The organism is Cupriavidus sp. L7L (assembly GCF_004353535.1).
GTDB classification, from domain to species: domain Bacteria; phylum Pseudomonadota; class Gammaproteobacteria; order Burkholderiales; family Burkholderiaceae; genus Cupriavidus; species Cupriavidus oxalaticus_A.
In genome coordinates, this window is the sequence record NZ_SMNY01000002.1 from 55,391 (window position 1) to 153,026 (window position 97,636).

The window sequence follows — 97,636 nt, forward strand, 5'->3', positions numbered from 1 at the left end:
TCAGGATCACGCCGCGCGGCGGCGCGGTGATCTACGGGCGTTCGGACGCCACCATCAACCGACACGGCATCCGCATGGGCACCAGCGAGCTGTACCGCGTGGTGGAAGACCTGCCGGAAGTGCTCGACAGCATGGTGGTCGACCTGGAATACCTGGGACGAGAGTCCTACATGCCGCTGTTCGTGGTACTACGCGAAGGGCTGATGCTCGACGACGCACTGCGCGACACCCTGCGCGCGCGCATCCGCGAGGCGCTTTCGTCGCGCCACGTGCCCAACGAGATCGTGCAGGTGCCGGGCGTGCCGCGCACGCTGTCGGGCAAGAAGATGGAAGTGCCGATCAAGAAGCTGCTGCTCGGCCACGCGCCGGCCAGCATCGCCAACCGCGATGCCATGGCCAACCCGGATACGCTCGACTGGTACTTCGGCTACGCCGCGCGTTTCCTGCAGGCGCGGCAAGCCGAGTCCGCCACGGCGTAGGCAGCGGCGGCGGCTAGAACTCGACGTCCAGCTCGCTGATCTCGTCGGGTTCCGCGCGCGCCGCCGCAATCCACTCCTGCAGCTCCGGCATCGCCAGGATCTGCTTGCAGTAGGAAACCGGCTCCGGGTCGAGCATCACGCCGTAGGTGACAAAGCGCGTCACCACCGGCGCGTACATGGCGTCGGCCATGGTGCGCGAGCCAAACAGGTAAGGCCCGCCGTAGCGCGTCAGACACTCGGTCCAGATGGCCGTGATGCGGTCGATGTCCGCCTGCGCGCGCGACCACACCTTCATCCCCGGGAAATTCCCCTTCAGGTTCATCGGCAGCGCCGAGCGCATCGCCGCAAACCCGGAGTGCATCTCGCCGCAGATGGCGCGGCAGTGCGCGCGCGCGGCGCGGTCTTCGGGCAACAGGCCGGCCTTGGGACGGATCTCGTTCAGGTATTCGGCGATGGCGAGCGTGTCCCAGACCGTCACGCCCTGGTGGCGCAGGCAGGGCACCAGGATTGACGGCGACAGCAGCAGGATTTCGGCGCGGGCGGCGGCATCGTCCGGCGGGACCAGCACTTCTTCGAACTCCAGGCCGGCAAAGCGGGCCAGCAGCCAGCCGCGCAGCGACCACGACGAATAGGTCTTGCTGCTGATAGTGAGTGTGGTCTTGCTCATCACGCCTCCTTAGCGGCGCACTTGGACGGTGCACTGGTGCGGCACCGTTCGTACCGTTCGTACCATTGGGCACCAGTCTGATGCCTGCGCCCCCGGCAACCATCATGAAACGATGCTTGGCCGCTGCGGCGGGGGCAGCTTGCATAACTTTGCGCAGGCATCGCTGCCTTGCGCGTGGCACCGCGCAAAGCGCATGCCAAGCGCGCGCAAATGGCATATATATTGCGGGTTGGGGACACCAGAACCACGGGGGCCCAGTCATGCTGTATTACGCGTACCAGACCTACGCGGACATCATACTGCCGGCATGCACGCTGGCGGAACTGGCCGCGGCAACGCTGGCCGCCCAACCCAGGGCGAGCGGCTTCGATACCGTACGCACGCTGCGCGCCGCCTGCGAGATCATCGCGCTCGGGCGCCTGACCCACCATCGCCCGGCCTTCGGCATCGACAGCGCGATGGTCGCCGGCCGGCCGGTGCCGGTCACCGAGGAAGTGGTGCTGCGCACGCCATTCTGCTCCCTGCTGCACTTCCGCCGCCAGGGCATCGGCGGCCAGCCGCGCGTGCTGCTGGTGGCGCCGATGTCCGGCCACTTTGCCACCTTGTTGCGCGGCACCGCGCAGACCATGCTGGCCGACCACGACGTCTATATCACCGACTGGCACAATCCGCGCGATATCCCGCTGGTGGCCGGGCGCTTCGGCTTCGATGAATTCGTGCAGCACCTGATCCACTTCCTGCAGGCGCTCGGCGGCGGCACGCACGTCGTGGCGGTGTGCCAGCCTACCGTGGCTGCACTGGCGGCGGCGGCCATCATGGCCGAGGACGGCGATCCCGCCCAGCCGCCCAGCCTGACGCTGATGGCCGGCCCGATCGACGCGCGCGTCAATCCGACCAAAGTCAACGAACTGGCCATCAGCCAGCCGCTCGACTGGTTCGAGCGCACGCTGATCGGCATGGTGCCGCTGCGCTTCGCCGGCGGCATGCGGCGCGTCTACCCTGGCCATGTGCAGCTGCTGGCGTTCATGAGCATGAACCTGGAGCGTCATGAGCAGGCGTTGCGCGACCTCTACGCCTATCGCGAGCGCGGCGAGCACGACAAGGCCGACGCCATCCGCGACTTCTATGTCGAATACTTCGCCACCATGGACCTGACGGCGGAGTTCTACCTGGAGACCGTCAGCCTGGTATTCCAGCGCTTCCTGCTGGCGCAGGGGCTGCTCGACGTCGCCGGACGCCGCGTGCGCACGCGCGCCATCCGCCGCACCGCGCTGCTCACGGTCGAGGGCGAGCGCGACGACATCTGCGCCATCGGCCAGACCATGGCGGCGCAGGACCTCTGCCCGAGCCTGCGGCCTTACATGCGGATGCATCACGTGCAAACCGGGGTCGGCCACTATGGCGTGTTCAACGGCAAGCGCTGGGAAACGCAGGTGTACCCGCTGGTGCGCAATACCATCTACACCAGTAGCTGAGTCTTCGGGTGGTCACGGCCTGGCATCGCGCTGGCTTATCATGGCGGCTGCTCGCGCCGCCACGGCGCCCAGGAACACCATGCCATTGCTCCAGACACAAGACTTCCAGGGCCAGACGCTGGTCCGGGTCGGCGATGCCGACAACTTCCTGCTGCTCGCCCCGCAATACGGCGGGCGCCTGGCGCGCTGGGTGCACCGCGGCGAGGACATTCTCTACTGGCCCGACAACGCCGACTGGAGCCGCCCGGCCAAGGTGCGCGGGGGCAATCCGCTGCTGTTCCCGTTTATCGGCCGGCACTTCGTCGATTGCGTCGCCGGGCATTGGCGCGACCGGCAAGGCACCGTGCACGCGCTGGCGCAGCATGGCTTTGCGCGCGACCTGCCATTCGAAGCCGGCGCCACCGATGCAGCCGGGTCGATCACCATGACGCTGCGCGACAGCGCGCAGACGCGGCAAGGCTACCCCTATGCCTTCGTGTTCGACGCGGTGTACGCGCTGCTGCCCGACGGCCTGGAAGTTACGCTGCGCACCACCAACACCGGGGACCAGCCGCTGCCCTGCTATCCCGGCCACCACTTCTACTTTGCGCTGCCGCATGCGCAGCGTGCCGCGTCGAAGCTGGCCTTGCCGCCCGCCGGTCGCGTGCGCCAGTTGCCCGACGGCGGGCCGGGTCCGGCCGACGCGGGCGAGCCCGCCTACCGGCTCGACGACCCGCGCCTGCAGGACACCTACCACGTCTTCCGCGGCGCTGCCGGCGCCATGCTGTCGATGCCGGCGCGCACCATCGCCTTCGAACTCGAGGTTGCCGGCAGCGTGCGCTGGCACGCCGTTACGACGTGGTCCGAAAGCGAACAGTCTGACTTTTATTGCGTGGAACCGTGGGTGGGATTGCCCGATGCGATCCACCACGGCCAGGGGCTGCGCTGGCTGGCACCGGGCCAGTCAGAAAGCGCCGTGTGCCGCCTGCGCGTGACTGGCTGAGCCGTAACGCCGTAACGCCGTAACGCCCGGGCGGCAGCTCAGCGCTCGAAATCCAGCCCGCCGATCAGGATGGCCGGATCCGTCTGCGACAGCGAGCCAAAATCGATGCCGCGCGGCTCCTGCCACGCGCGCAGCTTGCCCGGCAGCGCCGCCAGGTAGCCGGCAAAGCGCGCCTCGCCTCCGGCGCCAAACAGCCGCTGCACCTCCAGCCCATCCCACGCCAGCGTGACGTCGAGCGGATGCGCATGGCGCCGCAATTCAGCCGGCCCGTCGCCCGTCATGCGCAGACGCGGCGGGCGGTTCGGGGCCTCGGCGGGCAAGGCATGCAGCTGCACGCGCCGGTGCTGCTTGCCGATGGCATCGACGATGCGGGGCAGGCATTCCGCTTCAAAGCGGCCGTAAAAGTCCGTGGTCAAGGTGGGGGCGTCCTGACGTTGCGAGTGGTAGTCACCGAAGGCCGTATGGCGGCAGGCCAGCGTGCCAGCCACTATACGCCGCAGCGGGCGCCACGCACCGCCCAAAGCGGGAGTGGCACAAAAGACACCTTGATTCCAGCCCGGCATGCCGCCGACTTGCGCTCCCTTGCCGATCCCGCATAGAATCACGGCTCCGCGGGCGTCGTATAATGGCCATTACCTTAGCTTCCCAAGCTAAAGACGTGGGTTCGATTCCCATCGCCCGCTCCACCTCAAGTCGAGACAAGCCGCCTTTGCCACCGTTGACACTGTTACGGTGATCTGCCCGGCGGCTTTTTTGTTGCCATGCTTCCCCAAGATCCCAGCACCGGACCGACGCCGGCCGATGACGCCACGCCGGTGGACAACGCCCAGCAGCCGTCCGCCCCTTCCCCTGCCGACCCCGAAGGCGTTGCGCATCCGCGCCGCATCCGCTCGTTCGTGCGCCGTGCCGGGCGGACGTCGACCGGTCAGCAGCGCGCCATCGACGAGGTCGGCCCGCGCATGCTGGTGCCGTACGCGCCGCAGCCGCTGGACTGGGAAGCCACGTTCGGCCGCAAGGCGCCGTCGATCCTGGAGATCGGCTTCGGCATGGGCGAGACCACCGCGCATATCGCCGGGTTGCGCCCGCAGGACAATTTCCTGGGCTGCGAGGTGCATGAGCCCGGCGTGGGCGCCCTGCTCAAGCTGATCGACGAGCGCGGGCTGGAGAACATCCGCATCCTGCAGCACGACGCGGTCGAGGTCATCGCCCATATGCTGACCGACGACAGCCTGGACGGCGTGCATATCTATTTCCCGGACCCGTGGCACAAGAAGCGCCATAACAAGCGCCGGCTGGTGCAGCCGCCGCTGGTGAAGCTGCTGGCGGCGCGGCTGAAGCCCGGTGGCTATATCCACTGCGCGACCGACTGGGAAGAGTACGCGCACCAGATGGTCGAGGTGCTGGCGGGTGAACCGCTGCTGGAGAACACCTCCGGCGCGGCGGATGGCTTTTCCGAGCGGCCGGACTACCGTCCGGTGACCAAGTTCGAGCGCCGCGGCGTGCGGCTCGGGCACGGGGTGTGGGACGTGGTGTTCCGCAAGCGGGCCTAAGCGGGCCTGAGCGGGCCTGAGCGCAGCCGCAAGGCACAAACAAAAAGCGTGGCAAGTGCCACGCTTTTTTGTTGTCCGGATGTTCGCCCCGCTTACGCGTGCCAGGACACCAGGCCGGAGTAGGCGGTGAACAGGACCACGATGCCGAACGCAATGCGATACCACGCAAACGGCTTGAAATCGTGCGTGGCGACAAAACGCAGCAGCCAGCGCACGCACAGGAACGCAGACAGGAAGGCGAAGACAAAGCCGACCGCGAAGACGCCGAGGTCGTCCGCGTCCAGCAGCGCACGCGCCTTGTACAGCTCATAGACCGTCGCGCCAAAGATCACCGGGATCGCGAGGAAGAACGAAAACTCCGTCGCCACCTGCCGCGACAGCCCGAACAGCATGCCGCCGATGATGGTGGCACCCGAGCGCGAGGTGCCCGGCACCAGCGCGAAGCACTGCGCCAGGCCCACCTTGAGGGCATCGCCCCAGTTCAGGTCGTCGACCGATTCGATGCGCGGCGCGCCCGCCTTGGCCGCCTCCAGCAGCGCATTGCCCTGCGGATGCGAGACCGTGCCGCGGCGCGCGTCGCGCCATTCGGCCAGCAGGATCACCACGCCGCCGACGATAAAGGCCAGCGCCACCGAGATCGGGTTGAACAGGTGGGCCTTGATCCATTTGCCGAAGATAAAGGCCAGGATGATCGCCGGCGCGCTCGCGATCACCACGTTGATGGCAAAGCGCTGCGCCTTCGGCTCTGAGCCCAGCCCGCGCACCACGCTGCCGATGCGGGCACGGAATTCCCAGCAGACTGCCAGGATGGCGCCGAACTGGATCACGATCTCGAAGATCTTGCCCTTTTCGTCGTTGAAGTCGAGCAATTGGCCCGCCAGGATCAGGTGGCCGGTACTCGAGATGGGAAGGAACTCGGTCAGTCCTTCGACAATGCCGAGGATCACGGCTTTCAGGGCAAGTGCGATTTCCATGCGGAACGGAGAAACGTTGTCATCGGCGTTGCCCGGCATGCGCCGGACCGCCTGGTTTGTTGTTCGAGCGCCCGGCTACCCGAGGGCGATCAGGGGCGGTTGACCTTGACGTTGATGCCGTCAGGCAAAACGGTGATTGTACCGGGCTCGACCTGCGTGCCGGCAACGCGCAGCTGGTCTTCCCGGAACGTATAGAGCGGATAGTCCTGCAGCAGCTGCTCGGCCAGGATGCCACCCAGCGCATTGAGCTGGCGCGAGAACTGCGCCGGCATGCCCTGCACGTCGAAACGCCGCACTTCAGGGTCCTGCAGTACCACCGAGCGCGTCGGCGCGTCATAGCGCAGCCCGCTGTCCAGCGCGAAGCGCCCCGTCAGCGCCTGGCGGAAGAACAGCTTGTTGTCGATGACGGCGTCGAATTGCACGTTGACGCGGTTGCGCACCGGGTCCAGCGTCAGTTGCGGATTGGTGAGCTGGATGTCGAACAGCTCCATATAGCGCTTGTTAAACGGGAACTTGCGCTCCAGCGCGGCCTGCAGCTGGCTTTGCGAGAACGTGTACTCGTTGCGGAACGCGCCGCAGGCGGCGAGGCCGGCGGCCAGCGCGGTGGCGCCAGCGACGGCCAGCCAGCGCCGTCGGGAAGTCCGGATCATGTTGCCTCCGAGTTCAGGAGTTGGGCGGGCGTGCCGGCACTATGGCAGGCGTCACCCGCGCGAGCCGGGCCTTGCAGGCGTGGCCTGTGGCGCGGTCAGGATTTCGAGTCGGGTCAGCCAGCGCAGCGCGGCTTCGCGCGAGTCGCCGCACATTTCCGCCGAGGGCTTCAGGCCGGCGCAGAACGCCGGCCGGTCAGGGCGGCCGAACACCGCGCAGCGCATGTCGGGCAGCAACTGCGCGCACGGCACGCCCGCTGGCTTGCCCTGGGGCATGCCCGGCAGGGCCGAGGCAATCGACGGGGCAATGCAACAGGCGCCGCAGCCAGCGCGGCAGGAAAGGTGTGACCGGCAACTCATCGCAATGGTTCAGGGAGGCCGTGGCAGGGCATGGCAAGCCAGGCGGCTGACATCAAGGCGCCATTGTGCCCGAAGCGCCGCCATCCTCCTGTAAGAAAAGGAAAACGCCGCGTGCGCGATCGAACCGGCTGGCTCCGTAAGGGCCGCCATGCGCGCCCCCGGCATCACATGTCTCGGATTAGCCTCGGTGCGTACCCTAGCCCGCCCCGGCCGCGCTTGACCCTCACATGGCGCTACTCTACATTACTGACCCACAAGTTATTAACATCCCGCCCCACCCCACCGTGCCCCGCAGTCCTCGCAAGACACCCGTGAAAACACCCGTCGAACCGCACAAGGATGCCGATGCGCCGCGCTGGAGCCGGCGCAAGGCCGCGCGCCCGCAGGAGCTGGTCGCGGCGGCGCTCGACCTGTTCGTGGAGCGTGGCTACGCGGCCACGCGCCTGGAAGACGTGGCGGCGGCCGCGGGTGTGTCCAAGGGCACGGTCTACCTGTACTTCGCCAACAAGGAAGAACTGTTCAAATCCGTGGTGCGTGAGAACCTGGTCCCGGCCCTGTCGCGCGGCACCGAGCTGGTCGACCGCTACGAGGGCAGCACCCCGGAACTGCTGCGCGAACTGCTGCGCGGCTGGTGGGGGCTGATCGGCGCCACGCCGGTGGCAGGGATCACCAAGCTGATCATGGCCGAGTCGGCCAACTTTCCCGACATCGCCCGCTTCTACAACGAAGAGGTGATGAGGCCGGGCGACGAACTGTTCGCCAAAGTGCTGGCGCGCGGCGTGGCGCGCGGCGAGTTCCGCCCGGTGCCGGCCAACCCCACCACCACGGTGATCTGCGCCCCGCTGGTGTTCCTGATGCTGTGGCAGCGCGCCATGCGCGCCACCTCCGAAAAGGACATCGACCCCGAGGTCTTCCTCGACCATCTGCTCGAGACGCTGCTGTTCGGCCTGACTACCGGCGAGGCGCGCGAGCGCCCGCTGCCGCCGCAGCAAGGCCCCTACGTGTGGGAGCGCATCCGCGACGAGATGCTGGCGCAAGGCGGCGGGGATGCGGACGGCGGTGCTGACGGTGCTGACGGCAGTGCGGACGGCGATGCCGCCAACGACCCGGGCACGCGCCCGCGAAAGCCGACATGAAACGAAAGACCCTGCTCATCGCCGTAGCCTGCGTCATCGTGGTGCTGAGCGCCGTGGCCGCCGTGCGCAAGGCCGGCAGCGCGCGCCAGCCGCAAGCGCCAGTACAGGCCGCCGCGAACGTGGTGGAGTTCCTGCAGGCCGACCTCTTCAACGTGGGCCGCCAGGACCTGCAGGTGTCGCTGCCGCTGTCGGGCAGCCTGCGCGCGCTGAACCAGGCATCGGTCAAGGCCAAGGTCTCGGGCGAGGTGCAGCAGGTGCTGGTGCGCGAAGGCGAGCCGGTACGCGCCGGACAGGTGATCGCGCGCATCGACCCGACCGAGTACGAGGCCAGGGTGGCGCAGGCGCGCGGGCAGATGCTGGCCATGCAGGGCCAGTTCCAGAACTCGCGCCAGACCTGGGAGCGCAACCGCGAGCTGGTCGGCAAGGGCTTTATCTCGAAGACCGCGTTCGACAAGTTCCAGTCCGACCTCGACGTGGCCCGCGCCAATCTCGATGCCGCCCAGGGCGGCCTGGCGGTGGCGCAGAAGGCGCTGGCCGACACCGTGGTCAAGGCCCCGCTCGACGGCATGGTCGCCGCGCGCGCGGTGCAGCCGGGCGAGAAGGTGTCGCCGGATACGCGCCTGGTCGACGTGGTCGACCTGCGCGTGCTGGAACTGGAGGCGCCGGTGCCGATGGCCGACGTGGCGCGCGCCAGCGCCGGCCAGGCGGTCGAGCTCGACGTGGAAGGCGCCGGGCGCTTTACCGGCAAGCTGGTGCGGATCAACCCGGCCGTCATGCAGGGCACCCGCAGCATCATGGTCTATGTGCGTGTGGAAAATGCCGACGCGAAGCTGCGCGCCGGCATGTTCGCGCGCGGCGCGCTGGTGCTGGGGCAGCGGTCCGGCGTGGTGGCGGTGCCGGCCTCGGCCGTGCGCATGGAAGGCGAGCGTGCCTTCGTCTATGCCATCGACAAGGACGTGCTGGCCGAGCGCCCGGTGCAGCTGGGCGTGCGCGACGAAGGCAGCGGGATGGTGGAGATCGTCTCCGGTCTCGAGGCCGGCACCGAGATCGTGCGCACCAACCTCGGCACGCTGCGCAGCGGCAGCCAGGTGCGGCGCGTGAAAGACGTGAAAGACGTGAAAGCGTGAAGGCCTGACGCTTAGCCACGAACCGGAACGCGCCCCATGTGGTTCACTCGCCTGTCCATCCGCAACCCGGTGCTGGCCACCATGATGATGATGGCCTTCATCGTGGTCGGGCTGTTCTCCTACCAGCGCCTGCCGGTCGACCAGTTCCCCGATATCACCTTCCCGGTGGTGGTGGTACAGACCGAATACCCGGGCGCCGCGCCGGAATCGGTGGAATCCGACGTCACGCGCAAGGTCGAGGAGATCGTCAACACCATCTCCGGCATCGACGAGATCTTCTCGCACTCGTACCAGGGCACCTCGGTCGTCGTCATCAAGTTCGACCTCAGCGTCGATGTCGGCCAGGCCGCGCAGGATGTGCGCGACAAGATCGCGCTGATCCGGCCGCAGTTCCGCGACGAGGTCAAGGATCCGCGCGTGCTGCGCTACGACCCGTCCGACGCGCCGATCTTCTACCTGTCGGTGTCCAATGCCCCGGGCGCCAACCGCAGCCAGCGCGAGCTGACCACCATCGCAGACCAGATCGTACGCAAGCGGCTGGAAACGGTGCGCGGCGTGGGTGCGATCAATCTCGTCGGCGGCACCAAGCGCGAGGTCGAGATCCGCATCCGTCCCGCGCAGCTGGAAGCGCTGGGTATCGGCGTCGACCAGGTAATGAACGCGATCCGCAACGAGAACCAGGAGCTGCCCGCGGGCGAGTTGCGGTCCTCGTCCACCGAGACCGTGGTGCAGATCAAGGGCCGCGTGCCCACGCCCGACGCCTTCCGCAAGATCATCGTGGCGCGCCGCGCCGGCCAGCCGGTCACGCTGGGCGAGATCGCCGACGTGCGCGACGGGCAGGAAGAACAGGAAAGCCTGGCGCTGCTCGATGGCAAGCGCGCCCTCTTCCTGTCGGTGGTGAAGGCGCAGGGCCAGAACACCGTCGATACCGTCGACGGCCTGGTGCGCATGACCGATGAGGTGCGCAAGCTGGTGCCTGCCGGCGTGCAGCTCAACGTGGTCAACGACACCGCGCGCGGCATCCGCAGCAGCGTGAAGGAGGTGCGCTCCACGCTGCTGGAAGGCGCGTTCCTGACGGTGGCGATCGTGTTCCTGTTCCTCGGCTCGTGGCGCAGCACGGTCATCACCGGCCTGACGCTGCCGATCGCGCTGATCGGCACTTTCGGCGTGATGTACATGTGCGGCTTCACGCTCAACGTGATCACGCTGATGGCGCTGTCGCTGTGCGTGGGCCTGCTGATCGACGATGCCATCGTGGTGCGCGAGAACATCGTGCGCCACAACCTGATGGGCAAGGACCACCGCAGCGCGGCGCTGGACGGCACCAACGAGATCGGGCTGGCGGTGCTGGCCACCACCTTCTCGATCGTGGCGGTGTTCCTGCCGGTGGGCTTCATGGGCGGGATCATCGGGCGCTTCTTCCACCAGTTCGGCATTACGGTGGTGGCTGCCGTGCTGATCTCGATGTTCGTCTCGTTCACGCTGGACCCGATGCTGTCGTCGGTCTGGCACGATCCCGACCTGCACGGCACCGGCAACAAGAAGAGCTGGTACGGACGCACCATCGGCCGGATGCTGGACTGGTTCTCGGCGCGCATGGACCGGCTTGGCGACGGCTATGCCGCGATGCTGGGCTGGGCGCTGAAGCACCGGATGGCGACCGCGATCATCGCGGCGGTGACGTTCTTCGGCAGCTTTGCGCTGGTGCCGCTGATCGGCACGGAATTCGTGCCCAACGCGGACCTGGGCGAGACGCAGGTCGGGTTCACCACGCCGGTGGGCACGTCAATCGAAATCACCGAGGCCAAGGTGCGGCAGGTGGAAACCGCGCTGAAATCCTTCCCGGAAGTCGCCTACACCTACGCCACCATCAACTCGGGCAACGCCTCGGGCCGCAACAACGCGCTGGTCTCGGTGCGCCTGACCGAGCGGCGCGCACGCAAGCTCTCGACCGCGCAGCTCAACCCGCTGATCCGCGAGCGGCTGGCCGGCATTGCGGGCATCACGCTGACCATGGTCGGCATGCCCGACGGCGCCGGTGGCCAGAAGGCGATCCAGGTTTCGATCCAGGGCGACGACCTCAACGAGCTGCGCCGGCTGTCGCAGGAGGCCAGCAAGCGCATGCGGGCGATCCCCGGCCTGGCCGACCTGGATTCGAGCATGAAGGACGACCGTCCCACCATCGAGATCCGCATCCGCCGCGAGCTGGCCTCGGACCTGGGCGTGGGCGTGGCGCAGATCGGCAACGCCCTGCGCCCGCTGCTGGCGGGCGATGCCATCAGCTCGTGGCGCGCCCCCGATGACGAGAACTACGACGTGCGCGTGCGCCTGCCCCGGGACGCCCGCACCGGCATGGCCGACCTGAGCGCGCTCATGATCGCCAGCAGCCAGGCCAACGCCGACGGCTCGCCGAAGATGGTGCCGCTGCGCCAGATCGCCGAGCTGGTGCCGACCACCGGCGCCAACCAGATCAGCCGGCGCGACCTGAACCGCGAGGTCGAGCTGACCGCCAACGTCGCCGGCCGCTCGGCCGGCGAGGTGGCGCGCGACGTCAAGGCCACGCTGGACGGCATGAACTGGCCGGCGGGCTACAAGTACCGTTTCGGCGGCTCGACCAAGTCGATGAACGAGTCCTTCGGCTACGCCGTGTCGGCGCTGGCGCTGGCGGTGATCTTCATCTACATGATCCTGGCGTCGCAGTTCGCCAGCTTCTTCCAGCCGATCGCGATCATGACCTCGCTGCCGCTGACGCTGGTGGGCGTGTTCGCGGCACTGCTGCTGTTCCGCTCGACGCTGAATATGTTCTCGATCATCGGCTTCATCATGCTGATGGGGCTGGTGACCAAGAATGCGATCCTGCTGGTGGACTTTGCAAACCAGGCGCGGCAGGGCCACGTCGATGGCGCCGACGGCCGCCAGCCGTTGTCGCGCGAGGCCGCGCTGGTGGAAGCGGCGCGCGTGCGCCTGCGCCCGATCCTGATGACCACGCTGGCGATGATCTTCGGCATGGTGCCGCTGGCCTTCAGCCTGGGCGAAGGCGCCGAGCAGCGCGCGCCGATGGGCCAGACGGTGATCGGCGGGATCATTACCTCGTCGATCCTGACGCTGGTGGTGGTGCCTGTGATCTATACGTATCTTGACGATTTCGGGGCGTGGTTGCGCCGGCTGTGGCAAGGCAAGGCGGCCGCGCCGTCACCAAGCCCCGCCGCGGCCGCACCCGCCCGTCCGGCCACGCAGGAATTGCCGGGGCCCACGGAGGCCAGCGCGGAATGAACCCGACGGCGCCCGCAAGGTTAAAATAGCGGGTTAGACAAGACTGTCCGGCCGTGGGCACCGCGCGGCCGGCGCACAGAACGACAGCGGTTGGCCTTGGTAAGGAATGGCAAGATGGATCTCGAAAAAGCCCGATTCAACATGATCGAACAGCAAATCCGCCCGTGGGACGTGCTGGACCAGGAAATCCTGGACCTGCTGGCGGTGGTCAAGCGGGAGCAGTTCGTCCCGGCCGCGTACGCCTCGCTGGCGTTCGTCGACATGGAGATTCCGCTGCCCGCCGGGCAGAACATGCTGCCGCCGCGGGTCGAAGCCCGCATCCTGCAGGACCTGGCCGTGCGCAAGCATGAAAACGTGCTGGAAATCGGCGCGGGCTCCGGCTACATGGCCGCCCTGCTGGCCAACCGCGCGCGCCACGTGCTGACCGTGGACATCGTGCCCGAGCTGGTCGAGCTGGCCCGCACCAACCTGGCCAACGCCGGCGTCACCAATGTCGACGTCGCCGAAGGCAATGCCGCCGACGGCTGGGCCGCCGCGGCGCCGTACGATGTGATCTGCATCTCCGGCTCGCTGCCGGCTCTGCCGCAGTCGATCCTGTCGCAGGTCAAGGTGGGCGGCCGCATCGCCGCCATCGTGGGCGAACTGCCGGTGATGGAAGCGCGCCTGATCACGCGCGTGTCCGAAACCGAGTACCAGGTCGTCAACCTGTTCGAGACCGCGGTCAAGCCCCTGCAGGGCGCGGCCCGTCCGTCGCAGTTCCAGTTCTGAGGACAGTCCAATCATGCAGGTGATCAAGCCGACCGAACTGGCCCAGTGGCTGGCCGATGCCAGCCGCGCCAGGCCGGTCCTGCTGGACGTGCGTGAAGGCTGGGAGGTGCAGACCTGCGCCATGCCCGGCATCACCCATATCCCGATGCGCGACATCCCGGCGCGCGCCGCCGAACTGGACGAGGACGCAGACATCGTCTGCATCTGCCACCACGGCATGCGCAGCATGCAGGTGGCGGCGTTCCTGGAGCGCCAGGGCTACGCCAGGGTCTACAACCTGACCGGCGGCGTCGACGCCTGGGCCAGCGAAGTGGATCCGGCGATGCCGAAGTACTGAAGCGAGGCACGGCCTGGCCGCGCGGGCCGGCCGCTTTCGTTCGCGCCGCAAGCAGCATTCCGAAGAAGAAACAACCACAGGCCGCGGCCCCGCGCCCGGCAAACTGGAGCTGTCATGAAGTTTGCGCCCAACGCCCTGCCCGGAGCGATCCGGACACGCCTGGCGATCGCGGCTACCCTGCTCGCCCCGCTGCTTGCCATGCTGCCCGCGGCACCGGCAGGCGCGGCCGACCTGCTGCAGGTCTATCGCGATGCGCAATCCAATGACGCCCAGTTCGCCAGCGCCCGCTCGCAACTGCTCGCCACGCGCGAGCGGCTGCCGCAAGGCCGCGCCGGACTGCTGCCGCAGGTCGTCGGCACCGCCGGCGCCAACCGCACCAAGCTCGACCAGACTGCCTCGCTGCCGATCGGCGGCTCGCCCAGCGCCTCGGGCACGCGTTTCTTCAACAACAACAACTGGCAGTTGCAGCTGAGCCAGCCGCTGTTCCGCTGGGACCGCTGGGAAACCTACAAGCAGGGCGAACTGGCCGCGCTGGCCGGTGAAGTGACCTTCCACCAGGCCGAGCTCGACCTGATCACGCGCAGCGCGCAGGCCTACTTCGACGTGCTCGCCGCGCAGGACAACCTGTACCTGGCGCGCGCGCAGAAGAAGGCCATCGGCGAGCAGCTGGAACAGGCCAAGCGCAACTTCGAGGTCGGCACCGCCACCATCGTCGACGCCAACGACGCGCAGGCGCGCTTCGACCTGGCCACCTCGACCGAGATCGCCTCGCAAAACGACCTGGAAATCCGGCGCGCCACCTTGCAGCAGATCACCGGCAAGCCGGTCGACGAACTGATGGGCCTGCGCTCCGAGGCGTTGATTCCCGGACCGCAACCGCCGGACGTGAACGCCTGGGCAGCGCAGGCCGAAACCAGCAACCCGCAGGTCAACCTGGCCGGCTACAACCTGGAAACCGCGCAGCGCGAGACCAACAAGGCCAAGGCCGGGCACCTGCCCTCGGTCGACCTGGTGGCGTCGTACGGCTTCAACAACCAGACCGGCAGCGCCACGCAGGTCATCTCGACCCACTACAACGCGTCGCAGATCGGCGTGCAGCTGACCATGCCGATCTTCTCCGGCGGCCAGATCCAGTCGCGCGTGCGCGAGACCATCGCGCTGGCGGACAAGGCCGCGAGCGACCTCGAATTCGCGCGCCGCACGGCGGCGCAGACGGCGCGGCAGACCTACTCCGGCGTCTCCAACGGGCTGGCGCAGGTCAAGGCGCTGGAGGCTGCGGAGCGTTCGGCGCAGAGCGCGGTGGAATCGAACCAGCTCGGCTATGAGGTCGGCGTGCGCATCAATATCGATGTGCTGAACGCCGAGGCGCAGCTGTTCTCCACGCGGCGCGACCTGGCCAAGGCGCGCTATGACACCATCATGAACGGCTTGCGGCTGAAGGCGTCGACCGGCGTGCTGCAGGAAGAGGATGTGGTGCAGATCAATACGCTGCTGACTTCGGTGCCGGGGTCGATGTACAAGCTGCCGGTGCCGGGGCAGGCTGGCGGCAAGGCGGCGGCAAAGGCTGCCACCGCGGATCGCCGCGGTGTGCGGCGCGATGGCGGGACGCCGCGCTCCTGATCCCACTGACACGATGCAAACGGGCCGCAACTGCGGCCCTTTTTTCCTTGGTGATGCCGGAGATGCGCTGGTTTGCTCCCCTCTCCCGCACGCGGGAGAGGGGAGCAAACCAGCAGCTATTGCGCCCGCGTCCGCGACTCCACCTTCAGCAACTGCCACCGTATCGACGACGCATCGGCCGGCGGGTTGGGCACCTGGTATTCGCGCACGCGCAGCTTGTACGCCACCCCCTGCTCGAAATCCAGCCCCTCGATCGGCCCGTACCAGAGCTGCCACGGTGCGTCCGGCGACTCGCGCCAGCGATAGCACATCATCTTGCCGACGCCCGAACATTCCACGCGCTGCGAATCGATATAAACGATCTTCTCCACGCCGCCCGCCGCGGCGCTCGCGCCACGCTTGCCCACGCCTTCGCGCTCGGCAAACTGCAGCAGGTCGCCGCTGGCGGTTTTCCAGACAATCTGCCGCCCGGTGCTGGCCGCCGACGGCTGCGTGCCGACGGTGGTGAACGATGCCTGCATCGCCTTGAGCAACGCCGACTCCAGTTCCATGCGCGGTGGCGGGCAAGCCATGCGCGTGCCAGCCACGCGGTCAAAGCGCACCCCGGTGTCGGTCTTGCCATAGCTGCCAGTAAAGCGGTTGCAGCCGCTGGTGCCGCTGACCGTGCCCTGCGCGGCATCGATGCCATCGCTGAACTCGAAGATGATGGGCTCGCCGTTGTCGCCATGCGGGATGTCGCGCAATGTGCCGTCGGCCTGCTGCCAGCGCACCAGTTCCCAGCGGCTGGGACCGGACGGCTGCGCCTGGTTGAGATTGGCACCGGCGCTGGGCAGCCCTGGTGCCGGCGCGGTGGTGCAGGCAGCGAGTGTGGCGGCTGCGGTGGCAAGCGCAATGGCCGCGCTGCGCAGGCCGATGCTCCGGCAGGTGCCGCGAAGGGGTGTCTGCATCTCAGTAAGCTCCTGTAACTTGGGCGGGAACGCCGCTGTGCAAGCGATTGACGATCGCATGGCAGCGTCCGCGCTTCATGCTGGCTTAGAGCGTGGCGGATTCATGCAAGTTTCAGCATTGCCGGCTGCACAATGCTGCCGTCTAGTGTAACGTGCGCCCCATGTCTCGCCGCGGCCGGATGCCGGTCGCGGCCTTTCGTGTCTCCGGGTGCCTAAGAACACCTCGGATCGCCCAGAACGCCTTGCCCACCACCACGCATCCCTCGCCTTCCGGCCGCAACATCTGCTTCCTGACCGGCACGCTGAACGCCATGGCCGGCGCCGAGCGCATGACGGCGACAGTCGCCAATGCGCTGGCCGCGCTCGGCCATAACGTGACCATTCTGAGCCTGTGGGACCAGGCCAGCCAGTTCGCGCTGGATCCGCGTATCCGGCATGAAGCGCTGTTTGCGCAGCGGCCTTCGTTCAAGCGGGCTTACCTTGCCACCGTGGCCGGCATCCGCCGCCATTGCCGCGCGCACCGGACCGACGTGCTGGTGCAGGTCGACACCATGCTCGCGCTGTTCGTGCTGCCCGCCACCGCTGGCCTGGGCCTGCACCATATCGCCTGGGAGCATTGCCACTTCGACGAGGACCTCGGCAAGCCAGCCCGCAAGCTGGCGCGGCGGCTGGCCGCGCGGTTCTGCCGGCAGGTCGTGGTATTGACGGAGCGCGACCGCCAGCGCTGGCGCGAAGCGCTGCAGCCGCGCAGCGATATCGTCTGCCTGCCAAACCCCCTTCCTTTCCCGATGCCGCCCGAACCTGCGCCGCGCACGCAGAAAACGGTGCTCGCCATGGGCAGGCTGGTTGCGGCCAAGGGGTTCGATGTGCTGCTGCATGCCTGGCAGCAAGTCGCCGCGCAGGCGCCGGGATGGCATTTGCTGATTCACGGCGAGGGCGAGGAGCGCCCTGCCCTCTCCGCGCTGATCGATGAATCAGGTTTGCAGGACAGCGTCAGCCTGCCGGGCATCTGCCACGATCCAGAGCAAGCGTACGGGCGCGCGTCGGTGTTCTGCCTGAGTTCGCGATACGAAGGCTTCGGGCTGGTGCTGATCGAAGCCATGGCGTTTGGCCTGCCCATCGTCTCGACCGATTGCGAGACCGGCCCACGCGAACTGCTGACGCCCGGGCAAGACGCACTGGTGGTCGCGACGGGCAATGCGGATGCGCTGGCGCAAGCGCTGCTGACCGTGATCGGCGAACCGGCGACCGCCACCCGGCTCGCAGACGCCGGGCGTCGCAAGGCAGCCGGCTTTGCGCTCGAACGGATCGCGCTGCAGTGGGATGCACTGGTCAAGGCTCCTGCGGAGCCCTGACCTGCCGCTTAGTGTTCCAGGGCTGGTGCCAGCGCCGCCAGCGTGCGCACGGTAGCACCGCGATGCATCCCGGCAAAGGTCTGCGCATGCGCCCGCATATCCGCCAGCCGCGCGCGGTCCGCCAGCACGCTGCCCGCGGTGCGCACCAGCTCATCCGCATTGTCCACGCGCAGGCATGCACCCGCGGCAATGGCGTCTTCGGTCGCCTGCGCAAAGTTGAAGGTGTGCGGGCCGATCAGCACCGGCGTGCCGACCGCGCACGCCTCGATCAGGTTCTGCCCGCCCAGCGGCAACAGGCTGCCGCCGATAAAGGCGAGGTCCGATGCGGCGAAGTACATCGCCATCTCGCCCATCGAATCGCCCAGCAGGATATCCGCGTCCACGGGCGCCGTCTCGGCATCGAGATCCAGCGCACTGCGGCGCGCCACCGAGAATCCCGTGCGCGCCGCCATCGCCGCCACTTCATCGAAGCGCTGCGGATGCCGCGGGATCAGCAGCAGCAACGGGCGCGGCACGTCGCCGGCCAGCGCCTGCCAGCGCGAGAAAGCATCGAGCAACAGCGGCTCCTCGCCTTCGCGGGTGCTGGCGGCGGCCAGCACCTTGCGGCCATTGAAGACCTTGCGCAGCCGCTCGCCCAGCGCGACCCCCGCCGGCGCCGGCTGCATGTCGAACTTGAGGTTGCCCGTGATCTGCACCGCCGGCACGCCCAGCGCGCGAAAGCGCTCGGCATCGCCGGCGGTCTGCGCCAGCACGCCGGCAAAGTCCCGGTACATGGCCGACGCCGCGCGCCCGAAACGCGCCGTGCGCCGGAAGCTGCGCGGCGACAGGCGCGCGTTGACCAGGTACAACGGCACGCCCGCCTTGCGCGCGCCGTGCACCACATTCGGCCACACCTCGGTTTCCATCAGCATCCCCGCCTCGGGCCGGAAATACCGCAAGAACCGCCGCACCAGCCATGGCAGGTCGTACGGCAGGTAGCACTGCAGGATGCGCGGCTCGTTGCCGAACAGCTGCGCGCCGGTCTGGCGGCCGGTCGGCGTCATGTGCGTCAGCAGCAGGCGATGGTGCGGATAGGCGCCGAGCAAGGACTCGATCAGCGGCTGCGCGGCACGGGTCTCGCCCACGGACACGGCATGGACCCACAGCCATGGCCCCTGGTTCGGCAGGCTGCCATAGACGCCCAGCCGCTCGCCGACATGGTGCAGGTAGCCGGGCTCCTTGCGCGCGCGCCATGCCAGCCGCAACAGCGCCAGCGGCAGCACCGCCACCCACAACAAGCTATAGATCAGGCGCAGCATCAGGCAGCGACCCCGCGCACGCGGCAGGCAGCCTCGTAGACTTCATCGACCGACGGCACCACACCGTCGTCGCCGACGTTGGCGATGCGGTCGGACCAATACCCTTCCGTCTTCCAGCGCCACGTCGCGGTATAGATTTCCACCGTCGGCCGGCACAGCGCCGCCGCGATGTGTACCAGGCCCGTATCGACCCCGATCACCACTTCGGCCCGGTTGATCAGGCCAAAGCCCTGCATCACCGAGAACTTCGGCAGCACGCGGGCCTGCGGCACGCCCGCGGCAATCTCTTCGGCGGCCTGGCGCTCCTTGTCGTTGCCCCACGGCAGCAGCATGGTCAGCCCTTCGGCGGCCAGGCGGTTGCCCAGCGCGTGCCAGTTCTGCACCGCCCATTTCTTGCGCGCTCCCGCCGTCGCGTGGAAGCAGACGGCATAGCGCGCCGGCAAGTCCGCCCATAGCGGGTCGTCAACATGCAATGACTGCGCCGCCGGCCCGAAAAACCGTGGCGGCTCAGCTGGCGCGATCCCCGTCAGCGCCGCGCCCAGCAGGCGCGAGCGCTGCACCGAATGGGTCTGGCGCGGCACGCGTACCGCGTCCGTGTACAACAGGCGCGCCGCCGGCTCATAGCCCGAGCCCTGCGTCGCATTACCCAGCCCGATGATCGGCGCACCCTGCGCACGCGTCGCCACGCGCGCCACCACTGCGGTCTTGAGCAGGCCCTGGCTTTCGATCACGGCGTCGTAGCGCTCCCGGCGCAAGGCATCGCGCACGGCACCGATCTCCTGCCAGGTCGCGCCCTGCAGGATACGCTTGCGCCAGCGCCGCAGCGCAAACGGGATCACCCGCCGCACCTCCGGCAACAGGCGCACCAGCTCGACGTAGCCCTCTTCCACCACCCAGTCGATCTCGGCGCCAGGCCAGCGCGCGCGCAGGTCGTGCACCAGCGGCATGTTGTGGACCACGTCGCCCAGCGACGACACCTTGACCAGCAGGATGCGCGGCCGCTCTGGCAGCGTGAACGGCACCGCGGCCGGCATGGGCTGCGCCGCGCCGGCTGCGGTGGGGGCATCCGGCGATGCCCGCGGCACCGCCGTGCGCTCAGAACGGGAGTTGAGCATCCGGTTTCTCGGCCAGGATCACACGCTTGAACTCGGCCTGGATGCGCGCCAGCGCGGCGTCGTTGTCCGCTTCGAAACGCATCACCACCACCGGCGTGGTGTTCGACGGACGCGCCAGGCCGAAGCCATCGGCGTATTCCACGCGCACGCCATCGATCTTGTTCACCTCGCGCGCTCCCTCAAAGGTGGCGTTCGCCTTGATCTTGTCGAGCAGCGTGAACGGCTCGCCCTCGGCGCACTTGAGCTGCAGCTCCGGCGTGTTGTTGGCGTTCGGCAGCGCGTTCAGCACCGCGCTCGGATCGGCGTGGCCCGACAGGATCTCCAGCAGCCGGGCGCCGGTGTACAGGCCATCGTCAAAGCCATACCAGCGGTCCTTGAAGAACACGTGGCCGCTCATCTCGCCGGCGATCGGGGCGCCGGTCTCCTTCAGCTTGGCCTTGACCAGCGAATGGCCGGTCTTCCACATCAGCGGCTCGCCACCGTGCTCGCGGATCCACGGGGCCAGCTTGCCGGTGCACTTCACGTCGTAGATCACCTGCGCACCCGGATTGCGCGACAGGATTTCCTCGGCAAACAGCATCAGCTGGCGGTCCGGGAAGATCACCTGCCCGTCCTTGGTCACCACGCCCAGGCGGTCGCCGTCGCCGTCGAAGGCCAGGCCGAGCTCGCAATCGGTCTCGCGCAGGGTCTTCATCAGGTCCTGCAGGTTCTCGATATGCGCCGGATCGGGGTGGTGGTTCGGGAAGTTGCCGTCGACGTCGCAGAACAGCTCGGTCACTTCGCAGCCCAGCCCGCGGAACAGGTCGCCAACGAAGGCGCCGGCCACGCCGTTGCCGGCATCGAGGGCGATTTTCATCGGGCGGGCGAGCTTGACGTCGCTGATGATGCGGTCGAGGTACTTTTGGCGCACGTCGACTTTCTGGTAGGTACCTGCGCCGCTGGTGAAGTCGCCCGCCTCGATGCGCTGGCGCAGGCCCTGGATCTGCTCGCCGTAGATAGCCTGTCCGGCGAGGACCATCTTGAAGCCGTTGTAGTCAGGGGGGTTGTGGCTGCCGGTGACCATGATGCCGGAGGTGGAACGGACGCCATTGAGCTCGATGTTGGTACCGAAGTAGACCATCGGAGTGGCGACCATGCCGAGGTCGAGGACGTCCAGGCCGGCGGCGCGCAGGCCTTCTACGAGGCCGGAGATGAGGTCGGGGCCGGAGAGGCGGCCGTCGCGGCCGACTACGACGGTTTTCTCGCCCTGGGCGGCGGCGGCCGTACCAAAGGATTGGCCAATATCCCGAGCCACTTCACGAGTCAGGGTCTTGCCTACGATTCCGCGGATGTCATAGGCCTTAAAGATGGAGGGGTCGATTGCCATATTTTTTCCGTATACGCGACAGCGCGACGGTCTGTCGCGGTCGCAAGTAGTCAACACAGCCGCTATTGTGCCGGATTTGGAATCGAGGGCCGGCTTCTCGGGGGGTTTATAATGCGCTCCGCTGCTTTGCTCGTTGCAGTACGCCCATTGCCGATACTACCCCGACAGACCCACCCGGCCTTTGCAAGCCAACGATTTCCGGTGCCGAAGGCGCCTTTGTTCCTGGCCAGCCTGTTCCCGTCCGTATGTCGTACTCCCCAGAGCCAGTTGGTCAAACCTTGGCGCCAGCCGAGCGTCACAAGATGAAGCTGCCAACGCGTATATCGTCAGAAACCACCCGCCGTCGCAGCCGCATGCTTGCATGGGGTGCCTTGGGCCTCCTGCTCTACGGATTGGCCGCCCTTGGGGGCCATGAAGCCACACGCCATGGCTGGGTCACGCAAATCTTCCTGAACACCATCGGCATGTCCGTGGTGCCATATGCCATCGCCTGCATGCTGCTGGACCGCACCATCTACGTTCCGGCAGTCGAAGGCAACAGCATTGTGGCGCTTGCGACACTGGTCCCCTTCGCCGTCCTCCTCGCCACCTGTGCGGTTTTCCGCATTGAATATTCGCGGGCCGCAATGCTGGTCTGCATGACGATCACTATGTTCTGGCTGTGGAGTGGCTACCTGCGCTTCGTACGCCACTACGTGCCGACGTTCGGCTACACCGACCCCCAGTCGCTCGAACACCTGAACGAACTGCTGGCAATGCCAGGGGCGGCGCGCAGCGCGCACGCCGAGTTCCACCGCATCACCACGCTGGCGGAAGCCGCCGACTGCGACGGCCTGATGATGGAGCGCAGCGCTGCCGTCGACCCGCAACGCACCCGTACGCTGGCGCGCTACAAGCTCAGCCATGTGCACGTCTATTCCGTCGAACGGATCGCGGAGCTGCTCACCGGCCGCCTGGCCCTGACGCACATCGACGAGAACTTCCTGGACGACCACGCACAGAACTTCCTCTATGCGCCATTCAAGCGCCTGGGCGATATCGCCGCGGTGCTGCTGCTGGCGCCGCTGGCCATCCCCATCGGGCTGGCCGTTGCCGTGGCCATCCGCATGGAGTCGAGCGGTCCGGCCATTTTCCGCCAGGAACGCGTGGGCCTTTACGGCAAAGTGTTCACGATGCTGAAGTTCCGCAGCATGGCCGATGAACCGGATACCGAGGCCCAGTTCGCCGCACATTCCGACCCCCGCGTCACGCGTGTGGGCCGCGTCATCCGGAAGTACCGGCTCGACGAAATTCCTCAGCTGTGGAATGTACTGGTGGGCGACATGAGCCTGATCGGACCGCGTCCCGAACAGTCCTCGATGGTCGAGTCCTTCTCCGAGACGATCCCGTTCTATCCCTACCGCCATCTCGTGCGCCCGGGCCTGTCGGGCTGGGCGCAGGTCCAGCAAGGCTATGCCGCGAGTCACGAGGAAACCATCACCAAGCTTTGCTATGACCTCTACTACGTCAAGCACTGCTCGATGGCAATGGACCTGTTGATCGCCGGAAAGACCATGCGCACGCTGCTGACCGGCTACGGCGCGCGCTGATGCTCGGCGTGGCCCGCATGATCTTTCTCCCCGCCCGATGCGCATCCTGCTGCTGACGACAGGACTTCGGCTTGGCGGCGCCGAGCGCCAGGTCGCGGACCTCGCACGCCAGTTCGTCGCCTTTGGGCATGATGTGGCGGTCGTCAGCCTGACACTTGCTCAAGAGGTAGCGCTGCCGCCGGAGGTGACGCTGCATCGCGTGGACCTGCATAAGGATCCGCTCCGTTTCCTGCTCACCTTGCAGGCCGTGCGCAAGTGGGTCGCGCGCTGGCGGCCGGACATCATCCACGCGCACATGTTCCACGCCAATATCTTCGCGCGGCTGCTGCGGTCGCGGCGGGCCGGCGGCGCGCGTATCCCCGTCCTCTGCACCGCGCACAGCTCGCGCGAGGGGGGCAGGCTACGCATGCTGGCATATCGGCTGACCGATGGCTTGTGCACAGCGAACACCCATGTCAGCGCGGAAGGCATGCAGTACATGCTGGACGTACGCGCCACGAAGGCCGGGCGGATCAGCGTGATGCCCAACGGCATCGATACAGACCGGTTCTGCCGCGACTCGCAGGCGCGTGCGCAGACACGCCAGGCACTGGGAGTCGGCCCCGATGCCAAGATCGTGCTCAATGTCGGCCGGCTGGTTCACGAGAAAGATCAGCAGCGCCTGATCGAGGCATTCCGCCAATTGGCGGACGATCCGGAGACCGGCGCAGGCATTTGTTTGCTGATTGCCGGCGATGGCCCCCTGAAGGCAACGCTGATACAGCACGCAGCTGCGCTCGGGCTCTCCCACGCCGTGCGGCTGCTCGGCCCCTGCGACAACGTTCCGGCGCTGATAAACGCCGCCGACCTGTTCGTACTGTCCTCTGTGCGCGAAGGCCTGCCCCTCGTAGTAGCCGAGGCGCTCGCCTGCGAGACGCCGGTGGTGGTCACCGACGTATCAGGCGTCCGCGCGCTGCTGGCGGCGTCGGGCAGCATCGTGCCGGCAGGCGACACCGATGCGCTTGCGCGCGGCATGCGTGCAGCCCTGCTGGGCCGGCAGGATGTTGGGGCAGGCCGCGCCCACGCCGTTGCCGCATACAGCTTGGTCAGTGTCGCCCAGCGCTGGATCGACCTGTACCGGGAGCTCGTGCAGCGTCGGGGAGCCGCCATGCCCAACGCCTCCGGCAAGGCCGACCATGCGTAGGCAGATCGCGCGCAACGTCGTCTGGCTGCTCGGCGAGCGGGCTCTTCAGATCACTGTCAGCATCGCCATCGTGGCATTGATTGCACGCGGCGTCGGACCGGAAGGCTTTGCGCATTTTCAGTATGCGCAGTCGCTGGTGCTGATTGCGGCGTCAATCGGTTTGATCTGCGGCGGCGAAGTCGTGGTGCCTCGGCTGGTGGCAATTCCCTCGGCCGAAGCGCAGTACCACTTGATGGCGCATGTCTTCGGCCTGCGCCTGGTCGCCGCCATTGCCGGCTACTTCATCCTGGTCGCAGCCACGGTGCTGACCGAGCAGGACGCCACAACGCTGCACGTCGCGGCGATCCTGGGACTTTCCATCTTGCTGCGGGAGCCATTTGGCGTGGTGACCGCCTGGATGCAGGCGCAGACCGACAATCGGGCAGGCGTCGCCTTCAGCTTGTCGGCGCTTGCGCTCAAGGCCGCCCTGATTGCCATGCTTTATTTTTCCGCGGTACATGTCGTCCATGAGTACGCGTGGGCGTTTGCACTCGAATCGGCGCTGCTTTCAACTCTGCTCGCCTGGCACTATGCGCGCCGCCGACCGCGCATCCGCCCGACGCCCGACCGTGAACTGCTAGCGAGCCTGGTACGGGACGGATCGGTGTTTTGGGTCAGCATGATGCTGCTGTTCAGCGCGCGGCGCATTGACCAGTTGCTGCTCAAGCCTCGCGTTCCGCTCACCGACTTGGGGGCCTATGCGGCGTGCATGCAAGTCCTGGACAACTATGTATTACTGGCCACGATCATTGCCAGCTCTGTTGCCCCGCTCGCAATCTATGCGCAACCAACTTTCGCCCAGGCACGTCGCAACGTGTTACGGTTCGCCGGCGGGATGGCAGCAATCGGAATGACCGGCGGCATCTTCATTGCCCTAAGCGCGCCGTGGATCGTGCATCTGCTCTATGGAGGCCGTTTTGAAGCGACCGTCAGCCTGCTGCGCCATGGCGCATTGGGCTCCGGTCTGGTCTTCGCAGACGTAGCCCTCTCCCTCCTTGCCATCCACCTGAGGAAGCCTGGCTGGCTGGCCGCCAAATCCTTACTTGTGCTCGTCACCACTGCGACGATCGACCTTATCACGATCCCGAAGTTTGGCGCAGAAGGTGCCGTTATCGGCTATATCGCTGGCAATGCAATCGCCGTCGCTTCAGGGATTGGTCTCGTGATGCTCTCCCGGGATCCTGAAACTGCGGAACGAGAGGAATAAACTCGAGCCTGGGGTGCTGCTTCGAGTTCGGCTCGATGCGAGCATTCGGGCGCCCCCTGCGCCTCACCGCTCACGGCGTTGCAAAACTAGGGTTCTGCTAAAATCCGCCCGTCCAGCGTGATCCTTTCTGGGCTGAAGAGCTGCGATGCAGAGCTACACGATTGAGTGTTCATGCATTGAATGAACCTCGAAATAGACTGCGACAAGGATGGAAAATAGTACTGACGAACGTCCAGCCCGAGCCATGCCGGGTGCCCCGGACGCCCCCGCCCGGCAGCCTGACAAGCAACAACTGAATGGTACTCATGTTGCATTCGTGGCGAACTCGAGCTGGTCTATCCAACAGTACCGTAGCGGTGTCGTTCGAGCCTTGCTCGCACGCGGCGCCAGAGTCAGCATTATTGCCCCGCCGGATCGCGCCTCCGAATCCCTGCAAGCGCTTGGTTGCGAATTTCATCCCCTGACGCTATCTGCCAGGAGTGCCAACCCCCTGGCCGACTGGAAATGCTTTAGCCAGTTGGCCAAGCTTTACCGGCAACTCGAGCCCGATTGCGTATTCCAGTACACAATCAAGCCCAATATCTATGGGTCATTTGCTGCACGGCTATCCCGGATTCCGTGCTTCGCCGTAACGACTGGGCTTGGCTTTGTGTTCATCAATGACAATCTCGTGGCGCGCATTGGGCGGGCTCTCTACCGGGTTGCACTGCGCTCCGCCAAACAAGTCTGGTTCCTTAACCGAGACGACTTGCAGGAGTTCCTGGCACGCAACCTGGTTAGGGAGCAGCAGACCTTCGTGCTTCCCAGCGAAGGGATCGATCTCGACCACTACGCCCCGGGCGAATCTCAGGACAGAGAAGACGGCGTCTTCCGTTTTCTCCTGGTCGCGCGAATGCTATGGGACAAGGGGATCGGAGAATATGTCGAGGCGGCGCGTCGTATCCGTGAGGAGCATCCGCATGTCCGGTTCCAGTTGCTGGGACCCGCTGACGTCGAGAATCCCAGTGCAATTTCGCGCACACAACTCCTGGCATGGCAGGACCGGGGGCTAATCGAGTACCTTGGCTCGGCAGCGGATGTAAGAAGCGCTATGGCCAACGCCGACTGTGTCGTCCTGCCGTCATACCGCGAAGGGGTGCCGCGCACGCTACTCGAAGCAGCATCTATGGCCAAGCCAATTGTGGCGACCGATGTGCCGGGATGTCGGGATGTGGTCAGGGATGGGCTGACCGGCCGGCTTTGTCGGGCACGGAATGCAGATGAATTGACAGCAGCTTTGCTGGCGATGTGTCGTTGTAGCCGTGACACGCTACAGAAAATGGGCCAGGCAGGACGGCTGGATGTCGGAAGTCGGTTTGGCGAAGCGCAGATTGTTGATATCTACCTTGAGACAATTAGCAGGCTACACAACGCTATAGGGCGTTAGCTATACCTAGAGTGGCCATAGTCAGCACTTGACCACCATTCCCCCGTTGCTAAGATAAACAACACAGCGCCGATCAGATGTGCTGCTGGGCGCCACTACAACCAGCCCGACGCCCCCCGACTGCCAGTCTTAGCATGCCTGAACCGCTTGATGAAGCAGGGCTGGTCGCAGGGAAGACGTAGCCGGGTCCGGTTAGGCCCGCCCGACCGCGGCGGCACTATTCAATGCTTCGCATAGTCTTCTGTCAGGCTCCAGGATTTGGTATTCAGATTCAACTTGCATACTGACTCGACACCGTGTTTGCGTGCGTAGGCACGCATGCGGTCGTCATAGTTCGCGCCATTTGGATGACCGAAATCCCAGTCTTTGGGGTTGAAGGACGCAATACCGTTCAATGTTGAAATTCCCACTAGCTGCGCGATCAGCATTGCCGATACGTTGTGAGCGTACAAGTTGTTAATCGCGGCGGGGAAACCCGGGATATCGTCCTGGCCGTTCCACCCCGACACATAGAAGGCCTTGCAAGCTGGCGGAGGCTGCTCTGCCAACCGGATTCGTTCGATCTCCGCATTCCTATCCAACGCTTGATGGGACTTGTTCAGTTCTCCGGCAAGTAAGAGTCCGACAATCAGCACGAGTATCGGTCGAGAAGCCTCCGTCTTCGACAGGAACTGGACTGCGATAACCATGACAGGAAGCGCCAGAAGAATCTGCAACGCGGAAACAACATTCAATGCCTGCGCACCTGGGAACCATTGGTATACGAAGTACCAGGCGCTGTGACCTCCAACGTTAAGCGCCAATCCCCATGCAATCAGCGCTGCAATAACCACTGCGGGCGCAAGGAGATCACGAGATGACCAGTCGCGGCGCAGCAGCAATGCGCCTACGCCACACGCGAACAGGAAGAATACAATCGGCGTCACACCCGTGTTGTAGTACTCACCGTTGGGACGATAATTCGGAAAAATATAGGAAATGATAGCGTTGTAAATGGGGCCGAACAGCAGGTTCTCATGCCCAACCTGAAGCACGTTCTGCAGAGGGATCGTATTCGGGGCAACCGTTTCATAGGAGCGGACCCCAACTTCCATGGATTTCGGCAAGAACGCGTAGATGAAGGGCGCCATTGCCACGGCTGTAACAATCAGCACCAAAGCTAGCGAAAGGTAATGCTTGCGAAATGCTTGGCCCAGCAACTTCAGACCATCGTGACCGCCAAAGGCCACAACGACTATCAGAAGTATGGTAAGGAAAAAGCTGAAGAACCATGCCATGTAGAAGCAGGTAAGGCACCACATGCCAAGCAGAACCCCAGCGCCGGCCCCAAACCAGCGAAGCCTTTGGCCGTCACTCGTCAGGAACGCTTTAACGGCGATCCAGACCATGGTCCCGACCACAGGCGTGAGTGCCACAGTCGCAAGCTGCAGTCTTTGGCCATGAACTGTCATGGCGTTGCTCAACGTAAACATTGCCGCTACAAGCAACGCCCATGAGAATGGCAGCGCAAACACCCTTCTAGCCATCCACCACGCACCGAAGAATCCAACTGCCTTCAGGATGACCCCGCTCAGTTCGGTTGCCAGGAACGGATCAAGCCCTAGAGCGCGAAACGGAAAATACGCCACCCCGACCAGGAAATAGGCATCCGTCTGGGCAATGGTGCGGCCGTATGGAAAAAAATAAGCGACCTGAGTCCACTGCGCCTCGCCACGGAAAACGTGATACCAATGCTCGAGGATGGTGACAACGATGACCATGTCATAGCGATCACCATGGAGAGTCGTGAATTTGTTGGCAAGCTGGTAGCGCAGCAGCACACAAATGCATGCTGCGAACGTGAGGAACAGCAATGCGACTTGCTTCGGAACGCGCCAGCGCGCCGCAATACGGAGGGGAACTGAAACCATCACTCAGGATTTAACCGCAATCACAATACCGGCCAGGATCAGTGCGACGCCGACAAAGTACTGCGGCTGAAATCGCTCTCCCAGAATGAAGTAGCTGCCAATCGGAACCATAACGAATGCCAGCGCCATGAGCGGATAGGCGCGGCCAAGCTCGATACGCTGCAACACCCATACCCATGCGATCGTCGTAATCCCATAGAGCGCAAAGGCGATAAATAGTATGGTCGCAGTCCGGAAGTCGAAGAAGGTGCCCGCCTGACGCAGCGAGGCAGCACTGAGTTTGAAAAGGATCTGGCCTGCGGCAATACCGATAACGCACAGGATTGCTGTGAAATACACCATAAATTGTCCTTAGTCCCGAGCGGTACAACGACTCAGGTTTCTCGCCTGCAGATGAAGCGGGCGCTTCGGCACCGAAGCGATATCGTAGCCAATGAACGCCAGGATGAACTGCATCCCGAGGAGAACAGGCAGGGCCGAAACCATCACGGTGCCTGCCGGCGTTGGCAGCCCGGTTCGCAATGACGCAAACCAATGGGCGGCGCCGAAACCCAGGCCGACGATGGTCATCAGAATGCCGACAGGCAACTCAATCGATGCGAGCGACATATCGCGAAGATAATAATTATAAAAGATGCGCTTCAGAAAGTTGCGCATATGCTTCGCAAGAAATTCCCCAATAATCTTCGATATTTTCAGATTACTGACCTCGCTCCCATAGCGCGCGTCCATAGGAATGTCCACAACCACGGCACGAAGTGTGTTGAGACGAAACAGCATATCGGTCTCGAAGAAGTAACGTGTACTGATCTTCCCCATCGGCAGATATCGTGCGACGTCACGATGGATAGCTGTATATCCGTTGGTCGGATCGAAAAGGTCCCAATAGCCCGATGACAGCTTGGTGAGAAAAGAAAGAACTGCATTGCCGAATAGCCGGATTGCCGGCATTTCGCGAATCCTTTCTAGATTGAAAAACCGGTTACCTTTTGTATAGTCAGCTTCGCCGGCGGCAATGGGCTCGACGAAATCCATAATTAACGCCGGATCCATCTGGCCATCACCATCGAGCTTTACAATGACCTCCATGCCATCGTCGATGGCGGCACGATAGCCGGTCATGACGGCGCCACCCACACCCATGTTGACGGGATTGCGCAGCACTACCACGCGCGGATCAGAACAGTTTTGCTCGACATACGATCCCGACCCGTGAGGGCAACAATCGTCGACTACATAGATGCGCGTCACCTCAGGAATGATCTCCTCGATCACCTGAAGTATATGATCCGTAACCTTATAGCTCGGAATGACAACACCAATCCGAATTGTGCTTTTCATTAACCCTCCAAGTACTTCTTCACCAGTCGCGGCGATAGTTGTTCTTGTATTGCCGCCTGCAAGTACGCCCATCACTCACGCGGCACAGACATGCCTTTCGTGGCACGGGCTCCAGCTGAATCCAAGAGTCGCGCATTGCCACATACTGTTTGATAGAGGTCGGCATATGACAACGTCATGCGATCCGCAGTAAAAATCGTCTCAAAGCGCCTGCGCGCCTCCCGGCCCATCCGCTCGACCTCTTCCGGATGCGTGGCAAGCCGGTCCATGGCCAGACGCAAAGCCTGTGGATCTCGCGGCGGCACGACAAGGCCAGTCTTCTCGTGAATGTTGACGAAGCTACTGCCAGTACCTATCTCCGCAGAAATCAGCGGCTTGCCCGACATGGCGCCCTCGACCAGCGTGATACCGTAAGCTTCCGAGCGGAGATGAGATGGAAAAACCACTGCAAGGCACAGTTGCAATAGCGCAATTTTGTCTTCTTCGGGCAACGCGCCAAGAAATTGCACATTATCCAGCTTCAATTCCGCAGCCTGCCGACGCAGATCGCTCTCAATCGGCCCGGAGCCAACGATAACCACCCGCACATTGCGGTTGGTGGACCTTGTTGCTGGTCCAAGGGCATCCAGCAAGATGTGCAGGCCCTTGTAGTACCGGATCACGCCGACGAACAGAAAAAAACCTTCACCTACGCGGCCGCGCCAAGCGTCAACGCGCCTGGAATCCGGGCGGGGATAGGCCGATTCGTTAAGACCGATCGGAATTACCGAGACCTTGTCCTTGTACCGCTGCAACGTCGGGCTCGTTTCGACATAGTTGGGTGACGTCGCAACGATTGCCTGCATGCTGTCGAGAAACCGACGCTGGAGCGGCTTGTACAACTGAAGCAACACCTTTTGTCGGACAATATCGGAATGATAGGTTGCCAGAGCCGGCTTGGCGGGCCGTCCCAAAGCATGCAAGATATCGGCGAACGGCCACGGGAAATGGTAGTGCACCACATCGGCCCAGCGCAGCGCCTCGCGAAATGGACCCAGCGCACTCACCGAAAATGGGGTGGACGCGACATCGACCGTGCAAGGTACCTGGATGACTTCGACCCCATCCTCGTGTATCACCCGTACGTCGCGGGCAAAATGGCTTGGCGCAAACACTTTTGACGTGACGCCGTAGGCCGGTCCCGATGTCGCTATCTGGCGGATCACCTGCTCGACGCCCCCAAAAGAATCGGGATAGTACGTCTTAAAGACCTGAAGTACCCGCATGTTGTCCTGTCTGTTATCTCGCCACCTGCCGATATACATCAGCGGTCAGGCGGGCCGTATTATGCCAGGACAGTGCCTTTGCGCGAGCCCACCCAAGCTCGGCGAAGCGAGCACATAGGGAGTCGCTTTCCGCGAAGCGTTGCATGGCATCGGCAATAGCCACCGGATCGTTGGGGTCAACCGTCAGCGCCGCGCCACCGGCCACTTCGGGCAAGGAAGACACGTTCGACGTTACCACGGGCAAGCCACTAGCAAAGGCTTCCAGAATCGGAATGCCGTACCCTTCATACAGCGACGGGAAGACAAACACGCCTGCACCAGCATAAATCCGGCGTAACGAAGTAAAGTCCTTCACATTGTCGAACCAGACCAGCCCGGCACCGCTGCCCTGCGCGGCATCCAGCCGACTAACCTCCTCCTCGCAGTGCCAGCCGGCACGACCGACAATAACCAATTGCCGTTCACGACGAATCGCCTGGGGCAACGCTTCGTAGGCATTCAGGATACCCACCACGTTCTTGCGCGGCTGCAAGGTCCCGACGTAAAGGAAATACCCTCTGCGCAGGCCGCGCGACGCAAGCTCTTGCTCGACATCGTCGGGCGCGGGCGAGTGGAACCAATGACGATCGACACCGCAGGGCACGACCGAAATACGCCGCTCGTCGATGCCAAAATGCTCGACAAGGTCTGGAATGGCTGCATGCGAAAGTGCGATCACATGGTCGGCATAGCTGGCTGATCGCCGCAGCACAAAACTCTTGAGGGCGCGGAACCGCCCTGCTGTCCATTCCGGGTGCTTCAGCGGGACAGCGTCGTGCAGGGTTGCGACGAGCGGGCAAGGCATGCGCACGGCCTTGTAGTCCGTGCTGTGAAAAACATCCAAACGCTCCGCGATCGGTGCATGCTGACCGAGACTCGCAGCCAGCATCTGCACGGGAAACGACCGCGTCAGGGACTTGCCCTTGACCATAGGCGCGCTGCTGGCGAACGGCGGGAACGAATAGTCATGCACCGTCACGCCGAGCTGGCTCAGTCCCTGCCGCAATGCCGCTGTATAGACACCAATACCGTCGAGACGACCGCCATTATGGGCCGGCTCCAGCACGGACGTGCTGATACCAACCTGTAACGGGCTCATGCTTCGTACATCCAGCGCAGCGTATCTTCAAAAGCTGGACGGATAAGATCCGGCACGAGCCGGTTCAGTTTCTCCGGCGATCCGATCAGTACCTTCACTTCGTTCGCACGCACAAAGGCAGGGTTCACGGCGACCTCAATCTCATAGCCTGCGAGCTGCTCCAGCGTCTTGATCACATCCCGCAATGCATACGGAACCCCGCTGCAGATATGAACGATTTCGCCAGCGGAGGGGCCCTCCAGCAGCACACGATACGCCTGTGCCACCATTCTCACGTCGGAGAAGTCGCGCATCACATCGAGATTGCCCAATTCGATGCGCGCCTGACGCTGCCGGAAATGCTCGACGATCTTTGGCACCAGGAACTGCGATCCCTGGCCCCGGCCGGTGTAGTTGAACGGGCGAGTAATGACCACGGGCAGCTTGTCGAACCACGTCGCAACAATGTACTCCATGGCGGCCTTGCTGGCGCCATAGTGGTTCACTGGTTGCAGCCGCTGATCCTCGCGCAGTTCGCCACCCGCCGTATTGCCGTAGACATTGGCGCTACTGGCCACCAGTATCTTTTCCGGCGTGTGATCGGCGTCGTGACAGGCTTGCAGCAGGTTGCTGGTCCCAACGACATTGACGCGATAGAAGGCATCGGTGTTGGCATGGGCAACAAAGCTGATTGCCGCGAGATGCACGACATAGTCGGGCCGCTGCGACTCGATCACGTATCGGCAAGCCTCTGGCGAAGCGATATCGAGAGCCACGCTACCCGGTACCGGCGACATTGCAGTCCCGATGACGTCGTATCCGGCAGCGGCGAGCTCATCGCATACATATCGACCGGTAAAGCCGTGGCCACCGGTCACGAGTACGCGCTTCGCGGGTTCAGAACGAGAAACCAATCTCGTTTCTCCGAAGGTCTGCTGCCACCATCATCTCGCACAGCTGCTCGAGGCTCGTAGTGGGCTCCCAGCCCAGCTTCTGCTTGGCCTTCGCCGGGTCGCCGATGAGCAGGTCCACTTCCGCCGGGCGATAAAACTTCGGATTAACACGCACTACCGTCTTGCCGGTCGTGGCATTGACGCCCGTTTCGCCTTCTCCCTCGCCCGTCCAGTCTAGTGCGATATCGACGGCCTTAAATGCCATAGTGACGAAGTCGCGGACGGTTTCCGTACGATTCGTGGCGAGCACGAAGGTGTCCGGCTCGTCGGCTTGCAGCATCCGCCACATGCCGTCCACATATTCCTTGGCAAAGCCCCAATCGCGCTTCGCGTCCATATTGCCAAGCTCGAGGACGTCTAGCTTGCTCAGCTTGATCTTGGCAACAGAATCCGTGATCTTGCGCGTGACGAATTCACGGCCGCGCAGCGGCGATTCGTGATTGAACAGGATCCCGCTCGATCCGAAGATGCCATAGGATTCACGGTAGTTGACCGTGATCCAGTGCGCATAGAGCTTGGCAACGCCATACGGACTGCGCGGGTAGAACGGCGTCGACTCAGACTGGGGAATGGCCTGGACCTTGCCAAACATTTCCGAAGTCGAGGCCTGATAAAAGCGAATCTTAGGATTGACGATCCGAATCGCTTCGAGCAGGTTCACCGCGCCAATGCCGGTAATCTCCGCCGTCGTCACGGGCTGCTCGAACGAGACCCCGACGAAGCTCTGGGCCGCGAGGTTGTAGACCTCGGTTGCCCCGCTCGTCTGGAGCAACCGGATGCAGGTGCTCAGGTCAGTCAGGTCGAACTCCACCAGGCGAAGATTAGGATGGCTGGTCACACCCAGCTCGTCCATACGCCAGAAGTTCACCGAACTGGTACGGCGATAAGTGCCATAGACCGTATAGCCCTTTTCGAGCAAAAGTTCGGTGAGATAGGCTCCATCCTGACCGGTCACCCCGGTGATTACTGCTACGCGCTGATTCATCCTTCGGTTCCTGATGAAGAGTTAATACTATGTCGCTGGCTGGCCGGCGCGCCGCTGCCGCCGATGCCTGCCGGATAGAGCTTGCAAGCCAACTGACGGGCGCTCTCGCGCCAAGTGATTGGGCGAATCTTACCTGCTAATGCCTGACGCTCTTCCCTGCTCATGGCAGCGATGCGAGCGGCAGCCTCCGCCAGCGATGATGGATCGCCCAACTGGAAGAATAGCGCCCCTTCGCCGCCGACCTCCCTGAACACCGGGATGTCGCTTGCCAGCACTGGCACATGGTGCATGGCGGCCTCGACGATCGGCAGGCCATAGCCCTCGATGGTGGAGGCGGCGATCAGCGCCGTGGCGCCCGCATAGCAGCGGTTGATCTCCGCATCGGTAAAATTGTCGATCAGGAACAGCCGTTTGCCGTTCATAGGATGCTTGTGAATCCTGTCCATCAGCGCTTCGACATGCCAGCCCTCCTTGCCCGCGAGGCACAGGCGGGCGTCTCCGCCGGCAGCCCAGATCTGTTCGAAGGCATCGAGCACGAAGGCGTGGCCCTTGCGCGGTTCGATGGTGCCCACCATCAGATAAAGGGGCGAGTCTTGGTCCTCCACAAGCGCCTGCACCGCCGGCCGGATACCCGCGTCGCGCTCATCATTGATCAGGTCGGCGCCCAGGTTCCAGTGCTCCAGCATGATCGGCCTCGGAGGCTGCAGGCCCTGTGCGTCAATGTATTCGCCCAGGCTTTGCTTTACCGCCTCAGAAATGCAGATCAGCATGTCGCTTTGCATGATCGCCAACCGCAGCCACCTATTGAAGACAGAAACGAGACCGGGACTGCAATATTCCGGATGCAGGGCCGGAATCAGGTCATAAACGACCGAGACAATGCGGCCTCCGAACTGCCTGACTTCCTGGAATACTGGCAGAAACTGCTCATACTGCTCCCACGACGAATCGATCATCAGAAGCACATCGCCCGGATGAATCTCGACGCGTGCATCGCCGTAGGCGTCTGACGGAAGATTGAAAATCGATGGGACTACATCCTTGGCACGCACTAGGCCGCCATCCTTGATCTGCACGATCTCCACTGGCGCCGTCCCGTCACCAAGGCAGAGTTCCCGGGCCATATTGCGAACAACGCGCTGGATACCGCTGCGCGCATCGGTTTTGGCAAGTTGCGAAACGTCGATCAGCAGGCGCGGCTGACGATTGAGACGCATGTTGCGGCCGGCACAGGCGGACAGGCGGTCTATCAGCAGTTCGTCAACCACCGGCATCTTCCCCAGGGTTTCCGCCAGTTCGTCGACCAGGCGATGACTCGACAGATGGAACGCGGCGTCGATCACCTTGCCGAGATTCTCCTGCGCGCCGTGCCCGGCTTCCAGTGTCGCGATCGGCGGGCACCACGTGTCCGCATTCCGGCTGCGCAACCGCTGCGCCGCATCGTCGTTCTCAACAATCACGTAGAGACTGCTTGCCGTCACATCCAGCAGCGGCGGCACGCCATTCAGCGCGGAGCCGTCGGTACCCGCCGGCGAAGCCAGCAAGGAGCGGACCCCTATTTCCGGAGGCGTTCCGTCGATACCCGCGCTGCCCAGCACCAGCACGCCCGGATTGGTCCGGATCTGCTGCAGCAGATGCACGGGGGGGCTCGCCTGCGCGGAAAAAAACAAGCTCAGTCCATTGCTCAGCGTGACACCGGATAGCGCCGCATCGCATGTCTCCAAGGCGTCGCCGCCGCCTGACTGCTCAATCCTAACATCCGCTGGCAGCAGCTCCGCGATCTGGCCTACGCTTGGGAACCTGCCATCCGTTCCATTGGAGCGCGCAGCGCGTGCATCAGCCATCTGGAATACCTGATGCTCATGCGCGCTCGACAGCGGCATGGTCTCCTCAAACGCCTGCCAAGCCTTCCTGCCAGTGGCGTCCCAGTTGAATCTGGCTGCCCGCTCAGGGCCGAACGCCTTAAGTTCCTGCCGCAGGCGTACGTCGGTCAGTACCTGCTCCAGCTTTGCCTTGATGGCATCAGGATCCTTGGCATCAAACATGACATCTGCCCGACCCAGCACTTCCGGGATCGATGAGTTGTCCGCCGCGATGACAGGTGCGCCGCAAGCCATGGCTTCAAGGACCGGCAGGCCGAAGCCTTCATAGAGCGAAGGGAAAACGAACGCCGTACACTGCTGATAGAGCGCCACCAGTTCAGCGTCTGCGACGTGGCCAGTGACGACGATGTCGTCGGTCTTCAGACCCAGTCTTTGCGCATGGCGCCAGAATGCGTGCGTGTCCCCAACCTGATTGACGACAAGCTGATGCACGTTGCGCAATGCTTCAGGCAGGCGTGCATAAGCCTGCAACATGCCAAATAGGTTCTTGCGGTAGTCGCCGTTACCCGTGTAAAGCACAAAGGGTCTTTGGATACCCAAGCGGGAAAGGTCCCCGGGCTTTTCACCTATAGGGCGCACGTGGAAGCGTTCGTCCGCCGCACCGCCAATCACGGCCACGCGGGCTGGATCCAGACCGAGCTGCTCGATGGCATCGCTACGTGTCGCCTCCGAGATCGCTAACAGCAGATCGTAGCTCTTCAGGACTTGCAGCCGTTCCGTGTACCAGGCCTTGTAGGACGGAGACGTCTTCAGATACTGTTCGGGAAAAAGCCAGGGTATGACGTCATATAGTACCGCGGCACGTAGGCTTGAGCCGACGCGCGTCTTCGGATTGGGCACGATGCCATCATGTGTCCAGTCTTCAAACGGGCTCATGCAAAGCACGACGTCCGGGGCCAACGTGCGGTACGCCGCACTGACTAGGTCATCGGCAAGCTGTCGCTGTGCTGGCGTACTTGCGGCGAATGGCGCGCCGGAGTGGGCGTAGGTCGCAAAATGACCGGGACCCAGCAACGGCGAAAGCTCGGTACGAAGTGCATCGCAGGCCTCGCTATATTGGGCGTCCGCCAAGGCGTAGAGCTGATGGCCGCCCTTGACGCGTGCCAGGGCCTGCGTGAGCGCCAGCGTGTACCGTCCAATCCCGCGCAGCCGCGAAACTGTCTGACAGGGGAACAGATCGACCAGCAGGCGCATCAGGCTCGGCCTCCATTAGCATTTGTTTTGCCGGTCATCCGCTTGGTAAGAGCCGCCTTGAACAACAGTGCGTCCTCTGAAAGATATTGTTTAACAGAAGTCACGGGGGCCTCTTCGGAAATCACTGCACGGACACGACGCATGAGCCAGTCCCAGGGCCCCGGGAATCGTCTGGCAATCCCGTTAAGAATCGGCCGAAGCCAGCGCTGCGCAAGAACAATTGGCACAAGCCGCCTGATACCACGCTTCAGCAGTGATGACCCGCTCGACCTTGGACGCACGAGCCCTCGTATGATACGTGCAGTCACCCGCATGGGCATGGTGATGCGCCATGAAGTGCTGGCATGGACTGCAGCGAGGCGCGCGCCCAAATTATGAATTTCCAGCCTCAGCGCGTGCCCGGTTTGCACTTCGGCCTGCAATTCGGCCAGCTGCTCCTGAGATTCGGCGCGCAAGTCCTTGAGCTCCGCCACCAACGAACGGGACTCAGCGCGCTCAATGTCCAACTGCGCCCGCGTCTGCAGCAAATTGCGCTCTGCGACATGTGCTTGCCGTTCCGCGTTCAGTGCTATCTCAATCAATTGCACAGCGTCGCCTCGCGAGCCATTGGCCGCGTTCTGCGCAGGGCTACCTATCGCGGCCTCGATTTCCTGCAAGCATGCGTCCGCAACCTCTGATGGCGCCTTGAAGGCAATCACGGCGTAGTCGGGCGCTTCGTAGAAATCCTGGTCGGCGCCCCGGCCACCATTGACGCGCACAACCGCAACTTTATCAAAACCGACATACTCCGCGGCAAAAGCGAGCAAAGCCGACGGCAGCGGCCTGACGTGTGTCGGATCCAGATAAAAATTATTGATTCCCACTCGAACATTCATGGGATTGGGCGTTTCCAGTAAACAGCTCCCACCATGCTTCAATGTGCGGAAAATTTCCTCAAGGAAACTGATCAGTATTTCGAACTCGAGATGCTCCACAACATGGAAGGCACTGATCAGGGAGAACGTACCGGTCGGTTGGCCACGCAAGTACGAAAGCCCATCGCCAGCAACAACTTCCAGCCCGGCTTTCGCACCCTCTTCGACAAACTTCGCATTGAGATCGACGCCTATGATAGGAACACAGTTGTCGCGCATAAGCTCCAGCCACTCCCCACGACCACAGCCTATATCCAGAGCTGGCGAATCCTTGCCAGGCGAGGTATACGTGACCAACGGCATATAGATACTTTGCCGCGTCTTGATGTCCTCTCGCGAGCCCCTGAACCTAGCCTCAAATGCCTGGTAAAAGGCATCCATATCCATCTTCATGACCTACCTTGCTTAAGTCGACTACCGCCCGGAATAGTCCGGTCTTGCGTATTTTCCCGTGGAATGAAAAACAAAGAGACTAGTATAGTCAATGCACACTCTGAAGGCACAAATTCGCTTTGCAATCCGGGCCATCCAGTCGTCCGCCTCTCCTGATGGAGACATGTGGATCAATCCAGGCGCAACCCACAAACTCCGGGTGACCAATATTTACAACGGTAAACACCAATGCCAGGTCACGCCATTCATAGTTGTCTACCAGGTGGGTATCCGTACTTGAAAGCGAGGTAGCAATGGAGTAAGTACCCACACCAAGATTTGCCGGAAAAGAAAAGCTATATACCAAGCGCTCCCCAGCCGAGACATTCTCAATCAAATTTTTCTTGTGATGCGTATTGGTACCATAAATGGGCTGACCCAATCGATCCTTGATCATGTAGCCAACCACGAGGCAGTCTATGGCCGTTTTCGCCTCCACTTCCACGTCCAGTGTAAGGGCACTGCCAACCTCAACCGTCTCAACTTTCGCGCCATTGGCATCCAGCAATGCGATATCAACCACCACCGCCTCACCGGTGCCCGAGATCGTCTGCACCTTCCCGTCCTCAAGCACGCGCTGTTCTACCGTTTGGTTTTCGCGCTGAGCCAACATGGCGTTATAAAAGTCCATGACTTCTTCCGGCGCCCCCTCTTTGGCGAGACGCCCGCCATCCAGCAGGACGGCACGATCGCATATTGACTGGATCGCATGCTTGTCGTGCGAAACGATAAGCAAGGTGGTACCTTCCGCGCGAAAGCCGCGAATGCGATCAAAGCTCTTGTGCTGGAAGTAGGCATCGCCCACTGAAAGTGCCTCATCCACAATCAGTATGTCAGGACGCTTTGCAGTAGCGATGCTAAATGCAAGACGCATCTGCATACCGCTCGAGTACATCCGTACTGGTTGATCGATGTAATCGCCGATTTCTGCAAAGCTCTCGATCTCCGGCATCAAGCGGTTGATCTCGTCGACGCCCATGCCAAGCAACTGACCAGCCATGACGACGTTCTGCCTACCGGTAAAATCCGGGTGGAAGCCCATACCAAGCTCAAGCATGGCTGCTACGCGCCCCTGGATCGCAATACTGCCCGTGGTTGGAACTGTGGTACCCGTGATCATCTTCAGCAAGGTACTCTTGCCTGCGCCATTGATGCCTATGATGCCGACTGCCTCACCGGGGGCAACAGCAAACGAGATATCCCTCAATACCCATCTCGAGGAATGCCGGGGCCGACTGAAGGGCAAGAACCACTCCACCAGGCGTGACCAGCGTGTGGGATATTGCTTGTAGGCCTTGCCTACCTTGTCCACGACAATAGCCATTACAGTTCATCTACCATTTCGCCAGCGCGCTTACGGAAAAGCCCCATTCCCATTAGACAGAGAACAGTGGCCAGAACCAGTACCGGTACCAGATTGGCCCAGTGTGGCGCCTCGCCGCGGACCAAAACCGACTGGTACGCACCTACAACGGATGTCATCGGGTTCAGCTCGACAAACGGCCGAACCGGCTCTGGCAGCGCGGTTAGTGGATATACGATGGGCGTGAGCCAGAACCAAAATTGCAGCACCACGCCCATCAGTTGGCCGACGTCACGGAAGAAGACGTTGAGCACACCGAGAATTATGCCCAGTCCAATCGAGAACATGACCTGCAAGACGAGGACTGGGATAATTGCAAAGAAAATCCAACCCGGGAAATTTCCCGAAAGCAGGAGGAAAACGATAAAAATAGAAAAAATTATCGCAAAATTCAACCCCGCGTTCAGCACGATGACAATCGGAAGACAAATGCGAGGAAAGCTGAGTTTCTTGATCAAATTAGCCTGATCAAGAAACACATTCTGCGCCCGACTCAGGACATCAGCAAAGAACGCCCAGGTTAGGGTTCCCGCACACAAATAAATACTATAGCCCAGGTGACTATCCACGCCGGCTAAACGAGCTCGCATCATCTGCGAAAAAATTACCGTATATACGGTAATCATGGCCAGCGGGTTAATTATCATCCAGGCGGCACCCAGCATCGAGTTCCGATAACGCGATTGGAACTCGCGCTTAACGCTGCCAAGGATGAAGCCGCGATAATTCCACGCGGATCGAATCAAACCAATCGCCATCACCCAGCCCGGCCGTAAGAATCCGCGAAGCGTACGATGTCATCCTCACCTAGGTATTCGCCACACTGCACTTCGATCAGCACGAGGTCCATGACGCCGGGGTTGATCAACCGGTGCTTATGGCCTGCCGGAATGTAAGTCGATTGATTGGGCTGAAGAGAAATTATCTGCTCGCCATTGACCACGTCCGCCGTGCCGCTAACCACGATCCAATGTTCACTACGATGATGATGCATCTGAAGCGACAGTTGAGCACCGGGTTTGACAACGATACGCTTGATCTTGAATCGGTCACTCTCCTCCAGCACTGTGTATGTGCCCCAAGGACGGTGCGCCGTCTTATGGATCTTATAACTGTCGTGGCCGTTCTTTTTCAACTGCCCGACAATGTGTTTGACATCTTGAGTGCAGTCGCGATTCGCCACCAGCAACGCATCAGGAGTGTCAACGATGATTAGGTTATCCACACCCACAGCGCCAACCACGCGCGCATCGCTCTTGATATAGCAGTTGCTTACGTCATGCAGCAGGGCATCCCCATAAATCCGATTCCCCTGTGAATCGGGCGGCGTCAATTCGCTAATGGAATGCCAGGAACCGATATCGCTCCATCCCATATCGCTCGGCACTACGGACACGCGATCGGATTTCTCCATGATTGCGTAGTCGATTGAAATATCGGTGACGCGCTTGAATTGAGTCGCGTCTAGTTCAAGCGAGCGGCATCCGTCTGCAGTTGAGCTAGCGCCCGCACCGAAGCTGCTCTCGCATGCCTGGAGCAAATCCGGCGTAAAGCGGCTGAAATCCTTGAGAATGGTTCGGACAGAGAAGCAGAACATCCCGGAATTCCAAAGATGTGCCCCGCCAGCTACCAGTGCCTCAGCCACCTCAAGCTTCGGCTTTTCCACAAAACGCACGACTGGATGAACACCATCCAAACCTTGTTCGCAGTCGAATTCAATGTATCCGTAGCCGGTTTCAGGCGCAGTGGGTCGAATGCCGAAAGTGACAATCCGACCCTCCAAGGCCGCAGCAGCGGCTGCTTCGACAGCAGCCCGGAACTTGTCCAAGTCTTCGATGAGATGATCAGCCGGCAACACCAGCATGACCGCATCTTCGCCATGATGCTCGCGTACCCAGCAAGCCGCCGAGGCCACTGCCCCCGCGGTATTGCGGCCAAACGGCTCCAGCACGAAGCCCAGCGGGATCCGTTCCTCATTGACCTCCTGGCACTCGTCCCGGGTCAGGAAAAACGTTTCCCGGTTGGTCACAACCACCACCTCCGGCACCTCATCAAACAAAGTGGCCCGCTTAAAAGTCTTCTGCAGCAGACTTTCACCATCAGCAAGCTTCAACAGCGGCTTAGGGAATGCCTCTCTGGAAACCGGCCAGAGACGGGTTCCTGCACCACCGGAGATAATGACTGGAATGATTTGCATGATTGACCACTTTTTTGACTCAGGGGCGAATTGTAACGGAGCACCCTACCGACCCTGTAAGACCCATGTAATTTTGTCTTGCCATCTGTAACGTTCACGGCAAATAGCCTCTCGCCTCTTGCCAAGAGCGCTCTATGTTGCTAGCGGCCGGATAAGGAACGAAATCGACGGCCTGGCGGCGGTGCCGCCACGGCAGGAGATGCTAAATGCGCATCTCAATGCCAATATTGCGCACAATAGATCACAATTGGATGAGGCCGCCCGATACACGCACTTACAGAATCGCCGCACATGCTGAAAAACAGAGCAATAGCCATTCCTGTTGCTCGTGCACCCGCGATCGCCGGAACAGACCAGCTACCGGGGTCGCATGGGTGCGAGACCTTCCACTTCCGCCAGCAGCTTACCTGCCGCATCCTTCCCAGCAAGAATCGGAGTGCCTTGTAAGGGCCAGCGCACACCGACAGACGGATCACTCCACAACAGCGTGCGCTCGTGCTCGGGGTACCAGTAGTCAGTCGCTTTATATAGGACTTCCGCCTGCTCAGACAAGACCAGAAATCCGTGCGCGAAGCCTTCCGGTATCCAAAGTTGCTTCTTGTTCGCCGCCGAAATCGTCACACCCACCCATTGACCGAAGGTAGGTGACTCGATGCGGACATCCACCGCGACGTCAAACACTTCCCCCGCTATTACCCGCAGCAGTTTACCTTGCGGATGCCGGACCTGATAATGCAGGCCGCGGAGGACATTGCGCATTGAGCTGGAATGGTTGTCCTGGACGAAGGTAGGTCGCATGCCAATCGCCTGCTCGAACGCCCGCGCGTTGAAGGTTTCCATGAAGAAGCCGCGCGAATCGCCGAACACCTGCGGCTCGATGACCAGCACTTCCGGCAGCGCAGTGGGCGTGACGGTGAGTTTCATTTGACCGGATCCGCAGTGATTTGCCTCAGGTACTGCCCGTAGCTGGTGTTGTCCAACGATCCGGCAAGCTCGGCAACCTTGTCGGCAGTGATCCACTGACTGCGGTAGGCGATTTCTTCCGGGCAAGCCACCATCAGGCCTTGACGGTTCTGTAGCGTGGCGATGAAGCTGGCCGCTTCCAGCAATGATTCATGCGTGCCGGTATCGAGCCAGGCATAGCCGCGGCCCATGATCTCGACATCGAGCTGGCCGGCCTGCAGATAGTGATTGTTCACGTCGGTGATCTCCAGCTCGCCCCTCGCCGATGGCCGGATCCCAGCGGCGATGTCGCAGACCTGGTTGTCATAGAAATAGAGTCCGGTCACCGCATAGTTGGAGCGCGGCTTGCGCGGCTTTTCTTCCAGCGACACGGCTCGAAAGTCCGCGTCGAATTCCACCACGCCATAGCGCTCGGGATCCTGTACGTGGTAGGCGAATATCGTGGCGCCATCGGTCTGCGTGGCGGAGCGCCTGAGCTGGGCCACCAGATCGTGGCCGTAGAAGATGTTATCGCCGAGGATCAGCGTCGACGGATGATTGCCGATGAAATCCTTGCCGATGATGAAGGCCTGCGCCAACCCGTCGGGCGATGGCTGCACGGCATATTGAAGGTTGATGCCCCAAGCGCTGCCGTCACCCAGCATCTCGGCGAAGCGCGACGTGTCCTGCGGCGTGGAGATGACCAGGATGTCGCGGATGCCGGCCAGCATCAGGGTGGACAGCGGGTAATAGACCATTGGTTTGTCGTACACCGGCAGCAGCTGTTTCGACACCGACCGCGTAATCGGGTAGAGCCGGGTGCCGGCCCCCCCGGCGAGGATGATGCCTTTACGCATGGAAGTCTCGCTCGGCAAGGATCTGGTCCAGCAGATGGCGTACCCCTTCCTCCCATGGAGGAAGGTGAATGCCAAAAGTCTGGCGCACCTTTGCCGTATTTAGCCGGGAGTTTGCCGGACGTGGCGCTGCGGCAGCGTACTCGGCCGCGGCAATGCCTTCGATATCGTCGGGCCCGGCCTTCAGGGCGGCACCACGTGCCGCCGCATGGCGCAGGATTTCCTTCGCATAGGCATGCCACGTGGTCTCGCCGGCAGCAGCCAGGTGGTAGATGCCACCCGCAAAGTCGGCCCGCTTGGCGAACAGCCAGTGGCGCGCAACGATCAGGGCCGTTGCATCGGCGATCAGCGCCGCCGAGGTCGGCGCGCCATGCTGGTCGGCCACCACTTGCAGGCGGTCGCGCTCGCGGGCAAGACGCAGCATGGTCTTGGCGAAATTGCCGCCGTGCGCCCCCGCCACCCAGGAAGTGCGCAGAATCAGGGCAGGAATGCCTGCCGCCGCGATCGCCGCTTCGCCGGCTAGCTTGCTCTTGCCATACACCGAGCGCGGATTGACGGTGTCGCTTTCCACATAGGGACTGTCCTTGCCGCCGTCAAACACATAGTCGGTGGAATAGTGGACCAGCAGTGCACCCAAGGCGCGCGCTTCATCGGCCAACACCTCGACTGCCCCGGCATTGATGGCAAAGGCAAGCGCGGGCTCGGCTTCCGCCTTGTCGACCGCGGTATAGGCGGCAGCATTGACGATCACGTCGGGACGGTATGTGCGCAGCGCGCGGCGGACCTGGTCGGGGTCGGCAAAGTCGCACGTGGATCGGTCGAGCGCCACGACATGGCCAAGCGGCGCCAGGCTGCGTAGCAGTTCGAAGCCGACCTGCCCGTTGCTGCCAGTGACGAGAAGCGTGGGGGTTTCCATGCTATGCGGCATATTGCTTCGCCACCCAGTGGCGGTATTCGCCGGACAGCACGTCCTGCACCCAGTCCTGGTTGTGCAGGTACCACTGCACGGTCTTGTGCAGGCCAGATTCGAAGGTCTCGGCCGGCTTCCATCCCAATTCCCGCGCCAGCTTGCTGGCGTCGATGGCGTAGCGCCGGTCGTGGCCGGGGCGGTCCTTGACGAACGCGATCTGGTCTCGGTACGAACCGGAGGCCTTTGGCTTCCGTGCGTCCAGCATGTCGCAAAGCGTATGCACGACCTCCAGGTTGGTCTTCTCGTTCCAGCCGCCGACGTTGTAGGTTTCGCCGGGGCGGCCGTATGCCAGCACCTCGCGGATGGCCGCGCAGTGGTCGCCGACATAGAGCCAGTCGCGCACGTTGAGGCCATCGCCATAGACAGGCAGCGGCTTGCCGGCCAGCGCACTGGTGATCATTAGCGGGATCAGCTTCTCGGGAAATTGGAATGGCCCGTAGTTATTGGAGCAGTTGGTCGTGATCACCGGTAACCCGTAGGTATGATGGTAGGCGCGCACCATATGATCCGATGCCGCCTTCGAGGCGGAATACGGACTGTTCGGCTGATAGGGCGAGGTTTCCGAGAACGGCGGGTCGGCAGGGCCGAGCGAGCCGAAGACTTCGTCGGTGGAGACATGCAGGAAGCGAAATGCGGCCCGGTTGGGGTCATCCAGTGCTCGCCAGTAGGTGAGAACGGCTTCTAGCAGCGTGAGCGTGCCCACCACGTTGGTCTGCACAAAGTCGGCCGGTGCGTCGATAGAGCGATCGACGTGGCTTTCCGCTGCAAAATGCAGGACCGCGTGAGGCCGGTAGGACTGCAGCAAGCGGGTGATCGCTGCGCTGTCGCAGATATCGGTTTGCGAAAAGATGTGCCGGGGATCGCTTTCAATGGCGGCCAGGCTCTTGCGGTTGCCTGCGTAGGTCACCTTGTCGACATTGACGATCCCGTCGGCGCCGTCCTGACGCAGCCAGTCGAGAACAAAGTTGGCGCCGATGAAACCTGCGCCGCCTGTAACCAAAATGTGCGACAAGGCTTGCTCCTGCCAATGTATGTCGACAAACCCGTCATGCGGGCACTCAATTTCGAGAAGAAAACTAGGGCTGCGTTCACCCCCTCTGAAAGGGACGGTATTCTATCTGCCGATAACCCATCCTACGATCGCCGCAGTTCGTTGGGTAGCCTCAGGTAACAGGTACCGGAACGGATGCGGATGCGGCTCACCTTGATGACAACTCGCAAAGCATCCCAAGCATCACCCTACGCCGTCGGCGACCTCCAGGGCTGTGCCCCTTCCCTCGATACGCTCCTCGCACAAGTCCATCCCGAAACACCGCTGCGCTTCGTTGGTGACCTGATCAACCGCGGACCCGCCGCACTGCGAACGCTGCGCACTGTCCGCGCCATGGGCATCCGGGCCGAAGCTGTCCTCGGCAACCACGACATCCACCTCCTTGCCGTAGCCGCCGGCGTCCGAAAGAGAGGCAAATCGGACACTCTGGACGACATCCTAGCCGCATCTGACTGCGAGGAACTCCTGACCTGGCTCCGCCACCGCCCACTCGCCCTGCTCGAAAACAATTTCCTCCTAGTCCACGCCGGCGTCCTCCCCCAATGGACCGCCCCCCAGGTCATCGACCTCGCCCACGAAGTCGAAGCCCAACTCCAGGGCCCCAACTGGCAAGCCTTCCTCGCCGACATCTTCGGCAACACCCCCGACCGCTGGCACGACGGCCTGCGCGGCATCGAACGGCATCGCGTGGTGGTCAATGCCCTTACCCGACTGCGCTATTGCACCGTCGATGGCGTGATGGACTTCAAGACCAAGGAGGGGCTCGGCAAGGCGCCGGACGGCTTCATGCCGTGGTTCGATGTGCCGGGGCGGCGCACCGGGGATGTGACCTTGGTGTGCGGGCATTGGTCGACGCTGGGCCTGGTGATGCGGCCGGACCTGATGGCGCTGGATACCGGCTGCGTCTGGGGCGGCAAGCTGACGGCGGCGCGCATGGCGGCGGATCCGGCCGAGCGGACCGTGGTCCAGGTCGATTGCCCGCAATATTGTAATCCGCTGGCCTGAAGCGCAATCCCGCGTTGGCGGGGGAGGACAATCGCGCTAGCTGATGGCAGCGGAGGCTGCCACAGGTTCGGAGGCAGGGTTGGCCGGCTGGTTCAGCCGCTCGGCCGTTGCCACTGCCTCATCACCGGCACCCTGCGCCAGATGCTGCACGACCTCGCGGGCAGCACCTGCCAGTTCGCGGCGGTCGGCGGACACCGCCGCCAGCGGCGGGCCAATGACCACCCGCGCCTTGATGCGCGGGGCGCGCAGGACGGCGTTCAGCGACTGCAGCAGCGTGGTGTCGTCGATGTAGGCGGCCGCCAGCGTCGGCTGGCCGGTGGCCGCGTCCAGGTAGTTCAGTCCGACCGGCTGCACCGGCAGGCCCCCGGAGATCGGGGCTTGCATTAGGTTGGCGTGAAACGGCAGCACCCCGGTACCGTCGGTGGTGGTCCCTTCGGGGAACACGCCGACGAGGTCGCCCTGCAGCATGACGTCGGTGATGTCGTGCAGGACCCGGTGGGCGTCGCGCTTGCGCGCGCGTTCGATGAAGATGGTGCCGGTCTTGTCACACAGCCAGCCGATCAGCGGCCAGCTCCGGATCTCGGACTTGGCAACGAACCGTACCGGTTGCCAGGTATGGATCACATAGATGTCCAGCCACGAGATATGGTTGGACACCACCAGCGCACCCTGGCGCGCGGCGCCATGCGGGGCCGCGCCGCGGACATCGACGACTTCGACCTCTACCCCGCAGATGCGCAGCAAGCGCCGCGACCAGCGCCGGATGTGCCAGGCGCGCGAACGCGCGCCGAGCCACGGGAACAGCACCGCGCAGGTTAGCAGCCCGCGCAGCAGGTGCAGCACCAGCGCGGTCTTGCGCAGCCAGATCATGCGTTGGCGTGGTTGCCGTTACCGTTGCCGCCGCCGTTGCCGTAGACGATCTGGCCGCCGACCAGCGTCATCCGCACCTTGCCTTCCATCTCGTAGCCGAGCCACGGCGTGTTCTTGCCCTGGCTCTTGAGCGAGCGGCGATCTACCTTCCACACCTGCTTCGGATCGAACACGCAGACATCGGCGGGGGCGCCGGCGGCCAGCGTGCCGGCCTTCAGGCCACTCACGCGGGCGGGCTCGGAGGTGATGCGGGCCAGCGCCTGCGCCAGCGGCACCTTGTGCTCGGCGGCCCAGCGCAGCGTCAGCGGCAGCAGCAGTTCCAGGCCGGTGGCGCCGGGCGTGGCCTCGGCGAATGGCAGCAGCTTCTCGTCGTCGTCCACCGGGGTGTGATCAGAGCACAGCGCGTCGATGGTGCCGTCGGCCAGCGCCGCGACGATGGCGTCGCGGTCGCGGGTGCTGCGCAGCGGGGGCGAGAAGCGCATTTGCGAATTGAAGTAGCCGATATCCATGTCGGTCAGCGAGACGTGGTGGATATTGACGTCGCAGCTGACCGGCAGGCCTTCGCGCTTGGCCTGGCGCACCAGCTCCAGCCCGGCGGCGGAGGACAGGCGGCACAGGTGCACGCGGGCGCCGGTGGAGCGCATCAGTTCGAAGATGGTATGCAGGCGCACGGTCTCGGCGATCACGGAGACGCCGGACAGCCCCAGGCGCGATGCGACCGCGCCGCTGGCGGCCACGCCACCGCCCAGGAAGGGATCTTCCGGGCGCAGCCAGACCGTGAAGCCGAAAGTCTGCGCGTACTGCAGCGCGCGCAGCAGCACCTGGGTGTTGCGCACCGGCTCTTCGGCCTGGCTGAAGCCGACGCAGCCGGCTTCGGTCAGCTGGTTCATCTCGGTCAGCACTTCGCCCTTCAGCCCCAGCGTCAGCGCGCCCAGCGGGTAGACGTGGGTCTGGTTGAGCGTGCGGGCGCGGAACTTGAGCATTTCGACCAGGCCGGGCTCGTCCAGCACCGGGTCGGTGTCGGGCGGGCAGACCAGGCTGGTGACGCCGCCGGCGGCGGCCGCGGCGACTTCGGATTCGAGGGTGGCCTTGTATTCGTAGCCGGGCTCGCGCAGGCGCGCGGACAGGTCGACCAGGCCGGGGCAGACGATCAGCCCCTTGGCGTCGACGACTTTGTTGGCGGTGAAGTCCGCCGGGGCGCTGCCGACGCCGACGATCTTGCCGGCGGCGAGATAGAGGTCCTGCACGGCATCGGTGTTGCTGGCGGGGTCGATCAGGCGGCCGCCCTGGATGTGAATCTTCATAGCTTGGGTCGTATCGGTCGTGTCGCTTGGCGTGTTCGGTAGGTCTTGGCTATGCCGCATCGTTTCAGTCGTTGTTCCCTGCCACGATGCCCATCACGGCCATGCGCACGGCGATGCCGAAGGTCACCTGGTTCAGGATCACCGATTGCGGGCCGTCGGCCACGGCGGAGTCGATCTCCACGCCGCGGTTCATCGGGCCTGGGTGCATCACGATGGCGTCGGGCCTGGCCAGCGCCAGGCGCTCCGGCGTCAGGCCGTAGGCCTTGAAATATTCCTGCGCCGAGGGCAGCAGCGCGCCGCTCATGCGTTCGTTCTGCAGCCGCAGCATGATGACCACGTCGACGCCCTTGAGGCCTTCTTCCATGTTGTGGAAGACGCGCACGCCCATCTGCTCCAGGCCGGACGGCAGCAGCGTGCGCGGGCCGATGGCGCGCACTTCGGGCACGCCCAGCGTGGTCAGCGCATGGATGTCGGAGCGAGCCACGCGCGAGTGCAGGATGTCGCCGACGATGGCTACCGTCAGGTTGGTGAAGTCTTTCTTGAAGTGCCGGATCGTGTACATGTCCAGCAGGCCCTGCGTCGGGTGCGCATGGCGGCCGTCGCCGGCGTTGATCACGTGCACGTGCGGCGCGACGTGCTCGGCGATCAGGTAGGGCGCGCCGGAGCTGGCATGGCGCACCACGAACATGTCGGCGGACATGGCCGACAGGTTGTTGATGGTGTCGAGCAGCGACTCGCCCTTGCTGGTCGACGACGCATTGATGTTCAGGTTGAGCACGTCCGCCGACAGCCGCTTGGCCGCGATCTCGAAGGTGGTGCGGGTGCGGGTGGAGTTCTCGAAGAACAGGTTGAACACGCTCTTGCCGCGCAGCAGCGGCACCTTCTTGACATCGCGGTCTGAGTCGGACAGCGATACGAACTGGCTGGCGGTATCGAGGATGTGCGTGATCATGTCACGCGACAACCCCTCGATCGACAGCAAATGCTTCAGTTCGCCGTTCTTGGTGAGCTGCGGGTTGCGGAACGTCTTGGTCATGGCAGGTCGGGCGCGGGCAAAAAACGGGGTGGTCTGGTCTTGTGGCAGGCGCCAGGCGCGCGCTACAGCGCAGTGCGACGCCTGGCAGGCAACGCCGGCTCAGCCGGCGGCGGTATCGGCAGGTTCGGTGGCGAAGGCGAAGCGGGCGTCGGCGCCCTCGCCCTGGCGCGACAGCACCAGCGTCGTGCCGCGCGGCAGTTCGATCTGGGCGGCCACCAGGTCGGCGGCGATCGGCAGCTGGCGCCCGCCGCGGTCGGCCAGCACGCCCAGCGCAACGCGCGCCGGACGGCCGTAGTCGAACAGTTCGTTGACGGCGGCGCGGATGGTGCGGCCGGTGGCCAGCACGTCGTCGATCAGCAGGATGTTGCGGTCTTCCACGGCAAACGGCAGCGTGGTCGGCTGGGCCTGGCTGTGCAGGCCCTTCTTGGCGTAGTCGTCGCGATGGAAGGCGACGTTGATCACGCCATGCTCGGGCAGGTTCAGGTCCGCGGCCAGGCGCGCGGCGATCCATGCGCCGCCGGAATGGATGCCTGCCACAGACCAGCGTTCACGCTCGGCGTCGGGGATCAGGGCGCGGGCCTGGTCCAGCAGCTTGCGGTACAGCGCCTCGGCGTCGGGTGCGGAAATCTGCGTCATAGCGGGAATTGGTCGAAATACTGTTGCAGGATGATGCGCGCGGCTTCGGCGTCGAGTTCGCCGCGGCGCGCGCCGGCCATCGAGGCGGCGCGCGAGGAATAGCGCTCGTCCACCCATTCCACCGGCAGGTTGAAGCGCCCGTTGAGCTGGTTGCCGAAGCGCCGCGCCAACCGCATCATCGGCTGCTCTTCGCCGTCCGGGTTGACCGGCATGCCGACGATCAGCTGCACCGGGCTCCATTCCTGGATCAGCGCACCCACGGCCTCGAAGCGGCCTTCAACGGTGATATTGGGAAGGATGGTCAGCGCACGCGCCTCGCGCGTGATGAAATTGCCCAGCGCGACGCCGATCTTTTTCTCGCCGTAGTCGAATGCCAGGACCGTGCCGTCGCGGGGCAGTTCGCGCCCCACGGCATCAGGCATGCCCGGCCTCGCCCGACAGCATGTTGACGTCGACGCCAAGCAGGCCAATGGCCGCGGCAAAGCGCCCTTCGGGCGGCACGCTGAAGATGATCTCGGGATCGGCCTGGACGGTCAGCCAGCCGTTGCGGCTGAGTTCTTCTTCCAGCTGGCCGGCACCCCAGCCAGAATAGCCCAGCGTCAGCAGGAAGCGGTGCGGGCCGCTGCCGTTGGCCACGGCTTCCAGCACGTCCTTGGAGGTGGTCATTTCCAGCCCGCCCGGCACCGCCAGCGACGAGACATAGACGCCGACCGGGTCGTGCAGCACGAAGCCGCGCTCGGTCTGCACCGGGCCGCCGAAGTAAACCGGCTGGTGCGCCACTGGCTGGATTTCAAGCTTGAGGTCGATCTTGTCGAACAGCGTGGCCATGTCGATGTCGATGGGCCGGTTGATCACCAGCCCGAGCGCGCCACGCTCGTTGTGTTCGCAGATATAGACGACGGAACCCGAAAAGGTCGGATCGGCCATGCCAGGCATGGCAATCAGGAACTGATTGGTCAGATTGATGGGTGCTTCGGGCTTCGCCATGCCTTGCATTTTATCAAATCGCCGGGGGTCTTCCGGAAAAGATTGGCGGGCGTTGCAGTGCAGCAATGGGCGCCCGCGCAGGCCGCTTGCCTGTAATTACGGACCGATGATACGGCCCTTTGGTCATGCCTTGCGGGTCAGCGCCGCAAGCTCGTCCGCCGTCAGCCAGCGCCATTCCCCTTCAGCCAGTTCCGGATCCAGTTGCAGGCTGCCGAGCGCGCTGCGATGCAGGGCGCTGACGTGGTTGCCCGCCGCGGCCACCATGCGCTTGACCTGATGGTACTTGCCCTGCAGCAGGGTCAGGCGCAGGCTGCGTTCGCCGGTGATCTCGCAGGCTTCTGCGGCGATCGGCGCGGGTTCGTCCAGCAGCTGCACGCCTGTGACCAGTGCCTGGGCCTGTTCCGGCGTAACCGGCTCAGCAGTCGTCACTTCATAGACCTTGGGCACCTTGCGCTTGGGCGAGGTCTGGGCGTGGATGAACTGGCCGTCATCGGTCAGCAGCAGAAGCCCGGTGGTGTCGTGGTCGAGCCGGCCTACGGCCTGGACCTCGCGCTGGCGCAGCGGCACCGGCAGCAGGTTGTACACGCTGGGATGGTGGCGCGGTCGCTGCGAGCACTCATAGCCGGCGGGCTTGTTCAGCATCAGGTAGGCCTTGGTGCAGGCGATCCACTCCTCGCCGTCGACGGTCAGGCGCAGGCCGTCCACCTCGAACTGGGCGCGCGGGTCTTCGCACGGCTCGCCGTTGACTTCGACCAGCCCGGCGGCGACCAGGTCGCCGCAGTAGCGGCGGGTGCCGAAGCCCTGGGATTGGAGAATACGGTCGAGTGTCATGTGCTTTGTTGCTGTAATCGTTGTTTGGGTGGCAGATCGGTGCCGAACCGCTATGTTAGGGTATTGGCGCGACGCATCTCCGCGACAAGCCATTTGCCGGCATCATTGCGCGCATTCCTTCGACTCCGTCAGGCAGCGCGCATGCAGCCAGCAGACCCTTCGGCATCGGGCCGCAGACATTACCGTATCGGCCAGGATTTCGAGCGCGGGCTGGTCTGGTTCCGGCGCGACCTGCGCGCCAGCGACCACGCGGCGCTGCATTATGCCCTCAGGCATTGTGCCCGGGTGTGGTGCGTCTTCGTATTCGACCGCGACATCCTCGACCCGCTTCTGGCGCGCGGCCTGCAGGCCGACCGGCGCGTCGAATTCATCCTCGAGTCATTGCGGGAACTGGCCGAGACGCTGACAGCGGCCGGCGGCGGGCTGATCGTGCTGGACGACCGCGCCGTGGACGCCATCCCGGCACTGGCGCAAGCGCTGGAGGTCCAGGCGGTCTTTGCCAACCACGACTACGAGCCTGCCGCCATTGCACGCGACGACACCGTGCGCCAGGCGCTGGCGGCTCAGGCGCGCTTGCTGTTTACGTTCAAGGACCAGGCCATCTTCGAGCGCGACGAGATCCTGAACGGCCAGCGCAAGCCCTTCTCGGTGTTCACGCCCTACAAGAATGCCTGGCTGCGGACCGTGCAGCCGTTCGACCTGCGCCCGTATCCGATCGACCCGTACCTGCATGCGCTGGCGCCGGTGCCGGCAGCATATCGCCAGCCGTTGCCGACGCTCGAACAGCTTGGCTTCCGCATCAGCAACCTCGCCGGGATCGCCATGCCGACCGGCGCCGCCGGTGCACAAGCGCTGTTCGAGGAATTCACCGGGCGCATCGGCGACTACGGCCGCCGCCGCGACTACCCTGCCCTGCGCGGTCCCAGCTACCTGTCGGTGCACCTGCGCTTCGGCACCATCTCGATCCGCACGCTGGCGCGTACCGCGCATGAAGCGGTGCTGCGCGGCGGCGCGGACAGCGCGGGCGCGGCGGTGTGGCTGTCCGAGCTGATCTGGCGCGATTTTTACTTCATGATCCTGCACCATCATCCGCGCGTGGCCGGCGGCGCGGCCTTCCACCCGGCCTACGACCAAATCCGCTGGCAGGACGGCGAAACCGGCGAGCGCTATTTCCACGCCTGGTGCGATGCCGCCACCGGCTATCCGCTGATCGACGCCGCCATGCTGCAAATCCGGCAGAGCGGCTATATGCACAACCGGCTGCGCATGGTCACGGCCAGCTTCCTGGTCAAGGACCTGGGCGTGGACTGGCACCGCGGGGAGCAGTACTTTGCCGACCTGCTCAATGATTTCGACTTGTCCGCCAACAACGGCGGCTGGCAATGGGCGGCGTCGACCGGCTGCGACGCGCAGCCGTGGTTCCGCATCTTCAACCCGGTGACTCAGTCGGAGAAGTTTGACCCGCAGGGGCGCTTTATCCGCAAGTACCTGCCACAGCTGGCGGCGTTGCCCGACAAGTACCTGCATGCGCCGTGGACCGCCCCCGACCATGTGCTGGCGGATGCCGGCGTGCGGCTGGGCGAGGACTACCCGCGCCCGCTGGTGCAGCATGACGTGGCGCGCAAGGAAACGCTGGCGCGGTATGGGGTGGTGAAGGAAGGCGGCAAGCGCAGCGCCGCCGGCATGGAACAGGACGACCCGGACGAGTGAACGCCGGAGGCGACCGCTCAGGCCGCCAGCATCGCGCTTTCGCGATAGTGCCGCTGCGCGTCCTCGAAACGCTCGGTTTCCTCGAACAGCCGCGCCAGCGCCAGGTGCGTGCGCACGCGCAGCCGGCGCTGCTGGTCGATATCGGCATACTTCAGCGCTCGCTCGAAGCTGGACTGGGCCTTGCCCCACAGCTTCTCGCCCAGGCACAGCACGCCCAGCGTGTAGTAGAGGTCGGCATCGGCGGGATGCCCGGCCAGCCATTTCTCGGCCTGCTGGATCTGCGGCAGCGCATGGCCGGGCACCGCGCAGTCGGCGTAGCGCAGCACCAGGCGGCTGTCCCAGTTGAACTTGAGCGCGTCCTCGATGATGCGGCGGGCTTCGTTCTGACGGCCCAGCGCGGCAAAGTAGCGCGCGGCGGGTTCGGCGATGCGCGTGGCGCGGCGCTCGTCGGCGGACAGCGATCGCCAGAATTCGCCGAGGGCGTCGGCATCGTGGCGGCGCTCGTCGAGCATGGCCTCGACCGCCATCTGCTTGAGCCGCAGCGCCAGCACCGGATGCAGCGCGTTGCGCTTCTCCAGCGAGCGCGCCAGGCGCAGCACTTCGGACCAGTTCTTCAGGTGCTGGTGCGCGCGCAGCGCGATGCGCTGCACATGGATCTGGCGCGCGCCCTGGGCCTGCAGCTGGGCGATGGTTTCCAGCGCGCCGTCGGCGTCGCGGGCATCGACCAGCAGTTCGGCCATCGACACCAGCCGCGCCTGCTCGCGCTCGGGATCGGTGACCTGCGACATCCAGGCATCGCGCCGCTCGGTCTCCTGCATGCGGTGCGCGGCGCGCGCGCCGATCAGCGCGGCGGTCTGGGCCTGGTCTTCCCAGGACTGGGCCTCGCGCGCGCAGCGCTCGGCGCGGGCGAAGCGGCCGGCGAACAGGTTCTCGATCGACTCGCGCAGCGCCGCCTGCGCCTTGTTCATGCGGCTGCGCTCGCGGTAGGCGGCGGCGCGGCGCGGCATTTCGGACAGATGGCGGATGGTGGACATCACCGTCCAGACCACGAAGAACACCAGCAGCAGCAAGGCCAGCGCCAGGTTCAGCGACAGCTCGACGCGGTACGGCGGATAGAACAGCACCACATTGCTGTGGTTGAACTGCGTGAACAGCGCCAGCCCGACGGCGCCGCCGAACAGGACCGCAACCCAGAACAGAAGGCGCATTGGGCTTACTCCTTCTTCAGGGCGTTCAACGCGCCCAGGCTCTCGGACATGGTCGGCAACTGCACCGTCACCGCGCCTGCCTGGGCCTGCCTGAGCAGGGTCAGCACGCCCTGCACGCGGCGCGACTTGGTGTCGAAATAGCGCCCGATCATCGCCTGCGCCGCAGCCAGGTCGTTGCGGAACACCGGCTCGTTGCGCGACAGCAGTGCCAGCCGCGCATTGAGCAGGCGCAGCTTGACGTTCTCGCGCAGGAACCAGCCCTGGTCGCCGGACAGCAGCAGCGCTTCCGCATCGTCGACCTTGCGGATGCGGACTACCTGCGCCATTTCGTCGCGCAGGTAGGTCCACAGGCGGGAGAACCAGCCGTTGGTGGCAGCCGCCGCCGGGGCGCTGGCGCCGCCCTTGCCGGCCGCGCCCTCCTTGCGGGCATCGGCCTCGGTGCGTTCGAGCATGCGTTCGCTGGACAGCAGCGGCAGCGCGTCGACCTGGTTGATGGCTTCGTCCAGCTTGATCGCGGCGCCGGTCAGGTCGGTGTCGGGCACGGCCTTCATGCGCGCGATGTCGCGGGCAATGGCTCGGCGCAGCAGGTTGTACTGCGGCTTGTCGGTGCGCGCCAGGCGCGCGTCGGCGCTTTGCAGCGCGGCCAGCGCAACCTGCACGTTACCGGTCAGCTGCAACTGCTGGCCGGCGTTGGTCAGTAGTTGCTGGATCTCGGCGATTTCCCAGTCGTCGCGGTTGCGCATCAGGTCCTGGTAGACCTGCTCCAGCGCCACCTGCTTGTCGCGGGTCTCGCCGACCTGGTTTTCGAGCGCGCCGACCTTGGCCTGCAGCTCCTTGACGGTGTCCTGCGCATTGCGCGTCAGCACGCGCGACTCCTGCACCAGCGCGTCGTTGCTTTGCTGGCGCCGGGCCAGTTCGCCGGTCAGGTGGTCCACGCGCTGCTGCAGCCACCAGAAGCCGCCGGCGGTGGCAACCACCAGCACGGCCACCAGGGCCCACAGCGCCGCGGGCTTGCGCGCGGCAGCGTGCTGGCCGGCGGAGGAAGCGGGGGCGCCGGCGCCCGGAGCGGGCGCGGAGGCCGCCGAGGCCGCAGCGGGCGGCGGTGTAGCGGAGGAGGACGTGGTTTCTTGCGTCACGCGTTCGACCTTCGTTGACGTTGCGGGGACTGCGACAGCCGGCGCTGGCGCCGGTGCCCCGGCGCGCACCGGGCTGGTGTCTGTTATCGCGCCAGCGCGGCCGGATGCACCCGATACACCGGCAGCTTCCGGCGCAGCCGCCACCGGCACCGGACCGGCGTGGGCATCGGCCCATTGCAGGCACGCCGCGAGCAGGCCAGCATCGCCCGGCGCGGCACGCAGGATATGGCTGAAGCCCAGTGCCAGCGCTTGTTCGGCGATTCTCGCATGCGGCGCGATGCACTGCACCTGCCGCAGGCCGGCATTTTCCTGCGGCGAAAGGTGTTGACGCGCGAGCGTGTCGAGGTTACGCACGGCCTCTGAGCTGGTCAGCAGCCATACATGGGGCGGCGCGCCGGCCTGCACGCTGTCGCGCACGGCCTGCCATTGCATCGCGCCGGGCTCCGGCAGCGTGCGCCGGTAGGCCTCGACGGCCTCGACCTGGGCACCGGCTTCGCGCAGGCGGTCGCCGAGCCAGTCGCGGCCGCCGTTGCCGCGGACGATCAGGACGGGCTTGCCGGCGAGCGTGGCGGGATCGAGCTGGGCCCACAGCGCCTCGGAATCGAAGCGCGGGCCTTCGGCCTCGTGGTTCGGGTCGTGGTTGTGATGGCCGCTTTCGCTGGCGTCATCGGCGCCCTGCCCGTTCCCTGCGGCGCCGGCCGGCGCGATCACCCGGCAGGTGGGCGGCGCGATGCCACGCTCGGCCAATGCGGCCACGCTGGCCGGACCAACCACGGCGGCCGGCACCTGCGCCGGCCATTGCGCCGTAGCGGCACCCTGCACGCCGGCCAGCGCATCCAGCGCATGGGCAATGGCGTTGGGACTGACAAAGACCACCAGCGCAAACTGATCGAGCCGCGCCAGGGCCGCGCGCAGCGGCGCGTCGTCGGCGGCCGGGCCGATCGCCAGCAGCGGAAAGCTGAGCACGTCCAGACCCGCGGCCTGCAGCGCCTCGGTCAGTTGCCGGGACTGCCCGGCGGGTCGTGTGACAACGACGGTCGGGCGGGGCATCGGTCAGCCTCAGGCGGGAGGTTGCGTGCCGGGCGTGCCGGGCGAGGCGGCGGCGGGATCGGCGAGCGCGGCGAGGATCGCTTCGGCGCCCTGCGCCAGCAGGTCGCGCGCGCAGGCCTGGCCAAGGGCTTCCGCAGCGGCCAGGTCGGCGGCGGGGCCGGCAACGGCGGCGCGCAGGCCGCGCGTGCCGTCGGGCATGCCGACAAAGGCGTCGAGCCTGAGCTGGTCGCCGTCCCAGTATGCGTGGGCCGCCAGCGGTACCTGGCACGAACCGTTCAGCATGCGCGCCACGGCGCGCTCAGCGGCCACGGCCAGCAGCGTCGGCTGGTGGTTGAGCGGAGCCAGCCAGGCGGCCAGCTCGGGGCGGTTGGACGGGATCTCGATGCCAAGCGCGCCCTGCCCGGCCGCGGGCAGCGACGACTCAACGGGGATCAGCGCGCGGATGCGGTCATTCAGGCCCAGGCGCTTGAGCCCCGCGGCGGCCAGGATGATGGCGCCGTATTCGCCCCGGTCAAGCTTGCCGAGCCGCGTGTCGAGGTTGCCGCGCAGCGGCTTGACCACCAGGTGCGGATAGCGGGTGCGCAGCAAGGCCTCGCGGCGCAGGCTGGAGGTGCCGACCACGGTGCCGGGCGGCATCTCGTCGAGCGAGGCAAAGCTGTTCGAAACCAGTGCGTCGCGCGGGTCCTCGCGCTCCATCACCGCGGTCAGCGCGAAGCCGGGAGGCAGTTCCATCGGCACATCCTTGAGCGAATGCACCGCCAGGTCCGCGCGGCCTTCGTCCATCGCGAACTCCAGTTCCTTGACAAACAAACCCTTGCCGCCGACTTTCGACAGCGTACGGTCTAGAATCTGGTCTCCGCGCGTGGTCATGCCAAGAATGGACACGTCACACGCGGGATAGTATTGTTGCAATGCAGCACGCACATGTTCAGCCTGCCACATGGCCAGACGGCTCTCGCGGGAGGCAATGACGAGCTTTTGCGGAAGGTTGCTAGACACGACAGCGGTAGAGGAAGACGGGATGGCGGATGCTTGCATCCGTGAATGTTAGCACGCGACCCAATAGCCGCTCCGCACCAATATAGATAAGCAGACGAGGAGATTGCATGACGCAGCACGCTGCGCGCCCCACTGGCCGCAAGACCGCCGCTTCGGGCGCTTCGGGCACATCCGCCGGCGCTTCGGCCGCGAAGGATCCGGCCGCCGGCTTGGGTGAAGCAAACGGCGCATCCGCCACCAAACCGACCCGCGCGGCCCGCCGCAGCGGCACCGAAGGCAGCAGCGGCGCCACCTCGCGCACCGCGAAGCGCGTCTCCAAACCCCAGCTTTCCATCGTGTCGAGCAACGGAACCACCATCGCCGCCGCCCCCGGCCGCCGCACCGCTGACAAAGACCTGCCGCTGCGCGAGGACATCCGCTTCCTGGGCCGCCTGCTGGGCGATTGCCTGCGCGAACAGGAGGGCGACGCCGCCTTCGAGGTGGTCGAAACCATCCGCCAGACCGCGGTGCGCTTCCGCCGCGAGAACGACCGTGCCGCCGGCGCCGAGCTGGACCGCCTGCTCAAGCGCCTGTCGCGCGACCAGACCAACCAGGTGGTGCGCGCGTTCAGCTATTTCTCGCACCTGGCCAACATCGCCGAGGACCAGCACCACAACCGCCGCCGCCGCGTGCATGCGCTGGCCGGCTCGCCGCCGCAGGCCGGCAGCCTGCAGCACGCGCTGGAAAAGATCGACGCCGCCGGCGTCACCGGCAAGCAGCTGCGCAAGTTCCTGGACGAGGCGCTGATCGTGCCGGTGCTGACCGCGCACCCGACCGAAGTCCAGCGCAAGAGCATCCTGGACGCCGAGCGCGAGATCGCCCGCCTGCTGGCCGAACGCGACCTGCCGACGACCGCGCGCGAGCGCGAGCACAACACTGCCCAGCTGCGCGCCAAGGTCACCACGCTGTGGCAGACCCGCATGCTGCGCGACGCGCGCCTGACGGTGGGCGACGAGATCGACAACGCGCTGTCTTACTACCGCACCTGCTTCCTGCGCGGCATCCCGCAGCTGATGACGGAGCTTGAAGAAGACATCGCCGCAGTGTTCCCGACCACGCGCAAGCGTAAGGGCACCCCGGGCACGCAGCCCACGCCGCTGGCGCCGTTCCTGCAGATGGGCTCGTGGATCGGTGGCGACCGCGACGGCAATCCCAACGTGACCGCCGAGACCCTGGAGCATGCCTCCAGCCAGCAGGCCCAGATGATCCTGGACTGGTACCTGGATGAAGTCCATGCGCTGGGCGCCGAGCTGTCGATGTCGACGCTGATGGTCGATGCCAGCCCCGAACTGCTGGCGCTGGCCGAGCGCTCGCCCGATATTTCCGAGCATCGCGCCGATGAACCGTATCGCCGCGCGCTGATCGGCATCTACGCGCGCCTGGCCGCCACCTGCAAGACGCTGACCGGCCACGCCGCGCCGCGCCGCCCGGTCGCGCCGGCCGAGCCCTATGACAGCGCCGAAGCCTTCGCCGCCGACGTGCAGGTGGTGATCGACTCGCTGCGCGAGAACCACGGCCAGGCGCTCGCAGGTGCGCGCATCGACGCGCTGGCGCGTGCCATCGGCGTGTTCGGCTTCCACCTGGCGTCAGTCGACATGCGCCAGGTGTCGGACGTGCACGAAGCCGTCATCGCCGAGCTGTTCGCCGCCGCCGGCATCGCCCCCGACTATGCCGCGCTGCCCGAGCAGCGCAAGCTGGAGCTGCTGCTGGCCGAGCTGCGCCAGCCGCGCCTGCTGACGCTGCCGTGGCATGAGTACTCCGAGCAGACCCGCAAGGAGCTGGCGATCTTTGCCGCCGCGCGCGAGCTGCGCAAGCGCTACGGCAAGCGCATCGCGCGCAACTACATCATCTCGCACACCGAGACGCTGTCGGACCTGGTCGAGGTCATGCTGCTGCAGAAGGAATCCGGCATGCTGCAGGGCACGCTGGGCAGCAAGACCGACCCGGCGCGCATGGAACTGATGGTGATCCCGCTGTTCGAGACCATCGAGGATTTGCGCAATGCCGCCGGCATCATGCAGTCGCTGCTGGACCTGCCGGGCTTCGATTCGGTGATCGCGCACCATGGCGTCGAGCAGGAAGTGATGCTCGGCTACTCGGACTCCAACAAGGACGGCGGCTTCCTGACCTCCAACTGGGAGCTGTACAAGGCCGAGCTGGCGCTGGTGCAGCTCTTTGAAGAGCGCCAGGTCAAGCTGCGCCTGTTCCACGGCCGCGGCGGCACCGTCGGCCGCGGCGGCGGCCCGACCTACGACGCCATCCTGTCGCAGCCGCCGGGCACGGTCAACGGCCAGATCCGCCTGACCGAGCAGGGCGAGATCATCAACAGCAAGTTCGCCAACGCCGAGATCGGCCGGCGCAACCTGGAGACGGTGGTCGCGGCCACGCTGGAAGCATCGCTGCTGCCGCAGCAGAACGCGCCCAGGGACCTCGACATGTTCGAGGCGGTGATGCAGCAGCTGTCCGACCGCGCCTTCACGGCCTACCGCGACCTGGTCTACGAGACCCCGGGCTTCAAGGACTACTTCTTCGCCACCACGCCGATCACCGAGATCGCCGACCTGAACCTGGGCTCGCGTCCGGCCTCGCGCAAGCTGATGGACAAGAAGCACCGCCGCATCGAAGACCTGCGCGCGATCCCGTGGGGCTTCTCGTGGGGCCAGTGCCGGCTGCTGCTGCCGGGCTGGTACGGCTTTGGCAGCGCGGTGAAGTCGCTGCTGGACCGCGCGCCGGACGACAAGGCACGCAAGTCCGCCGTCACCACGCTGCGCCGCATGGTCAAGACCTGGCCGTTCTTCTCCACGCTGCTGTCCAACATGGACATGGTGCTGGCCAAGACCGACCTGGCGGTGGCTTCGCGCTATGCGCAGCTGTGCGACGACGCGGCGCTGCGCCGCAATGTGTTCAACCGCATCAGCAAGGAATGGCACCTGACCAGCGAGATGCTGGCGCTGATCACCGGGCACCAGGACCGGCTGGCGGACAACCCGCTGCTGGCGCGGTCGATCAAGAACCGGTTTGCCTACCTGGATCCGCTGAACCACTTGCAGGTGGAACTGCTCAAGCGCTACCGGGCCGGAAAGGACGGGGATGATATCCGCGTACGGCGTGGGATCCACCTGACGATCAATGGGGTGGCGGCTGGGTTGCGCAATACTGGCTGACGGCAATCGCGGGACCGCCGGTTTGCTCCCCTCTCCCGCTCGCGGGAGAGGGGAGCAAACAATCGGCGAGCGTTGCCCGCTTCAGCCGACAAACGCCCCCGGCACCGGATCCTCACCCAGCGCATGCAGCAGCACCGCCCAGTGCATTGCCTCGTCCCCGAGGATGCTGCCAGCGGCCCTGGTCAGCTCGCGGTTGTGGAAGTTCGGCAGCACGCCCAGGTAGGCGGCGGTCGCGCCCTTCTCCAGCCCCGCGGCAAAGCGCAGCACATCGGCCTGGTTCTTCAGGCTCTCGGTCGGGAACTTGTATTCCGACGCCTTCTTCGCCATCACCGGCGTGCCACCCAGCTTCGACACCGTCCCGGCCAGCACCTGCGCATGGGCCTTGTGGTGGTCCTGGAACTTGACCGCGGTGGCGAGCACCGGCTTCTGCAGCAGCCCGCTCTCGGCGCCGACCTGGTAGGCGGCAATCGCCTGGTACTCCAGCCCCAGAGCGGTATTCAGGATATTGATGTCGTCCTTGGTGCTGCCCGACTGCGTCTGCGCCCACGCCGGCATCGACTCGCCGAGCGTGATGACGGCCAGCGAGCCGAGCGCGAACAGGCCGGGCGCCTTGAGCAAGCCCCGCCGGCGCGCATCCGGCAGCGTGACGATGGTCCCGGCCTCGCGCGCGGGTTTCTGTGACATGCGGTCCATGGTGTTCTCCTGTGACGGATGACAACGTGGCGCCCCGTTGGCCGGGGTGCCTGGCTTGCGCCTGTCACTTCTACGCACGCGCCGCGCGTTTGGATGCGGCGCTACCTATAATCCGGCAAAGCTCCCTTGCAAGGACCCGTCCCGGTGCCGTCCTCCCCCCAGCCGTCTTATGCCGCGCCCGCCGGTCCCGACCGGCTGGAGGCGCTGCTGCAGGCCGTGGCCGTGGGCGACCGCCAGGCACTGCGCGGCCTCTATGACCTCACCGCAACGAAACTGTTTGGCCTCGCGCTGCGTATCACCGGCAGGCGCGATTGGGCGGAGGATGTCGTGCAGGAAAGCTTTGTCAGCATCTGGCACCACGCCGGCGACTATCGGCCGCATCTGGCCGCGCCGATGACCTGGATGACAGCGATCGTGCGCAACCGGGCGCTCGACAGCCTGCGCCGCGCCGCCGCCGCGCGCGTTGCGCAGACCGTCGAGCTGGAAGAAGACCTGGGCGAGTGGCTGGCCGATGACGCCGCCGGCCCCGCCGAGCTGGCCGATGCCAGCCAGCAGGCGCGCGCGCTGAACCGCTGCCTGCAACGGCTGGAGCAGGCGCAGCGGCAGGCGATCGTGCTCGCGTACCTGCACGATCTGAGCCATGCCGAGCTGGCGGCGCGGCTGCGCGTGCCGCTGGGCACGGTCAAGTCCTGGGTGCGCCGCGGCCTGGAGCGGCTGCGCCACTGCCTGGAGGCGGCGACATGAAACTGGCCGCCCATCCCGAGCTGCTCGATCGCCTTGCCGCCCAGTACGCGCTTGGCGTGCTGCGCGGTGGCGCGCGCCGGCGCATGGAACACCTCGCGCGTGAAGAGCCGGCGGTGCACGCCGCCATCCTGCGCTGGCAGGACCGGCTGGCCGGCGTGTCCGAGTTGCAGGCCACGGCGGAACCGGTCGACAAGGTCTGGTGCGGCATCGAAGCCCGGCTGGGCTGGAAGCCGCCCGTTGAGGCCCTCAAGCCTGCCAGGCCCGCTGAAGTCGCGGCGGCCGGCTGGTGGCAGCGGCTGTGGTCGGCTCCGGTGTTCTGGCGCGGCGCCGCGGCGGCAATGGCCGTGGTGACAGTGCTGTCGATCGGGATCGGCATGCAGGTGGCGCAACAGCGCGAGGCCCCGCCGGCCGCGGTCATCGCCGTGCTCAACGACGACCAGGCCCAGCCCGCCATGCTGGTGTCCTGGGATGCGGGCGCGCGCAGCCTCATCGTGAGGCGCCTGGATCACGTAAAGCTGAGCGAGCAACAGGTGCTGCAATTGTGGGCCCTGCCCGCCGGCGGCAAGCCGCGCTCGCTCGGCGTGATCGGCCGGGCGCCGCAGGTCCGCCTGGCGATGGCAGAACCCCCCGCCGCAGTGCCGGCCCTGGCGGTCAGCATCGAGCCGACTGGCGGCTCGCCCAATGCCGACGGGCCGAGCGGCCCGGTGGTGTTCAAGGGGCCTGTGCTCCACAGCCCGCTGTAACCGGCGGCCGGCCGGCGCCGCCATGCCCCTGGCGGACGATATAATCCCGTTTTTCCCAAATTCTCCAACTGCCTCGCGCCCCGGCGCCCGCCAGCCGCGAGCCAAATGCAGCCGACGTCCATGTCCACCTCCCAACTTGCCAAGAAAGGCGAAGCCTGGTCCGCCCGCTTCTCCGAACCGATGTCCGACCTGGTGAAGCGCTACACCGCCTCGGTGTTCTTCGACAAGCGCCTGGCCCTGTTCGACATCCAGGGTTCGCTGGCCCACGCGGCCATGCTGGCCAAGCAGGGCATCATCGCCGAGGCCGACCGCGCCGAGATCGAGCGCGGCATGACGCAGATCCGCGGCGAGATCGAGGCCGGCAACTTCGAATGGAAGCTGGACCTGGAAGACGTCCACCTGAATATCGAGGCGCGCCTGACCGCGCTGGTCGGCGATGCCGGCAAGCGCCTGCACACCGGCCGCTCGCGCAACGACCAGGTCGCGACCGACATCCGCCTGTGGCTGCGCAGCGAGATCGACAACATCAGCGCCCTGCTCGGCGCGCTGCGCGTGTCGCTGCTGGACCTGGCGGACCAGAACGCCGACACCATCCTGCCGGGCTTCACCCACCTGCAGGTGGCGCAGCCGGTCACCTTCGGCCACCACCTGCTGGCCTACGTGGAAATGTTCACCCGCGATGCCGAGCGCATGGCCGACTGCCGCAAGCGCGTCAACCGCCTGCCGCTGGGCGCCGCCGCGCTGGCCGGCACCAGCTACCCGATCGACCGCGAGTTCGTGGCGCAGCAGCTGGGCTTTGACGGCGTCTGCCGCAATTCGCTGGACGCCGTGTCGGACCGCGACTTCGCCATCGAATTCTGCGCCGCCGCCGCGCTGGTGATGACGCACGTGTCGCGCTTCTCGGAAGAACTGGTGCTGTGGATGAGCCCGCGCGTCGGCTTTATCGACATCGCCGACCGGTTCTGCACCGGCAGCTCGATCATGCCGCAGAAGAAGAATCCCGACGTGCCCGAACTGGCGCGCGGCAAGACCGGCCGCGTCAACGGCCACCTGATCGGCCTGCTGACGCTGATGAAGGGCCAGCCGCTGGCGTACAACAAGGACAACCAGGAAGACAAGGAGCCGCTGTTCGACACCGTCGACACCATCGTGGACACGCTGCGCATCTTCGCCGACATGGTGCCGGGCATCACCGTCAAGCCGGAAGCGATGCGCGCCGCCGCGCTGCAGGGCTACGCCACCGCCACCGACCTGGCCGACTACCTGGTCAAGAAGGGCCTGCCCTTCCGCGACGCCCACGAAGCCGTGGCCCACGCCGTGCGTGCCTGCGACAGCCGCCAGTGCGACCTGGCCGACCTGACCGTGGCCGAGCTGCGCGACGTGTCGGGCCTGGGCGACAAGGCCGCGCTGATCGGCGACGATGTGCATGCCGTGCTGACGCTCGAGGGCTCGGTCGCCGCGCGCAACCATGTCGGCGGCACCGCGCCGGACCAGGTGCGCGCTGCCATTGCCGACGCACGTACGGCACTGAAAGGCTAACCACTTCGGAGGGGGCACCGGCAAGCCGAAACGGGAGTACAACTCCCGTTTTTTTGTTTGTGTGTGCCAACGCACCGACTTCTGTTGTTTATTGCGCAAAGCAGCGAACGACAGGCTACGTTCGACATGCCATAAAGGGCGAATTCGGGCCGTTTTTGCACAAAATTGGTGCAAAAACACCGAAAAATGTGATTCACTGGGGATTCACCCTAAAGATGCATGGCGGGTAGCGCCGTAGACTATCGCGCCACCCCTGTATCCCAAAAATCCCTAGGACGATCACATGTCTTTCCTTATGAGGATCTCGCGGCTTATCGACGCCGTGAACGAATTCTTCGGGCATTGGGCGAAATGGCTGATCCTGCTTGCCGTACTGGTCTGTGCAGGCAACGCCATCATTCGCTACACCTTCAGCGTCAGCTCCAATGCATGGCTTGAACTGCAGTGGTACATGTTCGCGGGGGTGTTCCTGCTGGGTGCCCCTTACACGCTGATGCGCGACGAGCATGTGCGCATCGACGTCATCGCCGGTCGCTTCTCCGAACGCACTCAGGTCTGGATCGACATTTTCGGCTTCCTGCTGTTCCTGCTGCCGATCTCACTGATCATCCTGTGGCTGTCGATCCCTTACTTCTGGCTGTCGTATGCCGGGCATGAGATGTCCGGCAACGCCGGCGGGCTGATCCGCTGGCCCGCCAAGTTCCTCATCGTAGCGGGCTTTTTCCTGCTGATCCTGCAGGGTCTGTCCGAGCTGATCAAGCGCTTTGCCTACCTCAAGGGCGAACTGCCGTTCTCCGCCTTCCGCAAGCACGCGGTCGATCCGGCGCTGGAGATCGCGGCAATCGCGCAAGCCAACCAGACCGGCCCGTCTGAAAAACAATAAGAGGCGCGCACGATGACGCAATTCCTGATCGCGAACATGGCCCCGATCATGTTCGCCTCCCTGGTCGTATTCCTGCTGTCGGGCTTCCCGATCGCGTTCGCGCTTGCCGCCAATGGCCTGCTCTTCGCCTTCATCGGCATCGAGCTGGGCATGCTGCCTCCCGAACTGCTGCAGGCGCTGCCCAGCCGACTGTTCGGCATCATCGAGAACGATACGCTGCTGGCGATCCCGTTCTTCACCTTCATGGGCCTGATCCTGGAACGCTCAGGCATGGCCGAGGACCTGCTCGACACCATCGGCCAGCTGTTCGGCCCGATCCGCGGCGGTCTCGCCTATGCGGTGATCTTCGTCGGTGCGCTGCTGGCGGCAACCACCGGCGTGGTGGCTGCTTCGGTGATCTCGATGGGCCTGATCTCGCTGCCGCTGATGCTCAAGTACAAATACGACAAGCGGCTGGCCTCGGGCGTGATCGCCGCGTCGGGCACGCTGGCGCAGATCATCCCGCCGTCGCTGGTGCTGATCGTGCTGGCCGACCAGCTGGGCCGCTCGGTCGGCGACATGTACAAGGGCGCCTTCGTACCGGGACTGGTGCTGACCGGCCTGTACATGGGCTATGTGCTGCTGATCTCGCTGATCAAGCCAGCCGCGGCGCCCGCGCTGCCGATCGAGGCCCGCACCTTCCGCGAGCCCAGCGGCAAGAGCGGCGCGGCTTCGGTACTGGTGCTGACCGCACTGTCCGTCGCGGTGGGCGTGGCCGTTGACATGTTGTACAAGCCCGAGGCACCGCTGGACGAGCGCCTGGTGATCTCGGTGGGCGCTGCGATCCTGTTCGCCTTCGTGCTCGCGGTCATCAACAAAGCGCTCAAGCTGAACCTGCTGTCGCAGATGGCGGAAAAGGTCACGTTCGTGCTGATTCCGCCGCTGGCGCTGATCTTCCTGGTGCTCGGCACGATCTTCATCGGCGTCGCTACGCCGACCGAAGGCGGCGGCATGGGCGCACTGGGTGCGCTGATCCTCGCCCTGCTCAAGCGCCGCCTGGACCTCGGGCTGACACGACAGGCAATGGAGGCGACGCTGAAACTGTCGGCCTTCGTGATCTTTATCCTGATCGGTGCGCGGGTGTTCTCGCTGACCTTCTACGGCGTGGACGGCCATGTCTGGGTGGAGCACCTGCTGACCGCCTTGCCCGGCGGCCAGGCCGGCTTCCTGGTTGCGGTGAACGTACTGTTCTTCCTGCTGGCGTTCTTCCTCGACTTCTTCGAACTGGCTTTTATCCTCGTGCCCCTGGTTGGCCCTGTGGCGGACAAGCTTGGCATCGACCTGATCTGGTTCGGCGTGCTGCTGGCGGTGAACATGCAGACTTCGTTCATGCACCCGCCGTTCGGCTTTTCGCTGTTCTACCTGCGGTCGGTGGCGCCGCGCGAGGTAAAGACCGCCGATATCTACTGGGGCGCGGTGCCGTTCGTGGTCATCCAGTTGATCATGGTGGCGTTGATCATCGTCTTCCCGGGCCTGGTCACCACCGGCGGCCACAAGGCCCAGGACCGCAGCGTCACGCGCGACCTGAGCATCGACCTGGACAGCGCCAGCCCCAGGCCATCGGCGCCGAGCCTGTCGGTGCCGGCCCCGGCCGGGCAAGCGGGCGGCGGCGAAGGTCTGGAGTTGCCGGCCCAGCCAGCCGCGGAGAGCGAGCCGTCGGCGCCCCAGTTCGAGTTCGAGAAAAAGAAGAACTAGAGCCGGCATCGTTCGGATCCGCAAGGCCCAAAAGCCCCGCAAGCGCTGCGGGGCTTTTTTCTTTCGCGCATTGCGAATCGGCTTATCGACCAGCATGCAGGCACGGCGCAGACTGCTCTCACCTCCACCACCTGCAAGGGAGCCGTGCCCATGGACACCATTGCCTCGCCGCACCCCGCCGCCAGCCGGCGACGCCTTCAATCGTTCCTTATCGAGCGGCACGACGCTATCAATGCTAGCATCAGCGCATCCCGTGATAAGGAGCGCAAGATGGCAACCCTGCTCGTTCGTGGCATCGATGAATCCCTGGTCCAGCGCCTGCGCGAGCAGGCCGCCGCCAATGGCCGCAGCGCCGAGGCCGAGCACCGGGCCATCCTGGCGCTGGCACTGGGCGGCACGCGCCGACGCAGCTTTGCCGATGTGCTGGCCAGCATGCCGGACATCGGCGAGGATGCCGATTTCCAACGCGCTCAGGATTCTGGCGAGGCGCCGCGTGTATTTGATTGATACCAATGTCGTCAGCGAGGCACGCAAGCGCGAACGCGCCAATCCCGGCGTGCGCGCGTTCTTCCGGCAGGCGGCGCGCGATGGTTCGACGCTCTACCTGTCCGCGCTGACCGTGGGGGAGTTGCGGCGCAGCATTGCGCTGATCCGCCATCGCGGCGACACGGCGCAGGCCGAGGCGCTGGAGCAATGGCTGACGGCCGTGCTGCAGGATTTCGGCCGGCATGTGTTGCCGGTCGATGCCGATGTCGCCCAGATATGGGGGCGGCTACGCGTGCCGCGCCCGGAGCATGCGCTGGACAAGTTCATTGCCGCGACGGCGCTGATCCATGACCTGACGATCGTCACGCGGAATGTGGGGGATTTCAGTGGGACGGGGGTGGAGTTGCTGAATCCGTTCAGCTAGAAAGAAAACGCCCCGCATGCGCGGGGCTCATTCCTGTGCCGGACTCGCTTGCTTCAGGCCACCTGCTTCACGCAGTCGACGAAGTAAGCCTTCTTGCCGTCCACCTCGTCCTCCACCAGACCGTGGATATCGGTTTCGAACCCCGGGAACAGCTTGTTGAACTCGCGTGCGAACTTCAGGTACTGCACGATGGTGCGGTTGAAGCGCTCGCCCGGGATCAGCAGCGGGATGCCCGGCGGGTACGGCGTCAGCAGGATCGCGGTGACGCGGCCTTCGAGGTCATCGACCGGCACGCGCTCGATCTCGCGGTGCGCCATCATGGCCCACGCATCCGACGGCTTCATCGCCGGTTCCATGTCCGACAGGTACATCTCGGTGGTCACGCGCGCCACGTCGTTGGCCTTGTACACGCTGTGGATCGCATCGCACAGGTCACGCAGGCCCATGCGCTCGTACTGCGGATACTTGCCGACGAACTCCGGCAGCACGCGCCACAGCGGCTGGTTCTGGTCGTAGTCGTCCTTGAACTGCTGCAGCTCGGTCACCAGCGAGTTCCAGCGGCCCTTGGTGATGCCGATGGTGAACATGATGAAGAACGAGTACAGGCCCGTCTTCTCGATGATGATGCCGTGCTCGGCCAGGTACTTGGTGACGATGGCCGCCGGGATGCCGCGCTCGCTGAACTCGCCATCAACGTCCAGGCCCGGGGTGATGATGGTGGCCTTGATCGGGTCGAGCAGGTTGAAGCCATCGGCCAGGTCGCCGAAGCCGTGCCAGCGCTCGTTGGCCTTGAGCATCCACTCTTCGCGGTCGCCGATGCCGTCTTCGATCAGGGCCTCCGGGCCCCACACCTTGAACCACCAGTCGCCGTTGTTGCCGGCATCGTAGTCGCCCTCGACCTTGCGCATGGCGCGGCGGAAGTCCATCGCCTCCTGGATGCTCTCTTCCACCAGCGCGGTGCCGCCCGGTGCTTCCATCATCGCCGCCGCCACGTCGCACGAGGCGATGATCGAGTACTGCGGGCTGGTCGAGGTGTGCATCAGGTACGCCTCGTTGAAGCGGTAGCGGTCCAGCTTGCGCGTCTCGGAGTCTTGCACGAGGATCTGCGAAGCCTGCGACAGGCCCGCCAGCAGCTTGTGCGTGGACTGCGTGGCGAACACCAGGGCGTCCTTGCTGCGCGGGCGACCCTTACCGATCGCGTGCATGTTGTGATAGAAGTCGTGGAACGCCGCGTGCGGCAGCCAGGCTTCGTCGAAATGCAGCGTGTCGATCTCGGCCGCCAGCATTTCCTTGATCTGCTCGGCGTTGTACAGCACGCCGTCGTAGGTGCCCTGCGTGATCGTCAGGATGCGCGGCTTCTGGTTCTTGGCCTTGCTGGCGAAGGGGTGCGCGGCGATCTTGCGCCGGATCGTTTCCGGATCGAACTCGCTTTTCGGGATCGGGCCGATGATGCCGTAGTGGTTGCGCGTCGGCATCAGGAACACGGGGATCGCGCCCGTCATCATGATCGCGTGCAGGATCGACTTGTGGCAGTTGCGGTCCACCACCACGATGTCGCCCGGCGCCACGTTGGCGTGCCACACCATCTTGTTCGACGTCGAGGTGCCGTTGGTGACGAAGAACATGTGGTCCGAGTTGAAGATGCGCGCGGCATTGCGCTCGGACGCGGCCACCGGACCGGTGTGGTCGAGCAGCTGGCCGAGTTCGTCCACCGCATTGCAGACGTCGGCGCGCAGCATGTTCTCGCCGAAGAACTGGTGGAACACCTGGCCCACCGGGCTTTTCAGGAACGCCACGCCGCCCGAGTGGCCGGGGCAGTGCCACGAATACGAGCTGTCCTGCGCGTAGTCGATCAGCGCCTTGAAGAACGGCGGCGCCAGCGTATCGAGGTACACCTTGGCTTCGCGGATGATGTGGCGCGCCACGAACTCGGGGGTGTCCTCGAACATGTGGATGAAGCCGTGCAGCTCGCGCAGGATATCGTTGGGGATATGGCGCGAGGTGCGGGTTTCGCCGTACAGGAAGATCGGCAGGTCCGAGTTGCGGCGGCGCACTTCGGCAACGAAGGCGCGCAGCTTTTCGATCGCGGCGGCTTCCGGCTGATCGTCGCTGCTCACGAACTCATCGTCGTCGATCGACACGATAAAGGTCGAGGCGCGGCTGGACTGCTGCGCGAACGACGTCAGGTCGCCGTAGCTGGTCAGCCCCATGACCTCCATGCCCTCTTTCTCGATCGCCTCGGCCAGCGCGCGGATGCCCGAGCCGGAGATGTTCTCGGAGCGGAAGTCTTCGTCAATGATGATGACGGGGAAGCGGAATTTCATCGGGCATCCTTGATGGAAAGCAGGACATAAAGGACTTGAGCCACATGGCCGGCAGGGGTTCCCCTGCGACGGCGACATGTGGCTCTCACGTCAGGTCTTGGCACCCCGCGCGGCTATCGCGGAGCGGCCGTTCCGGCAAACGCCGGCATTGTAATGCGATCAGGTCTTCGGCAGTGTGACACCATGCTGGCCCTGGTACTTGCCGCCCCGGTCGGCGTACGAGGTCTCGCAGACTTCGTCGCTCTCGAAGAACAGCACCTGGGCGCAGCCTTCGCCGGCGTAGATCTTGGCGGGCAGCGGCGTCGTGTTGGAGAACTCCAGCGTCACATAGCCTTCCCATTCCGGCTCGAACGGGGTCACATTGACGATAATGCCGCAGCGGGCATAGGTGCTCTTGCCCAGGCAGATGGTCAGCACGCTGCGCGGGATGCGGAAATATTCCATCGTCCGCGCCAGCGCGAAGGAATTCGGCGGAATGATGCAGACATCACCCTTGAAGTCCACGAAGGACTTCTCGTCGAAGTTCTTCGGGTCGACGATGGTGCTGTTGATATTGGTGAAGATCTTGAATTCATCGGCGCAGCGGATGTCGTAGCCGTAGCTCGAGGTACCGTACGACACGATCTTGCGCCCGTCGGCCTCCCGGACCTGGCCTGGCTCGAACGGCTCGATCATGCCGTGCTGCTCCGCCATGCGGCGGATCCATTTGTCGGATTTGATGCTCATAGAGGTTGGGAGGTAGACACACTGGCTCGGAGTGCGCCGCATTGTACAACCATTCCGCCCGCGTTCCGTTGAGACAACGCCGCATCCGTCGACAGGCGATGAAGTGGCCCTTGAGCCACAATCAAGCTACGGCGTCCTCGGGAATCCGATGACGGAACCGTTCGCGCCCGGTGTAGAGCAGAAAATGCTTGCCGGTGCAGCGCGCGAACAGGGTCAGGTTCACCCGTGTGGCCATCTGGTATCCCATCTGCGTCACGCCCGAGCGCGACAGCAGGAACGGGATGCCCATCTGCGCGCCCTTGATGACCATTTCCGAGGTCAGGCGGCCGGTGGTGTAGAAGATCTTGTCGGCGCCGCTCATGTCTTCCAGCCACATGCGGCCGGCAATGGCATCGACCGCGTTGTGACGGCCGACGTCCTCGACAAACATCAACAACTCGGTCCCCTTGAACAGCGCGCAGCCATGGACCGAGCCGGCCTGCTTGTACACCGACTGCTGCAGCCGGATAGTGTCGATGATGCCGTACAGGGTGTCCTGGTCGAGGATCGTATCGACCGGCAGGCGGATGCTGTCGACCTCGTCCAGCAGCGAGCCGAACACCGTCCCCTGCCCGCAGCCGGTGGTCACCACGCGGCGCGCGGTGCGCTCCTCGATGCGGTCGACGCCGGTGCGGGTGGTGACGGCGGCGGATTCGGTTTCCCAGTCGACCTGCACCGCGGCGATGTCCTCGATCGATTCGACCAGCCGCTGGTTGCGCAGGTAGCCCAGCACGAGGTGCTCGGGCGCGCCGCCCAGCGTCATCAGCGTGACCAGTTCGCGCTTGTCCAGGTAGACCGTCAGCGGGCGCTCGCCCGGCAGCCAGGCCGCGCGCACGCGGCCCTGCTCGTCGACGACTTCGACCTCTTCGATCAGCGGAACGGCTGCCTGGGTAAGCTCGGGACGCAGGGTCATGACAGGAAGGCTCAGGGCTGCTGGAAGGTGCCCCGTGCCGTCCAGGCGAGCATCGGGGCTGCGGTTATGGTGCCTTTGCGGGAGATTGTACTGCGCCGGGCGCAACCGGTTTGGCGTCGGCACCGGTGCTTGCGACCGCGGGCGCCGGCGCCGCTGGGGGCGACGCCGCCACGGGCGCAACGAACGGTCCCGGATCGGTACACGGCGGGGTCTGCACCGCCGCGCGCGCGTCCTTGCCCTGTGCCTGGCGTTCGGCGTAGTAGCGTGTCGCGATCTTGTCCTGCGCACGGCACAGCTGGAAGGCAGCGACCTTGTCCGACCACGCGGCGCGGGCCTTGGTCTCCGCGGCCTTGGCCTGCTGGGCTTCGCTGGGTGGCGGCAGCTTGGCCAGCGCGCCGGCACTCAAAGTGGCCCCGGCGGCCAGGGCGATCAGCGTCAGGGTGCGTGTCATGGTCGATGCTTCCCGAAGTATTGGTGTCCTGCGTGATCAAGCTTCGCCGGGGGTATGCCGCGCGGCCCGCCCGGCCGCCGCATCCGGACTGGCGGGACCGGTCGAACGCTGCGCGGGAATCTTGCCGGACTGGATGTCGTCGTACCAAAGCTCGTGATGCTCCTTGGCCCAGGCTTCGTCGACCCAGCCGTCGCGCATGGCGCGGTACGCGCCTTCCATGCCGACCGTGCCCATGTAGATATGGCCGCACGCCATCGCGATCATCAGCACGGCGGAAATGCCGTGGATCACGTTGGCGATCTGCATGGTCGCGCGGTAGTAGTCCATGCCCGGCACGATCATGTCGAGCACCCAGCCCGAGGCCGACAGCACGATGCCGAAGATAAACACGCCGACCCAGAACCACATCTTCTCGCCGGCGTTGAAGCGCCCGCTCGGCACGTGCCTGCCGGATGCCAGTCCGCCCAGGCTGGTGACCCAGCGCACGTCGTCGCGGCCCGGCAGGTTATCGCGCACGAACACCACGAAGGCGACGATCACCGACAGCGTGAAGATGGGCCCGACCACGTTGTGCAGGTTCTTCAGGATGTAGCTGAGCCAGCCGAACAGCATGTGCCCCATCAGCGGCAGCAGGAAATGCTTGCCCAGCAGCATGATGATGCCCGACACCGCCAGCACCACGAACGAGATCGCCATGGTCCAGTGCACGATGCGCTCCAGCGGCGTGAAGCGTTCGATCATGCGGCCGGTGCGCGGCTCGCGCAGCGGGATGGTGCCGCGCCACAGGTAGAAGCCCAGGATGGCCAGCGGCACCACCAGCAGCAGCCAGCCGCCCCAGACGGTGATCACGCCGTTGCGGAACAGGCGCCATTGCTGGCCGGTGCGCTGGATCAGCACGCCGGCTTCCTTGTCGGGCAGGCTGCTGTAGTGACGCTGGTCGGAGTTGACCTCGCGCCAGACCGGCGCGTTGTTGCCGGGCTGCGTGACGGTGCGTTGCTGCTGCGACTGGGCCTCGGCGGCGATGTCGCGGCGCGGCACGTTGAAGATGTTTTCCGATGCGATGCCGGCCAGTGGCTGGGCCGGATGCGTGGCCGGGTTGTTGGCATCGGCGCTGCCCGAGGCGGTGGCCGGGCCGGTCGACGGCCCCGGTGCGGGAGCCTGGGCCGCGGCGCTTCCGGCCACGGCCATCAGTGCCAGCGCGCCGGCCGCCAGCCAGCGGCGCCACCCGGCGCCCTGCCCGCTGCGGCATGCATTGTGCGACGGCGTCATACGCCCTCCTTCAGGTCATCGGGAGCATGCGCGCGGATCGCGGCGCCTGCCCACTGCGGCGCATTCATTGCACGCGGTTGTACTCGTTCTGGTACTGGTTGCGCTGGCGGATCTGGTTATGCCAGCTGGTTTTGTCGCCCGCGGTCCAGCCCTTGGCCACGAAGGGGTCGTCGGGCGCGCCCTGGTAGGCCTGGGCGTCGGCCTTGCGGTGCGACTGGTTGATGGTCTGCGGCTTTTCGCCGCACGCGGCCAGCAGCGCGCCGCACAGTGTCAGCAGGACGATGGCGCAGGCGCGGCTCATGATGTCTGCCCTCCCTGAACGCCGGTAGCGGCGGGGGTAGCCGGTGCAGCCGGTGCGGCTGGCGTGGAGCGGGCCCCGGGCGCATCCGGCGCAGCGGGACCAGCCGGAGCTGCCGGCGCCCCTGGCGCGGCCTTGGGCACGCCATAGGCGGTGCCCCAGCCGAACACGTCGCCGCCGGTACCGCGCTTGATCACGCGGTTGCGCAGGATGTCGGCAATCACATCGCCATCGCCGCCAAGCAGCGCCTTGGTCGAGCACATCTCCGCGCACAAGGGCAGCTTGCCTTCGGCCAGCCGGTTGCGCCCGTACTTCTCGAACTCGGCCTCGCTGCCGTTCTTCTCCGGGCCGCCGGCGCAGAACGTGCACTTGTCCATCTTGCCGCGCACGCCGAAGGTGCCGGTCGACGGGAACTGCGGCGCACCGAACGGGCAGGCATACGAGCAGTAGCCGCAGCCGATGCAGACGTCCTTGTCGTGCAGCACCACGCCGTCGTCGGTGCGGTAGAAGCAGTCGACCGGACACACCGCCATGCACGGTGCGTCGGAGCAATGCATGCAGGCCACCGAGATCGACTTCTCGGCGCCGACCACGCCGTCGTTGACGGTCACCACGCGGCGCCGGTTCACACCCCAGGGCACCTCGTGCTCGTTCTTGCAGGCCGTGACGCAGCTGTTGCACTCGATGCAGCGCTCGGCGTCACAGATGAATTTCATGCGTGCCATGATGTTCCTCTGCTCTGTCCTGTGGCTTATGCAAACCGCTCGATCTGGCAAACGGTGGTCTTGGTCTCCTGCATCATCGTCACCGAGTCATAGCCATACGTGGTGGCGGTGTTGACGGCTTCGCCCCGCACCACCGGCATCGCGCCTTCCGGGTAGTAGTCCTTCAGGTCCTTGCCCTGCCACCAGCCCGAGAAGTGGAACGGGATGAAGGCGGTATCCGGCCCGACCCGCTCGGTCACCAGCGCGCGCACCTTCAGCGCGGCGCCGGTCGGCGTCCTGACCCAGCAGAAGTCGCCGTTGCGGATGCCCCGGTCGGAAGCCGCGCGCGGGTTGATCTCGACAAAGTTCTCCTGCTGCAGCTCGGCCAGCCACGGGTTGGAGCGGGTTTCCTCGCCGCCGCCCTCGTACTCGACCAGCCGCCCGGAGGTCAGGATGATCGGGAACTTCTCGTAGACCTTGTTCTCGATATTGCGCTGCTGCACCGACTTGTACAGCGTCGGCAGCCGCCAGAACGCCATCTTGTCGTCGTGGGTCGGGTACTTGGCGACCATGTCGGGCCGCGTGGAGTACAGCGGCTCGCGGTGCTGCGGGATCGGGTCCGGGAAGTTCCACACCACCGCCCGCGCCTTGGCATTGCCGAATGGGTGGCAGCCATGGTTCTTCAGCACCACGCGCTGGATGCCGCCAGACAGGTCGGTCTTCCAGTTCTTGCCCTCGGCCTTGGCCTTCTCGGCATCGGTCAGCTCGTCCCACCAGCCCAGCTTCTTCAGCAGCACGTGGTCGAACTCGGGATAGCCGGTGGTGATCTCCGCGCCCAGCGAGTACGAACCGTCCTCGGCCAGCAGGTTGACGCCGTCGCGCTCCACGCCGAAGTTGGCGCGGAAGTTGCCGCCGCCGTCCATCACGTGCTTGCTGGTGTCATACAGGTTTGGCGAACCCGGGTGCTTCAGCTCCGGCGTGCCGTAGCACGGCCACGGCAGGCCAAAGTAGTCGCCGGTCAGGTCGTAGCCCGTGACGGGGTCCTTCCCTTGCTTGCAGCGCAGCGTCTTGACGTCGAACATCTGCATATTGCGCATATGCGCTTTCAGCCGTTCGGGCGACTGGCCGGTGTAGCCGATGGTCCAGTTGCTGGCGTTGATTTCGCGCAGGATCGATTCCGGCTCCGGCTCCATCCAGGTGCGGCCGGCGCGCTTGACCTCGATCAGCTTCATGTTTTTCGACAGCTCCTTGCCAAAGCCAAGCTTGTCGGCGAACGCCTGCATGATGGTTTGGTCGGGCATCGATTCGAACAGCGGCTCGATCACCTTCTCGCGCCATTGCAGCGAGCGGTTGGAGGCCGTGCACGTGCCCGAGGTCTCGAACTGCGTGGCCGCCGGCAGCAGGTACACGGCGCGGTTCGGGTTGACCTTGTCGCCCTCGGCCGGCGGCATGTTTGCCATGGCCGCGGTCGCTGACGGATACGGGTCGATCACCACCAGCAGGTCGAGCTTGTCCAGCGCCTTCTTCATCTCCAGGCCGCGCGTCTGCGAGTTCGGGGCATGGCCCCAGAAGAACACGCCGCGCACGTTGTTGTCCTGGTCGATCAGCTCGTTCTTCTCGGTGACGATATCGATCCAGCGCGACACCGTGGTGCCGGACTTCTCCATCATCGTCTGCGAGGCGAACTGCTTCTTGATCCATTCATAGTCCACGCCCCACACCGCCGCATAGTGCTTCCATGCGCCGGTGGCCAGGCCGTAGTAGCCAGGCAGCGAGTCGGGGTTGGGCCCGACGTCGGTGGCGCCCTGCACATTGTCATGGCCGCGGAAGATGTTGGCGCCGCCGCCCGCCACGCCGATATTGCCCAGCGCCAGCTGCACCAGGCACGACGCGCGCACGATCGCGTTGCCGATGGTGTGCTGGGTCTGGCCCATGCACCACACCAGCGTGCTGGGGCGGTTCTTGGCCATGGTCTCGGCAACCAGGTAGACCTGCGCCTCGGGCACGCCGGTCACTTCCTCGACCTTGTCGGGCGTCCACTTGGCCAGCACCTCTTCCTTGACCTTGTCCATGCCGTAGACGCGGTCGTGCAGGTACTTCTGGTCTTCCCAGCCGTTCTTGAAGATGTGGTACAGCATGCCGAACAGGAAGGCGATGTCGGTACCCGAGCGAATGCGCACATAGTGATGCGCCTTGGCCGCGGTGCGCGTGTAGCGCGGGTCGACCACGATCACCTTGCAGCCGTTTTCCTTGGCGTGCAGCAGGTGCAGCATCGACACGGGATGCGCCTCGGCCGCGTTCGAACCGATATACAGCGCTGCCTTCGAGTTCTGCATATCGTTGTACGAGTTCGTCATCGCACCGTAGCCCCAGGTATTGGCGACGCCCGCCACCGTGGTGGAGTGGCAGATGCGCGCCTGGTGGTCGGTGTTGTTGGTGCCGAAGAACGAAACCCACTTGCGCAGCAGGTACGCCTGCTCGTTGCTGTGCTTGGACGAGCCGATGAAGAACAGCGAGTCCGGGCCGGTCTGCTGGCGGATCTCCTTCATCTTCGCGGTGATCTCGTCGAGCGCCTGGTCCCAACTGATACGCTGGTACTTGCCGTTGACCAGCTTCATCGGGTACTTCAGCCGGTATTCCCCGTGGCCGTGCTCGCGCAGCGCAGCGCCCTTGGCGCAGTGCGCACCCAGGTTGATGGGCGAATCGAACACCGGTTCCTGGCGGATCCACACGCCGTTCTGCACCACCGCGTCGACCGCGCAGCCGACCGAGCAGTGGCCGCATACGGTGCGGCGCACGACGATGCCGCTCTTGCCATCGGCGGCGCCCTTCTTGTCGTCGGCGGCATCGGCCTTGCGCAGCAGCGTCAGTTGCGACGCCGCCAGGCCGGCACCGACGCCGATGCCCGAGCGCTTGAGGAAACTGCGGCGATCCATGGTCGGCATGGCGCCGGCCAGGCTTGCGGCGAGCCGCTGTGAGAGGCGTCCGGTTCCGGCTTGCACGCCGGCAGGATCGTGCCGGTTGGCGAGGCCGTCAGCGAGGCGGGCGGATGCGCCCTGCGCCGCGCGTTTGCGGGTCAAGATCATGTCTCACCTCAGATGCGGACGAGAGCCGTCCGTTTGCTGGCGGCGCGGCGAACCACGCCGCCCTGGCACTTACACCAGTGTGGTCCGGTAGTACTTGCGAATGTGTTCTGAGACCCGGTAGCCCTTGCTGTCCGACGGGGTGTCGGCGGGTTCCGGCAGAGCGGCGGCCTGGTCCGGTAGTGCCGGCCCACGCGCTGTCAGCGCTGCCGCACCCGTTGCGGCAGCCACAACTCCAGCGCCCGCGAGAAATGAGCGGCGCGCGACCCGGGTTGGCTTCTCTCTCATGTGGGGGGCTCCTCGGCTGTCAAAGCCCGATGGTTTTCGCCGTTATGCGTTGTTATGCATATTCTAGAAGCATCTTGCAGGAAAGACCATGATATGCAAGGGTTTTTCCTGACCTGCGGTCCTTAGTTCATCTCCAGCGCCAGCGCCTCGACACTGGCGAACGCGGCCAGCAACCCGGCGGCGCTGCGATAGAAACGCGCCTGCGGGTGCGCGATCACCGCATCGCACAATTTCTCGACCCAGGGCTGCAGGTGCTGTGCGTAGAAGCGCTGCTGCTCGCCGAGGTTGGACACCGACAGGTCCTCGCCAGCCACCAGGAAGCGCATCACCTCGCACAACGTGGCGATGTGGTCCTCGGTCTCGCTGACGCCGTCGTGGCGCTCCAGGCCATAGCGGGCCAGGTCTTCGCGCAGCGCCACCAGCGGACGCTCGTTGAGAAAGCCGGTCAGGTAGAACGAGCCATACAGGAACACATCCTGCCGGCCCACGCCGACGAATAGCTCCCGGTATTCCTCTTCAACCTCCGCCGCCGTGGTCTCGGCTGCTGCAGCGCACAACGCATTCCACGCCTTGCCCAGTACCGTATCGGCATCTTCGCCGACGGCGCGGTTGGCCGCGATGTGGTGCAGCAGCGCGGCATCGGGCGCACGATAGAACAGCGTGGCCAGCAGGCCGTACAGGTCGGCGCGGGCGGTGTCCTCGGCATCGTCGGCGTGCGGTGCCGCGGTGAGCTGGATCGGCTGGAAATCTGTCATGTCGTGATAAATTGTGTCGATGGAGGCTCAGCGCAGCGTGGTGCCGCTCACAGTGCCGCTCATGGTCCCGCTCTCGTGCTCCATCATGTCGATCACGCGGCAATCCGGGCACATCTTCAGCCGCTCGGCGGCGGCGCCGGAAAATGCCGGGTGGCCGGCCAGCCGGACCAGCATCGATTCCACCATCTGCGCCGTGCCGAACGGCTTGGCGCAGCGCACGCAATGGAACGGCTGGGACTCGTTGAGCGTGACCGGGCGGCGCGCGGCTTCGCCGGCCAGCAGGCGCGGCACCAGCGTAATCGCATCTTCCGGGCAGGTCTTTTCACACAGGCCGCACTGCACGCAATTGCGTTCGATCAGGCTCAGCACGGGGCGCTCGGGGTTGTCGCGCAGGGCCTGCGACGGGCAGGCGCCGACGCACGCCATGCACAAGGTGCACTTGCCGGTATCGACAGCAATCGCGCCAATCGGCGCGGCCGCCGGCAGCGGCACGATGTCGGCGGGCACCGGCGCGTGGCGCACCAGGTGGTCGAACACGAAGTCCAGCATCTCGCGCTTGGCTGCAACGGCGCCGAACGGCGCCGGCGGCAGCGCATTGCGGCCCGGACGCAACGCGGACAGGCCGGCATCCAGCGTGGGCGTATCTGCCGCCTCGACCAGGGACAGCACGTCGGCGTCATAACCCAGTCCCGCCAGCAATGCGCGGGCGACTTCCATCTGCTCGCGCAGCGCGGTGCGGTACTGCGGCGCCTCATCGCCGGTGAGCAGCACCGCCACGCGGCTGGCACCCCAGCACAGCGCAGCCAGCCACAGCTCCAGCCCGGCCGCGGCCGGGTGGAACAGCGACAGCGGCATCACATTGGCGGGCACGCCGGCGGCACGGCCCGCGCGCGCGGCGCGGCCCAGCGCCAGCAAGGCGGGCGTGCCATATTCCTCGCCGTGCAGCAGCACGACCGGGTCGCGCGCGCCGGCCTGCCGGTAGGCGGCCAGCAGCGTACGCAGGCGAGTGCCGGTCGTCTCCGGGCCGGGATAGCCGTAGCTGATGGCACCGCTGGGGCACACCGTGGTGCACGCCCCGCAGCCCATGCACAGGTTGGGCGTGACCTCGATGCGGCCCTTGCCGTCATGCCAGCGCGACTGGATCGCCCGGGTCGAGCAAATGTCGATACAAGCCGTGCAGCCGGTGGTCTGGTTGCGGCCATGCGCGCACAGGCTGTCCTTGTAGCGGAAGAATTTCGGCTTCTCGAACTCGCCTACCAGGCCCGCCAGCGTCAGCGCCAGCGCCTGCTGCCGCGCCGGGTCGGCGCCGGCATGCAGGTAGCCTTGCGGGGGCTGGTGCATGGTGAAGGCGGGTTGGTCGCACAGGTCGAAGACCAGGTCGAAGCGGCCTTGCATGGTGCCTTGCGGCCGGTCGAAGTCGATGGCCGCGGCAGCGCCGCAGGCGCGCACGCAGTCGCGGTGCGAGCGGCAGCGCGACAGGTCGATCTGATAGCTGAAATCGATCGCGTCTTCCGGGCAGGCATCGATGCAGGCATTGCAGCGGGTGCACAGGTCCAGGTCGATCGGGTTGCTGCGTCCCGCGCCGGTTTCCCAGCTGGCTTCGAAGGCGCCGAGCCAGCCGGCAAGCGCGGACAGCCGTCCACTATGTACCGGATAGGTACGTCCGAAAGGCTGTGCGGCAGCGCCCTCGCCCGGCGCGCTGCCCGTCAGCAGCACCGTGACCTCGAACTGCATGGCCGCGAGCCGTTCCGCCCAGGGCAGCGCGCGCTGCGCCGGGCCCAGCACCAGCACCGAGCCGTCGGAGCGGTAGTCGACCACGGGCACCGGCTCCGGCTCGGGCAACGCGGCTACCGCCAGCAGCGCGCCGATCTTGGCATTGGCGGTCCGCGGATCGCGCCGCGCGCCCTGCGACCACCCACCGGTCTCGCGGATATTGACGAAGCGGACCGGGGCGGTCACCACCGGGCGTCCATCCTGGCCCTGGGCGGTCTGCGCGGCAACTTCGGTAAACAGCGCGCGCTCCTGCGTGCAGGCCACGATGACATCGTCGGTGCCGTCCAGTGCGGCGGTGAAGGCGCCGATTTCGCGCCGGCACAGCAGATGGTGGACCTTGAGCGGACCTTGTTGCTTGCCTTGTTGCTGGCCTTGCTGCGGGCCCTGGCTGGCTTCCGACAGCGCCGCCCCGTCAAGCGGCATGGTGTCGTTGCAATTGCAGATCAGCGTCGGCATGGCGAATGCGTGCTGACCGGTCCGGACGTCCTTCTTGCGAGGGTCTGCGGCCCGGCGGATTGTGGGGAAGCCTATTGTAGGCTGCGCTGCCCGGTGGGGCTACGCGCACTTATCCGGATCTTGCGGACCTTGCGGGCCCTGTTTTGCGCTTTGACTGGCCACCGGCGGCGGCGTTTCGGAGGATGCGGGTATGTCCGTAGCGCCAGCCGGGTCGCTGGCCACTGCGGGCGCCGCCGGCGGTACATCGTCCGGTTGTGCGGCGACTTGTGCGGCGACTTGTGCGTCCGGCTGTGCGGCGGCTGCGGCCGCCTGGGCCGCAGCGCGCTCCTCGTCGGTCGGCTCGAACAGCCCCAGCGACTCGGCCTGGCGCAGCTGGCGCAGGATCCCCGGCGGGATCGGGTCGGGCTTGCCGTAGTCGTCGATGTAGGTGTCGAGGCCGTCCATCACATTGAAATGCGGATCGGCAAACAGCGTCTTGAGCGCGGCGCGCTTGACCGATTCATCGACGCCGCGCGCGACGAAGCGGGCGATATTGTCGCCGGGACGCAGCGCCGCCACGTCGGCCAGGGTCGGCAGGGGGACTTCCGGGCCGGCCTCCGGCACCGCGGTCGCAGCCTGCGGTGGCACGGGCAACGGTGATGCCTCGGCAGGCGGCAGCGGCTCCGCCGGCACGGCCACGCCCTCCCGCACCGCGGCCTTGCGGCGCGACCAGCGTGACAGGAAGGACGAATCGCTCATCGGCGTATGCGAAACAGCAAGGTCAGTAGCGCGCGCGGTCCTGCGGCGCCTTGAAGGATTCGGGCCGGCGCCGCTGCTTCGGCTCGGGCCGGTAATGCTCGTTGACGTAGGCCTGCAGCCAGTCGCGCTGCTCCGGTGCCAGCGGCACGTTCTCGACGATCTCGCCGGCGTCGAGCCAGCGGCCGGCTTCGTTGTACGACAGCGTGACCGTCATCGGCACGGGGTGGGCGTCTTCACCGGTGCCGCCGCCGTCCTCGTCCTCGGGCATGCGCCACAGCACGAACCAGCATGGCGTGGTCGAGGTCAGGTTCAGGTAATAGCCCTCGCCCTGGTCGCGGAACAGCTCGACCTCGAAGCCGGGATACAGCCAGCGCGCGCCGTGTTCGTCGTGTTCCAGGCAGACCGCGTGCGTGCCGAACTCGCCCAGGTCCGGCAGCACCGCGTCGAGCTGCCATTTCCATGGCTGCCAGCGGTTGGCCAGCGCCACCTTGCGCATCACCACCGCCGTGGTGACGGCGGGACGGGCGCCGGGTGGCGGCGACTGTGGCAAGGGCGTGGTTTCGGCTTCCATGGCTGCTGGCGCGGCAAGCCGCGCGCTCAGGTGTTCTGCACGACGATGCTCGGGAACTTGCTGGTCATGTCGCGCGCCTTGTCGGCGACCTTGATCGCCACCTTGCGCGCGATGCCGCGGTACAGCTCGGCCACGGGGCTGTCCGGTTCGGCCACCACGGTGGGACGGCCCGAATCGGCCTGCTCGCGGATCTGCAGGTTCAGCGGCAGGCTGCCCAGCAGCTCCACGCCATAGTCGGCGCACATCTTCTCGCCGCCGCCCTGGCCGAAGATATGCTCGACGTGGCCGCAGTTCGGGCAGCAGTACACCGCCATGTTCTCGACGATGCCGAGGATGGGGATGCCCACCTTCTCGAACATCTTCAGGCCCTTCTTGGCGTCGAGCAGCGCGATGTCCTGCGGCGTGGTGACGATCACCGCGCCGGTGACAGGCACCTTCTGCGACAGCGTCAGCTGGATATCGCCGGTGCCCGGCGGCATGTCGACGATCAGGTAGTCGAGGTCGTGCCAGTTGGTCTGGCGCAGCAACTGCTCCAGCGCCGAGGTGACCATCGGCCCGCGCCACACCATTGGGTTGTCCTGCTCGATCAGGAAGCCGATCGAGTTGGCCTGCACGCCATGGCCCTCCAGTGGCTCCATGGTCTGGCCGTCGGCGGATTCGGGGCGGCCGTCGATGCCGAGCATCATCGGCAGGCTGGGGCCGTAGATATCGGCATCGAGCATGCCCACGCGCGCGCCCTCGGCGGCCAGCGCCAGCGCCAGGTTGACCGCGGTGGTGGACTTGCCCACCCCGCCCTTGCCCGAGGCGACGGCAATCACGTTCTTCACGCCCGGCAGCAGCTTGATGCCGCGTTGCACCGCGTGCGCGACGATCTTCATGGTCACGGCCACGCTGACGTTGGTGACGCCCGGCACTTGCCGTACCGCGGCAACCACCAGCTTGCGGATCGGGTCCAGCTGGCTCTTGGCGGGATAGCCGAGTTCGACTTCCAGCGAAACCTCGCCGCCGTCGACCCGGATGTTCCGGGCCGAGCGCGTGGACACCAGGTCCTTGCCCGTGTTGGGGTCGATGACGGTGCGCAGGGCTTCGGTGACCTGCTCAGTGCTGACGCTCAAGACAACCTCCGCTTGGTTTTTCTGACTGTGGGGATGGCCCGTACGGCCGGCGCCATCGGCTGGACTGGCGCCTAATGTATCAAAGTATGAAGCAACGGCCATGGGTAGCCGGAGAAGCGCGGGCAAACCCTTGTGCCAGGTGTGGGATTACAGACATTTACAAATCTCACAACCTTGCACTTGTGCGCGGGCCGCCATATCCATATTGTAGTGCGGTTGGGCGGACAGGCACCCGGGCATTGGCCCCCGCGCCGGCCGCGCCGCCGCCAACGCGCACAAAGGGTTATCTGCGGTATCGCCTTGCGGTTACCATCCGCATGCGGTACCAGGAACATTACGGGAATATCAGAAGGAGAAAGCATGAAGATCAAGCTCGTCACTGTCTCGCTCGCCGCTGCCACCTTGCTGGCCGCGGGTTGCGCCACCGAACAGCAGACCCATACGGCGGTCGGTACCGGCGTAGGCGCCGCGGTGGGCGCGGGGCTTGGCAACCTGATCGGCGGCAATACCACCGGCACGCTGGTCGGCGCGGCCGTGGGCGGAGCCGTCGGCGGTGCGACCGGCTACAACTGGAATGCCATCCGCGGCAAGCTGAACAAGGACACCGCCGGCACCGGCACCCAGATCACCGAGCAGCCGGACGGCTCGCTGAAGGTGAACATCCCCAGCCAGGTGACCTTCGATACCGACAGCGCCAGCATCAAGCCGTCGTTCCGCTCCGTGCTCGACCAGGTCGCCCAGACGCTGGGCCAGCACCAGGATGTCAGTGCCAACGTCGTGGGCCATACCGACAGCACCGGCAATCCCAGCTACAACATGCAGCTGTCGCAGCGCCGGGCCCAGAGCGTAGCGAGCTACCTGGGTGACCGCGGCGTCGCACGGAACCGCCTGACGGCCGAGGGCCGGGGCCAGGCCCAGCCCGTTGCGGACAATGCCACCGAGGCTGGCCGGCAACAAAATCGCCGTGTCGAAATTTTTTTGAAACCAATTCAAGGGTGACCCTGTCATAGAAACAGGTACCGCTTGCCACCGTTGCTGGCTCGCGATGGGTGGCTGACCTCCCGGGCGGTACCTGATTTCTCCTCCTTTTCCGTTGTGGAAAGCTGCGCCGGCACTGACCGGCGCTTTTTTTTGGCCGTTTGCAGGGAATGGCCTGTGCCATTTCAGCGGATTCCGCCATGCGGAACCGGCGCATCCGCGGCACTACGTTGCTAAAATAGCCCCTCCCCGGCACGCGCCGCCTCGCGCGCAGCGCCGTCGCCACTGATATTCCCCGCCCCTGACCGGCTCTTCGTCTATGACCGCACGTCGCATCCTCGTCACATCCGCCCTGCCTTATGCCAACGGCCAGATCCATATCGGCCACCTGGTGGAATACATCCAGACCGATATCTGGGTGCGTTTCCAGCGCATGATGGGCAACGAGGTCTACTACGTCGGCGCCGACGACACGCATGGCACCCCGGTGATGCTGCGCGCCGAGAAGGAAGGCATCACCCCCAAGCAGCTAATCGACCGCGTCTGGACCGAGCACAAGCGCGATTTCGACAGCTTCCTGGTGTCGTTCGACAACTACTACAGCACCGACGCGGATGAAAACCGCGAGCTGTGCGAGAAGATTTACCTGGCCCTGAAGGCCGAGGACCTGATCGCCGAGCGCGATGTCGAGCAGTTCTTCGACCCCGTCAAGAACATGTTCCTGCCGGACCGCTTCATCAAGGGCGAATGCCCGAAGTGCGGGGCCAAGGACCAGTACGGCGACTCGTGTGAGGTTTGCGGCACTACCTATGTGCCGACCGACCTGAAGAACCCTTACTCGGTGGTCTCGGGCGCCACGCCGGTGCGCAAGTCGTCGACGCACTTCTTCTTCAAGCTGTCCGATCCGCGCTGCGAGACCTTCCTGCGCGAATGGGTGGCCGACCTGGCGCAGCCCGAGGCCGCCAACAAGATGCAGGAATGGCTGGGCGGCGAAGGCGAGGCCTCGACGCTGTCGGACTGGGACATCTCGCGCGATGCGCCCTACTTCGGCTTCGAGATCCCCGGCGCTCCCGGCAAGTATTTCTATGTGTGGCTGGACGCGCCGATCGGTTACTACGCCAGCTTCAGGAACCTGGCGCAGCAGCGCGGCATCGACTTCGACGCCTGGGTCGGCCCGCACTCCACCGCCGAGCAGTACCACTTCATCGGCAAGGACATCCTGTACTTCCACACGCTGTTCTGGCCGGCAATGCTGCGCTTCTCGGGCTACCGCACGCCGACCAATGTGTTCGCACACGGCTTCCTGACGGTGGACGGCGCCAAGATGAGCAAGTCGCGCGGCACCTTCATCACCGCGCAGAGCTACATCGACACCGGCATGAACCCGGAATGGCTGCGCTACTACTTCGCCGCCAAGCTCAATGCGAGCATGGAAGACCTGGACCTGAACCTGGACGACTTCATCGCCCGGGTCAACAGCGACCTGATCGGCAAGTACGTGAATATCGCCAGCCGCGCGGCTGGCTTCCTGGTCAAGCGCTTCGAAGGCAAGGTCGACGAGGCCGCGCTGGCGCACCCGCTGCTGGAGCAGCTGCGCCAGGCCGCGCCGCAGATCGCGCAGCTGTATGAAGCACGCGAGTACAGCAAGGCGCTGCGCCAAGTGATGGAGCTGACCGACACGGTCAACGCCTTCGTCGACACCGAGAAGCCGTGGGAACTGGCCAAGGACGAAAGCAAGCGCGCCGCGCTGCACGCCGCCTGCTCGGTGTCGCTGGAAGCCTTCCGCCTGCTGACGGTGTACCTGAAGCCGGTGGTGCCGAACGTGGCCGCCGGCGTCGAACGCTTCCTGAACGTCGAGCCGCTTGACTGGCGCGCCATCGACAAGCAGCTGTCCGCGGCCAACCCGGTGCAGGCCTACCAGCACCTGATGACGCGCGTCGATTCCAAGCAGGTCGACGCACTGCTGGCGGCCAACCGCGAATCGCTGCAGGCCACGGCGGCGCCCGCTGCCGCGGCAGCGTCGATCGAGCCGGTGGCCGAGACCATCACCATCGACGATTTCGCCAAGGTGGACCTGCGCGTGGCCAGGATTGTGGAATGCCAGAAGGTCGAAGGCTCGAACAAGCTGCTGCAGCTGACGCTGGACCTGGGCGAAGGCAAGACCCGCAACGTGTTCTCGGGCATCCAGTCGGCCTACGCGCCCGAGCAGCTGGTCGGCAAGCTGACCGTGGTGGTGGCCAACCTGGCACCGCGCAAGATGAAGTTCGGCATGTCCGAGGGCATGGTGCTGGCGGCATCGGCGGCTGATGAGAAGGCCGCGCCGGGCCTGTATATCCTGGAGCCGCACAGCGGAGCGGTGCCGGGCATGCGGATTCGCTGAAGCGGATCGCGCGCAGGAAGCGGCGGCGGCCTTCGGGCGGCCGCTTTTTTTTGCACCGAGGTGGTGTCAGCCGCCCTGCATCTTCGACGGATCGTCGCTGCGCGAAGTCGTCGTCACGGTGCCATCGCTGTTGAAATGCACATTGAAGAAGGCCTTGTCGGTCGAGGTCTCCATCCAGCGGTAGCCCCACACTTCTTCCTTCTTCAGCGCGAAGGCCTCGACCTTGGTCGGCTTGCCCAGCAGGCGGCGGATATCGTCCTTGCTCATGCCGGCGCGCACGCGCGCGAAATTCTCCGGCGTCAGCACCTGCTCGATGCGCGCGACCTTGCCGTCCGCGCCGATGGTGACCATCCACGTGGTGGTACCCTCGGGGCCGCGCGGGTATTCCAGCCGGCGGCCGCCGTCTGCCTCTTCCCAGACGATCTCGGGCTTGCCGGCCTGGCGCCGCAGCTCTTCCTCGGTGGACTGGCCGGGCACGATGCCCTTGAACAGCTGGCTGTCGGGCTTGATCGCGTTCCAGGTGTTGCGCGCGGTTTCGCCCGCCTTGTTCATCGCTTCATCGACCTTGCGCTGGTCGCAGCCGAACAGCGCAAGCACAGAGGCAATCAGTCCCATGGCGGCAAGGCGTCGCGGCGACGCGTAGTTGGCGGGGCGTAGGTGGGTGGCGCTTACTTCAGCGGCGCACGGGCTCGGCAATGACTGCCGAAGCGGCCGCGGCCGCGCTTTCCGGATCGAGTATCTGGCCGTCATCCTGGCTCCTGCTGGTGCCGCGGCGGTTCGAGGCGCCCGAGAACAGGATCGCCCAGCTGTCGAAGCGGCGGTTGAACAAGACCGACAATCCGTTGATGGAGCCGCCCTTGGCAATCAGCGACCAGCGCCGCGAGAACTGCCAGGTCAGCTTCACCACGTTCGAGGCCGAGGTCAGGCTCTGTTCGTAGCCCACCGCGATCTGGTCGGTAATGGCCTTGCCCATGCTGACCACCTGCTGGTCGTTCAGGCCCGCGGTGCTGGGCCCGATCGAGAATTCGTCGATGCCGAAATGCGAGACGATGCCCTTGCCCGCCTTGCCGCCTATCATGCCAAGCGCGGCCCCACCCAGCGCGGCGCCGCCAAGCGCCCGCTGCTGGCCCGCGCCGGCGCTTTCGGCGCCGTAGCCGAACATCAGCCACGACAGCTTGTCTTCGTCGGGCACGTTGGGCTCCGACACCAGCCGCACGCGCGGCAGCCGCACCGTGCCGGTCACCTCCACGCCCGCCTCCACTTCCTGGTTGCGGCGCATGGCGCGGATGTTCATGTTCGGGTTGTCGATCGGGCCGTTGAAGTTGATGATACCGCGCTCGATGTCCAGCTTGCGGCCGAAGGCCTCGTAGGTGCCATCCGTCACGCGCACCGTGCCGAGGGCCTTCAGCGGCACCAGCGGTTCGCTCTTGACCCCGAGCTGGCCGGCCAGCAGCAGGTCGGCGCCCGCGCCGCGGAAGCGGAAGTCGTTGCCCAGGTCGACGGTCAGGTCGATCACCGGGCTGAACTTGCTCGCCGGCTTGGTCTCGGGCACCACCGGCGTCGCGGCGGTCTTGACCGCGCGCTGGTCCTTGCGGCGGATCACCACCACGTCGTCGCCCAGCACCGGCGCGCCGGCCTTGGGCAGGTCGAACAGGCCGCGGTCGACGCGGAACTTGCCGCGGATCACGACCTGCTTGTTTTCGTTGGCGATGCTGGCATCGCCCGACACCACCAGCGTGCGTTCCGGGCTGGCGAACAGCTGCAGCTTGTCGGCGACGATCTTGCCGGTCAGGTTGGGATCGGCCTCGCCCAGCTTGACGTTGCCGGTGGCGGTGATCTTGCCGTCGCCGCCGTGGAACTCGACGTGCTTCAGTTCCACTGTGTTCTGGTCGAGCGCCACGCGCACGGTGCCGTCGGTCAGGCGCAGGCCGATGTCATACAGCGTGACGGCGAGATTGTCGCCATCGATGGTGCCGGCCAGCAGCGGCGCGCCGACCGTGCCGCCCAGCCGCAGCGCCGCGGCCAGGCGCCCGTCGAAGGCATACTGCGGCCCGGTCAGCGCCTCGAGCGACTTCAGGCGCGGCACATCGACCGTGACGGTGCCCGCCAGCGTCGATGCCGGCCCCACCGTCTGCAGGCCCTGTTCCTGCACCAGCCCGGCCGAGGCATCGACCGCCACCTTGCCGATGCGCCCCGACACCATGCCGCCGCGCAGCGCGATGCGGTTGCCGCCCGCCTCGGCGCGCAGGCTGGTTTCGCCCAGGCCCATGGTGGTAAAGCCGCGGCCGGCATTGACCGACAGGTCGCCGCTGCGCCGGCGCACTTCGGCAAACCCGCTCGCGGTCTCGGCCAGCGCCAGGTTCCAGCGGCCGTCGATGACCAGGTCGGAGCGCACCGGCGGTTTCTCGCCGGTGATGGTTTCCATCAGTTCGAGCACGTGGCCGACCTGCAGGCCGTTCAGCGTGCCCTGGCTGCGGATGCGGCCATGGTCCCAGTCGAAGCTGTCGATGGCGAGCGTGGCGTTGTCCATCAGCAGCCGCGTGGCGCCCAGGCGCACGCGCTGGTCGGCGACCAGCAGCTGTGTCGGCGCGGCCAGCCGCAGGTTGACGGTGCTGCGCTCTTCCAGCGTGCGGATGGTGCCGTTCCAGCCCTCCTTGCCTTTCCATGCGCCCTGCCCCGCCAGCGCCAGCTGCAGCGGCCGGCGGTTGAGGGTGCCGGCGGCCTTGACGTCGAAGGCGTGGTTGGCCTGGGTGCCGTTGAGGGTCGCGTCGAGCGTGCTGAGGCTGGCCTGCGGCCCGCGGTAGTCGCGCGCGGCCAGCTGCACCGACAGCGGTCCGTCCAGCCCGCCGCGCACCTCGGCGCGGCCGCTGGCGCTGGCCACCTTGTGCGGTCCCACTTCCAGTGCCTGCGCGTTGTAGTCGGCCACCACCTCGGGCTTCTTCAGCGTGCCGGTGATGGTGGCATCGAGCTTGAGCTTGCCGGCCACGCCGAACTTGAGCCGCTCCAGCTGCGGCGCGTCGACCGCCAGCCTGAGCTGGTCGCCGCGCGCGCCGAAGCTGCCGCGCAGGTTGGCCTGGTTGCCGGCCATATTGAGCGCCGCTTCGCTTGGCAGCAGCCGCTCGCCGGCGAGCCGCACCTTGCCGCCGCCGGTCATCGGCAGGCCGGCGTATTCGCTCTCGTGCACGGCAAAATCCAGCGCCACGCCAAGCACCGGGGCAATCTCGCCGCTGGCGCTGAAGTCAGCGTTGATGCGGCCCGCGGCCACCTTGGCCAGCCGCGACGGATCGAACGACGCCAGCTTGCCCTTGAAGCTGAACGGCTGCCTGTCCTTCAGGCCGAGCTTGCCTTCCGCGCTCAGCACGCCGGGGCCGACGGTCGCGCGCAGCGCGCCCAGCGTGACGGTGTCGGCGTCCATGCTGGCGTCGGCAAACAGCTTGAGCGCAGCGCCGGACAGGTCCAGCGCCACGCTCTGCCGGCCGGGCTCCAAGCGCAGCACCACCGGGCCGGACAGGCTGGCGCTGGTGAGCGAGCCATGCAGCGCTGCGGGGTCGAGCCGGTGCACGTCAAGGTCGAAGCCGCCGCGCCCATCGCGCAGCGAGCCGCCGCCGGTGATTTCGGCCTTGCCGGTCAGCGCCACGCGCAGGTTGCTGATGGCCTGCGCCATTTCGCTCAGTTCGACGTGGGCGCGCACCGAATGCACGGGCAGGCGCTCCTTGTCGAGCAGGCCGGCTTCAAGGTTGCGGATCTCGATGTCGCCTGCGACGGCAAGCGGCGCGGGCGGCGGCACCGCGGCGGGTGCGGATGCGGAGGGTGCGGATGCGGCAGGCGGCGCCGGGGTCGCCGCCGCGCCATCCACCGGCCGCAGCTCGGCATGCACCGTCAGGTTGGCCTGCGGCGCGGTGGGGCTGAACAGCCGCGGGTTGATGCGCTCGCCATCGACCAGCAGGTTTGTGAACGGCACCTTGCCGAACGGCGTCAGGTCGGCGCCGGCGCGCGCATGGATGCGGTCGCCGTTGGCCTGCAGCTCGGCGCGCAAGGCTTCGAGCGTGCCCCTGGCGGTGGCGTTGACGGCAAAGGACTCCTTCTGCCAGCTCGCCTCCAGCAGCGCCTCGGCGCTGAGCGGGAATGGCGCGCGTGCGCCGATCTGGGCGTTGGTTGCAAGCTTGCCGTACGGCGTCTCCAGCTTGTCCACGCTGACGCGGTGGTGCTGGCCGTCGCTGTGCAGCGCGCCGGACAGGTTGGCGAACACCATCGGCTCGGCGGCGGGTGACGTGCCCTGCAGCAGCGCCAGCCGCTCCAGGGTCAGCGCGTCGACGTCGATCGCCAGCGGCAGTTCCAGCGACTTCGGCATCTGCGCCGGCTCGGTGCTCGGCTCCGACGGGCCCAGCCGGACCTCGGCCTTGCCGATGCGCAGGTAGTCGAAGTGCAGGCGGCGCGGCTGCCAGGTCACGGCCCAGCTGCCATCGACGCGGTCTACCGTCACGCGGGTCTGGCCGCTGGCAAAGACCACGTCGCGCAGCCGCAGGCCATGTGCCACCGTGCCGCCTTCGAGCCGGCCGCTGAGCATGCCGGCCGACAGCCGAGTCGCCAGCGTCCACAGGTGGCGCGTGCCGGCCTCGGTGCCCAGTGCCGCCACGCCCGCGCCGACCAGCGCCACCACCAGCAACACCAGCACGCCGACCAGCCAGGCGAGCGCGCGCCATACGCGCCGGCGCTTGCGCGGTGCGGGCGGGTTCGGCTCAGCGGGCGTGCCCTCGCCGGGCACGTCGGGCAGGTCGTGGGCGCTCATGTTCGCATCCCATGCGCGCGGGCGGCCATCAGAACGCCACCCCCAGCGAGATATGCGGCCGGAACTGCTGTTCCTGGATGCCGTAGCCGACGTCCAGCTGCAGCGGGCCCACCGGCGTGCGCCAGCGCACGCCGACGCCCACGCCGTTGTAGATCGTCACGCCGCGCAGGTTGTCGGCGGCCGTGCCCAGGTCCCAGAACACCGCCACGCCCCAGTCGGGCTTGAACCAGTACTGGTACTCCAGGCTGCCGGTGCCGAGATACTTGGCCGGCAGGATGCTGGAGCCGCTGGGGGTGCCGATCGACTGGTAGGTGTAGCCGCGGATCGAATCGGTGCCGCCGGCGCGGAAGCGCAGCGTTGCCGGGATCTGGCTCGAACTGTCACCGGTCAGGTCGGCGCCCAGTTCCAGCCGCGCCACCACCAGGTCGTGCTTGCCCACCGGGATGTACTGGCGGATACGGCCATACAGGCGCAGGAAGGTAGCATCGCTGAGGAAACCCCGCGCGGCCACGCCGACCTGGGTGCTGATCACGTTGCCGCGGCGCGGGAACACCGGGTTGTCGACATCGCGCCGGGTCCAGGCGAAGGCCGGCACCAGCGCCTTGCTGATCTGGGCCGCCTGGCCCTCGGGCAGCAGCTTGTCATAGTAGAAGTCGAGCGACGTGGTGACGTCGTACTTCTCGCGCGAGCGCGAGCGCTTCAGGCCCGCGCGCAGGCTGGTGGTATCGGTGTTCTCGAGATCGATGGTGCGCTCGTAGCTGCTGTACACGCTGTTGCGGTAGGCGCCGCGGGACGGCGGCATCGCCGCCTCGGCGAACAGGTAGGACCGCTTCTGTTCGATCCGCGCCTGCGAGTCGAAGGTCCAGCCGCGGTTGAACAGGTTGTAGTAGGAATAGCGCCCTTCCACCTGTGCGCCGGTATCGGTGGTAAAGCCGACGCCGCTGTTGAGCCGGTGCACCGGGTATTCGCGCACGCGCACCGACACCGGCGCGGTGACCACGCCGTCGGGCGCCTTGTCGGCATCCGGCGGCGGCTCCAGGTCGACCTGGACGTTGGAGAAATACGGCTGGTTCTGGATCGCGCGCTGCAGCTCGAGCAGCCGCTCGACGCGGTACGGCTCGCCCTCGCTGAGCGGGTTGACGTTGTAGACGATCTCTTCCGGGTAACGGCGGTTGCCGCGGACCTTGAGCGGCCCCAGCAGGTAGGCCGGCCCGCTGGCGTAGTGCGCGGACAGGTCGGCGCGCAGCTCGTCGGGCTCCACCCGCGCCTGCGACGCTGCCAGCCGCGCACCGTAGTAGTTGTGGCTCTGCAGCGTCACCAGCGCGTCTTCCTTGGCCTTGTCCCAGTCGGCCTGGCGGAACGGGTCGCCCGCCGGCAGGCCCCACTTGGCCTGCATCTCGGCCACCTGCTCGGGCGAGCGCGTCGCCGCCGGGCCGGTCACCTGGACATCGACATTGCGGATCAGCGTGCGCGCGCCAGGGTCGACCGTGACGTGGACCACGCGCTTGTCGCCCTCGCCCTCCACGCGGGTGGTGGTGGTCGGATCGAAATAGCCTTCGGTCGAGGTGAACTGGCGCACCTGCTCGCCCACGGTCTCGACCATGTAGTCGAACTGGTCCTGCGACAGGTCGGTGCGGTCCTTGTAGCGCGACAGGTCCAGGTGCTCTTCGAGCATCTCCTTGATCGGCTTGGGGGCTTCGACCTCGACCTTGTAGGCGCCGAGCGCGGCACCGGCCGGCAGCAGCATCATCAGCAGCGCGGCGAGCGCGAACGCGGCCGCGCGCGCCCGCCAGGGCAGCGGCGCGGGATGTGCCGTATCCGTCCCCCCGGTGCGGTCGATCGTCATCCGTTGAAGTCGCCGGGCGCCCCGGACGCGGTGTCAGCAGGTTTAGCGGTGATAGCGGTGTCTCGCGGCATCGCCGTTTGTCCACACATACGAAGTCGGTATTTGACCACACACCGCGCTGCGTCCGGAATCTTCCTACCCCCGGAAAGCAGGCCGGGGGCCAAATGCGACCCCGCGCCGGGCCGATACTGTAAAATCCTGCCCCACTGCATCCATTACACGCCCCAAGCGGCGCATACGGTTTCACCATGGCCATGTACGAATCCGAGATCACCCAGTTCCTGAAGCAACTCAAGCAAGAGCGCCCGACGCTCGAAGCCGAGCAGCGCGACGGCCGCGCCCTGCTGTGGGACAAGGCGCCGATCGACCTGGAAGAGCGCGCCCGCGCCCAGGCGTCGCGAGTGGCCCAGAAGCCATACGTCTACTCCCAGGACAACTGATCCCCGCCAGCGCGCCCTGCCACCGGCGATGAGCACAGCCGACCAGGACAAGCTGCCGCTGCCCGCCGCGGTCGCCGGCGCTGCCGACAACCTTGCCGGGCCCGCGGGTCCCGCCGACATGGTCGACGGGATGGCGTTCGCGCGCCTGTACGGCGAGCCGCTGTTCAAGCTGCCCCAGGACCTGTACATCCCGCCCGATGCGCTCGAAATCTTCCTGGAAGCGTTCGAAGGCCCGCTGGACCTGCTGCTGTATCTGATCCGCAAGCAGAACTTCAACGTCCTCGACATCCCGATGTCGCAGGTCACGCGACAGTACCTGTCGTATATCGAGCAGATCCGCAAGACCAACCTGGAGCTGGCGGCGGAATACCTTCTGATGGCGGCCATGCTGATCGAGATCAAGTCGCGGATGCTGCTGCCGGTCAAGAAGGCCGACAGCGACGAAGACGCCGAGGACCCGCGCGCCGAACTGGTGCGCCGCCTGCTGGAGTACGAGCAGATGAAGCTGGCCGCGCAGCGCCTGGACACGGTGCCGCAGCTCGGCCGCGACTTCCTGCGCTCGCAGGTCTATATCGAGCAGAGCCTGGCGCCGCGCTTCCCCGAAGTCGAGACCATCGACCTGCAGGCCGCCTGGGCCGACGTGCTCAAGCGCGCCAAGCTGAACCAGCACCACAAGATCTCGCGCGAGGAGCTATCGGTGCGCGAGCACATGAGCCAGATCCTGCGCCGGCTGCAGCATGCGCGCTTCATGGAGTTCTCGGAACTGTTCGAGGACGCGATCCGCTCGGGCAAGGGCGTGCCGGTGGTGGTGGTCAACTTTATCGCCATGCTGGAGCTGTCGCGCGAGTCGCTGGTCGAGATCACCCAGGCCGAGCCGTTCGCGCCAATTTATGTGCGATTGGCGTACAGCCCTTCCTGACCCACCCTTGCGGCAGGGTCCGCCCCCGTCCCACTTGATCTACAATCCGCCGACAGCCGGCACAATAGGCCCAAAAAGCGCCAGGAAGGCAAAACGCCCCGAAGGCCCGGCATGTCACGGCGCCGCCCCCCGGAGACCGGCGCCACGGGTCACACCCTCACGACAGCACACCTAGCCAGATGAAAGTCATTTCCTCCATCCAAGAGCTGCGGGACCAGCTGCGCGGCCAGAACCGCGCTGCCTTCGTCCCCACCATGGGCAACCTGCACGAAGGCCACCTGTCGCTGATGCGCCTGGCGCGGCAGCACGGCGACCCGGTGGTGGCGTCGATTTTCGTGAACCGCCTGCAGTTCGGCCCCAACGAGGATTTCGACAAGTATCCGCGCACGCTGCAGGACGATATCGAGAAGCTGCAGAAGGAAGGCGTCTATGTGCTGTTTGCGCCCTCCGAGCGCGATATGTACCCGGTGCCGCAGGAATACCGCGTCGAGCCGCCGCACGACCTGGGCGACATCCTGGAAGGCGAGTTCCGCCCCGGCTTCTTCAAGGGCGTATGCACGGTGGTGATGAAGCTGTTCTCGTGCGCGCAGCCGCGCGTGGCGGTGTTCGGCAAGAAGGATTACCAGCAGCTGATGATCGTGCGCCGCATGGTGCAGCAATTCGCGCTGCCGATCGACATCATCCCGGCCGAGACCATTCGCGACGAAGACGGCCTTGCGCTGTCGTCGCGCAACCGCTACCTGAGCCCGGACGAGCGCGCCGAGGCGCCGGTGCTGTACCGCACGCTGCATGAGGTGCGCGACACGGTGCTGGGCAGCGACCGCGCCGGCGCCGACCTGCTGGCGGTGGAGGCCAATGCCGTGGCAGCGCTGGCCAGGCGCGGCTGGAAGCCGGACTACGTGTCGATCCGCAAGCGCAGCAACCTGCAGGCGCCGACGCACGAGGAATTTGTCGCCGGCGAGCCGCTGGTGGTGCTGACCGCGGCCAAGCTGGGCGCGACCCGCCTGATCGACAACCTGGAAATCTGAGCGCGGGCGCGGGTTAGTCCGAGCTTTGGCTTCTCGAATGGCCGGAACCCGCGTCGGCGCTGGGTTTCGGCCATTTTTTGTGACTATTATGTAGCCATGTAAATTAGTGTTTATCTATTGCGTTTCAGCAGAGTTGTGCTTGAATAAGTGTTCATGTATATCGAACACGTCCCCAACCGCAACTCGCCCCCCGCCGTCCTGCTGCGCGAGTCCTATCGCGATGGCAACACGGTCAAGAAGC

The 97,636-nt window shown here is 65.4% G+C and carries 83 protein-coding genes and 1 tRNA gene (1 of these 84 only partly in view); 31 read left to right on the forward strand and 53 right to left on the reverse strand.

Annotated elements, in window-relative coordinates; genetic code table 11:
- On the forward strand, positions 1–479 hold the 3' end of the coding sequence (locus E1J61_RS01595; protein ID WP_133092436.1) for an acetoacetate--CoA ligase. It extends 1,546 nt beyond the left edge of the window; 479 of the gene's 2,025 nt are visible here — the last part of the coding sequence; its start codon lies off the left edge, out of view; it ends in the stop codon at positions 477–479.
- A 13-nt stretch (positions 480–492) separates the two neighbouring features.
- Here E1J61_RS01595 and E1J61_RS01600 read toward each other — a convergent pair whose 3' ends face one another.
- Positions 493–1,146, reverse strand: coding sequence for a glutathione S-transferase family protein (locus E1J61_RS01600; RefSeq protein WP_133092437.1), 654 nt, complete (start codon positions 1,144–1,146; stop codon positions 493–495).
- A gap of 260 nt (positions 1,147–1,406) precedes the next feature.
- On the opposite strand from E1J61_RS01600, the gene phaZ reads away from it, so the two are divergent.
- Positions 1,407–2,621 (forward strand): polyhydroxyalkanoate depolymerase, encoded by a 1,215-nt coding sequence (gene phaZ / locus E1J61_RS01605; RefSeq protein WP_133092438.1) that lies wholly within the window; start codon positions 1,407–1,409, stop codon positions 2,619–2,621.
- 79 nt (positions 2,622–2,700) lie between these two features.
- Positions 2,701–3,603 carry an aldose epimerase gene (locus E1J61_RS01610; RefSeq protein ID WP_133092439.1) on the forward strand — a complete coding sequence of 301 codons (903 nt, stop codon included), beginning with the start codon at positions 2,701–2,703 and terminating at the stop codon, positions 3,601–3,603.
- 38 nt (positions 3,604–3,641) lie between these two features.
- Here the strand turns inward: E1J61_RS01610 and E1J61_RS01615 are convergent, their stop codons facing one another.
- Positions 3,642–4,019: a DUF5594 family protein gene (locus tag E1J61_RS01615; RefSeq protein ID WP_133092440.1), complete on the reverse strand. Its 378-nt coding sequence runs from the start codon at positions 4,017–4,019 to the stop codon at positions 3,642–3,644.
- 195 nt (positions 4,020–4,214) lie between these two features.
- Between E1J61_RS01615 and E1J61_RS01620 the strand changes: the two genes are divergently transcribed.
- Positions 4,215–4,289: transfer RNA gene (locus tag E1J61_RS01620), tRNA-Gly, on the forward strand.
- 75 nt (positions 4,290–4,364) lie between these two features.
- A complete protein-coding gene (gene trmB, locus E1J61_RS01625) occupies positions 4,365–5,153 on the forward strand; it encodes a tRNA (guanosine(46)-N7)-methyltransferase TrmB (protein ID WP_133092441.1) in 789 nt (262 codons plus the stop codon).
- Positions 5,154–5,245: 92 nt separating this feature from the next.
- On the opposite strand, the gene E1J61_RS01630 is transcribed toward trmB, so the two are convergent.
- From E1J61_RS01630 to E1J61_RS01640, 3 genes are all read right to left on the reverse strand, one after another.
- Positions 5,246–6,127: an undecaprenyl-diphosphate phosphatase gene (locus E1J61_RS01630; protein WP_133092510.1), complete on the reverse strand. Its 882-nt coding sequence runs from the start codon at positions 6,125–6,127 to the stop codon at positions 5,246–5,248.
- A gap of 89 nt (positions 6,128–6,216) precedes the next feature.
- Complete coding sequence (locus tag E1J61_RS01635) at positions 6,217–6,777, reverse strand: DUF1439 domain-containing protein (RefSeq protein ID WP_133092442.1); 561 nt, start codon at positions 6,775–6,777, stop codon at positions 6,217–6,219.
- A gap of 51 nt (positions 6,778–6,828) precedes the next feature.
- Entirely contained in the window at positions 6,829–7,134 is a 306-nt protein-coding gene (locus E1J61_RS01640) for a YkgJ family cysteine cluster protein (protein ID WP_133092443.1), read from the reverse strand.
- A 284-nt stretch (positions 7,135–7,418) separates the two neighbouring features.
- On the opposite strand from E1J61_RS01640, the gene E1J61_RS01645 reads away from it, so the two are divergent.
- The 6 genes from E1J61_RS01645 (at position 7,419) to E1J61_RS01670 (ending at position 15,395) form a co-directional block, all read left to right on the forward strand.
- Positions 7,419–8,270 (forward strand): TetR/AcrR family transcriptional regulator, encoded by an 852-nt coding sequence (locus E1J61_RS01645; protein ID WP_133092444.1) that lies wholly within the window; start codon positions 7,419–7,421, stop codon positions 8,268–8,270.
- Positions 8,267–9,397, forward strand: a complete 1,131-nt coding sequence (locus tag E1J61_RS01650; RefSeq protein WP_133092445.1) for an efflux RND transporter periplasmic adaptor subunit — start codon at positions 8,267–8,269, stop codon at positions 9,395–9,397. The genes E1J61_RS01645 and E1J61_RS01650 overlap by 4 nt, the downstream gene beginning before the upstream one ends.
- Positions 9,398–9,433: 36 nt before the next feature.
- Positions 9,434–12,670, forward strand: coding sequence for an efflux RND transporter permease subunit (locus E1J61_RS01655; RefSeq protein ID WP_133092446.1), 3,237 nt, complete (start codon positions 9,434–9,436; stop codon positions 12,668–12,670).
- A gap of 114 nt (positions 12,671–12,784) precedes the next feature.
- The gene (locus E1J61_RS01660) at positions 12,785–13,438 is read left to right on the forward strand and encodes a protein-L-isoaspartate O-methyltransferase (protein WP_133092447.1); all 654 of its coding nucleotides are present in this window, start codon (positions 12,785–12,787) and stop codon (positions 13,436–13,438) included.
- A 13-nt stretch (positions 13,439–13,451) separates the two neighbouring features.
- Complete coding sequence (locus E1J61_RS01665) at positions 13,452–13,775, forward strand: rhodanese-like domain-containing protein (protein ID WP_063240539.1); 324 nt, start codon at positions 13,452–13,454, stop codon at positions 13,773–13,775.
- Positions 13,776–13,889: 114 nt separating this feature from the next.
- Positions 13,890–15,395, forward strand: a complete 1,506-nt coding sequence (locus tag E1J61_RS01670) for a TolC family outer membrane protein (RefSeq protein ID WP_133092448.1) — start codon at positions 13,890–13,892, stop codon at positions 15,393–15,395.
- Positions 15,396–15,511: 116 nt separating this feature from the next.
- Here the strand turns inward: E1J61_RS01670 and E1J61_RS01675 are convergent, their stop codons facing one another.
- Complete coding sequence (locus E1J61_RS01675; protein ID WP_133092449.1) at positions 15,512–16,342, reverse strand: META and DUF4377 domain-containing protein; 831 nt, start codon at positions 16,340–16,342, stop codon at positions 15,512–15,514.
- A gap of 311 nt (positions 16,343–16,653) precedes the next feature.
- On the opposite strand from E1J61_RS01675, the gene E1J61_RS01680 reads away from it, so the two are divergent.
- Complete coding sequence (locus E1J61_RS01680) at positions 16,654–17,697, forward strand: glycosyltransferase family 4 protein (RefSeq protein WP_133092511.1); 1,044 nt, start codon at positions 16,654–16,656, stop codon at positions 17,695–17,697.
- Between the two features lie 8 nt (positions 17,698–17,705).
- Here the strand turns inward: E1J61_RS01680 and waaA are convergent, their stop codons facing one another.
- Genes waaA through E1J61_RS01695 form a run of 3 tightly spaced genes read right to left on the reverse strand, consistent with a single transcriptional unit; the run spans position 17,706 to position 21,476 of the window.
- Positions 17,706–18,995: a lipid IV(A) 3-deoxy-D-manno-octulosonic acid transferase gene (gene waaA, locus E1J61_RS01685; RefSeq protein ID WP_133092450.1), complete on the reverse strand. Its 1,290-nt coding sequence runs from the start codon at positions 18,993–18,995 to the stop codon at positions 17,706–17,708.
- The gene (waaC, locus tag E1J61_RS01690) at positions 18,995–20,110 is read right to left on the reverse strand and encodes a lipopolysaccharide heptosyltransferase I (RefSeq protein ID WP_133092451.1); all 1,116 of its coding nucleotides are present in this window, start codon (positions 20,108–20,110) and stop codon (positions 18,995–18,997) included. The genes waaA and waaC overlap by 1 nt, the downstream gene beginning before the upstream one ends.
- Positions 20,091–21,476, reverse strand: coding sequence for a phosphomannomutase/phosphoglucomutase (locus E1J61_RS01695; protein WP_133092452.1), 1,386 nt, complete (start codon positions 21,474–21,476; stop codon positions 20,091–20,093). The genes waaC and E1J61_RS01695 overlap by 20 nt, the downstream gene beginning before the upstream one ends.
- Positions 21,477–21,778: 302 nt before the next feature.
- Between E1J61_RS01695 and E1J61_RS01700 the strand changes: the two genes are divergently transcribed.
- From E1J61_RS01700 to E1J61_RS01715, 4 genes are all read left to right on the forward strand, one after another.
- Positions 21,779–23,065, forward strand: coding sequence for an exopolysaccharide biosynthesis polyprenyl glycosylphosphotransferase (locus E1J61_RS01700; protein WP_133092453.1), 1,287 nt, complete (start codon positions 21,779–21,781; stop codon positions 23,063–23,065).
- 37 nt (positions 23,066–23,102) lie between these two features.
- Entirely contained in the window at positions 23,103–24,248 is a 1,146-nt protein-coding gene (locus tag E1J61_RS01705; protein ID WP_133092454.1) for a glycosyltransferase, read from the forward strand.
- The gene (locus E1J61_RS01710; protein ID WP_133092455.1) at positions 24,241–25,494 is read left to right on the forward strand and encodes a lipopolysaccharide biosynthesis protein; all 1,254 of its coding nucleotides are present in this window, start codon (positions 24,241–24,243) and stop codon (positions 25,492–25,494) included. Before E1J61_RS01705 ends, E1J61_RS01710 begins: the two co-directional genes overlap by 8 nt.
- A 244-nt stretch (positions 25,495–25,738) precedes the next feature.
- Positions 25,739–26,920: a glycosyltransferase family 4 protein gene (locus tag E1J61_RS01715; protein ID WP_371702489.1), complete on the forward strand. Its 1,182-nt coding sequence runs from the start codon at positions 25,739–25,741 to the stop codon at positions 26,918–26,920.
- 221 nt (positions 26,921–27,141) lie between these two features.
- On the opposite strand, the gene E1J61_RS01720 is transcribed toward E1J61_RS01715, so the two are convergent.
- The 16 genes from E1J61_RS01720 to rfbB all read right to left on the reverse strand — a co-directional run bounded on the left by E1J61_RS01720 (position 27,142) and on the right by rfbB (position 46,252).
- Entirely contained in the window at positions 27,142–28,833 is a 1,692-nt protein-coding gene (locus E1J61_RS01720) for a hypothetical protein (RefSeq protein ID WP_133092457.1), read from the reverse strand.
- Positions 28,834–29,172: an EamA family transporter gene (locus tag E1J61_RS01725; RefSeq protein ID WP_133092458.1), complete on the reverse strand. Its 339-nt coding sequence runs from the start codon at positions 29,170–29,172 to the stop codon at positions 28,834–28,836.
- 9 nt (positions 29,173–29,181) lie between these two features.
- On the reverse strand, positions 29,182–30,171 hold the full coding sequence (locus E1J61_RS01730) for a glycosyltransferase family 2 protein (RefSeq protein WP_133092512.1): 990 nt from the start codon (positions 30,169–30,171) through the stop codon (positions 29,182–29,184).
- Between the two features lie 71 nt (positions 30,172–30,242).
- A complete protein-coding gene (locus E1J61_RS01735) occupies positions 30,243–31,436 on the reverse strand; it encodes a glycosyltransferase family 4 protein (RefSeq protein WP_133092459.1) in 1,194 nt (397 codons plus the stop codon).
- A 13-nt stretch (positions 31,437–31,449) separates the two neighbouring features.
- Positions 31,450–32,574, reverse strand: coding sequence for a glycosyltransferase family 1 protein (locus tag E1J61_RS01740; protein ID WP_133092460.1), 1,125 nt, complete (start codon positions 32,572–32,574; stop codon positions 31,450–31,452).
- Positions 32,571–33,467: an NAD-dependent epimerase/dehydratase family protein gene (locus E1J61_RS01745; RefSeq protein WP_133092461.1), complete on the reverse strand. Its 897-nt coding sequence runs from the start codon at positions 33,465–33,467 to the stop codon at positions 32,571–32,573. The genes E1J61_RS01740 and E1J61_RS01745 overlap by 4 nt, the downstream gene beginning before the upstream one ends.
- Positions 33,451–34,491 (reverse strand): GDP-mannose 4,6-dehydratase, encoded by a 1,041-nt coding sequence (gene gmd / locus E1J61_RS01750; RefSeq protein WP_133092462.1) that lies wholly within the window; start codon positions 34,489–34,491, stop codon positions 33,451–33,453. The genes E1J61_RS01745 and gmd overlap by 17 nt, the downstream gene beginning before the upstream one ends.
- Positions 34,488–37,568, reverse strand: a complete 3,081-nt coding sequence (locus E1J61_RS01755) for a glycosyltransferase family 1 protein (protein ID WP_133092463.1) — start codon at positions 37,566–37,568, stop codon at positions 34,488–34,490. The genes gmd and E1J61_RS01755 overlap by 4 nt, the downstream gene beginning before the upstream one ends.
- Entirely contained in the window at positions 37,568–38,875 is a 1,308-nt protein-coding gene (locus tag E1J61_RS01760; protein WP_133092464.1) for a class I SAM-dependent methyltransferase, read from the reverse strand. The genes E1J61_RS01755 and E1J61_RS01760 overlap by 1 nt, the downstream gene beginning before the upstream one ends.
- 88 nt (positions 38,876–38,963) lie before the next feature.
- Entirely contained in the window at positions 38,964–40,238 is a 1,275-nt protein-coding gene (locus E1J61_RS01765) for an ABC transporter ATP-binding protein (protein ID WP_133092465.1), read from the reverse strand.
- Entirely contained in the window at positions 40,238–41,035 is a 798-nt protein-coding gene (locus E1J61_RS01770; RefSeq protein WP_133092466.1) for an ABC transporter permease, read from the reverse strand. The genes E1J61_RS01765 and E1J61_RS01770 overlap by 1 nt, the downstream gene beginning before the upstream one ends.
- Positions 41,035–42,474 (reverse strand): mannose-1-phosphate guanylyltransferase/mannose-6-phosphate isomerase, encoded by a 1,440-nt coding sequence (locus E1J61_RS01775; protein WP_133092467.1) that lies wholly within the window; start codon positions 42,472–42,474, stop codon positions 41,035–41,037. The genes E1J61_RS01770 and E1J61_RS01775 overlap by 1 nt, the downstream gene beginning before the upstream one ends.
- A 357-nt stretch (positions 42,475–42,831) precedes the next feature.
- On the reverse strand, positions 42,832–43,398 hold the full coding sequence (gene rfbC / locus E1J61_RS01780) for a dTDP-4-dehydrorhamnose 3,5-epimerase (RefSeq protein ID WP_133092468.1): 567 nt from the start codon (positions 43,396–43,398) through the stop codon (positions 42,832–42,834).
- On the reverse strand, positions 43,395–44,273 hold the full coding sequence (gene rfbA, locus E1J61_RS01785; protein ID WP_133092513.1) for a glucose-1-phosphate thymidylyltransferase RfbA: 879 nt from the start codon (positions 44,271–44,273) through the stop codon (positions 43,395–43,397). Before rfbA ends, rfbC begins: the two co-directional genes overlap by 4 nt.
- Positions 44,266–45,186: a dTDP-4-dehydrorhamnose reductase gene (rfbD, locus tag E1J61_RS01790; RefSeq protein WP_371702455.1), complete on the reverse strand. Its 921-nt coding sequence runs from the start codon at positions 45,184–45,186 to the stop codon at positions 44,266–44,268. Before rfbD ends, rfbA begins: the two co-directional genes overlap by 8 nt.
- Before the next feature lies 1 nt (position 45,187).
- Positions 45,188–46,252 (reverse strand): dTDP-glucose 4,6-dehydratase, encoded by a 1,065-nt coding sequence (gene rfbB / locus E1J61_RS01795; RefSeq protein WP_133092470.1) that lies wholly within the window; start codon positions 46,250–46,252, stop codon positions 45,188–45,190.
- A gap of 180 nt (positions 46,253–46,432) precedes the next feature.
- Here rfbB and E1J61_RS01800 point away from each other — a divergent pair, with 180 nt between their 5' ends.
- The gene (locus tag E1J61_RS01800) at positions 46,433–47,296 is read left to right on the forward strand and encodes a symmetrical bis(5'-nucleosyl)-tetraphosphatase (RefSeq protein ID WP_243736724.1); all 864 of its coding nucleotides are present in this window, start codon (positions 46,433–46,435) and stop codon (positions 47,294–47,296) included.
- A gap of 36 nt (positions 47,297–47,332) precedes the next feature.
- Here E1J61_RS01800 and E1J61_RS01805 read toward each other — a convergent pair whose 3' ends face one another.
- From E1J61_RS01805 to E1J61_RS01835, 7 genes are all read right to left on the reverse strand, one after another.
- A complete protein-coding gene (locus tag E1J61_RS01805; protein WP_133092471.1) occupies positions 47,333–48,166 on the reverse strand; it encodes a 1-acyl-sn-glycerol-3-phosphate acyltransferase in 834 nt (277 codons plus the stop codon).
- Complete coding sequence (locus tag E1J61_RS01810) at positions 48,163–49,470, reverse strand: dihydroorotase (RefSeq protein WP_133092472.1); 1,308 nt, start codon at positions 49,468–49,470, stop codon at positions 48,163–48,165. The genes E1J61_RS01805 and E1J61_RS01810 overlap by 4 nt, the downstream gene beginning before the upstream one ends.
- A gap of 64 nt (positions 49,471–49,534) precedes the next feature.
- Positions 49,535–50,506, reverse strand: coding sequence for an aspartate carbamoyltransferase catalytic subunit (locus tag E1J61_RS01815; RefSeq protein WP_029046106.1), 972 nt, complete (start codon positions 50,504–50,506; stop codon positions 49,535–49,537).
- A gap of 99 nt (positions 50,507–50,605) precedes the next feature.
- Entirely contained in the window at positions 50,606–51,142 is a 537-nt protein-coding gene (gene pyrR / locus E1J61_RS01820) for a bifunctional pyr operon transcriptional regulator/uracil phosphoribosyltransferase PyrR (RefSeq protein WP_133092473.1), read from the reverse strand.
- Positions 51,139–51,564 (reverse strand): Holliday junction resolvase RuvX, encoded by a 426-nt coding sequence (ruvX, locus tag E1J61_RS01825; RefSeq protein WP_133092474.1) that lies wholly within the window; start codon positions 51,562–51,564, stop codon positions 51,139–51,141. Before ruvX ends, pyrR begins: the two co-directional genes overlap by 4 nt.
- Positions 51,557–52,129: a YqgE/AlgH family protein gene (locus tag E1J61_RS01830; RefSeq protein ID WP_041681585.1), complete on the reverse strand. Its 573-nt coding sequence runs from the start codon at positions 52,127–52,129 to the stop codon at positions 51,557–51,559. The genes ruvX and E1J61_RS01830 overlap by 8 nt, the downstream gene beginning before the upstream one ends.
- Positions 52,130–52,252: 123 nt before the next feature.
- Positions 52,253–52,960, reverse strand: coding sequence for a pseudouridine synthase (locus tag E1J61_RS01835; RefSeq protein ID WP_133092475.1), 708 nt, complete (start codon positions 52,958–52,960; stop codon positions 52,253–52,255).
- 141 nt (positions 52,961–53,101) lie between these two features.
- On the opposite strand from E1J61_RS01835, the gene E1J61_RS01840 reads away from it, so the two are divergent.
- On the forward strand, positions 53,102–54,670 hold the full coding sequence (locus tag E1J61_RS01840; RefSeq protein ID WP_133092476.1) for a deoxyribodipyrimidine photo-lyase: 1,569 nt from the start codon (positions 53,102–53,104) through the stop codon (positions 54,668–54,670).
- A 17-nt stretch (positions 54,671–54,687) separates the two neighbouring features.
- On the opposite strand, the gene E1J61_RS01845 is transcribed toward E1J61_RS01840, so the two are convergent.
- From E1J61_RS01845 to hemC, 3 genes are read right to left on the reverse strand one after another with little or no spacing between them, the layout of a single operon-like run.
- Positions 54,688–55,878: a heme biosynthesis protein HemY gene (locus E1J61_RS01845; RefSeq protein WP_133092477.1), complete on the reverse strand. Its 1,191-nt coding sequence runs from the start codon at positions 55,876–55,878 to the stop codon at positions 54,688–54,690.
- 5 nt (positions 55,879–55,883) lie between these two features.
- Positions 55,884–58,064, reverse strand: coding sequence for a fused uroporphyrinogen-III synthase HemD/membrane protein HemX (gene hemDX, locus E1J61_RS01850; protein ID WP_133092478.1), 2,181 nt, complete (start codon positions 58,062–58,064; stop codon positions 55,884–55,886).
- Positions 58,065–58,073: 9 nt separating this feature from the next.
- Positions 58,074–59,102, reverse strand: a complete 1,029-nt coding sequence (gene hemC / locus E1J61_RS01855; RefSeq protein ID WP_133092479.1) for a hydroxymethylbilane synthase — start codon at positions 59,100–59,102, stop codon at positions 58,074–58,076.
- A 68-nt stretch (positions 59,103–59,170) separates the two neighbouring features.
- On the opposite strand from hemC, the gene ppc reads away from it, so the two are divergent.
- Positions 59,171–62,266: a phosphoenolpyruvate carboxylase gene (ppc, locus tag E1J61_RS01860; protein WP_133092480.1), complete on the forward strand. Its 3,096-nt coding sequence runs from the start codon at positions 59,171–59,173 to the stop codon at positions 62,264–62,266.
- An 81-nt stretch (positions 62,267–62,347) separates the two neighbouring features.
- Here ppc and E1J61_RS01865 read toward each other — a convergent pair whose 3' ends face one another.
- Positions 62,348–62,959: a ferritin-like domain-containing protein gene (locus E1J61_RS01865; protein WP_205751635.1), complete on the reverse strand. Its 612-nt coding sequence runs from the start codon at positions 62,957–62,959 to the stop codon at positions 62,348–62,350.
- A gap of 144 nt (positions 62,960–63,103) precedes the next feature.
- On the opposite strand from E1J61_RS01865, the gene E1J61_RS01870 reads away from it, so the two are divergent.
- From E1J61_RS01870 to E1J61_RS01900, 7 genes are all read left to right on the forward strand, one after another.
- The gene (locus E1J61_RS01870; protein ID WP_133092481.1) at positions 63,104–63,703 is read left to right on the forward strand and encodes an RNA polymerase sigma factor; all 600 of its coding nucleotides are present in this window, start codon (positions 63,104–63,106) and stop codon (positions 63,701–63,703) included.
- Positions 63,700–64,446: an anti-sigma factor domain-containing protein gene (locus E1J61_RS01875; protein WP_133092482.1), complete on the forward strand. Its 747-nt coding sequence runs from the start codon at positions 63,700–63,702 to the stop codon at positions 64,444–64,446. The genes E1J61_RS01870 and E1J61_RS01875 overlap by 4 nt, the downstream gene beginning before the upstream one ends.
- 120 nt (positions 64,447–64,566) lie before the next feature.
- Positions 64,567–65,985 (forward strand): argininosuccinate lyase, encoded by a 1,419-nt coding sequence (gene argH / locus E1J61_RS01880; RefSeq protein WP_133092483.1) that lies wholly within the window; start codon positions 64,567–64,569, stop codon positions 65,983–65,985.
- Between the two features lie 283 nt (positions 65,986–66,268).
- On the forward strand, positions 66,269–66,868 hold the full coding sequence (locus E1J61_RS01885; RefSeq protein ID WP_133092484.1) for a TRAP transporter small permease subunit: 600 nt from the start codon (positions 66,269–66,271) through the stop codon (positions 66,866–66,868).
- 12 nt (positions 66,869–66,880) lie between these two features.
- Entirely contained in the window at positions 66,881–68,602 is a 1,722-nt protein-coding gene (locus E1J61_RS01890) for a TRAP transporter large permease subunit (RefSeq protein ID WP_133092485.1), read from the forward strand.
- Positions 68,603–68,872: 270 nt separating this feature from the next.
- The gene (locus tag E1J61_RS01895; RefSeq protein ID WP_133092516.1) at positions 68,873–69,109 is read left to right on the forward strand and encodes a DNA-binding protein; all 237 of its coding nucleotides are present in this window, start codon (positions 68,873–68,875) and stop codon (positions 69,107–69,109) included.
- Entirely contained in the window at positions 69,096–69,512 is a 417-nt protein-coding gene (locus E1J61_RS01900; protein ID WP_133092486.1) for a type II toxin-antitoxin system VapC family toxin, read from the forward strand. Before E1J61_RS01895 ends, E1J61_RS01900 begins: the two co-directional genes overlap by 14 nt.
- Before the next feature lie 53 nt (positions 69,513–69,565).
- Here the strand turns inward: E1J61_RS01900 and E1J61_RS01905 are convergent, their stop codons facing one another.
- The 14 genes from E1J61_RS01905 to apbC all read right to left on the reverse strand — a co-directional run bounded on the left by E1J61_RS01905 (position 69,566) and on the right by apbC (position 85,015).
- Complete coding sequence (locus tag E1J61_RS01905) at positions 69,566–71,836, reverse strand: arginine/lysine/ornithine decarboxylase (protein WP_133092487.1); 2,271 nt, start codon at positions 71,834–71,836, stop codon at positions 69,566–69,568.
- A 159-nt stretch (positions 71,837–71,995) separates the two neighbouring features.
- Complete coding sequence (gene dcd, locus E1J61_RS01910; protein ID WP_029046089.1) at positions 71,996–72,562, reverse strand: dCTP deaminase; 567 nt, start codon at positions 72,560–72,562, stop codon at positions 71,996–71,998.
- Between the two features lie 121 nt (positions 72,563–72,683).
- A complete protein-coding gene (locus tag E1J61_RS01915) occupies positions 72,684–73,514 on the reverse strand; it encodes a formate dehydrogenase accessory sulfurtransferase FdhD (RefSeq protein WP_133092488.1) in 831 nt (276 codons plus the stop codon).
- 64 nt (positions 73,515–73,578) lie between these two features.
- On the reverse strand, positions 73,579–73,965 hold the full coding sequence (locus tag E1J61_RS01920) for a hypothetical protein (RefSeq protein ID WP_133092489.1): 387 nt from the start codon (positions 73,963–73,965) through the stop codon (positions 73,579–73,581).
- Positions 73,966–74,001: 36 nt separating this feature from the next.
- Entirely contained in the window at positions 74,002–75,234 is a 1,233-nt protein-coding gene (locus E1J61_RS01925) for a formate dehydrogenase subunit gamma (RefSeq protein WP_133092490.1), read from the reverse strand.
- 64 nt (positions 75,235–75,298) lie between these two features.
- Positions 75,299–75,535, reverse strand: a complete 237-nt coding sequence (locus tag E1J61_RS01930) for a hypothetical protein (protein ID WP_133092491.1) — start codon at positions 75,533–75,535, stop codon at positions 75,299–75,301.
- Complete coding sequence (fdh3B, locus tag E1J61_RS01935) at positions 75,532–76,257, reverse strand: formate dehydrogenase FDH3 subunit beta (RefSeq protein ID WP_133092492.1); 726 nt, start codon at positions 76,255–76,257, stop codon at positions 75,532–75,534. Before fdh3B ends, E1J61_RS01930 begins: the two co-directional genes overlap by 4 nt.
- Positions 76,258–76,283: 26 nt before the next feature.
- Positions 76,284–79,322, reverse strand: coding sequence for a molybdopterin-dependent oxidoreductase (locus tag E1J61_RS01940; RefSeq protein WP_133092493.1), 3,039 nt, complete (start codon positions 79,320–79,322; stop codon positions 76,284–76,286).
- 69 nt (positions 79,323–79,391) lie between these two features.
- Entirely contained in the window at positions 79,392–79,607 is a 216-nt protein-coding gene (locus E1J61_RS01945; RefSeq protein ID WP_063240102.1) for a formate dehydrogenase, read from the reverse strand.
- Positions 79,608–79,729: 122 nt separating this feature from the next.
- Positions 79,730–80,362 (reverse strand): molecular chaperone, encoded by a 633-nt coding sequence (locus E1J61_RS01950; protein WP_133092494.1) that lies wholly within the window; start codon positions 80,360–80,362, stop codon positions 79,730–79,732.
- A 27-nt stretch (positions 80,363–80,389) separates the two neighbouring features.
- Positions 80,390–82,591, reverse strand: a complete 2,202-nt coding sequence (locus E1J61_RS01955; RefSeq protein ID WP_133092495.1) for a 4Fe-4S binding protein — start codon at positions 82,589–82,591, stop codon at positions 80,390–80,392.
- Between the two features lie 99 nt (positions 82,592–82,690).
- Positions 82,691–83,329: a DUF3306 domain-containing protein gene (locus E1J61_RS01960; RefSeq protein ID WP_133092496.1), complete on the reverse strand. Its 639-nt coding sequence runs from the start codon at positions 83,327–83,329 to the stop codon at positions 82,691–82,693.
- A gap of 22 nt (positions 83,330–83,351) precedes the next feature.
- Positions 83,352–83,900 carry a DUF3305 domain-containing protein gene (locus E1J61_RS01965; RefSeq protein WP_133092497.1) on the reverse strand — a complete coding sequence of 183 codons (549 nt, stop codon included), beginning with the start codon at positions 83,898–83,900 and terminating at the stop codon, positions 83,352–83,354.
- A 26-nt stretch (positions 83,901–83,926) separates the two neighbouring features.
- A complete protein-coding gene (apbC, locus tag E1J61_RS01970; RefSeq protein ID WP_133092498.1) occupies positions 83,927–85,015 on the reverse strand; it encodes an iron-sulfur cluster carrier protein ApbC in 1,089 nt (362 codons plus the stop codon).
- A 360-nt stretch (positions 85,016–85,375) separates the two neighbouring features.
- Here apbC and E1J61_RS01975 point away from each other — a divergent pair, with 360 nt between their 5' ends.
- Positions 85,376–86,014, forward strand: a complete 639-nt coding sequence (locus tag E1J61_RS01975; RefSeq protein ID WP_133092499.1) for an OmpA family protein — start codon at positions 85,376–85,378, stop codon at positions 86,012–86,014.
- Between the two features lie 298 nt (positions 86,015–86,312).
- Positions 86,313–88,373 (forward strand): methionine--tRNA ligase, encoded by a 2,061-nt coding sequence (gene metG, locus E1J61_RS01980; protein WP_133092500.1) that lies wholly within the window; start codon positions 86,313–86,315, stop codon positions 88,371–88,373.
- A gap of 66 nt (positions 88,374–88,439) precedes the next feature.
- Here the strand turns inward: metG and bamE are convergent, their stop codons facing one another.
- Genes bamE through E1J61_RS01995 form a run of 3 tightly spaced genes read right to left on the reverse strand, consistent with a single transcriptional unit; the run spans position 88,440 to position 95,008 of the window.
- Positions 88,440–88,988: an outer membrane protein assembly factor BamE gene (gene bamE / locus E1J61_RS01985; RefSeq protein ID WP_133092501.1), complete on the reverse strand. Its 549-nt coding sequence runs from the start codon at positions 88,986–88,988 to the stop codon at positions 88,440–88,442.
- A 58-nt stretch (positions 88,989–89,046) separates the two neighbouring features.
- Positions 89,047–93,162 carry a translocation/assembly module TamB domain-containing protein gene (locus E1J61_RS01990; RefSeq protein WP_133092502.1) on the reverse strand — a complete coding sequence of 1,372 codons (4,116 nt, stop codon included), beginning with the start codon at positions 93,160–93,162 and terminating at the stop codon, positions 89,047–89,049.
- Between the two features lie 28 nt (positions 93,163–93,190).
- Positions 93,191–95,008, reverse strand: a complete 1,818-nt coding sequence (locus E1J61_RS01995; RefSeq protein WP_133092503.1) for an autotransporter assembly complex family protein — start codon at positions 95,006–95,008, stop codon at positions 93,191–93,193.
- 248 nt (positions 95,009–95,256) lie between these two features.
- On the opposite strand from E1J61_RS01995, the gene E1J61_RS02000 reads away from it, so the two are divergent.
- The 3 genes from E1J61_RS02000 (at position 95,257) to panC (ending at position 97,395) form a co-directional block, all read left to right on the forward strand.
- Positions 95,257–95,448, forward strand: a complete 192-nt coding sequence (locus tag E1J61_RS02000; RefSeq protein WP_029046065.1) for a DUF3460 family protein — start codon at positions 95,257–95,259, stop codon at positions 95,446–95,448.
- Positions 95,449–95,476: 28 nt separating this feature from the next.
- Positions 95,477–96,367 (forward strand): ScpA family protein, encoded by an 891-nt coding sequence (locus E1J61_RS02005; RefSeq protein ID WP_133092504.1) that lies wholly within the window; start codon positions 95,477–95,479, stop codon positions 96,365–96,367.
- 179 nt (positions 96,368–96,546) lie between these two features.
- The gene (gene panC / locus E1J61_RS02010) at positions 96,547–97,395 is read left to right on the forward strand and encodes a pantoate--beta-alanine ligase (RefSeq protein WP_133092505.1); all 849 of its coding nucleotides are present in this window, start codon (positions 96,547–96,549) and stop codon (positions 97,393–97,395) included.
- Positions 97,396–97,636: the final 241 nt, after the last annotated feature.

Excerpts from the sequence above, each read along its gene's own strand:
- E1J61_RS01600 (WP_133092437.1), bottom strand. The coding sequence starts at position 1,146 with ATGAGCAAGACCACACTCACTATCAGCAGCAAGACCTATTCGTCGTGG.
- phaZ (WP_133092438.1), top strand. The coding sequence starts at position 1,407 with ATGCTGTATTACGCGTACCAGACCTACGCGGACATCATACTGCCGGCA.
- E1J61_RS01610 (WP_133092439.1), top strand. The coding sequence starts at position 2,701 with ATGCCATTGCTCCAGACACAAGACTTCCAGGGCCAGACGCTGGTCCGG.
- trmB (WP_133092441.1), top strand. The coding sequence starts at position 4,365 with ATGCTTCCCCAAGATCCCAGCACCGGACCGACGCCGGCCGATGACGCC.
- E1J61_RS01630 (WP_133092510.1), bottom strand. The coding sequence starts at position 6,127 with ATGGAAATCGCACTTGCCCTGAAAGCCGTGATCCTCGGCATTGTCGAA.
- E1J61_RS01635 (WP_133092442.1), bottom strand. The coding sequence starts at position 6,777 with ATGATCCGGACTTCCCGACGGCGCTGGCTGGCCGTCGCTGGCGCCACC.
- E1J61_RS01640 (WP_133092443.1), bottom strand. The coding sequence starts at position 7,134 with ATGAGTTGCCGGTCACACCTTTCCTGCCGCGCTGGCTGCGGCGCCTGT.
- E1J61_RS01650 (WP_133092445.1), top strand. The coding sequence starts at position 8,267 with ATGAAACGAAAGACCCTGCTCATCGCCGTAGCCTGCGTCATCGTGGTG.
- E1J61_RS01655 (WP_133092446.1), top strand. The coding sequence starts at position 9,434 with ATGTGGTTCACTCGCCTGTCCATCCGCAACCCGGTGCTGGCCACCATG.
- E1J61_RS01660 (WP_133092447.1), top strand. The coding sequence starts at position 12,785 with ATGGATCTCGAAAAAGCCCGATTCAACATGATCGAACAGCAAATCCGC.
- E1J61_RS01665 (WP_063240539.1), top strand. The coding sequence starts at position 13,452 with ATGCAGGTGATCAAGCCGACCGAACTGGCCCAGTGGCTGGCCGATGCC.
- E1J61_RS01670 (WP_133092448.1), top strand. The coding sequence starts at position 13,890 with ATGAAGTTTGCGCCCAACGCCCTGCCCGGAGCGATCCGGACACGCCTG.
- E1J61_RS01675 (WP_133092449.1), bottom strand. The coding sequence starts at position 16,342 with ATGCAGACACCCCTTCGCGGCACCTGCCGGAGCATCGGCCTGCGCAGC.
- E1J61_RS01680 (WP_133092511.1), top strand. The coding sequence starts at position 16,654 with ATGGCCGGCGCCGAGCGCATGACGGCGACAGTCGCCAATGCGCTGGCC.
- waaA (WP_133092450.1), bottom strand. The coding sequence starts at position 18,995 with ATGCTGCGCCTGATCTATAGCTTGTTGTGGGTGGCGGTGCTGCCGCTG.
- waaC (WP_133092451.1), bottom strand. The coding sequence starts at position 20,110 with ATGCTCAACTCCCGTTCTGAGCGCACGGCGGTGCCGCGGGCATCGCCG.
- E1J61_RS01695 (WP_133092452.1), bottom strand. The coding sequence starts at position 21,476 with ATGGCAATCGACCCCTCCATCTTTAAGGCCTATGACATCCGCGGAATC.
- E1J61_RS01700 (WP_133092453.1), top strand. The coding sequence starts at position 21,779 with ATGAAGCTGCCAACGCGTATATCGTCAGAAACCACCCGCCGTCGCAGC.
- E1J61_RS01705 (WP_133092454.1), top strand. The coding sequence starts at position 23,103 with ATGCGCATCCTGCTGCTGACGACAGGACTTCGGCTTGGCGGCGCCGAG.
- E1J61_RS01710 (WP_133092455.1), top strand. The coding sequence starts at position 24,241 with ATGCGTAGGCAGATCGCGCGCAACGTCGTCTGGCTGCTCGGCGAGCGG.
- E1J61_RS01715 (WP_371702489.1), top strand. The coding sequence starts at position 25,739 with ATGCCGGGTGCCCCGGACGCCCCCGCCCGGCAGCCTGACAAGCAACAA.
- E1J61_RS01725 (WP_133092458.1), bottom strand. The coding sequence starts at position 29,172 with ATGGTGTATTTCACAGCAATCCTGTGCGTTATCGGTATTGCCGCAGGC.
- E1J61_RS01730 (WP_133092512.1), bottom strand. The coding sequence starts at position 30,171 with ATGAAAAGCACAATTCGGATTGGTGTTGTCATTCCGAGCTATAAGGTT.
- E1J61_RS01735 (WP_133092459.1), bottom strand. The coding sequence starts at position 31,436 with ATGCGGGTACTTCAGGTCTTTAAGACGTACTATCCCGATTCTTTTGGG.
- E1J61_RS01740 (WP_133092460.1), bottom strand. The coding sequence starts at position 32,574 with ATGAGCCCGTTACAGGTTGGTATCAGCACGTCCGTGCTGGAGCCGGCC.
- gmd (WP_133092462.1), bottom strand. The coding sequence starts at position 34,491 with ATGAATCAGCGCGTAGCAGTAATCACCGGGGTGACCGGTCAGGATGGA.
- E1J61_RS01755 (WP_133092463.1), bottom strand. The coding sequence starts at position 37,568 with ATGCGCCTGCTGGTCGATCTGTTCCCCTGTCAGACAGTTTCGCGGCTG.
- E1J61_RS01760 (WP_133092464.1), bottom strand. The coding sequence starts at position 38,875 with ATGAAGATGGATATGGATGCCTTTTACCAGGCATTTGAGGCTAGGTTC.
- E1J61_RS01765 (WP_133092465.1), bottom strand. The coding sequence starts at position 40,238 with ATGGCTATTGTCGTGGACAAGGTAGGCAAGGCCTACAAGCAATATCCC.
- E1J61_RS01770 (WP_133092466.1), bottom strand. The coding sequence starts at position 41,035 with ATGGCGATTGGTTTGATTCGATCCGCGTGGAATTATCGCGGCTTCATC.
- E1J61_RS01775 (WP_133092467.1), bottom strand. The coding sequence starts at position 42,474 with ATGCAAATCATTCCAGTCATTATCTCCGGTGGTGCAGGAACCCGTCTC.
- rfbC (WP_133092468.1), bottom strand. The coding sequence starts at position 43,398 with ATGAAACTCACCGTCACGCCCACTGCGCTGCCGGAAGTGCTGGTCATC.
- rfbA (WP_133092513.1), bottom strand. The coding sequence starts at position 44,273 with ATGCGTAAAGGCATCATCCTCGCCGGGGGGGCCGGCACCCGGCTCTAC.
- rfbD (WP_371702455.1), bottom strand. The coding sequence starts at position 45,186 with ATGGAAACCCCCACGCTTCTCGTCACTGGCAGCAACGGGCAGGTCGGC.
- E1J61_RS01800 (WP_243736724.1), top strand. The coding sequence starts at position 46,433 with ATGCGGCTCACCTTGATGACAACTCGCAAAGCATCCCAAGCATCACCC.
- E1J61_RS01805 (WP_133092471.1), bottom strand. The coding sequence starts at position 48,166 with ATGATCTGGCTGCGCAAGACCGCGCTGGTGCTGCACCTGCTGCGCGGG.
- E1J61_RS01810 (WP_133092472.1), bottom strand. The coding sequence starts at position 49,470 with ATGAAGATTCACATCCAGGGCGGCCGCCTGATCGACCCCGCCAGCAAC.
- E1J61_RS01815 (WP_029046106.1), bottom strand. The coding sequence starts at position 50,506 with ATGACCAAGACGTTCCGCAACCCGCAGCTCACCAAGAACGGCGAACTG.
- pyrR (WP_133092473.1), bottom strand. The coding sequence starts at position 51,142 with ATGACGCAGATTTCCGCACCCGACGCCGAGGCGCTGTACCGCAAGCTG.
- ruvX (WP_133092474.1), bottom strand. The coding sequence starts at position 51,564 with ATGCCTGATGCCGTGGGGCGCGAACTGCCCCGCGACGGCACGGTCCTG.
- E1J61_RS01830 (WP_041681585.1), bottom strand. The coding sequence starts at position 52,129 with ATGGCGAAGCCCGAAGCACCCATCAATCTGACCAATCAGTTCCTGATT.
- E1J61_RS01835 (WP_133092475.1), bottom strand. The coding sequence starts at position 52,960 with ATGACACTCGACCGTATTCTCCAATCCCAGGGCTTCGGCACCCGCCGC.
- E1J61_RS01840 (WP_133092476.1), top strand. The coding sequence starts at position 53,102 with ATGCAGCCAGCAGACCCTTCGGCATCGGGCCGCAGACATTACCGTATC.
- E1J61_RS01845 (WP_133092477.1), bottom strand. The coding sequence starts at position 55,878 with ATGCGCCTTCTGTTCTGGGTTGCGGTCCTGTTCGGCGGCGCCGTCGGG.
- hemDX (WP_133092478.1), bottom strand. The coding sequence starts at position 58,064 with ATGCCCCGCCCGACCGTCGTTGTCACACGACCCGCCGGGCAGTCCCGG.
- hemC (WP_133092479.1), bottom strand. The coding sequence starts at position 59,102 with ATGCAAGCATCCGCCATCCCGTCTTCCTCTACCGCTGTCGTGTCTAGC.
- ppc (WP_133092480.1), top strand. The coding sequence starts at position 59,171 with ATGACGCAGCACGCTGCGCGCCCCACTGGCCGCAAGACCGCCGCTTCG.
- E1J61_RS01865 (WP_205751635.1), bottom strand. The coding sequence starts at position 62,959 with ATGGACCGCATGTCACAGAAACCCGCGCGCGAGGCCGGGACCATCGTC.
- E1J61_RS01875 (WP_133092482.1), top strand. The coding sequence starts at position 63,700 with ATGAAACTGGCCGCCCATCCCGAGCTGCTCGATCGCCTTGCCGCCCAG.
- argH (WP_133092483.1), top strand. The coding sequence starts at position 64,567 with ATGTCCACCTCCCAACTTGCCAAGAAAGGCGAAGCCTGGTCCGCCCGC.
- E1J61_RS01885 (WP_133092484.1), top strand. The coding sequence starts at position 66,269 with ATGTCTTTCCTTATGAGGATCTCGCGGCTTATCGACGCCGTGAACGAA.
- E1J61_RS01890 (WP_133092485.1), top strand. The coding sequence starts at position 66,881 with ATGACGCAATTCCTGATCGCGAACATGGCCCCGATCATGTTCGCCTCC.
- E1J61_RS01895 (WP_133092516.1), top strand. The coding sequence starts at position 68,873 with ATGGCAACCCTGCTCGTTCGTGGCATCGATGAATCCCTGGTCCAGCGC.
- E1J61_RS01905 (WP_133092487.1), bottom strand. The coding sequence starts at position 71,836 with ATGAAATTCCGCTTCCCCGTCATCATCATTGACGAAGACTTCCGCTCC.
- dcd (WP_029046089.1), bottom strand. The coding sequence starts at position 72,562 with ATGAGCATCAAATCCGACAAATGGATCCGCCGCATGGCGGAGCAGCAC.
- E1J61_RS01915 (WP_133092488.1), bottom strand. The coding sequence starts at position 73,514 with ATGACCCTGCGTCCCGAGCTTACCCAGGCAGCCGTTCCGCTGATCGAA.
- E1J61_RS01920 (WP_133092489.1), bottom strand. The coding sequence starts at position 73,965 with ATGACACGCACCCTGACGCTGATCGCCCTGGCCGCCGGGGCCACTTTG.
- E1J61_RS01925 (WP_133092490.1), bottom strand. The coding sequence starts at position 75,234 with ATGACGCCGTCGCACAATGCATGCCGCAGCGGGCAGGGCGCCGGGTGG.
- E1J61_RS01930 (WP_133092491.1), bottom strand. The coding sequence starts at position 75,535 with ATGAGCCGCGCCTGCGCCATCGTCCTGCTGACACTGTGCGGCGCGCTG.
- fdh3B (WP_133092492.1), bottom strand. The coding sequence starts at position 76,257 with ATGGCACGCATGAAATTCATCTGTGACGCCGAGCGCTGCATCGAGTGC.
- E1J61_RS01940 (WP_133092493.1), bottom strand. The coding sequence starts at position 79,322 with ATGATCTTGACCCGCAAACGCGCGGCGCAGGGCGCATCCGCCCGCCTC.
- E1J61_RS01945 (WP_063240102.1), bottom strand. The coding sequence starts at position 79,607 with ATGAGAGAGAAGCCAACCCGGGTCGCGCGCCGCTCATTTCTCGCGGGC.
- E1J61_RS01950 (WP_133092494.1), bottom strand. The coding sequence starts at position 80,362 with ATGACAGATTTCCAGCCGATCCAGCTCACCGCGGCACCGCACGCCGAC.
- E1J61_RS01955 (WP_133092495.1), bottom strand. The coding sequence starts at position 82,591 with ATGCCGACGCTGATCTGCAATTGCAACGACACCATGCCGCTTGACGGG.
- E1J61_RS01960 (WP_133092496.1), bottom strand. The coding sequence starts at position 83,329 with ATGAGCGATTCGTCCTTCCTGTCACGCTGGTCGCGCCGCAAGGCCGCG.
- E1J61_RS01965 (WP_133092497.1), bottom strand. The coding sequence starts at position 83,900 with ATGGAAGCCGAAACCACGCCCTTGCCACAGTCGCCGCCACCCGGCGCC.
- E1J61_RS01975 (WP_133092499.1), top strand. The coding sequence starts at position 85,376 with ATGAAGATCAAGCTCGTCACTGTCTCGCTCGCCGCTGCCACCTTGCTG.
- metG (WP_133092500.1), top strand. The coding sequence starts at position 86,313 with ATGACCGCACGTCGCATCCTCGTCACATCCGCCCTGCCTTATGCCAAC.
- bamE (WP_133092501.1), bottom strand. The coding sequence starts at position 88,988 with ATGGGACTGATTGCCTCTGTGCTTGCGCTGTTCGGCTGCGACCAGCGC.
- E1J61_RS01990 (WP_133092502.1), bottom strand. The coding sequence starts at position 93,162 with ATGAGCGCCCACGACCTGCCCGACGTGCCCGGCGAGGGCACGCCCGCT.
- E1J61_RS01995 (WP_133092503.1), bottom strand. The coding sequence starts at position 95,008 with ATGACGATCGACCGCACCGGGGGGACGGATACGGCACATCCCGCGCCG.
- E1J61_RS02000 (WP_029046065.1), top strand. The coding sequence starts at position 95,257 with ATGGCCATGTACGAATCCGAGATCACCCAGTTCCTGAAGCAACTCAAG.
- E1J61_RS02005 (WP_133092504.1), top strand. The coding sequence starts at position 95,477 with ATGAGCACAGCCGACCAGGACAAGCTGCCGCTGCCCGCCGCGGTCGCC.
- panC (WP_133092505.1), top strand. The coding sequence starts at position 96,547 with ATGAAAGTCATTTCCTCCATCCAAGAGCTGCGGGACCAGCTGCGCGGC.